The sequence below is a fragment of the Streptococcus sp. 263_SSPC genome, from assembly GCF_001071995.1.
Lineage (GTDB): Bacteria > Bacillota > Bacilli > Lactobacillales > Aerococcaceae > Granulicatella.
In genome coordinates this window covers 1-115,343 of record NZ_JVNU01000015.1, presented here as the reverse complement: position 1 = coordinate 115,343, position 115,343 = coordinate 1, and the positions used below count along the sequence as shown (strand labels likewise).

Genomic DNA, 115,343 nt, shown 5'->3' with positions numbered 1-115,343 from the left:
TCTACAAGATTAAAGATGAGGGATAGTCCATTGCCATCTTTGTCTGAGAATAGAATGAGCTCATGTACCATTTCTCCTTCTAATTTCAGATTTAACTCGTAGCAATTCGAAGTATTTTTAATATACTTGTTAAACGGAAGGGAAGATTGACGAAGCTTTTCGATTCCTTTTACAGGAGTTTGATATAACTTGCCATCCTTAAGTGAGAGTTCCTTCACTAACGAAAAAATCCCTTGATGTTCGTAAATATCACTTGGATAAGAAACATCTGGTAATCCAAGCCAGCTAATGCAAAGCGCACGGCCGTCTGGTGCGTTAAATGCTTGAGTAGCATAAACGTCAAAACCGTAGTCTAATTGATGAAGCTCAGAAACGGGTGTGATCGTCGCATTTTCTGGGTCGAATGTTTCACCGATTTTATATAAGTTTGGATAAATATTATCGTAGTGGAATACGTCTTTATCTAATCCTTGAGGGCAGTATATCAGTACTGGTTTTTCATCTACAAAGACCAAGTTCGGACATTCCATCATATAAGCGGTATTGTCATTCTTAAAGTCTAAATCCCCAATTTCTTCCCAATTTCTATAATCGTTATTAACAGCACGGTAGAGTCGAACGAAGCCTTTTTTTTCTTGATTTTGACCACCTACAATCGCGTAATAATGATTTTTATATTGGAAAATTTGTGGGTCTCTAAAGTGACCTGTAGCATTACTTGGTTTTGGAATCAAATCTTTTCCAAGTTTTTCAATATGACCGTCTTTACCCATAAGTGCCCCTAATTGGTGAGGATGGCGAACCCAATTTTCATCTCTCACATTTCCAGTATAAAATAGAAATAATTTATCACCAAATTGCATTGCACTACCTGAATAAGCGCCATGACTATCCATAGGAGTATCTGGAAGGACTTTGACTCCAGTTTCTTTAAATGTCACAAGGTCATCGCTTTCTAGTTGTACCCATGATTTCAATCCATGAGCAGCGCCAAAAGGAAAGTTTTGGTAAAACACAATCCATTTACCGTCGAAATAAGAAAAACCATTAGGGTCATTTAGCAATCCGCTGGATGGTTCTACGTGGTATTTCGCTCTCCAAGGGGATTTTTCCATTGTAGATTTCAATTGTTCTTTCTCAGCTTGAGTCCAATCTTCATAGCGTTTGTATCTAAGTTCAGTTGTCCATTTCATGATGGATTCCTCCTCTAAAATTGTATCTTTACAGTACGTGTTTTTCCGCGTAAATGCAAGCTTTTTTGCTAAAGTGTTCTTTTTGTGATTCAATATCAGATGTAACTTGACTTATAGCGGTATAATGATAAAATTCGAAATGAAATAAATGTGCTATTATTAGTAAAAATTTTTATAAAGGAGATTGTAATGGATGAATAATACGGAAATTGCAAAAAGTGTTATCGAAGCTATTGGTGGTAAAGAGAATGTAAGTAGTGTAGCGCATTGTGCAACTCGTCTTCGCATCATGGTAAAGGATAAAGAAAAAATCGATACAAATAGAGTCGAGAATATAGAGAAAGTTCAAGGAGCTTTCTTCAATGCTGGACAATTCCAAATCATTTTTGGGACAGGAACGGTTAACCGCATTTATGATGAAGTAGTATCTCTAGGATTACCAACTTCAACAACTAGCGAAATGTAAGCCGAAGCAGCAAAACAAGGGAACTGGTTCCAACGTGCTGTTCGTACATTCGGGGATGTATTTGTTCCAATTATTCCAGCGATTGTTGCAACAGGTCTTTTTATGGGGCTTCGTGGATTATTAGAGGCTTTTGGTGTTGTATTACCGTCTGACTTTTTAATCTATTCTAAAATATTAACAGATACGGCCTTTATTGCGTTGCCAGCCTTAGTGGTTTGGTCTACATTTAAAGTTTTTGGCGGAAATCAAACTATCGGGATTGTACTCGGTCTGATGTTGATTTCTGGTTCTCTTCCTAACGCTTGGGAGGTTGCTCAAGGTGGGGAAATTGTTCCTATCAAATTCTTTGGTCTTGTGGATGTTGTTGGATTACAAGGGTCTGTATTACCAGCGTTTATCATCGGGGTTGTTGGTGCTAATTTTGAAAAATGGGTCAGAAAATATGTGCCAGAAGTATTGGATTTATTAGTAACGCCATTTATCACATTATTTGTAATGTCAATTTTAGGGCTATTTGTATTAGGACCAATTTTCCATCAAGTTGAAAAAGTGATTCTTTCACTTACAACAACTGTTTTGTATTTACCATTTGGTCTTGGTGGGTTAATCATCGGTGGTACACATCAATTAATCGTTGTTTCTGGTGTTCACCATATCTTCAACTTGTTAGAAATTAACTTACTATCTGCAACTGGGCAAAACCCATTCAACGCGATTATTACAGCTGCGATGACGGCTCAAGGGGCTGCAGCGGTAGCGATTGGTGTTAAAACGAAGAGTCCAAAATTAAAAGCATTAACATTCCCAGCAGCTTTATCAGCGTTCCTAGGAATTACTGAGCCTGTTATCTTCGGGGTAAACTTACGATTCCGTAAACCATTCGTTCTTTCATTATTAGCAGGTGCGTTAGGTGGAGCTCTTTCAGCTTTACTAGGCTTAGCGGGTACAAGTAACGGAATTACAATCATTCCTGGTTCAATGCTTTATGTCGGAAATGGACAATTACCACAATACTTATTCATGGTTGCAGTATCATTTGCATTAGGATTTACGTTTACTTATTTATTCGGTTACGACGATTCAATGTTAGATACACCTGTTGAAGCAGAAGGACCTTCTTCACAAGAAACTCAAGAGGAAGAAGTAGCTGCACCAGCGACTGAACGTGCTGATGAAAAATTACGTTCACCAATTGTTGGTGAAGTTGTAGCTTTAAGCGAAGTGAATGATCCAGTATTTTCTAGCGGAGTAATGGGACAAGGAATTGCAGTGAAACCTTCTAAAGGAGTTGTTTACGCTCCAGCAGATGCTGAAATCGCGATTGCATTCCCAACAGGTCATGCCTATGGATTAAAAACAGATAATGGTGCTGAAATTCTTATTCATGTCGGAATCGATACTGTTTCGTTGAATGGAGAAGGATTCGAAGCCAAAGTATCTCAAGGAGACCGTGTAAGAGCAGGAGATATCATCGGAACATTTGATTCTGAAGTGATTGCTGCAAATGGTCTAGATGACACAACAATGGTGATTATCACTAACACCATGGATTATGCAGAAGTAACTCCAATTGCTACTGGTTCTGTTACGAATAAAACTCGTGTATTAGAATTACATGTATAATTTTTTCTAGAAGACGAATTCTATTATAGGATTCGTCTTCTTTTTTTGGGTTAAAATATGATACAATAATAAAAAATAATCAAGGGAGCTTTAAGCTTATGACAAAGTTATATGGAAGTTTAGAAGCTGGCGGTACAAAGTTTATTTGTGCAGTAGCGGATGAAAATTTTAACACAGTAGAGGAATTGCAATTTCCAACAACAACACCACAAGAGACTTTAAAGAAAACTGCAGATTTTTTTGCTAAATTCAAAAATCTAGCTGCAATCGGAATCGGTTCTTTTGGACCGATTGATGTGGACCCTAAATCTAAAACATATGGGTATATCACTACAACACCAAAACCAAATTGGGCAAACGTGGATGTTGTAGGTGCATTGAAGAAGAGAGTAGATGTCCCAATTTACTTTACAACAGATGTAAATAGTTCTGCATACGGAGAAGTATATGCACGTAATAATCGTGGAGAAAATATCGAAACGCTTGTCTATTACACAATTGGTACTGGTATTGGAGCAGGTGTGATTCAACGTGGTGAATTTATCGGAGGAACTAGCCATCCTGAAATGGGGCATGTTTATGTAAGTAAGCACCCAATTGATGTAGCAAATAACTTCGATGGCGTTTGTCCTTTCCATAAAGGATGTCTTGAAGGTTTAGCAGCTGGCCCAAGTTTAGAAGCTCGTACTGGAGTTCGTGGGGAACATATCGATATCGCTAGTGATGTTTGGGATATTCAAGCTAGTTATATTGCACAAGCAGCTCTTCAAGCAACATTAACTTTCCGTCCTGAAAAGATTGTTTTTGGTGGAGGAGTTATGGCTCAAAATCATATGTTAGAACGCGTTCATCGTATGTTTGAGGAATTACTAAACGGATATGTACCAACACCACCAGTAAAAGACTTTATTGTTACTCCAGCCGTTGATAATAATGGTTCAGCTACTTTAGGGAACTATGTTTTGGCAAAAAGCTTAGTAAAATAATTTTTCAATGTGTTGCTGATTTGCAAAATTAACAAATGGAAACTTTACCGCAAGGCTTTTCATTTTCATAATTATCTAGTACAATAGACAAGGATACACATATTGAAGGGAGAGAAAGCCAAATGTCAACAGGAGCATGGATTTTAATCGTGATTCTTGCTGCAGTCGCAGGTGCGATCGGTGGTTTCTTTATCGCACGTCGTACAATGATGAACTACTTTGTAGAAAACCCACCATTTGATGAAGATATGATTCGTAGCATGATGACTCAAATGGGTCAAAAACCATCTGAACAAAAAGTTCGTCAAATTGCTGCTTCAATGAAAGCACAAGCTAAAAAAAGAGCTAAAAAGTAAAGTAAAAAACCATCGGATTTTTCCGATGGTTTTTTTCGTTATACCGTATACGGTATAACGTTATTTTTTTACTGGTAATTCATATACATAATTTGGATCAATTTCTTTATCGAGTTCGTCGAACTTTTGGATAAGCACTTGATCGTAATTGGCAATTTCTTCTTTTGTTAGTTTTTGATCTGCAATATAGATTGGGTCACCAATACGTACATGCATTTTTTTACGCTTAATAATATCCTTGAAAGTTAATGGTCCTTGATACACCATTGGAACGATAGGTGCTTTTGCTAGACGAGCAATCATCACAGCGCCACCTTTCATCTCGTTAGAGTAACGTGTTCCAGTAGGGAAGATAACAAGGGCTTTTTGATTTTCTTTGATTTGTTGGACAGGATATTTAATCGCGCTTGGTCCTGGTTTTTCACGGTTCACTGGGAAAGCACCCAGTTTCTTAATAAACCAAGCAAATGGTTTTGGTTTAAATAATTCCTGTTTCGCCATTAAGACAAGCGGTTGTGGATAAACGGCAATAGCCATCATTACTGGATCTAGCCAAGACCGGTGAGGAGCTACAAGCACATAACCTGTGTCTTTAGGAACTTTCTCCCGACCTTGATAATCGCCAAATCCGTTTAATAGAACTAGCAGTCCGCGAACGATCCAAATAGTGATTTTATAAATCATAACATTCTCCTTTGTTTCATCTGTAATTGTAGTATGAGTGAATTCGGCTCATTTTGCAAGTTCAAAACATTCATGTAAACCCTCTCTTTTTAGCTGAGGTATGGTATAATTATGGTAACAATTTTACGGGGGATTTTCCTATGAAAGAATATAAAATCAGTTATTTCCGACTAAGTTTAGTCTTATTAGGGTATTTAATTTATAATCTTGTCTATTATTTACTTGATTATTCCGGTGGCTATGCGTTCTTTATTGTTTGGCCAGTTTTCTTTTTATCTTTGGCAATGATTGTTTTAGGAAATATCTTACTTTTTAAAGATGTTGTCAAACTAAGAGATGTCTATGAAAAGAATAAAACAATTCAACTAACGTGCATGATTCAAATTATTGCAGCTTGTATTGGTTTATGTTTGCAACTAACAAATGTAACTGTCGGGAAATTATGGCCTATTAATTATGTGGAACATTATCCACTTTTGGTTGGGACATGCATCATTTATTCGTTAATTTTCATTATTGGTATCATTCAGAAAAGAGCAGTAGAACAGCAAGAAAAGTTATCATCCATTTTCAGTTTAGTCTTTGGGATTAGCGTGGTCTTACTTTGTAACTTCTTACTATTCACGAATAGCAAGGCGACTGTTTTTGATTCAAACAAACAATATGTAGAAGAGTTTAAAGATTTTGGTTTCACTGGAAAAGTAGAGGTTCGAGAAAAAACGCAATTAATAGAACCGTATGTTGGTTCTCGTACTACTTTACACTATGACGAAAGATTATCAGATGGTAGTTATTTCTGGGAGTTAATTGATGTTGCAGAAGTTCGGAGCGGAACTCATGTGACACAACTGGACGATCAGCTTGCTGAAGAGATTAGTAAGTATCTTAAGACCGATGAGGAAAAAGAATTATTTGATAAAGTAAAGAAACAAGAATTTCAATTTGTTCTATTCCTCTATAAGGACCTAATTAGAAAACGAGATATTGATAAAAAATTAGTAGAGAAAGTGGATAATGCAGTAGGGTTTAGATTAGTTGAAAGTTACGGTTTTAGTCTTTATCCAAAAAATCCTCCAGAGTTTTATAGCTTGATTATTAAAAACGCTCTGAAAAATAGAGCAAACGGAGATACCGAAGTCGCTGGTTTTTACAATATTGATGTCTTAAATAAAGCGATGATTGCTTATTTTGGTTATGTGAATTACCTTGAGTTCGATCAATTCCTTAAAGATAAAAACGCAAGTCGTGTAGATTATCTTAAAAAGATACTATCTGAGATTCCGTCTGGAACGCTTGAGGATGGGACTTATAAATTCACTGGCACGACTAAAGTTGATGGTAAAGATCAATTAGTGACGGTTACGATGGTAATTGAAAACGGAAGTAGTCATTTTGAAGCAGATGAAATGAGAAATCCGTAGTCTTATAAGTAAGGAGGAGCTTTGATGAAACGAGATACAATTAGTTTTTTTAGATTGAGTTTAGTCATTATTGGATATTTAATCTATAATGTTCTTTTCTATTTGTATCCATCTAGAGAGTTTCCTTCTTTTGCATGGATTTTTGTTATTGTATCGTGGGCACTGATTGCTTTTGGAAATCTCTTTTTACTCATTGACCCAATCCGTTTAATGCTAGGGTTTAAAGAGGACAGAAATATTAGAAACTCAAGCATGATTCAAGTAGTTCTTGTAATTATAAGTTTCTTTATTCAAAGCGCTGATTTAATAAAAGGAAAACTAAAGTTCATTGATTTTATGAATCATTTTTCTGAAACATTCGCTTTAAGTTTAATTCTTACATTAATTTTTATCATTGCGGTTTATCAAAAGCTATGGCTCCATAGAGAGGACAACAATGATGAAAAATACCATTTTGTATTTGGATTGCTTTTAATTATTATTACGAATATTTTGTTAGTATCAACTGCATTTTCATCGATTTCAGCGCCTTCACTTTTCAATTCTGGGAAAAACTATCCTCAGGAGTTTAAAGACTTCGGGCTGAACGGAAATGTGAAAGTAAAAAATAAAAAGCACGCATTTGAATTACGAGGATATGAAGTGAGTTTGGAATATACTGAGCAGTTTTCGGACGGATATTCTTATTCAAAAAATTATACGATTTCAGAAGAGGCTGGAGATCAATATGAATTATCGATTTCTAATGAGAATGTTCAAAAAATCAAAGAACTATTAGCAACTGATAAAGAGCGCGAACGTCTTGATAAAGTGAAATATGAGGAATTCAACTTCTTGCTCACCCTTTATAAAGCGAAATTAAATAAATTAAAAGTGCCTTATACAATTGCTGATACCATTAATACAGCTTTTAAAGTTGAGCTGGTAAAAGAATCTAGAGTTGATTTTTATCCAACAGACGGGTATGAATTTACGGCGTTTTTAATTGCTGAATCGCTTCGAAATGTCGAAAAAGGGGATCAAGACGCTGCTGGGTTTTACAATATTGATGTAAAGCAAGCGATGAAGAACGATCAAATTTACGCAAATGTTGATCTCATTTTCTATTCTGAATTAACTTCTAAAGCGCAGAAAGCAGGGTTATCTAACCTAGAATACTTTAAAGAAGTACTAGAAGCATTACCAAGAGGCACCTTCTGGGATGGAGTCTATCAATTCAAGGGTAGTGCTGAGGTGAATGGAAAAACCAAAGATGTGATTAGTACTTTCGTTGTGGAAAATGGGTTAGGTTATTTTGAAGAAGATGAATTGAAATAGAAGAGGAGGTTTTTATGAATAATAAAAAGATTCAGTATATTAACTTATTACTTCCAACTATTCTTTATTTCGTCCTATTTATGCTTGAAGTTGTTATTGGGCATGGAATTACAAAAGCATTATTTACAGTTTATTTTATCGTTTTTGTCATTTTGTTTTTTGTAATTCTATTTGCTGTATTGCGTGAACTCTATATTATTAACTTTGTAGTTGCAAAAGACAATGCAAATGTCCGAATTCCAGGAACTATGGCGTTTGTTCTATTCTTATATTTTACATTTTACGAATTAAAATATCCTTTTACGGTGATTTTGCCATTTGAGTCCATTGTTAACGCAAAAAGCGGAGCAGTATTAACGTTTGTACTATTATTAGTATTTAATGTTTTGTGTTTAATGGTGTACGGGTTTGTTGAAGGAAAACAAAATCTTGTAAAAGCACCACTTTTGTACGTCCACATTACGACGTATGCATTAATGGTACTAGCTATTAATAACCAACAAGTGGAACAAAACAGGTCAGACGATCTTACTGTAAAACTAGAGGAGTACTATAAAGGGCACGGATTCAATGCAACTGTAAAAGTAATCCCACCAGTGAATAATGATATGGCGAATTTCAAATTTACTGAAAAACTGAGTTCAGGAAGTGAAGTCACATTACAAAACAATGTGTTCTTAGAGAAAGGAACTAGCATTCGTGACATGCAGGAGACGGTGGATACGTCCAATGTTTCAACAGATGAAGCAAAGATTCTTAAGCTTCTATTCAATCAAAACTTTTCATTTCTTAGAGGAGCATTTCTATCCAATTCTGATTTAGAAAAATCCGTTGATAAAGTGAAAAGAGTAATGGATGATAAGGTTGAAGATGTAGAAATTACAAATATTAAAATAGATGTAAATCCCTTACTCTCAGGGAAAGAACGGTTAAAAAGATTAGCTCATATTGCAGCGGATCATTTGAAAGATAACTCAGTAACAGAAGCTATTTACAATTTAACACTTGAAGAACTCCTTTCAAGTGAAACTGAGGTCATTACTGGTTATTTACGAGTGGATTACCGCGAGGCTTCTTCACTAGAGGAACTTCTATCGTTTGTATCTTCAAAATTTAATAGCTTAAGTAAGGACGCGCTTCCTGATGGGCTCTATTTATTCGAAGCCTATGTATTAGTGCCAGAAAAAGATAACATCAAAAACGATCAACAATTCCTTGCTATTAAAGTCAAAGATGGAATAGTTCATGTATATTGGCAAAACAGAAAGTAATCTAAAATGGAAGGAAATAGTCATGGAAGAAAAAATTAAACTAAGAGATTATAATATATTTTATTTTATAACGTTATTATCAATTCTCGTTTTGAAATCAAAAGAAGCAGGTATTATTACAACTTTCTTTGTTGTTGGCGGCATTTTAATTATTTTCAACTATATTATTTTTATAAGTTTGTTTAAGAATCTGCTCGCGTTCTATAAACGCAAGCATGAAAATATTCTGTTTCTTGTCAGCCTCGTTTTACAACTTATCGGATCTGGACTATTCGTTATATCCATCGTAATGAATTTTGAATTATTAATAGGACCTCAGATGGACACATTGACTTTACCAATTATCTTGTATCTTATTGGAATTAATTTGATCGAAATTTCTGGTTTGGTAGCGTATGTTACGCAGGAAAAGAGTAAAGGAAGCTTCCCGTGGTTAAACGTTATTCTAACAGTGTTACTTATTATTAGCTTTAATGTCGCTGTATTATATTAAAATGAAAAAGACTTTGTTGGAAATTCTATTGTTTCATCATGAAAACAATAGAATTTTCTTGCATTTTAAATAACTTTCATGTACAATCATTGATGGTGTAAAAACCAAAAAAATTCACACCTAATTGGATGTTAAGATTGGTGCTTCTTTTAGAAGAGGTCTTATCGCTGAAAATTGGGGAGGAAAATATAAACCAAATTGGAGGAAAACAAAAATGGCAGTTATTTCAATGAAACAATTGTTAGAAGCTGGTGTACATTTCGGTCACCAAACACGTCGCTGGAACCCTAAGATGAAGAGATACATCTTCACAGAAAGAAATGGTATCTATATCATCGACCTACAAAAAACTGTTAAATTAGTGGACGATGCATACAACTACATGCATGAAGTTGCTGAAAACGGTGGTATTGCATTATTCGTTGGTACTAAAAAACAAGCACAAGATGCTGTTAAAGACGAAGCAATCCGTTCAGGTCAATACTACGTTAACCATCGTTGGTTAGGTGGTACTTTAACTAACTGGGATACAATCCAAACACGTATCAAACGTTTGAAAAAAATCAAAGAAATGCAAGAAGACGGCACTTTCGAAGTATTACCTAAAAAAGAAGTTGGTATTCTATTAAAAGAATTAGACAAACTTGAAAAATACTTAGGTGGTATTAAAGATATGCCACGCATTCCTGATGTAATGTTTATCGTTGACCCTCGTAAAGAACGCATTGCAGTTCAAGAAGCACACAAATTAAACATTCCAATCGTTGCTATGGTTGACACAAACTGTGACCCAGATGAAATCGATGTTGTTATTCCATCAAATGATGATGCTATCCGCGCGGTTAAATTAATCGTTGCTAAAATGGCTGATGCATTCATCGAAGGTAACCAAGGTGAAGACGTAGCAGTAGACGTTGAAGACTTAGATAAAGATACTTCATTAGAAGATATCGAAAAATTAGTTGAAGGCGACAACGCTGAATAATCACTAACTGTTAAGCTGTTTGAATCAGAAAGAGGCGAAATAGACTTTTCAATTCAAACAGCTTTTTTTAGAAAGTTTGTAAAAAAATTAAAAGCAAATTATAGGAGGAATTGAGAATGGCTCAAGTTACAGCTCAATTAGTAAAACAATTACGCGACATGACTGGCGTAGGTATGATGGATGCTAAAAAAGCATTAGTTAAAGTTGAAGGAGATATTGACAAAGCGGTTGACTACTTACGTGAAGCTGGTTTAGCAAAAGCTGCTAAAAAAGCAGACCGTATCGCTGCAGAAGGTATCACTAATGTATTAGTTGAAGGAAACCGCGCAGTTATCTTAGAAGTAAATGCTGAAACTGACTTCGTTGCTAAAAACGACAAATTCCAAGCATTAGTTAAAGAAATCTCAGAAGCAATCTTAAAAGCAAACCCATCAACATTAGAAGAAGCACTTGAAGTTGAAACTCCAAACGGTAAAGTTTCTGACGTTATTGCAGAAGCTACTACAGTTATCGGTGAAAAAATTACTTTACGTCGTTTCGAAATCGTTGAAAAATCTGATGCAGATGCTTTTGGTGCATACTTACACATGGGCGGACGTATCGGTGTGTTAACAGTTGTTGAAGGTTCTACAGACGATTCAGCAGCTAAAGATGTTTCAATGCACATCGCTGCAATCAACCCTAAATATATTGACCGTTCACAAGTTTCTGAAGAAGAATTAGAACACGAAAAGAAAGTTCTTACTGAACAAGCATTAAACGAAGGTAAACCAGCTAACATCGTTGAAAAAATGATCGCTGGACGTTTAAACAAATTCTTAGCTGAAATCAGCTTAAACGACCAACCATTCGTTAAAGATCCAGATCAAACTGTATCTAAATTCGTTGCTTCTAAAGGCGGAAAAGTTAAATTATTCCACCGTTACGAAGTTGGTGAAGGTTTAGAAAAACGTGTTGATAACTTTGTAGAAGAAGTTATGGGACAAGTTAAAAAATAATCACTGTTCATGTGAGGGAATATGGTAGATAGCTACCCGCTATTCCCTTTTTTTATAAAGATTAAGGAGATAAAGCAATGGTTGAACCAAAATACAAACGTGTTGTTTTAAAATTAAGTGGTGAGGCATTAGCAGGGCAAGCAGGCTTTGGTATTAACCCACCAACGATTAAAGAAGTTGTTAAAGAGCTAAAAGAGGTTCATGATTTAGGTGTTGAAATTGCCATTGTTGTCGGCGGTGGTAACATTTGGCGCGGAATTACTGGTGAAGAAGTTGGTATGGAACGCGCTCAAGCAGACTACATGGGAATGTTAGCAACAGTTATGAATGCATTAGCACTTCAAGACGCTTTAGAAAACGTAGGAGTTCCAACTCGTGTTCAAACTTCTATTGATATGCGTCAAATCGCTGAACCTTATATCCGTCGTAGAGCGGTCCGTCACTTAGAAAAAGAACGTGTTGTGATCTTTGCGGGTGGTACAGGGAACCCTTACTTCTCAACAGATACAGCCGCTGCTTTACGTGCTGCTGAAATCGAAGCAGACGCAATCTTAATGGCGAAAAACAATGTGGATGGCGTTTATAGTGCCGACCCACGTGTAGACGTTAATGCGAAGAAATATAATGAATTAACACACTTAGATGTTATCCAAAAAGGCTTAAAAGTAATGGACACAACTGCAAGCTCACTTTCTATGGATAATGATATTCCTTTAGTGGTTTTTAATTTAAACGAACCAGGAAATATTAGACGCGTTGTATTAGGGGAGAACATTGGTACAACAGTTAGGGGGAAATAGGTAATGTCAACTAGCGAAATTTTAGCTCATACGAAAGAACGTATGAAAAAATCTGAAGATGCGCTTCAACGTGAATTAGGCTCAATCCGTGCTGGACGTGCAAACGCAAGTCTTTTAGACCGTCTAGAAGTGGAATACTACGGAGCATTAACTCCTGTAAACCAATTAGCTTCTATTACAGTTCCAGAAGCACGTATGCTTTTAATTACACCTTATGACAAATCTTCATTAAACGACATCGAACGTGCGATTTTAATGAGCGATATCGGAATCACTCCAACAAGTGATGGTTCAGTAATCCGCTTAATTATCCCACAATTAACAGAAGAACGTCGTAAAGAATTAGCTAAACAAGTAGGTAAAGAAGCTGAGAGTGCAAAAGTAAGCGTACGTAATATTCGTCGTGATGCAATTGACCAAGCGAAAAAAGCTGAAAAAGCTAAAGAAATTACTGAAGATGAATTACACACACTTGAAAAAGACATCCAAAAAGTTACGGATGACAGTGTTAAAAACATCGACAAATTAGCAGCAAACAAAGAAAAAGAACTTTTAGAAGTTTAATTTGAATAGAAAAGGGGCTCTTGCCTCTTTTTTATTTATTAGGGAGGAACAAAATGACCCAAAAACAATGGAAAATGATTAGTACAATTGTTTCGATTATAATTGTGGTTGTATTTGCTCTTTACAAGGCTTTTGGAGAGCAAAAGGCAACGAACAAATCCAATACTCATTCTTCATCTAAAACGTCTCAAAATGCTTCTAATTCCTCATTTACGGGAACGAATTTTGATTACTTCGAGAGTATGAAAAAATATCCATTTAAATATGTATACGGAGCAGATGGAGATACATTCCATCTTAGCTACGAAGGAAAAGAATTTAAAGTACGCTTACTTATTGTAGATGCCCCAGAAACAGCAAAAGAGGGTAAAGAAGCACAACCATTTGCAGATGAAGCAAAGAAACGTACAGAAGAACTATTGAAAAACGCGAAGAAAATCGAAGGAAGTTTCGATGTTGGTGATCATGCGGATAAGTATGATCGTGCATTAATGTATGTGTATGTCGATGGAAAGTTACTTCAAGATATTTTAATTGAAGAAGGACTTGCCAGAGTTGGGTATGCGTACGAACCAAATACAAGTTTATTGAAACAATTTCAAGAAATTGAAAAGAAAGCAAAAAAACAAAGGAAAAATATTTGGGAAAAAGATGGTTACGTGACAAACAAAGGCTTTGATACCAGCGTTTATAAGTAATCTGTCTAAACTATATATTGTGTTTTAAAATGAAAATGCATTTTCATAAGAACTATATATTGTATTTTGATTCAAAATGATGTATGATATCTTCTGTCAGAAAAAATAAAAAGGGGAGAAGTAATATGTCAAATCGCAATATTATTCTTTATTCAAAACCAAATTGCATGCAATGCAATTTTACAAAACAATTTTTCGAAAATAACAACGTGGAATTCACAGTAAAAGATGTTTTCGAGTCAGAAGAAGCTTTAGCAGAAGTGAAGGAATTAGGCTTCCAATCATTACCTGTTATCGTAGCTGATGGCGTAGAACCATTCTTCGGATTCCGTCCTGATCTTTTAGAAAAATTAGTGGGATAATTTTAACTATAAAAGAAATGCACACTTTTAGTAGGAAACTGCTAAAAGTGTTTTTTTATTTCAATTTTTAAAGCGCTTTTTCCAGATTTCATGATATACTAGAGAAGACTTAAAAAGGAGGACGCATCAATGGGATTTAATGCTGTTATTTCAAAGAAATCCGTTAATAAATCAAAGAAGATTGCCGAACGTTTTGCGCAGTGGCTTAAACAAGATGAAGCACATCAGGTTTACTACATTGTTCCTGATCACATTAAGTTTACTGCCGAAATGGAGATGATTCGACAAGTCGGAGAGTTATTAACGGATTCATCTTCTCGTAGCTACGCTTCAACAAGACTACAAGTATACAGTTTCAAACGTTTATTATGGTATTTGCTAAGAAATGAAGCTATTACTGAGAAAACATCGATTTCAAAAGTCGGAATTACCATGCTATTGAAATCAATTCTAGAGGAACATTCAGAGGATTTTGTTCTCTTTAAAAATGAAGCTCGTCATAAAGGTTTTCTTGAACAATTAAGCAAGGTAATGAATGAATTTCAATCTGGAGGAATTGAAGTTGAGGATTTCTCTAGCTTTTTTGAAGCGTCCACTCCTTCAGAAAACGAGCAACGATTAAAAGAATTTGGGATTATTTATCGTTACTATATAGAAGCACTAAAAGAAGATTTCGTTCATCAAGAAGAAAGCTATGCGCAATTATGCAGCGTAATTGCTACTAAGGAGTTGTCCAATACCTTTATTGCAATCGATGAAATGGTGACATTAACGAAGGCTGAAATGGAAGTGATTGAAGCCTTAGTAGGAAGTGGGGCAACCGTTGAATTCCATGCAACATTAACGACATATGGAGTCCATACCGCTAAAAACGAAGCAGGTGATTCATTATTTACTTCAAACAGACTCCTCTTAGAAAGACTCTCAAGATGGGTGAATAGAGGAGAGGACTTAGCTCGCATCATCGAATGGGAAGAGAACAATTCACTTTTTGATGATGAATTTAAAGAGGTTGAAAAGTCCTGGCTTGAAACGAATGGTGGGCTTCCAAAAGTGAAGAGAACTTCTAAAGAAAAGCTACCATTACAAAAGATTACGTTTACTAAATACACAGATGAAAGAGAAGAGTATCAAGAGACATTTGCCCAAATTAAGAGAATGGTCCAAGAGGGCAAAGTCCGTTATAAAGATATCCAAATTTTAGGACGTAATTTAGAAGGAAACCATCTATTCTTGGAATCTCTTTTGAAACAATATGATATTCCTGGTTTTATCGATTTATCCGACTCAATGGAGCATCATCCAATTATTCAAGTTCTGGATGCACTCTATAATATTTGGCAATACGATTGGCGTTATGCCGATATTATGAGTCTTCTTCGTAGCGAATATGTCTTGTGGCATAAAGACGATGAAACGCCTCTTAAGGACCAATTACAAGCCTTTAGACAGCAATTAGATGAAACGGAAACAGTTATTCTTGCTAATGGTTACGAAGGTTATCAATGGACCAATGGAAAACCTTGGGCCTATGTGGAAGATTCTATTGACGAAGATTCTACAGTTGAAGTGACAGATAAAAATACGCAAATTCTTTTAAAAGCGCAAGAACTTCGAGATGAATTAACAAGTGTATTACTACCTGCATTTAAGAAATTAGAACAAGCAGCCACAACGACTGAAGCAGTTACTGTACTGTATCAATTATTGACGACTCTAGGATTAGATCAATCGGTCATTTACTGGAGAGATGTTGCTGCTGAAGAAGGAGACGTCGAAACAGCAAGACGTCAAGAACAAGTGTGGTCTGAATTTATCCGTTTACTAGATGAATATATCTATATTTTCGGAGATAAATCCTTTGATTGGGAAACCTTTATGATGTTACTTCATACAGGATTTGAACAAACACACTATAATTTAGCCCCATCTACATTAGATGAATTAACCATTACAGGAATGGATTCTGTTCGTTATTCACCTAAGAAAATTACTTTTGCAGTCGGACTCACGCAAGGTGTAATGCCACGAAATATTGATGAGACAGGGTTATTAACGGACGATGAACGTGAGCTATTCTCAAATCAACTAGATAGTGGACGTTTCCTAGCGCCTACAACAGGACAACTGCAATCCGTTGAACCATTTGTGTTCTATCAGTTACTCATGAGCGCAACAGAGCATCTTTATCTATCTTGTGCTGTTTCAAAAGATGGTAAGGAACAACTCGTTTCGAATTTTGTTCAACGATTACTAAAACAGTTTGAAATTAAAGAAATCGATGGATCGTTTAACCGACAAAACCGTTTAGAACATGGGGATTTCGTCGTTCCGTTTGAACTCTTTACAACGCTTCTATTGAAGATGAGAGAGAACAAGTTCAAAGAAAAAGATGAGATTGATTTCTTATGGAAATTAATTCCACATTTACTAAAAGCAGACGCTGCATTCAGCGCTGACTATCATGCGTTACTGGCATCTGTATTCAGATTAAATGTAGCAAGTAAATTACCACTTTCTCTTGCGCAAGAGCTTTATGGAAATCAATTGAATTTATCAACGTCTCAAATTGAAACTTACTATAAGGATCCATTTAGTCATTTCTTACAATACGGATTAAGACTGAAAGAACGCCAAGAATTCGAGCTTTCTCCAGCCAATACAGGAGAATACTTCCATGAATTCTTCGATCAGTTTATTAAAGAATTGAATGCTCTTGGATTATCTTTAAGAGACTTAACGGTAGAGCAAAAGTTGGCTATTGAAAAAGAAATCTTCAATCGAATGAAAGAGAACCCGAAATTTGCGATTTTAGGCTCTTCTAGACGTTTAAACTTCGTCCAAGGATTGTTACACCAAACTCTAATGCAAACGACAAATGCGCTTCAAAAACAAGCCTTAGCGCTAGAGACAAAACCTTGGATGACCGAAGTGGTATTCGGGACTTCTGGAAACTATCCAATTCACATTCCAATTGGTAAAAATCAGTCTATTCATTTACGTGGGAAAATTGACCGTATCGACTTACTACAGTCAGATAACGGAATTTATAACGGGATTATTGACTATAAATCTTCTGAACAAAAATTCGAGATTGCAAAACTTATTGCAGGAGTTCAAATCCAACTGTTAACGTATTTGAAAGTATCTGAAGAAATTATTCGCAGTGAAACAGGTACGGTTCCAACGCCTCTAGAAGCAAGTTATATCCATGTGCATAATCCAAAATTCAGCATTAAAGAAGTGCCAACGGAAGATAAGTTTATCCAAGAATGGACTAAAGCCTTTAAACATCGTGGTTTAGTAAACTCTGATGAGATTGCTAGACTTAATCCGGAACTTGTTGAGACAAGTAAATCAAACGTATTAAATGTCGCTTTGAAAAAAGATGGTGGCATCAGTGCTACTTATAAAAATGGCGTTTATACCACAGAAGAATTGAAGTTATTCAAAGATTTCGTATGGGAAAAGATTCAAGAAGCAGGTAAAGGTATCCTATCTGGGGATATCACACTAGCTCCATACGAGGACTTTAAACAATATGCAGATTCTGTATCTGGTAAATTTAGTAGTATTGCCCAGTTCGATGCTACAAACCCAGAAAATAGATATCGTACTCTTCCTAAATTTGAAAAAGAAGAGGGGATTGCATTTATTCAAGAGGAATTACAAGAGAAGAAAGGAGAGACAGAAGAATGATTCCAGAGAAACCAAAAGGATTACAAGCGACACCTGATCAATGGAAGGCAATAGCTACTCGTGGGAACAATCTTCTTGTTTCTGCCTCAGCTGGTTCGGGGAAAACAAAAGTGCTTGTAGAACGTATTTTGATGCATATTCAAGAGGGAATCGATATTAATGAATTGCTAGTTGTGACATTCACGGAGCTTGCAGCAAAGGAAATGAAGGAGCGTCTTCGCACTAAATTAGAAGAAGCAATTGAAAAATCAACGGATGAAGTTCTTCAACAACGTTTTGCGAAACAATTGCAACTAATTCCGTCTGCTATGATTTCAACGATTCATAGTTTCTGTATGAAAGTAATTCGTCGTTATTTCTACTTAGCGGGTATTGATCCAGTATTCACGATGATGGATGAAATCGAAGGGCAACTATTGCAAGAAAAAGTCTGGAGAACTCTAGAAGAGGAGCTTCTTGAGCAACCTGAATACGAAGAAGTTTTTGCAACGTTCTCAAACGACCGTTCGGACGACGGCATCACCAATACTGTCTATCGCCTATATCAATATTCACGTTCTAAAAGAGAACCTAAAACATGGTTATCCAATTTAACAGAGAATTATGCAGTTGGAAGCGATTATGCTTCAACACCTTTCGTTAAAACGTACGTAAAACCAGCATTAATCGAAGAGTTAAGTTACCTTGTTACTCAATATGATCAACTTCTTAAAGAAATCGAACTTCTTGGAGCACCTAAGCATCAAGCTGTTTTAGAAGATGATTTAGATTTTGTAAAAGCCGTCCTTGTACATATACAAGAAGAATCTTACGTTTTTGCGTATCAAACATTGGCAGATAGAAAATTTAAGAACTGGTCCACAGCCAAAGTGGATGAATCGATAAAAGAAAGTCTCGATGAGATTAAAGCGATTCGTGAAGGCTTAAAAAAAGATTTCCAAAAAATCAAAGAGGATTACTTTTCGATTTCTCCGGAAGTTCAACTGCAACAAATGACAAAAGTAAATCGAATTTTAGCGAAACTTTCTGATATTGCAGTGATGTTTTATGACCGATTCCAAGATGAAAAACATCAATTAAATAAGCTTGATTTCTCGGATTTAGAACATGATACTTTGAGAATTTTGACAAAATTAGATTCAAATGGTCAAAAGATTGCTTCAGAATATTATCAAAATCACTTTAAAGAAGTCATGGTCGATGAGTATCAAGACGTTAACCGTGTCCAAGAAGCGATTTTAGAGCTCGTAAGTAAGTCAGATAACCGTTTTATGGTAGGGGACGTAAAACAATCCATCTACGGCTTCCGACTTGCAGATCCATCTCTATTCCGCGAAAAATACGAAGCGTATGCCGAAGGGAAGAGTGGAGAGAGAATCGTCCTAGCGGAGAATTTCCGTTCTAGAGATGAAGTTCTTTCTTTTACGAATAAAGTATTCCAACAAATTATGAATAAAGAGTTGGGACAAGTGGAATATGACGATGTCGCTGCGCTTAAAACAGGGAATCTTTCATATTCTCAAGATGACGATAAATCCAGTGAAATTATTTTAATTGAAGATGTGGATTTAGATGAAAAGTCGGATGATTTAGACGATGCTGAAGGATTTGAAAAAGTAGAAAATGAGATTCATTATGTAGCGCAACGCATTCAAGAGATGATAAAGACACCTTTTGAAGTGATGAATGATAAGGCAGATGCAAAACGACCAGTAACTTATGGAGACTTTGCTATTCTTTCTTCAACAAAGAGTAACAATGATAAGATTGAATCAATTTTTGCTGCTTACGGAATTCCAGTAAATGTTCAAAAGGCGCAATCATACTTTAAACGTACAGAGATTACGACAATGGTTTCTTTACTAAAAGTGATTGATAATCCATTGCAAGATATTCCGTTAGTAGCAGTGTTGCGTTCAGGACTTGTAGGTTTAGACGAAATCGCTTTGGCACACATTCGTAAAACATCGAAAAATACAAGTTATTATGATGCTGTTTGCCAGTTTGTTTCTGATTTTAAACTCCAAGAAATCGATTATTACGATTCTAAGCAACAATTAGTGCTTAAAGAGCGTCTAGAAGGCTTTTTAACACTATTAAATAAATGGAGAGACAGCGCAAATAACGAATCAATTTCTCAGCTAATCTGGGAGATTTATATGGATACTCATTACTTGGAATACGTTCATGGACAATCCAATGGTGCGCAAAGAGCTGTAAACTTGCATGCTTTATATGAACATGCGCATCAATATGAATCAAGTAGTTTTAAAGGTGTTCGTAACTTTATCCGCTTTATTGAAGCTCTTCAAAAGAAAGAAAAAGATTTAGATGAAGCACCGATTGTAACGGATTCAAATGCTGTTCAAGTGATGACGATTCACGCAAGTAAAGGGTTGGAATTCCCAGTCGTATTCTTAATCGATACGAATCGTAAATTCAATATGCAGGACTTAAAAGCATCTATCTTGTGCTCAGATGAAATCGGTGTAGGTACAAATTACTTTGACTTAAATACTCGTATTACGTATCCAACTGTACAAGCTGTAGCCACAAGAAACTTCGAGAAAAAGAAATTGTTATCCGAAGAAATGCGTAAATTGTATGTAGCGATGACACGTGCCCGTGAAAAGCTAATTATTGTAGGTACGCTTAAAAACTACGAGTCATTTAAGAAGAAATATGCCTTTTTAACAAATGAATCTAGCGAAATTTTACCTTATCAAGCACGTTTCAAGAGCGGTACATTCCTTAACTGGATGCTACTGAGTGCTATTCGTGAACAATACAAGATTATTCCTGAAATTGTTGCAAAACCGGATATCGTATCTAAGAGTCAGCAATATATTCACGAAATCAGTGGTAAAGAAGTCTTCCAAGAAGATTGGCACGAATATTACAGTGAAGTTGATTCTCCACGTGAATTGAAGTCTCGAGTACAACAAATGCTCCAAACAATTCAGCAAGAGTATCAATTTGAAGCCGAAAGCAAAACAACGAGCTATCAAAGTGTGTCTGAATTGAAACGGGTGCTTGAAGATCCAATTATCGAAGAATTAGCGCAAAACAGCTTGATAGAAGAGGGGAGAAGAGCCATTTACCTCTCTCCTACATTAGAGAAACCTCGCTTTATGGAAACTGCTTCAGCATCGGTTTCTGGCGCACAAAGAGGTAGTGCTCTTCACTTGTTAATGCAGAAGGTTGACTTCACAAGTGACATTACATTAGATTCTTTAGAACAATTACTTCGAAGTTTAGTGGAATCCAATGAAATTACACCAGAAGTTGCTACAAAAGTTCCAGTGACACAAGCATATGAATTCTTCCAATCAATATTTGGTCAATGGATTGTGCAAAGTTCACATGCGTTAGTACGTGAACAAGCATTCTCATATGTACTAGAAGCTAGTGAATTCTTTAAATCGATTCAGACAGATGATTTAATGATGATTCACGGGATTATCGATGGATATGTTGAATTAGATGATGAAATTGTCGTGTTTGACTATAAGACGGATTATGTCGTGGATTCTACAGAAGGAATTCAAAGCATCGTACGGAAATATAAAGATCAATTAAATATATACGCCGATGCATTAAGTATTAGTTGTAACAAAAAAGTTACAAGAAAAGTTCTATGTTTATTATCCATTAATAAGAATATAGATATTGATACATTAAAAGCTATATAAATGATGATGCGCTCAGTGTTATTTATAAACGCTGGGCGTATTCATTTATGATAGAGGATATAGAAACTTTTTGATACATAACTTAGTATAATATATATTATGTAAACCTATATATGTATTTGAAATAGTATAAAGAAACATCATTGCATTTTAAAGCCCCTCAACGTATACTTATTAAAGTAATTAATTAATAAGGATGGTCTCACATGCAATATAATCAAGACAGCAAGTTTTGGCATTTCGCTACATTAGTTGCTGATTTTATTTTATTAAATCTTTTATTTATCGTTCTATGTATACCTATTATAACTATTGGTCCTGCATTTGCTGCATTAATGCATACGACACTTAAACTTTCTGAGGATGAAAATCGCACACTCGTTAAGCCGTTTTGGAATGAATTTAAACGTGATATTACTAAAAAGATGCTTCTATGGATCGTATATTTAGTTCTAATTGCTGCTATGGTTTATATGGCTCAATTTTACTGGAATTTTGCTAATAATAATGCTGATTTATTTAGAATCATTGGTTTTATGTTATTTGTGTTATCAGCGTTTATTTTAATCGTAACTATTGTAGCTTCAATTATTGGTCTTGCTATGACGACTCAGTATTTTAGCCCAATAAAACGTCTCGTTAAAAACAGTTACTTATTAATCATCGTAATGCCAGTTCAAGCATTTATTATGGCAGCTGTTTTAGTAGTTGCAAGCTTATTCTTTATCTATCAAACGGTTCCTGTATTGTCATTCTTCTTAGTGATTGGCTTTGCAGCTATTGCATATAGTTTTGCACCGTTAATTCGTGAAATTTTCACAAAGGTGAAATAATTAATTTTATAAACGAAAACGACCTACAGAGATGCTCTGTAAGTCGTTTTTTTGTTATTTAATAGATTTATTAACCACGTGCTAAACGTGTACGAATCTTAGTAGATACAAACTCAATGAATAAAACTAGAATGATTAATCCACATAGAATTGCCCCTACTTCATTCCATTTATAAGCACTCATGGCAAACATTAATGGTGAACCGATACCACCGGCACCAACCATCCCTAGAACAGTCGCATCTCTTAAGTTCATATCAAAACGATAGATCACTGTTGAGATAAATGAAGGGATTAACTGCGGTAAGATCCCGAAACGAATCTTTTGATATAAATTACATCCGCTAGCATCTAGTGACTCTAAAATCTTGTAATCTAAATCTTCGATGGCTTCGATATAAAGTTTAGAAATCATCCCGATTGATGCTACAGACATTGTTAATAACCCTGTGAAGGCACCTGGACCTGTTACACGAATAAACATCAATCCATAAATTAATGTTGGTACCGTACGAATCGCCATGATTACTGTACGGAAAACAAGCGCTACAGGTTTTGGAACGATATTCGTAGCTGATAAGAAAGCAAATGGGATTGCTAAAATTGACCCAACTAATGTTCCTAGAAAAGCAATACAGATTGTTTCTAATAAAAGATAAGCGACACCTTTATTCGACATATCGAATAACAAAGTTGTATCTGGTGAAAAAATCCCTTTAATAATATTTTTCGAGATTTCTGCCCCGTTTTCAGGAATTTTACTTAATTCGATTGTTGTTCCAGACCAAGCAACAAGTGTTACAAGGATTAAAACAACAATTAATTTTACGATCCAAGTACGAGGGGCTTTTTGATATTGATTTAATACTGCTTCATTCATAGTTGTCCCCTCCTACGCTAATTTAGTACGTAAATAATAACTAATACTTTCGATAATAACTACAGTGAAGAATAAAATCACTAAAATCATACCAACATTGCTATATTCACGCCATCCTAAGTTTTCGTTTAAGATAATCCCGATACCACCGGCACCAACATACCCAAGAATTGAAGCGTAACGAACGTTCCCTTCAAAACAGTATAAAGAAGATGCGATGTATCCTGGTAAAATTTGAGGAATAATAGCATTAGAGAATGCTTTTCCTTTAGTTGCTCCTAGTGCTTCTGCAGCTTCGAAAGCGCCCATATCTACCGTTTCAATTTGTTCATACAGTTGTTTACCGCAATAAGCAAACGTATATGTCGCAATCGCAAATGTACCAGCAATTGTACCTAATCCGAAGATATAAGTCGCAATTAAGGCTGTTACTAAAGTTGGCAATGTACGGACCACACTTAAGAATAAACGGCTTAAACTAATGATAATTTTGTTTTTAACAATATTACTTGAAGCAATGATTGCAAATGGAATTACGAGAATTGAACCTAGTAATGATCCAAGTAATGACATCTTAATTGTATCAATTAATGGATCCCAGATAGAGCTTGAATATTCCAAATTTGGTGGGAACATTTTACCGATGATAACGAAGAATTGGCCTCCACGAGTCATCAATGTTTTTAAGTTAAATCCAGTAATCTTACCTGCAAAATACATCGCAATTAATAGTAAGATAGTAATTAAAATCACTTTAGAGCGTGGTTCTTTAACAGTTGTCCCGTTTTCTAATGTATATTCTTTCGGTGCGAAGAGTTCTTTAAGCTTCATTTAACTCCTCCGCCTTTCCTTTATAAATTAGATCCAAGACTTCTGGTGTTACATCTGAACTAGGACCATCATATACGATTTCCCCGTCTCTAATACCGAGGATACGATCTGCGTATTCAAGTGCTAATTCAACGTGGTGAATGTTTAAAAGGATTGAGATATTCATATCCTTGTTAATGCGTTTAAAGTCTTCCATAACGCGTTTTGCTGTCACAGGGTCAAGTGCTGCTACTGGTTCGTCAGCAAGAATAATTTCTGGATTTTGAGCCAATGTACGAGCTAAGGCCACACGCTGTTGTTGACCACCTGATAATTGGTCTGCACGAATAAATGCTTTATCTACAATGCCAACTTTATCTAATGCTTCTAATGCATGTAATTTCTCTTGTTTTGTATAAATGCCGAATAATGAACGGAAGAACGGAATATCTGGAACGATAGATGTCAATACGTTTTTAATAACGGTTGTTCTTGTTACTAAGTTGAATGATTGGAAGATCATCCCTACCTTATTTCTACGGAATTTACGTAGAGATTTCCCTTTTAATTTCGTAACATCGATTCCATCAACTGTTAATTTCCCTTCGCTAATATCTAGCATACGGTTAATCGTACGAATTAATGTTGATTTACCTGCACCAGAAAGCCCGATAATCGATACGAATTCTCCTTGTTCAATTTCTAAATTAATATTTTTAAGACCTTTAACCCCGTTTGGATAAGTCTTAGATACGTTCTCAAATTTAATCATTTTATTGCCTCTCTCTCAAAAAAGGGTCAGGAGAAATATCCTAACCCTCATTTGATATTCATTACAAATTAATTAGTTACCTGATTTTAGTTTTTTAAGTAATTTTTGTGCTTCACGTTCTTTATCGTAGTCGCTAGCGTTAGCTTTCTTATAGCCTTTATGAGAGTAAATCTTGATGATTTCTTTACCTTCATCTGTCTTAGCGATATTCATCATTGCGTTTGAAAATGCTTCTTTAAATGCATCGTCTACGATTGGAGAAGCTTTACTTACTGAAATTGTGTCATTATAAATATCTGGAGTAACACCGATAACGTTTGTTTCTTTGAAGATGTCTTCTGAACGGCCGTAATCGCTAGTCCATTTCTTAGCGTAGTCATTACGAACGTCAGCATAACCAACCATGATATCAATTTGTCCTGATGCTAAACGAGCTGCAGAACTTGCGTATGAATCAGATTGTACAACGTTTTGTAAGTCAGAAATACCTTTACCGTATTTATCTTGTAACCATAATGTTGGATAGATATAACCTGAAGAAGATGAAGTTCCTAATACTCCCCATTTAGCAGAGTTTAAATCGTCCCAAGTTAATTCTTGACCGCTGTTGATTTTCGCTGCTAATTCTTTCCCTTTCTCAGTAGGACCAGCAATGATTAAACCTTTATATGAAGTGGCTTGCTCTTTTCCACGTTCTGTTGCTTTTCCATCATTCCAGTCTTTAGGATTAGAAGAATCTTTTAATAAGTTATCACGAGTAGCTGTTAATAATACGTCAACTTCTTTGTCGTATAAAACATAAGTACCACCAGGTAAGAAACCTACATCCGCACTACCAGATGCTAATGCTTCCCCTACTGCGTCAAAACTTGTTCCGACAGTGATGTCCACGTTTTTAACATCGTAGCCTTCTTTAGCTAACTCTTTTTTCAATAATTCTTTTAATGGTTCTGTTGTTGTAACAATTGTTTCAGGGTCACGTGAAGGAACAAAAGCAACTTTTAAAGTATCGATTGTTTTTGAACCACTTTGAGTTTGAGATGATTCAGAACCTGAATTACTTGAGCACCCCGCTAAAAGCGCCAATGATGATAAACCAATTGCTAATTTAGACCAAAAAGACTTTTTCATAAAAAAATATCCTCCTAAGATACGGTTATATAGTTAGAAATTAAGATATTCTTAACCCCTTTTATAATATTACAAGACATACACGAAAATTACAACCCATAACAACAGAAATATGAGTATTTTCATGCATTTTACATATTTCAAATACCGCAAAAATAATGTAAGCGCGTGAAATACGAACTATAAAACGCGAATGTTCGGTATTTAAGACCAAAAAAGAAACCTCCCTAATGTAGGAAGGTTTCAATCTTATTATTTATTTGTAAAATGAGATCTTAAGAATTGATTGGCAAACTTGATGTCTTCTAACCAGTTTTCTTGACCTACGTACCAGAATTCACCTGTGAAACGATTTACTCCGATAGATAAGAATGTATCTACCATACGTTTGAAATCGATTTGTCCAGTACCAAATGGAATTTCACGGTAATGTCCGGGAATTGTTTCTTTTAGGTGAGCAGCAACAATGTGCCCTCTTCCTAATTCAATATCTTCGTAGACATTTTTTGCACCAGGTTCTAATGATGCGTTCATTAAGTTACCTGAATCTGGATATACTTGTAAGTATGGTGATTTCACTAATTCAACAAAACGCATAGATTTTTCTACAGTATTCATAAATGGAGTTTCCATTGTTTCGAACCCAAGAAGAATTCCTTTTTGAGAAGCCATTTCAGTAGCTTTCTTAAGGTTTTGAATGAAGTAATCTAATGTTACTGCATCTCCTTCTTCGTAGTAAACATCGTATCCAGCTAATTGGATTACACGAACACCTAAATCATCTGCTAATTGAATCGCTTTTTCCATGATTTCTAGACTACGTGCGCGAGTAGCTTCGTCGTGAGATCCAAATGGATATTTACGGTGGCCACTTAAGCACATTGAACGAATCGGAACACCAGTTTCGAACATATCGTTTACTAATTGTTGGCGTTCTTCTTTTGTCCATTCTAGACGACTTAATTTTTCATCAGTTTCATCGATACTGATCTCTAAAAAGTCAAATCCAGTGGCTTTTACTGTTTCTAACTTTTCTCTAAAACTAAGTGTGTTTGGCATTGATTTTTCATACAAACCAAGTTCATAAAACTTTTTATTGTCCATAGTAAGCATTCGCTCCATGTTTTCTTAAATAGTGTTTATCTAAAATTGTTTGTGACATTGGCTTCATATTTGGGTTTAAAGCAAAGTTATGCCATGCCATGTTTGCAACGTATTCTAATACAGTAATGTTGTGTACTGCATCCATTGCATCTTTACCCCATGCAAATGGTCCGTGGTTGAATACTAAAACTCCAGGAATCGCATTTGGATCTTTATCTTTGAAAGTCTCAACGATTACTTTACCTGTTTCTAACTCATAAGCACCTTTAATTTCAGCTTCAGTCATTTCACGAGTGCAAGGGATTGTTCCGTAGAAGTAGTCCCCTTGTGTTGTACCAAATGCTGGAATTTCTTGTCCTTGTTGAGCCATTGTAGTTGCCCATAGAGAGTGAGTGTGCACTACTCCATTTACATCTTTGAAATTACGATAAATTTCTAAGTGAGTATCTAAGTCTGAAGAAGGTTTTAGAGCTCCTTCTACTTTGTTTCCGTCGATATCCACAATTACGATATCATCAGCAGTTAGTTTATCATAGTCAACGCCTGAAGGTTTGATTGCAATAACCCCTGCTTCTCGGTCGTACTCTGAAACGTTACCCCATGTAAAAATAACTAATCCATGTTTTGGTAACTCTAAGTTTGCTTTAAATACACGTTCTTTTAATTGTTCGTATGCCATTGTAGAATCCCTTCTTATAGGCCTAAAGCTTCAGAAATTTTTTCAGTCATTTCTTTTTCAGATAATAAGTTTTGTAAGCCTACAATTTTAGTGTTTGGTAAATCTAATCCATCAAATACTTCTAATAAAGCTGATGAAATAACTACTAAATCATAGTTTTTAGCTGAAGATTTTGCTTCAGAAACTGCACAGTGGTGAACTTCCAAAGGAATATTCAATTTTCTGAACACATTTGTTAATTTCATTTTAATAATTTGGCTTGATCCCATTCCGCTTCCGCATGCTGCTAATACTTTCATATGTTACATCTCCTTATATTGTTAGAGTATCGGATAGAACACTATCCGATACCCCAATTTTACTATATTCTTTTACTGATTTAAATTAGTTTTGCTTAGACTCTAGATATGTTTCATAGTCTTCAGCAATAGTGAAGTAATGTTCTTTGTTTTTGCTGTATTGTAATTGAGGGATTACTAATAAGATTAATAATACGATACCTAAACCAATGTATTGGAAGTTTTGCATTAAGAATCCAAATCCAACCCAGATTGTATCCCAGTCAAAGTTACCATGCCATCCACCGTATGCAGCTAAACCAAATGCACCTGCGGCAATTGCTCCACCTAATACTTGGATCACACCTGATAAGAATGTCAAGATTGAAGCAGCACGTAAACCACCTTTATGGTTAGCGTATACTGCGAATGTAGCGTTGTCGAAGAATACTGGTACGAATCCAGTGATGATTAATACTGGAGATTTGAATACGATTAATCCTAAGATTGCTACGATTTGTCCTAATACCCCGAATAAGAAACCAACTGTTACAGCGTTTGGAGAACCGAATCCGTAAACTGCAGCACAGTCAACCGCTGGCATAGAACCTGGTAATAATTTGTTAGAGATACCTTGGAACGCTTCTGATAACTCAGCAACGAATAAACGAACCCCTAATTGTAAGATTTGAACATAAACAGTGAATGTTAATGCTGTTTGTAAAATGTAGAAGAAGAAGTCGTCTGATGCTTTTAATGTAGTCATTTTGAATTTAGAAGCAGCAACTGTTAATTCTTGTCCATTTACGCCTACTAAGTAGTCTTTACCTAATACTAATAAGATTGCACCGAAGAAAACGATCATTAAGATTGATGTTGCAACGATTGATTCTTTAAAGATTGATAAGAAACCTGGTAATTCAAGATCTTCAATCTTCTTGTCGCTTTTACCTGAGAATTTAGGAGCTAATTTGTCAACTAACCAAACCCCAAACATTTGTTGGTGACCAATTGCAAATCCGCCGCCTTCTGTTAATTCTTGTGTAGCTTCTACTGTTAAGTTTGCAGCTACTGCCCAATATACACCTAATACAATACCTAATAAGATTACAAATTGTAATTGGTTTACGTTATCACCTAAAGCTAAAGCCATTAACCAAGTTGCTGTAGCAGATTGTTGCACCATGATGTGACCAGTGATAAATACTGTACGAACTTTAGTTAATTTACGGAAGATAACTAATACTAAGTTAGTTAAGAACGCAACTAATAATACTTGTACTGTTAAACCTGTTGCATGACCAGCTGATTTTAATGCAGCTTCTGCAGCAGCTTGACCGAAGTATGGGTCAATAACAGCAGCTTGTAATCCGAAACGATCCCCTAAAGCTGCTAAAACTGGACGGAAGTTTGAAACTAATCCACCAGCAGCTACGTTTAAGATCATGTAACCTACAACTGCTTTAATAAAACCTGCTAATGCATCGTACCATTTACGACCTAATAGTAAGTAACCAACTAAAACGATTAAACCAACGAAATATTGTGGTTTAGTAAAAATGTTAGCATAGAAGAATTGCCAAAAACTGAATAAAAATTCCATTATTATTCACCTATTCCTTTTAAAATTTTTTCTAAGTCCTCTTTTGAGCGCGCTTCAACAAACGCATTGATAATTGTTTCATCATCTAATAATGTCACTAACTCTGATAAGTTGTTTAAGTGTTTTTCATTATCAGTTGATGCTAAAACGAAGAATAAATGTGGTTGGTAGTCAGCACCTGGTCCAAAGTCCACAGCTTCTTCAACGTTCATAAATGCTACAGCAGTATCATTTACCCCTTTTCCTTCTTGAGCATGAGGGATACAGATTTCTGGAGCAATTACGATGTAAGGTCCAAATTCATGAACATTACTAATAATGTAACCTGGATATTCAGGTTCAATGATCTTTTGTTCTAATAAAGGTTGGCAAGCTTTTTTAATAGCTTCTTCCCATGATAGAGAACCTTTTTGGAACGAAAAGCGACCATTTTCAATAATCTCTCTTAACATATGTTCCTCCTTGTGTTATTAAGAAATCGTATTCATTATTACGCTTTGGTAAAGCCTAGAGTGGGTTAGCTCTAGGCTCTCCAAATTTATTTAATGACAATATTATAAGAATGATGGGAATGGTACATCATTGTCGATTGAGAATACATCGTCAAATCCACGGTAGAAGTTGAATTCTAATTTATCTTTGTCAGTTGGGTAAGTATATTTACCACCTACTTGCCAAATGAATGGTTTGAATTTGTATTCTAGGCGATCTTTCTTGAATTTCCAGATTTCTGTAATTTCTTTTGGATCTGCTTGGAAGTTAGCCCAAATGTCATAGTGAACTGGGATAACAACTTTAGCGTTTAATGATTCAGCCATACGTAACATATCAACTGAAGTCACTTTGTCAGTGATACCACGAGGGTTTTCACCGTAAGCACCTAAGCACACATCGATTTCATGTTCGTTACCATGTTTAGCAAACATGTTTGAGTAGTGAGAATCTCCTGCGTGATATAAGTTACCACCACTTGTTTTGAATAAGTAGTTAACAGCGATTTCGTCCATATCTTGAGGCATTTTACCTTTAAGAACTTCACCGTCTTTAGCAGTTACTAAAGCTGTACGGTCAAATGCTTCTAAAGCAACGATTTCGATGTCTTTGATTTTAACTGAGTCTCCTGGGTGTACTACGATAGTACGTTCAGCAGGAACTCCCCAACCTAACCAAGTGTTTACTACTTCTTGTGGCCCTACGAATTTAGCTTCTGGACAGTTATTAGCAACTGCAGCAGCTGTGTTAATATCTAAGTGGTCTGAGTGAATGTGTGTTACTACTAAAGCATCAACGTTTTTCACTTCAAATGGATCGATTACGAATGGTTGTGTACGTAAGTTTGGTTGTAAGTTTTGGCAACCACTCATACGTTGCATTTGGTGACCAGTTTTCATTTTTCCGTTGCCGTGGCTACGTTTACCAGTTCCGCACCATAAGTCGCATAAGATGTTAGTGTTTTTTTCTGATTTTAACCAGATACCAGTACATCCTAACCACCACATAGCGAATGTTCCAGGTTTAACTTCTTCACGTTCGATTTCTTCGTTTAACCAAGTTCCCCATTCTGGGAAAGTTGATAAGATCCAAGATTCTTTTGTTACATCTTTGATATTTGCCATTGTTTTTCCTCCTTGGGATTAACCCCAGATACGTTTGATTTCTTCTTTGAATTCACGAGCAGATTGCGCTGGATTTTCAGTAGCGTAGATTCCACGTCCTGCGATGAATGTGTAAATTGGAATTCCTTCAAACACTTTTAATGTGTCTTTTGTTAATCCGCCTGTTGCTGAAACTTTGAATCCCATGTCGATTAAACGACGGATTTTGTTTAAATCAGATTCAGTCCAAGTAGCTCCTGCAAATAGAGCGTCGCGGCTTTGGTGGAAGATTGCTTGGTCAATACCAGCATCTCTCCATTGTTGTGCTTGTTCGAATGTCCAATCTCCATATAATTCAACTTGAAGAGATTTCACTTCTTTGTTAGCTGCTTCCATTGTTGGGATAGTTGCGCAGCAAATAACTGTCATCCAGTCAGCTCCTGCAAGTGCAACGTTTTTAGCAACAGTTGTACCAGCGTCAGCACATTTTGTATCAGCAATGATTACTTTATCAGGGAAAGCGCTGCGTAAGCATTTAATCGCTTTGTCTCCTTCGTTTAAAAGTAAAATTGTTCCTGCTTCAATAATGTCAACTTCGTTACCAACCGCAAGAGCATCTTTTAATGCATCTTCGATACGGTTGTGGTCCAAAGCAACTTGTAAATTAGGAATTGCCATTATATCATTCTCCTTTTCTGTCTTGCCTTAAACAATCATAAAATCATAACGTCTTACGAAAACGATCATTTAATAAGTTACGGTACCAATTCATGCTATTAGTATAGTATATAGAATTTTAGGTTACAACCGTTTACAAACAAGTAATCGAATAATCAGTTTTATGATTGTTTGCGTTTACTTTACGAACGTTTGGAAATTGGCAATATAGTTATTTATATAGGAAGAATTCGTATTTTTACGTTTTTAAAACGACTAAAATATGTGTTTTGATCATTTTATTTCCTAAAATAAAAATACCCTCTCATTGAATGAGAAGGTATCGTATAAACTATTTTTCAATAATCACTTCTTCTATATGATCATCTTCTGTTAATCGAACATGAATCACTTCATCTAAAGAAGTTGGTACATTCTTACCAATAAAATCAGGACGGATTGGTAACTCTCGGTGTCCTCTATCAATTAGAATCGCTAAACTAATTCTTTTTGGTCTATCTACATCCATAATTGCATCAAGAGCTGCTCTGACGGTTCTTCCCGTGAATAATACATCATCTACGAGAACGACTTGTTTCCCTTTAATGTCGAATGGAATATGAGTTCCATTTAAAACCGGGGCGTCAGTCTCTTCACTATCGTGTCTGTCGTCACGATATAATGTGATATCCACTTCACCAACTGGAACTTTTATCTTTTCAAGTGCAGAAATCTTTTCAGCAACACGTTTTGCTAAAGTAATACCTCTAGTTTTAATCCCAATGATAACTAAGTTCGAAACATCTTTTTGTTGCTCGATAATTTCATATGAGATTCTAGTTAATGCTCTGCTGATGGCGCCTTCGTCCATAATTCTAACTTCTTTCATTGTCGTCTCCTCTACTCTGAAAAACGTCCTTTATGCAATTGGATAAAATCCTCAAACTCTTTTGGTGGTTCCACGTGGAAGTTTAACGCTTCTCCAGTCACTGGATGTGTAAAGCTAAGTGTTCTCGCATGTAAAAATTGACCAAATTCAGTTGCGTGTTTTCCTTTCGGATGATACAAAGGATCATTGACAATCGGATGTTTAATAAACTCCATATGCGCTCTGATTTGATGAGTACGACCTGTTTCTAAACGACAAGACACTAGCGAATAATCAGAAAATGCATCTAGCACTTCAAAATGCGTAATAGCATTCTTTCCTCCCTTTTCTACTACTCGTTTTAAACGATTCGTTTGATGACGAGATAATGGAGCATCAATCACACCTGTTTCGTGGGCAAAATGACCATCAACAATGGCGATGTACTCACGGTTCATTTTATTCTCACTAATTTGCTGCGCTAACTTTTGATGAACGTCATTATTCTTTGCAATCACTAATAGACCACTTGTATCCTTATCAATTCGGTGAACAAGACCTGGACGGTAAATTTCTTCACTTGTGCTATCTGATAAACTATTTGAATGATATAACAACGCGTTTACGAGAGTTCCGCTATAGTGTCCTTTTGACGGATGAACAACCATTCCACTTGGTTTATTCACTACAATTAATGAATCATCTTCAAACACGATATCTAGCGGAATATCTTCAGGCTGAATGGTAATAGCTTCTTCCTCTTTTTGAAGAATTGTCACTACGTCTCCATTTTGAGCTTTATAATTGGATTTCACCACTTCACCATTAACAGATACAAGCCCTGCCTTTAACCAACTTTGAATTGTACTTCTACTAATACCAAGAGTGGCAGTTAAGACTTTATCTAATCGTTCAGTTTTTTCTAAATCAAGTGTTAATTCTTTAAATACTGATGTCATAACGCTCTCCTATTTTGATTGTTCTTTAAAAATAACATAATAGAATAAGATAATTACCCCGAAAGTTAAACAAATATCAGCAACGTTAAAAATTGGGAAGTCGATAAATTCAAATTTAAACATATCGACTACATAACCCAAACGAATGCGATCGATAAAGTTTCCTACAGCACCTGCAAGAATAAAAGCATATGCTGTTAACAATAATTTAGATTTCCCTTTTTCTTTAAACATTAAGTATAAAAGTGTCCCCACAGCTACAGCAGTGATTGCGTAGAAGAAGAACATCTTCCCTTCAAACATCCCCCATGCTGCCCCAGTGTTTCGAACGTATAAAATATTGACTAATCCATTAATGAATTCCATCCCATCATGTAAGTTAAAATTATTTACAATCCATAATTTCACTAATTGATCTGCAATAATTAATACAGCACTTAAAATTAAATATAAAAACATGTCACTTCTCCATTTCTTTTCAATAATAGTATTGTACAAAGAAGTCAACTTATAGTCAACGAACTGAAAATCTGGTTAAAATGAAATACTTTTTTCCACTCAAGGGGTAAAAACTGGTAAAATTTAACTGAAATGGGGAGAAAGTCCTAAAAATCAACCAAAAGATTGAAAAATCATCAAAATACACGTATAATATCAACAAGAAAACGCATTACTGTAAAAGGAGTGTATTATGAAAAAAATCGCAGCCAAGGTATTCTTGATTAGCGCTGGGTTCTTATTTTTAGGAGCTTGCGGTAATACAAAGAAAAGTGCCGAATCTACTGTTCAAGAAGTACAAGATACCTTACCTGTTGTCGTTCAACAATTAAATGACATTCAAGCGTTAGAAAATTCGTTACAATCAGACTGGGAAGCGGATATCCAAGAAGATTACACGATGACTACTTACGCTAAGAAAACGGGTAAAGTATTCACCAATATTCAAGAACGTCAGCAATTGTTGAAGTCTATGCAAAAATCGCTCAAAGTTTTATCAGATGATGCGACTAGACTAAGTAACTTGAAGGATAAGAATCTCCCTTCAGCAGAAATTCAAATTGTAGTATCAAATCTTCAATCGATTGTTAATCATTTAAAGAACTACTCTGAAATGTCTCAAAAACAATTAGAAAAAGAAGCTGAGTTCTTCGTTAGCATTTCTGGAGGAAAACAAACAAACGATGAATTGAAATCACTCATCATTGAAGTGAACAACTCTGCTAACGAACGTCAACAAATTATCGAAGAGATTAATTCTCCTATCAGTGAGTTAGATCGTCCGATTCGAATTCTAAAAGCTCGTTTGGCGAACAACGGAAAGGGTGAGTAATCATTATGAAGAAAAAAACTTTATTAACAAGCGCGCTCGCTGTAGCTTCCGTTAGTTCTCTACTCGCTTTCTATCCTATAGCAAACGCACAAGATGCTGCTAATAGTAAGTTGAATTTAAGAACGAACAGTTTACTACGTATGCCAACGAATATTCCACAGGAACATATTTATGATTCCGGAATCTCTATTCCATATCCTGAAGATGGCGTTAAAGGTGTCTACCTGCAAGCATTCCGTGCTAAAGGACAAGACTTAGAGAACATGATTCAATTTGTTAAGTCGACTCCAATCAATTCTCTTGTAATCGATGTACGTGATGGATATGGAAAAATTACCATGCCACTGGATACAGATAATCAACTGGTGAAGAAACATACCGTTAACGAAGTGCCTGACACAACTGCTCTTCTGAAACGACTCGAGCAAGAAAAAATTTATCCAATTGCTCGTATTGTCTGTTTTGGGGATCGTTATTTACCAAAAGAAAATCCTAAACGTTCATTTAGAAATGCGTTAGGCCAACTTTGGTATACCGATGACGGCGAAACATTCTTAAATCCATTCCTTAAAGAAAACTGGGAATATATTGCTGAAATTGCAATTGGTGCTGCTAAAGCGGGATTTAAAGATATCCAATTAGACTACGTTCGTTTCCCTCTTGGATTCGAGACAGTATCTGACGACTTAGTATTTGATAAAGGTGATTACGCTCATATTAAAAACGATGATGAAGCTCGTATCGCTGCTATCACAGACTTTGTAGCGTTTATTCGTGAAAAATTACAACCATATGGTGTTCATCTATCAGCGGATATTTTAGCGCATGCGATTACTGAATCAAAAATCGGTGGTATTGGACAAAAATTTGTTAACATCGCGGATAAAGTAGATGTAATTTCACCGATGATTTTCCCAAGTCACTGGGTTAATTACGCGCTTGATGTAAAAGATCCTGATAAAAATCCTTACGAAATCGTGAAACGTTATATGGTGATTGAAAAAGGATATGTGAAGACATTAAACCCTTCTCCAATCTCAAGGCCTTGGATTCAAGCCTTCACGGCAGACTTCCTTGGCGAAGGAAACTATCAGCTCTATACTGCTGATGTCATTAGCGAAGAGATTCAAGCTCTAAAAGAAGCCGGTGTAACCGAGTATCTGCTCTGGAACGCAGCTTCTCAATATTCAACTGAAATTAAATTCTAATCAAAAAGGACTTCCAAAATCATTTGGAAGTCCTTTTCTATGTCTTTATTGTTGTGTTAATGAACTGTAATCAAAGTTTGCTAATACTGCTTTCACTTCTTGGTCAGTATCTCCTAATAGCGCTGAACCATTACTTGTGCGATCCACAAGCGTTAAGTCCATTGGTCTAACAACTTTAGTTTCGCCGTTTCCAGCAACAATCGTGTATTCGCTAGTTGAAGTGATTTCTCCATCTAAGAATACGACACGATGTGGTTTTGTTTTCAATTCACGTAAAACCATGAGTCCACGTTTTGCACGTGTGAGCATTGAGATTTCTAATACATTGAATCGTTTCACAGCACCACGTTGAGTTGTAAGGAATGCAGAAACAACTTTATGTTCTAATGAGTACACCATCGCTCCAGCAACAAAATCTTCTTTACGAAGATTGATTGCTTTCACACCGCTGGCTACTGTACCAACAACTGGAATTTCGCTTAATTCATAGCGTAAACCAAATCCACAGTGCGTTACGATAAATACTTCTAGGCCTTCTGGATTTGTCACAACTACTTTCACTACTTCATCAGTCGTAGTCTTAAGTTTCATCGCGTTACTTGTACGAGTCTTGTATCCTCGGTACGTTGTGAACTCATTGAATAATGTTTGTTTCACTAAGCCTTCTTTTGTAAAGAAGACAACCGTCCAATCTTTATAAGACTCATCACTATCTTTAGCTTTAATGAATCCAGTAAGAATGACTTCGTTGCTACCTAAAGAAATAGACTGGCTTAAGTGGTTTCCGACATCTTTCCATTTCGCTTCTGGAATTTCATGTACTGGTAAGTGTAAGTAATTTCCTTTAGAAGTAAATAGAATTAAGTTATCTAATGTTGAAGCTTTTTGGCAAAGAATCACTTCATCCCCTTCACGCATTCCATTTTCTTCTGGAGCGCTTGAAGCAAATGAACGTGGGCTAACACGTTTGTAGTACCCTTGTTTAGTAGCAACAACATAGACTTCTTCCTCAGTGACTAATACTTCAGTTTCAATCTTAATCTCTTCGATTTCTGCTTGGATTTGCGTTAAACGAGGAGTTGCATACTTCTTCTTCAAATCACGAAGTTCACTCTTCATCACTTGAAGAAGAGTCTTCTCAGATTTTAAGATACTTAAGAAAGTTGCGATTTGCTCATTTAAATCAAGCTTCTCGTTTTGAAGGATTGTAATATCTGTATTTGTTAAACGATACAATTGTAAGCTTACAATCGCTTCTGCTTGAATCATTGTGAAGTCGTATGTCTCCACTAAACGTTCTTTAGCGTGTTTCTTATCTTTACTGTTACGGATTAAGGCGATTACTTCATCTAGAATCGATAAAGCTTTCATCAAACCGTCTACGATATGCAAACGCTCTTGAGCTTTCTTCAAATCATACTGTGTACGTCTTGTGATCACTTCTTTTTGGAAGTTGATATACGAAGTTAGAATTGTTTTTAAGCCTACTTGTACTGGACGGCGTTCATCAATAGCCACCATATTGAAGTTATAATTGACTTGTAAGTCTGTATTCTTCAATAAGTAATTTAGAATCCCTTCCGCGTTGGCTTCTTTCTTCAATTCAACAACGATTTGAAGCCCTGTACGGTCAGATTCGTCCCTTACTTCAGCAATACCGTCAATCTTCTTATTCAAGCGAATTTCATCAATCTTCTTCACTAATAAAGCTTTGTTTACTTCATATGGAATTTCAGAAATGATAATTTGTGATTTTCCACCCTTAATTGATTCAATCTTCGTTTTCGAACGAATAACCACTTTACCGCGTCCAGTTTCATACGCTTGCTCCAATTCCTCAATCCCTTGGATAATTCCTCCTGTCGGGAAATCAGGACCTTTCACAAATTGCATTAATTCTTTCACAATCGCTTTAGGATGGTCAATTGCATGAATGGTTGCGTCAATCACTTCTCCTAAGTTATGCGTTGGAATTTCCGTAGCGTAACCAGCCGAAATCCCAGTTGCACCATTTACAAGAAGGTTTGGATAACGAGCAGGAAGTACAGTTGGTTCTTCTTCGGTATCATCGAAGTTTAATACGAATTCAACGGTTTGCTTATCTAGGTCTCTCAGTAATTCTTCTGAAATTTTAGAAAGACGAGCTTCCGTGTAACGCATAGCAGCAGCTGGGTCTCCGTCCATACTACCGTTATTCCCGTGCATTTCAATTAATACATCACGAAGCTTCCAATCTTGACTCATACGAACCATTGCTTCATAAACTGAAGAATCTCCGTGTGGGTGGAAATTACCGATTACGTTACCGACAGTCTTAGCTGATTTACGGAATTGTTTATCACTTGTGTTTCCATCGATAGACATTGCATATAAAATACGACGTTGTACAGGTTTTAAACCATCACGGATATCAGGAAGAGCACGGTCTTGGATAATGTATTTTGAATAACGTCCAAATCGGTCGCCCATTACATCTTCCAGATTCAATTCTTGAATATCTTGAATTTGACTCATACTATTCCTCCTCTCCTAGTAACGACAATTGTTCTACATGATCAATTGTTGCTTCTTTTTTCTTAACTGATGGTTTCTTCTCTTCTTTTTTCGGACTAGCTGTTGTGCTAATAGCATTTACGTCTGATTCTAAAATACTTTTATCTTCTTCTAGACCAAACTCAACGTGGCGTTCAATCCACTTACGACGAGGTTCAACTTTGTTCCCCATCAATGTACTTACACGACGTTCCGCTTGTGCTTTATCATCGATAACTACACGAATTAACGTTCTTGTATCTGGGTTCATAGTCGTATCCCATAATTGGTCAGCGTTCATTTCCCCTAGACCTTTATAACGTTGTAATAAGTAGCCTTTTCCAACTAATTTAGTCTTTTCTTCTAGTTCTTTTTCTGTCCACGCATACTCAACGACTTGTTTTTTACCAGTTCCTTTAGAAATCTTATATAAAGGTGGTAATGCAAGATATACTTTCCCTGCTTCAATCAATGGTTTCATATAACGATAGAAGAATGTTAACAGTAAGACTTGAATGTGAGCTCCATCGGTATCCGCATCGGTCATAATAACAATCTTGTCATAGTTACAATCTTCAATCTTGAAGTCACTACCAACACCAGCACCAATTGTATAAATAATCGTATTGATTTCTTCGTTCTTCAGAATATCCGAAATCGATGCTTTTTCTGTATTGATTACTTTACCACGTAATGGAAGAATCGCTTGGAACTTACGGTCACGACCTTGTTTAGCAGAACCACCGGCAGAGTCCCCCTCTACTAAGTAAAGTTCATTCTTCTTAGGATTTTTACTTTGCGCAGGCGTTAATTTACCAGAAAGAAGCGTTTCCTTCTTCTTACCCTTCTTACCATTACGGCTTTCTTCACGGGCCTTACGACTCGCCTCGCGCGCTTCACGTGCTTTAATGGCTTTACGAATTAATTCCTGTGCAATTTCACCATTCTCCGTTAAGAAGAATCCTAATTGCTCAGAAATCGTATTATCCACAATCCCACGTGCAGCAGGTGTTCCTAATTTATCTTTTGTTTGGCCTTCAAATTGAAGGATTTCTTCAGGAATACGAAGCGAAATAATCGCTGTTAATCCTTCACGGACATCGCTACCTTCAAGGTTTTTATCTTTATCTTTTAAAAGACCAACTTTACGTGCATATTCGTTAAATGCTTTCGTTAAGGCACTCTTCATTCCCACTTCATGAGTACCACCGTCTTTTGTACGAACGTTGTTAACGAAAGATAGAATCGTTTCTGAATAGCCGTCGTTATATTGGAACGCGAATTCAGTTTCAACACCATCCACTGTGCTATCAAAATCAACTACAGGAGATAATGTATCTTTTTCTTCATTTAAATATTGGATGAAATCACGAATTCCTTCTTCATAATGGAAAGTTTCAGATTCACCTGTACGTTCATCAGTCAATACAATTGTAAGACCTTTTAGTAAGAAGGCAGATTCTCTTAAACGTTCCGCTAATGTCTCATAAGACCAGTTCGTCGTAGAGAAAGTCTTATCACTTGGTAAGAAAGTTACTGAAGTCCCAGAACCACGTCGGCTTGTTTTTTCTTTCTTAACCGTTCCTACAGGTTCACCACCGTTTTTGAACGATTGTTTGTATAAAGTACCGTCACGTAACACTTCTACTGTTAACCAATCTGATAACGCGTTAACAACAGACGCCCCGACACCGTGGAGACCACCTGATGTCTTATATCCACCCTGACCGAATTTACCACCGGCATGCAGTACCGTAAAAATAACTTGAATCGTTGGAATTCCAGAAGCGTGTTTCCCAGTAGGCATTCCACGACCATTATCTTTTACAGTAAGCGATTGGTCCTTATGAATTGTAACTTCAATTTTTGTTGCATAACCTGATAAAGCTTCGTCGACTGCGTTATCCACAATCTCGTAAGCTAAATGATGAAGTCCACGGTGATCCGTTGATCCAATATACATCCCTGGACGTTTACGAACAGCTTCAAGGCCTTCTAAAACTTGAATCGCATCATCATTATATTGATTCGTTACTTTGCTCATTTAATACGCTCCTTTTTTTGTCATCTTATCTATAATACTTGTTTTTCGCGATTTTCGCAAGATTTCTCCTTAGAAACAGCGCTAAATTAACCTTTCTCATCCGTTGTATAGACAGCACCTTTTATGTTAAACTGTCACTAGACTGTTTTAAGGAGAAATAGACTTATGTCATTTACTTTTATTATAGGTGCTCTTGTAGCGTACCTACTCGGGTCTATTCCATCTGGATTATGGATTGGACAAACATTCTTTCAAAAAGATATCCGCGAATTTGGTAGCGGGAATTTAGGATCTACAAATGCGTTCCGCGTTCTTGGTCCAAAAGCAGGTTCAGTTGTGTTATTCTGTGATGTGTTCAAAGGGTCTCTAGCAACAATTCTTGCAATGACTATCTTTAAACAACCAAGTATTTCACCGCTTTGGATTGCATCTTTTGCAGTGATCGGTCACACTTTCCCTCTCTTTGCTTCATTCAAAGGTGGAAAAGCAGTTGCGACTTTTGCAGGAATGATTTTAGCCTATCAACCACTCTTATTATTATATGGATTGATTATTTTCCTAGTGTTGCTTGCAATCACTCGTATGGTTAGTTTGACTGCTATGGTGACCATCTCTATAGGTGTTCTATTATCACTACTCTTCAACGATTGGGTGCTAACAGCATTCGCACTTGCAATTGATATCTTCATCATTTATCGTCATAGAGCCAACATTCAACGAATTTTAAATGGTACTGAAAACAAAGTCCCAATGCCTTGGGATAAGAAAAATAAAGACACTAAGTAAATCTTAGTGTCTTTTCTTTTTATTCAAATACAAATGTCGCACATGATTGATACGGTGTATCTTTAGTGATTCGGAGAATATTTTTCTTTTCTTTGAGGTTTAATGTAGTCTCACTTGCTAAGTCTGGATAACCATCCCATGGTTCAAAACAAATAAACGGTGAATCGTCTGCCATTGTCCAAACTCCAACTGCTTCGATTCCGTTTAAATGAACCGTTACACTTCTTTGTCCTTTAGGAGAATACAATTTCCCTTTAAACTTAGGGTCTTTTGATTTAAATAACAATACATCATTTGTAAATAAATCATGATGCAATGCAAAGTCTCCTTCGGTAAAAGGAACACCCTCTAAAGATGCTAGATAAGGAATTTCTAGCTCCAATTTTGAAATAGGAGCCTCACTCTCTAATTGAATATGATAATCTTCAAAAGTAAGACCTTTCTCAAGAGGAACTGCAAATGCTGGATGTCCACCAATGGCAAAATACAACTCTGGACTTGTCGTTGATACGCTATAAGTCATCTTTAATGCATTATTCTCTAAAGAATATTGAAGTCTTAGTTCAAACTCAAATGGATATTCCTCTTCAATCATTTTGTCTGTTAACAAGAATGTCGCAAAGTTTTCTCCTTGTTCTTCTAATTGAAAAGCATAATCTCTAGCAAATCCATGCTTTCTAGCAGGATAAGTCTTTCCTTCATATACAAACGAATTTTCTCTTATCGCTCCAATATTTGGGAAAAGAATCGGGGATTGCTTATTCCAATGAATCCCATCTGGTTGATACATGTATTCCGTATCTGTTTTTTTTGAAACAACAGAAGTGAGTTCAGCTCCAAATAGCTTAATCCCAACTTTTAAATACTCATTTTCAATAAAGATTTTTTCCATAATCATCGCCTCGATTTACGCATGTTTTAATTCTGACAATAGTGAAGACTTAATATTTTCATTCTTAATTTTAATATATGTCCCTTTTGTACCTAAACTTCTGCTTTCGATAATACCAGCTGATTCAAGCTTACGGATGGCATTCACAATTACTGTACGAGTAATATGGTATTCTTGAGCGATTTTAAGAGCGGTGAATCGTAAATCCATTCCATCAAACAGACCTACAATCACTTTAATAGCCTCTAATTCACTATAAGATAATGAGTTGAGAGCAAGGTGGACATTTTGTTGTTCACGTTTTTCTTGCTCAATCTTGCGAGTATACCAATGAAGCATTTCTGTCCCGATTACTGTTGCAGCATGTTCAGCTAAGATTAAATCATCTGTAGAGAAAGGTTGCCCCTCTTTCCCCATCACAACAAATCCCAGTTGCTTACCAGAAGCGTAGATTGGAATTACCGTTGTCATTGCTTCTTGGAAGTTATCGTGTAATTCAACCGGGAAAATCGTTAAATTATCGGTCACCGGAATATTTTCCTTTGTGAATTTTAAGGTCGTCAATTCTTTCATATAGAAGTCTGGAAATTGACGACTATCCTTATATTCTTTCATACGATCGTTATTCACTTGGAACTCATCATGAATCCCAAGCATTCTCCCATCGATTGAAGCAATATATAAATCGACTTTTAATAAAGATCCTAAGATTTCAGTCAACTTATTAAATGGTAAGTCAGCAGTTTCTGAGTCTCTCCACACGTTGTCGTATTGCACAATCTCGTTTATTTTTCGTAAATCAGCTAATATTGTACGCACAAGTGTATTCTCCTTTTTTATAAAATGTATTTCGTTAAATCTTGATCCTCACGAATCGCATTTAGTTTACTTTCAACATATTGTTCTGTAATTTGAATGCTTCCCATTTGCATAGATGGCGCTTCAAATAACAATTCTTCAAGTACTGTTTCTAAAATCGTATGAAGACGACGAGCACCGATATTTTCCATTGTACTGTTCACTTCAAAAGCAATTTCAGCCAGTTTTGAGACGGCTTCTTTTGTAAAGATGACTTCTACATTTTCTGTTGCTAGTAAGGCTTTATATTGTTTCAATAATGCATTCTTAGGTTCCGTTAGGATGCGTTCGAAGTCTTCTTTAGATAGATCTTGTAATTCAACACGAATTGGGAAACGACCTTGTAATTCCGGCATTAAATCACTTGGTTTAGCCACATGGAAGGCACCAGATGCGATAAATAAGATATGGTCTGTATTAATCACACCGTACTTCGTATTCACTTGGCTTCCTTCAACAATTGGTAAGATGTCACGTTGAACCCCTTCGCGAGAAACCTCACCACCGTTATGGCCTTTAGCTGCAATCTTATCAATCTCATCGATAAAGATGATCCCAGAAGTTTCAGCTAGTTTTAATGCTTCTGCATGCATATCTTCTTGATTGATTAAGTTGTTAGCTTCTTCCTCCGTTAATAATTCTAACGCCTCTTTCACCGTAACAGTACGGCTAATTTTCTTCTTCGGTGTCATTTGGTCAAGAACGGATTGAATTTGCATCATTTGTTCCATTTGATTTCCAGAGCCAGCCATACGCATTGGTTTCTCTGTTAATTCAATCGTCACTTCTTTAGAATCAAGAAGGCCGTCTCTTAATTGTTGCTCAATATCGCGTCGTTTTTGAGCAATCTCTTCAGTGACTTCTTCTTTCATCTCAGGTTCTAATCCAGGATTTTGGATTCCCATTTGTTGGAACATACTAAAAAGTGAATCTTGTTGCGGATTTGATACTTTCTTCATGATTCCTGGTTTTAAAATCTTCGCTAATTTCTTAACGGCTTTATCAAACGCTTGAGGTTTAACTTCTTCTTGTTTTAATTTAGTAACGATTTGAATCGCGTTTTCGACTAAGTCACGAACCATCGATTCTACATCACGTCCAACATAACCCACTTCCGTAAATTTAGTGGCTTCCACTTTTGCGAATGGCGCATCGACTAATTTAGCAAGACGACGAGCTAATTCAGTTTTACCTACCCCAGTAGGTCCAATCATCAATAAATTCTTTGGTGTCACTTCTTTTTTCATTTCTTCGTCTAATAATAAACGACGGTAACGATTTCGAAGAGCCACCGCTAAAGCACGTTTAGCATCGTGTTGACCAACGATAAATTGATCTAATTCGGACACCACTTCTCTTGGTGTTTTACTAATATTTGCTTGCATACAACCACTTCCTTACGCTAACGTTTCAGTAATGATATTATCGTTTGTAAAAATATCAATTTCTGAAGCGATTTTTAAACTTTCACGAGCGATATCTTCTGCTGTTAAACTAGAATCTCCAAATCTTAGGAGCCCTCTAGCAGCTGCTAAAGCGAAGTTTCCACCAGAACCAATTGTTAGAATTCCATCGTCTGGTTCAATGACTTCACCCGTTCCTGAAACAAGTAGAACTTGTTCTTTATTCATCACGATTAACATCGCTTCTAATTTTTGTAAACCACGGTCACTTCTCCATTGTTTTGCCATTTCAATAGCAGCACGTTGTAAGTTCCCTTTAAATTGTTTGAGTTTATCTTCAAACATTTCTTCTAAAGTGATTGCATCTGCAACGCCACCCGCAAATCCAACAAGTACTTGATTGTCGAAAATACGACGGATTTTACGAGCGGTTCCTTTCATAATCACTTTTTCACCCATTGTTACTTGGCCGTCACCAGCCATCGCAACTTGGTTATCTTTTTTTACTGCACAAATTGTAGTCATGATTTTCCTCCATTGTTCTTATTAAAGGCACTTGCATCAAATTCACTCTTCCCAGCTTTAGACCTTGGAAAATATAATTGGTAATTTTGTTGAAGAGCTTCTTTTGTCACATGTGTATAAATTTGAGTCGAACTAAGACTTACGTGTCCTAGAAGTTCTTGCACTGTTCTCATATCCGCACCGTTATTTAACAAATGAGTCGCAAACGTGTGTCTAAGCATATGCGGATGAATTTTAAGTGTCAGACCACTTTCTTGGATGAGTTTTTCTAAAATATAACGAACCCCATTAGTCGTCAGTGGATCGCCTAAATGATTCACGAAAACGTAGGAATGGTCCTTACGTTCTTTCGCCATCAAGTCTTTGCGTCCTTCTTCAAGATACGTTTCTAAGGCCGTCCTTGCAAAGTCACCAATCGGAACATAGCGTTCTTTAGAACCTTTACCAATGACGAGAATAATGCTATTTTCAAGGTCTAATTGCTCAAGAGTTAAATTCGTTAACTCACTGACACGCATACCTGTAGCATATAATACTTCTACTAGAGCTTTATTACGTTGGTCTAAAGACTGATTTCCATCGATTGAATCAATAAATTTTTCGATTTCATCCTCATAAAAGAATTCAGGCAGACGCATTTTACCCTTCTTGTAACTGATAGACGCAAAAGGATTTGTTTCTACGATGCTTCTTTCGACAAGAAAATGATAAAACGAACGTAAACTCGAAAGAAAACGAGAAATACTCGAACGGTTATAGTTTTCGCGGTGCAATACACCAAGATAAATTCGAACATCAACGACTGTGACATCATTCCAAGAATGAATTGGAACTTCTGTCAAATAGTCATAAAAATGTTGAATATCACGGTCATACGCATGAATCGTCTCTGGCGAATAACGTCGTTCAACTTTTAAATACGTTAAAAAATCTTGCATTTCGTTCTTCATCGTCTTCCTCCTATCGTTAACTTTATCACAGAAAGCACTTTCTTACAACCGAATTGTCAAAATTATTACGACAATTAATACATATTTAACAAATTCTGCGTCATAGTCAATGACTAACATAATTTCACGCACATAAAAAGAGCACCTAGATTTCTCTAAGTGCTCTTTATCTTTATTTTTGAACAGCTTCTTTGTAATCGCAATTGCTACATGCAATTTGTTTTCCACCGCGACCTTTTTTCTCTACTAAGTAGTGGTCACATTTAGGACAATTACGTCCGATCGGTTTATCCCATGATACAAATTCGCATTCAGGGTAACGATCACAGCCATAGAAGATACGGTTTTTCTTCGATTTACGTTCGATAACTTTCCCTTTACCACATGTTGGGCATGTAATACCGATATCTTTCACGATTGCTTGAGTGTGGTGACATTCTGGGAAATTACTACAAGCGTAGAATTTACCAAAACGACCTAATTTAATGACCATTGGATGTCCACATTTTTCACAGTTAAATCCAGCTGGTTCATCTTTAATTTGAACTTTCTCGATTTCAACTTCTGCTTTATCCACTTCAACCTTGAATGGTTGGTAGAACTTATCGATGACTTGTACCCACTCTTCTTTTCCTTCTTCAACAAGGTCGAGATTATCTTCCATTGAAGCAGTGAAATGAGTATCGACAATATTTGGGAAATATTGTTCAATGATTTGATGTACTACATAACCAAGTTCTGTTGGTTCAAAACGCTTAGAAACTAGTTTAACGTAATAACGTTTTTGGATTGTTTCAATTGTTGGTGCGTATGTTGATGGACGACCAACGCCGATTTCTTCTAAGGTTTTAATTAAAGTCGCTTCAGAATAACGCGCAGGTGGTTGCGTGAAATGTTGTTCAGGATTTAGTTTAGCTAATTGAACTTCATCCCCAACTTGCATTTCAGGAAGTGCGTTTCCTTTTTTCGCATCTGCATTATCTTGATAAACTTTTTGATATCCAGCAAACTTGACAGTTGATCCATTCGCTTTAAACACATGGTTATTTTGTTCTAAATCAACTTGTACAGTGTCATAAACGGCGGCTGTCATTTGACTAGCAACGAATCGTGACCAAATTAATGTGTACAATTTCAATTGATCTTTCGTTAAATAACTTGCGATTGAATCTGGTGTACGAAGAACTGAAGACGGACGAATGGCTTCGTGCGCATCCTGAGCCCCCTCAGCGTTCTTTACAGCGCGTTTAGTCGCTAGACAGTATTCTTTACCAAACTCTTTCTCAATGAACTCAGACGCCTCATTTTGAGCAGATGCTGAAATACGAGTTGAGTCTGTACGCATATACGTAATTAAACCGACAGAACCACTACGTCCAAGAGATACCCCTTCATAAAGTTGTTGGGCAACCATCATTGTTTTACGCGTTCTGAAGTTTAAGCGATTTGACGCATCTTGTTGCAAACTACTTGTTGTAAATGGTGCTGCTGGATTGCGACGGCGTTCTTTCTTCGTCACTTTAGTAACCTTGAATGGTTTCTTCTCAGAAAGTTCTGCCATTACTGATTTTACAGTAGCTTCTTGTTCTAAAGCTGCTTTCTCAGATGTTGTACCATAGTAATTGGCCGTGAAAGCTTTCTTTTCTTTCTTGAATTGGCCTTCAAGTGTCCAGTATTCTTCTGGAACGAATGCTTTAATTTCGTTTTCGCGATCAATAATTAATTTCACAGCGATACTTTGAACACGCCCTGCACTGAGTCCTTTTTTCACTTTCTTCCATAAAATAGGTGATAAAGTATAACCCACAAGACGGTCTAAAATACGACGTGCTTGTTGCGCGTCCACTAAGTCCATATCAATCTTTCTAGGATTCTTGAACGCTTCTTTAATTGCATCTTTTGTAATCTCATTAAATTCCACACGAATAGGTGCGTTTAAATCAAGTCCTAATAAATGAGCTAAATGCCAAGAAATAGCTTCCCCTTCTCTATCCGGGTCACTCGCGAGATAGACAGCATCTGCTTTTGCTGCTTCTTTTTTAAGTGATTTGATTAAATCACCTTTCCCACGAATTGAAATGTAATGAGGTTCATAATTATGTTCAATATCTACGCCCATTTTGCTTTTAGGCAAATCACGTAAGTGCCCTTTACTAGCAACTACTTTAAAGTTTTTCCCTAAATAGCGTTCAATGGTTTTAGCTTTTGTAGGAGACTCTACAATCACTAGATTTTGCTTCACCATTAAATGGCTCCTTCCCTAATCCACTCTATCTAACAGTTCTCTCAAGCTAAGAAAGCCCGAGAATAGTGAGATTGCTTAAATTATCTTTTGTCATCATATCTAAACACATTCTTTTTGTCAAGGCAACAAAATAATCTCTTAAACTGTTAGATTATAATTTTAAGGGAAATATTTAAGATTCTTAGAGATTGTTTCACCGCTGGAAACTAGACACGCTCCTGCTTCAATCAAGCTATTTGTACCTTTTGAATGGGGCGAGAAAATGCTTCCTGGAACGGCAAATACTTCTCTATTTTCACTCAAAGCTAAGTTTGCGGTTATGAGGCTTCCACTTTTCTCTTTCGCTTCGATCACACACACTCCATGACTAAGTCCTGCGATGATGCGATTACGATATGGAAAATGTAATTTTAAAGGTCGACTCATTAGCGGATATTCAGAAAGTAGTAACCCTTTATTTCCAATCATACTGTATAGATTTGCGTTTTCTGGAGGATAAATCACATCTAATCCACTTCCAATAACTGCAATAGTATTCCCGTTAGTCTTGAGGGCCTCTTCATGAGCTAAAGTATCCACACCTCGAGCTAATCCACTGACAACTACAATACCATCGTTAACGATGGGTGGGATTAATTCATGAATACATTCTTTAGCATATTTAGAATGATCTCTTGACCCCACAATAGCAACTGTCCTCTGATTAATGAGTGACAAGTTTCCTCTATAAAACAATACAATGGGAGGTAAGTATATCTCTTTCAACCTTTGTGGATACGCGCCGTCCAAAATCGTTAAGATTTTAACCTTTTTATCCTGTAATTTTTTAATTTCTAAATCCCAATCCATCGACTCTATCCATTTATTTGTCTCTTCAGGCAGCGAATACTTCAAATCCCCGAGAACGAAGGTATCGTTTAAAGACATATCTTCATCCAATCGAGCAAATAGTTCATAAAATTGCTTACTAGTTAATGTATCGCTCATCGCAATAGCAATCAGTAATCTACGTTTTGTCCAAATCATAAAAAAACTCCTTCTCGAAATAGTCTTTCAATACTATTTACGAGAAAGAGTTCCAATTTGGATTTTATTGATAATCTTTCACCGGAGCAAATGTCATACGGTGAATTGGCGTTGGTCCTAATTTTTCAAGACCTTCAAGATGCGCTTTCGTACCATAGCCAGCATTTTGTGCAAAGCTGTAACCAGGATACAGTTGATCGAAATCCTTCATCATTTGGTCACGAACCTCTTTTGCAACAATACTTGCTGCAGCGATAGAGATACTCTTAGCGTCCCCTTTAATAATACCTTCTTCAGGAATACCAGTATCTAATTTCATCGCGTCGATTAATAAATAGTCTGGTTGTTCTGGCAATAATTCAATCGCTCTCTTCATCGCTACCTTACTAGCCTCATAAATATTAATCTTATCAATGGTAAACGCATCAACAATACCGATACCAATTGCGATGGCTTGTTCTTTAATGATTTCAAAAATCTCAGCACGCTTCTTGGCACTTAATTTCTTTGAATCATCCAGACCGATATCTTCCATTCCTTCAGGAAGAATGACGGCAGCAGCTACCACTGGACCAGCAAGTGGACCGCGACCCACTTCATCAATTCCTGCAATCATTTTGTAGCCTTTTTGTTTAGCTGCACGTTCAAAGCTTTGCATTTCTTCAAAGTGAGCAGCGCGTTCTGCTTTTTTGGCGTATTGACGTTCAAATTTCGCGATTAAATCTTGAACTCCTTTACGCTCGTCACTTCGAAGTTCCGTTAAACGCTCATCCGACAACGTTTGAATTTCTTCAAGAATCAATTTAATTTCTTTGATGGAACGTTTCTCCATTATGCTTCCCCCGTTAACGATACAGGCGCTTGGTCTAATGTATAACGACCAAGCTTCCCTGAACGAATATCAAACACGATTCGTTCACTTGCCTTTTCATAATCTTCTTTAAAGCCTAAATTCTTTGTAATTAACATTAATAAATCTACGTTTGAGAGTTCTAAATCATCATCCGTTAATCGATAAGCTTTCTTTAAATACTCTGGATAATCCAATTTGAACTGACTAAGAGCAAATAATGCAATATCATCCATATGAAGGAGCGCATCTTTAATAGCTCCAGTTAACGCTAGCTTATTTCCAACTTCTTCACTTTCAAACTTCGGCCATAGAATTCCTGGTGTATCTAATAACTCAAAATCATTTCCGATTTTCAACCAACGTTGTCCCTTTGTAACCCCTGGACGGTTAGCTGTTTCTGCTTGATTTTTATTAATCATACGGTTAATAAAGGTTGATTTCCCAACGTTTGGAATTCCAAGAACCATTAAACGAATCGGTCTAGGACGGATCCCTTTTTCTAGATTCTTTTCAAAGACTGGTGCCATTAATTCTTTAATCGCAGCCTTTACTTGCTTAATCCCTTTTCCGTCTTTAGCTTCAGTTGTAAGAACTTTAATTCCTTGGCTAGTAAAATAATCATTCCAACGTTTTGTTTGAGATGGATCTGCCAAATCTACTTTGTTTAATAAAATTAACTGTTTCTTTTGTCCTTTAATTTCTTCGATAATAGGATTGCGACTTGATTCTGGAATACGAGCATCCACCATTTCAATCACAACATCGACTAGTTTTAATTTTTCTGTTGCTTCCCGGCGCGCTTTGGCCATATGCCCAGGGAACCATTGGATTGTTGCCATAAATTTCGAATCCTTTCTATTTAATTTTTAATAAATCATTCATATAGAACCATCAAACATTATACCATGTTTTCATTCTTTTTTCCGTTCTCTTCCTCATCCCTATAACGAAAAATCTCAGTACAACAACGATTCCTCATCATTGTACTGAGATTTCATTTATATGCAAAAATTTTAGTCGATTACTTCGTAAATACTTTCTGTATTCCAACGAACTTTTGGTTTAATCTCTTCATCTCTATAACCAAAAGCACACATAACAGAAACTCCAAATTCTGATGTATCCAGAACGCCTTTTTCTTCTAAATAAGCTTCTACTTTATCTTTATCGAATCCTTCGATTGGACATGAATCCATCCCCATTAGAACTGCCGCATTCATCATATTTGTCATTTGTATATACGTTTGTTTACTTGCCCAGTCAAAGAGTGAACGCTCATCATTCAGCTTGGCATCACTTTCTTGGAAACTCTTAATACGGTGGGCATATGCAGAATCGGGATCATAACTTCTATGTCTTACTTCTTGCATTAATTTTTCGATATAAGGAGTTTCATAGTTCACGCCTTTACGAGCTAGATATATCACAAAATGACTAGCACCATCAAGCATTGAAACAGCGCCCCAAGCCATTGATTTTAAATCTTGCTTCATTTCTTTGTTATTTAATAAAAGCATTTTCCAAGGTTCAAATCCAAGTGAAGAAGGAGCCAATCTACCTACTTCCACAAGTGCTGCCCAATCTTCATCAGAAATGCGACGAGCTGGATCAAATTTTTTAGTAGCATAACGTTGGTGTTGTAATGCAACGACTTCTTCTCTATTCATCATACAAGTCTCCTTAAGTGTAAAATTTACACACAATATATATCATTAGTTTAACAGTTTAGAAATAGAATAGCAATCCACCTAGGTAAATTAAAAGAGACTGAATTGCTTCAGTCTCATCTTTACTATTGAGGATTGTTTTCTGACGACTTGAACTTCACTTTCTTAATCTTGAAGTCGATATGTCGCTCCCTGATGGTTGCTTCAATATCATCAATCGAAATTTGTTTGTCATTTTCAATCTGAATGTTAATTTCGTATTTACCGCCGATATCTTTTACATCAACATTCGCAATTTGATATTGTTTTAAATCACAGTATTGATAAATATCATGAACGAGCGAGATATCACCTACCGTCCCATTGATGCTTGCTTGGTAGATTTGATGCTGTTTTGTAAAATCATGTGTTAGCCATTGGATTAACATAACGAACACGCTACATACGAGGCCAAAGAACCATAATCCTCCACCAATCGCCATACCGATACCGGAAGTCGCCCAAATACCAGCTGCAGTTGTTAGTCCACTAATTTTCTTGTCACGCATGAAGATAATTCCCCCACCGATGAAGGAAATACCACTAACGATTTGTGCTGCGACACGTGTTGAATCAAAGTCATGAGTATCAAGAAACGCTTCTTTGGAAATAATCATCATCAAGGCGGAAGTTAAACAAACAATCACATGAGTTTTAACACCGGCTTGTTTATTTCTGGCTTTTCGTTCGTATCCAATTAACAGTCCGCAAATACATGCGAGGATAATTGACGTAAAATGTCTTAACTCTAACATCGCGTCAAATGAACGCACAAAAATTTGATTCATACTCTTCCTCCTTTAAAAATGTACCTTTCTATTTTACGCATATTTCGATAGAAAGTCAACAAAAATGAAATCGTTTTCTAATCAAAATTATTCTACAAGCAAAAGAAAAAGAGACAGAAATCTGCCTCTTTACTCTCTATTGATATAAATATGAATAGTCTTTTAATCCGCCGATACGGTTAAGCGGCCATACTGTAAATACGGCTTTTCCTTCAATGGCAGACTTATCAATAAATCCAATCATTCGACTATCTTTTGAAACGCCTCGATTGTCTCCCATGACAAAGTATTTCCCTTCAGGAACCTTGTCCTCTCCAGTTAACTCTTTCAATGTAAAATCATCAATGAAGACTGTCTTCTTATCATTATTTGTGTTAATAAATGGTTGCTCCACTTCTTTTCCGTTAATATATAGAACACCATTTTTCACTTCAACCGTATCACCAGGCATTCCGATGACACGTTTGATATATTCTTTATCTTCGTCTGGAGCTTGCAATACAACCACGTCAAAACGGTTAATACCGCCAATTTTTGACATAATCATATGATCTCCATTATGAAGGGTTGGATACATCGATTGTCCACTAACTGTAAAAGGACGACCTACAAAGAAGTAAAGAATCGCCATGATGATACTTGCAACAGCAATAGACCAAATCCAACTAAGTATTTCTTCTAAAATCGGATGTTTTTTCTTAGGTTCATTCCCTTTATCCTTACGAGAGTTTAATCTCTCTTCAATGGAAGACAGGGTCGAATTTTCCACTTGGTTTTCTTCGTACATTCCCATCCTCCTTTATTATTGTAAAGCCTTCACAGCAGCTTTGTATTGAGTATCGTTTGCTTTCAATGCATCACGAATCGCACTCATTAATGCTGTACCAGTCTTCTCATCAACTTCACCAGTTTCAGATAAACCTTTTGATTTCTGGAATTCTTTTACAGCTTCAGTTGTTTTACTATCAAAATATCCATCCGCAGTAACGTCGTATCCTAACCCTTTAAGGATTGTTTCAATTGTTTTCACATTGTCAGACACAGCGCCTTCTTTTACAACTTCACGTGTGTCGATGATCGTGATGTTGTAATAATCTGGCATTGATACTTCTTCTGTTGGTTCGATACCTGTTTTATGAATCCATGTCTTGTTTGGTGTTAACCATTTTGCTATCGTGTATTTCAATTCAGCGTTATCGCCAACTTCAATTACAGATTGAACGGTACCTTTACCATAAGTCTTCTTACCGATTAATTTTGCATCTGCAGACTCTTTCAAGGCTGCGGCTAAAATTTCAGAAGCAGAAGCACTACCTTCATTTACAAGTAATACGTATGGTTCAGTAATCTTGAACGTACCATAGTCTTTAGAAGCTTTGTATGACTTGATTTGTCCATCACGATTTTCAACATTAAGAATAGTCTTACCTTCATCAACGAACATATTCGCAATCATAATCGCTTGATCTAATAAGCCACCAGGATTATAACGAACGTCGAAGATAAATTTCTTAACGCCTTTTTCGCGTAAATCTGTTACAGCTTTTTCAACTTCTTTTGCAGTGTTTTTAGCAAATGAGTTGATTTGAACGTGACCGATTGTCGCATCGGTTGAATCCACAGTTCCTTTAACCGTTTCAATAGCAATTTTAGCTCGAGTAATCTTCACTTCTAGCTCCTGTGTGCCACGTTGGATTGTTAGGGTTACATCTGTTCCAACTTCCCCACGGACTTTAGAAACAACATAAGAGATGCTCTTGCCTTCCATATCTTCACCATTCACTTTTAGAATAGCGTCATTTTCTTGAAGACCAATCTTTTGAGCTGGTGTCCCTTCACGAGTATTACTAATAATCACACGGTTATTTTCAGAACGTAATTCCGCACCGATTCCACCAAACGAACCTGTCATTGTTTCATCGATAGCAGCAGTTTCATCGTTCACTAAATAGTTCGTATATGGATCACCTGTCGCCTCTGCCATTCCTTTTAAGGCTCCGTTGATAAGATCTTCTTTGCTAATATTTTTATCAACATAACCGTTCACAAGTGTGTTATATACAAGTTCTAGTTTTTTTAATTCTTCATTTGTAAGTGTGTCACTTGATTTGGCAGTGTCACCATTTGAATCATTCTTTGTCTCAGATTGAGCAACTTGATTTTGTGAAGTTCGAGCAGCATAGCTCGTACCAAAATAAGTAAATACTCCCGTTAATAATACTGCTAAAAATAATATCCAAACGGAAACTTTTTTCGACTCAAGACCGTTTTGAACCGCACCTTGAGGTTTTGGATTATTTCCCATTCGGGTTCCTTCTTTCTACTTCAAAATTTATGCACGTACAGTTTCTAACGCGATTTCCATCATATCGTTAAATGTTTGTTCACGTTCTTGTGCAGTTGTTTCTTCACCTGTTAATAGGTGGTCACTAATTGTAAGAATTGCTAATGCTTCTTTTTTGTGTTGAGCCGCTAAAGCATATAATCCTGCAGCTTCCATTTCCACACAAAGCATTCCGTAATCCATTAATTTCTTCTTGTCTAATTCAGCGTTATAGAAACGATCAGATGACAATACGTTCCCAACGTGAACGCCAACACCACGGTCTTTTGCTAAATGATACGCTTTATCTAATAAGTTAAAGCTTGCGATTGGAGCAAAAGTTACTTGGTTTTGGAAAATGTTGTTGAAAATTGATGAATCTGTTGTAGCTCCTTGCGCTAAAACGATATCACGAACTTTAACATCTTCTTGCATACCTCCGGCAGAACCGATACGGATAATGCGTTCTGCGCCAAATTCAGTGAATAATTCATTGGCATAAATCATAATAGATGGAATCCCCATCCCACTACCTTGAACAGATACACGTTGACCTTTATACAAACCAGTGTAACCAAACATGTTACGGACTACATTGTATTGTTCTACTTCTGTTAAATATTGTTCAGCAATAAATTTTGCACGCAATGGATCTCCTGGCATTAAAACTGATTCAGCAACTTGGCCTTTTTTAGCATTAATATGAACACTCATTTTTTATTCTCCTTTTATGGGAAACCCCGTTATTGATATATGTACTATTCTACTATAAAACACAAGTAATGGGAACTTTAAACCGCTTATTTAAGCCTTTCTTAACAAGGAATGTACGTCCATTTCACAAAAAAGTCCTAAAAAGTGTGATGGACAAAAGATGATTTGCCTTTTATAATGAGAGTTATCGAAAGGAGCGTGTTGCGATGAAAGCATCTACTTTAAGAAAAGAACGAAAAGCTCAATCCATAAAATCTGAGATTATAGGTGAAGTGTTAAATGCCGTGACGCATGGTATCGGTGTTGCTCTAGCAATTACCGCTCTCGTATTACTTTTAATGAAAGCCGTAGCGGTAAATAATACCACACAAATTATAGCGTTTAGTGTTTACGGCGCGTCGCTAATTCTTTTATTTTTAGCTTCTACACTTTATCATAGCTTCAAGTTCACAAAGGCAGCAAAAGTTTTCCAACGAATCGATCACTCTTCGATTTACTTATTAATCGCTGGAACTTATACCCCATTTTGCTTGATTGGAATTGGAGGCCAACAAGGCTTCATCTTCTGTATTGCTATCTGGGTCTTCGCAATTGGGGGCGTCATCATTGAAGCCTTCTTCTTAGAGAAGTTCTCAAAAATATCTGTCTTTCTTTATTTAGCAATGGGTTGGGTATCCATTTTCACCTTGAAACCTTTATATGAAAGCATGGGCTGGGGCGGTATTTTATACCTCTTCCTTGGCGGATTAAGCTACTCTCTAGGAACAATTTTCTACAAGCGTAAATATCATAATTTCTATCATGTCGTTTGGCATCTCTTTGTACTAGCTGGAGCGATTTTTATGTTTCTAGCTGTATTCAAATATTTATAATTAAACGAAAAAAATCTCTTAGATTGCTCTAAGAGATTTTTTTCGTTTGCTTTCAATTAGCATTGAATGTCATTTTTACATGAACCAGTTTCAACATATTCTTTTAAGTTTTCAAAACTTGTTTCAACCATGTTTAATACTGCTTCATCAGTGTAACTACCCATGTGAGGTGTTAATAATACACGTGGGTATAATTCAACTAATTTACGAATAGCTGGATTTGCGATTTCTTGACCACGTAAGTCTTTGAAGAATACTTCGCTTTCTCCTTCTAATACGTCTAAACCAACACCACGTAAGTGACCAGATTCTAAAGCTTCGATAATAGCATCGATATCTTGTAATTCACCACGAGCAGTGTTTACTAAGATAGCACCTGGTTTCATTTTGCTGATGAATTCTTTAGTGATTACTTTTCCGTTTGCTGGAATGTATGGAGCGTGAATTGAAATCACGTCTGATTTAGCTAATAACTCATCTAAAGGTACTTGAGTACAGATGTGGTCAACGCCTTCTTTAGGGAAAGCATCGTAAGCTAATACGTTAGCGCCTAAACCTTTGAATAATGTTGCAGTTGTTAAACCGATACGTCCGATACCAACAACCCCAACAGTACAGTTACGGATTTCTTTAGCAAACATTTGAGTGTCTACAGTGAAATCTTGTTGGCTTGTTTTTGCTGCAGTGTAAGCAACGTTACGTAATAATGTCATTGCTAATGTTACAGCTAATTCACTAATTGCGTTTGGAGAATAGAAAGGAACGTAACCTAATTTCATTCCTAATGATTTTGCGTATTCAGCATCGATGTGGTTTACACCAACAGTACGAGTTAATACGTACTCTACTCCTAATTCTTTGTAGATATCTAAAGTTTCTTTGTTCGCCCAGCAGTTACCACGTAAGATAACAGCTTTGAAACCTTCTGCTTTGCGAGCAGTTTCTTCAGAATTTAAGTATTCTGGAATACATGTTAATTCGTATCCAAATTTTTTGTTTACTTGTTCGAAAATTGGTAATTCAACTTCACGAACACCATATGCTAAAACTTTCATTTTATATCCTCCATTTTATATAAATTGAAAAGTAGACCGAAAATCGATCTACTTTTATTGTTTTATCCTACACCAGGGAAAATAACAGATCCAACAACAATCCAGAAGACAATTGCGAATACTGCTAATACAGTTCCTAGTAATGAAGCATTACTTGCTAGTGCTGCTTCTTTATCGTATTTGATAGCGTAAGCCACTGCAACTGTTGCTGGTGGTGTAGCTAACATAATAAGAATACCTTTTGAAGCTTCAGGAGCCATTGGTAAGAATGGGCTAACTGCGAAGATCACTGCAACGAATACTGCAGGAACTAAGATTAATTTAACAACACTGTAGTACCAAACCATCTTATCTTTAACGGCTTCACCTAAAGAAATGTTTCCTAAAGTGATACCGATTGCTAACCATGCAAGTGGTGAGCTTAAGTCAGCTAAGTAAGTAATAGCTTTGAATAACCATGGAGCTGTCTTATCGATACGTAAGAAAGCGTACATAACTTCTTTAGTTTCTTCACCAACTTTTACTTGTACAGCAACTTGTGGTAATGAAGCTTGGAAGATCCAGATTAATAATCCAGCAAATGTTGCGATAACGATGATGTTACCGAAAATCATTTTTAAGTTTTTCTTCTCGAATTTTAATCCGCTCATACGAATTAAACCGTAAGAGTATAAGAATACACGGTAAGCTAGGTTAAAGATGTTCGCATATAAAGTACCAGTCGCTCCTAACAATCCGTTAATGATTGGAATACCGAAGAAAGTTGTAGAACCGAAAGTTGTTAATACTGATAAAGTAGTTTTACGGTCACCTTTCTCCTTAATAAAGAATAATTCTCCTAAAAGAATTAAAATGACATAAGCGATAAAACCAAAAATAAATACGTTTAAACCAGTTGTGAATGTTTTGTCGTTAATGTCAACCATGAAGGCTTTGAACGCTAACGCAGGAATCGCAACTGAAAGTAAAACGTTAGATAAGACTTTACCACTGTTTGCATCAACAATATTTTTCTTACGGATGATGTAACCCACTAAGATAATTGAAATTGTTGAGAAGATAGCAGACACAAATGTTGGTGCTGTTAAGATCTTAACGATATTTTCCATTGGATAGATATCCCCTTTTCTTATATTTTATTTTTTTGCATTTAAAATGCCATAAGATATGATACCACATTCTTTAAGAAATGTTTAACAATATCCCCTGTTTTCAAAAAATTTCATTTTTATTTTCATCAATCAAAAACGATTGGAAAACGTTATTTCCAAGAAACTTCCCTTGGTGAGTTAGAACGTACCCATCAGAAGTAGTTGTGAGCAATTCCTCTTCAATTAGTTCTTGAATAACTTCTCCGTAGATTTCATCCATAGAATTTCCAAATCTTTCCATAAATTCCTTCTTTGAAACACCTGAAAACTTTCTTAACCCTAAGAACATAAATTCCTCAATCAGTTGTTTTTTTGTTAACAAAGTCTCTGAAAAAATAGGCAATTTTTCATCTCTTAACGGAGTCAGATAATGTTGAATAGGTCCATTATTTTGGTAACGAACTCCATTCACATACCCATGAGCACCCGCACCAAAAGCAAAGTACTCATCCGCCTTCCAGTAATGGAGATTATGTCTTGATTCATATCCAGGAAGTGCATAATTACTAATCTCATAATGATGACGACCGAAATCCTCCATCGTCTTCATCGCCAGTTCAAACATATCAGCCTCTTCATCCTGACTCGGCAAAGGAAGTTTCCCTTGTCTCATCAAATTATAGAAAACCGTCTTCTGTTCCAAAATAAGCGAGTATATGGAATAATGAGGCAAGTCTAGCGCCATCGCCATCTTTAGACTTTCTTCGAAATCAGCAATGGTCTGTTTTGGAAGTCTAAAAATCAAGTCGATACTCATATTCTCAAATCCGACTTGTCTTGCGTTCTCGATAGTACGAATTGCCGTTTCTTTTGTATGCTTACGACCAATGGCTTTCAGTAAATCGTTATTGAAGGTTTGGACTCCCATGCTGAGACGATTCACGCCGCCTTCCTTCATTACAGAAAGAAGTTCAGGTGTGCCATCATCTGGATTGAGTTCCATTGTAAACTCTGCCCCTTTTTGAAGCGGTAAATGTTGATGAATGCCATCTAACAAACGTTCCATTTGGTGTGGATTCAATGAAGACGGTGTCCCACCACCAACATATAATGTTTCCAGTGGTGCAATTTTATATTTTTGCCCAGTCAATTCCATTTCCTTGATAAGTAATTCAATATACTCATCGACTGGTTGTCCTTCAATAAAGACTTTATTAAAATCGCAGTAATAACAAATATGCGAACAAAAAGGGATATGAATATAGGCTGCTTTAGTAAACATTATTCATATCCCTCCTTTCTAAAAAATGGTTCCTTCTTGAACCTTAATATCTTCATCGTTTAAATAATCACGGATTGTCTCAATCGCGATTTGTAAAGCTCTTGTGCTCTCTTCAAGCGGTAGAGACGGTTTATCCGTCGTTTGTTCTGGAATAAACGGAATATGCATAAATCCTGCTTTAAAAGGCTTATCGGCCTTTGTTGCAGCAAATAATGATTGATACATGATGTGATTACATACAAATGTCCCAGCGGAATTGGAAACTTCCGCCGAAATTCCTGCTTCACGGATTGCTTTTACAATTCGTTTGATTGGTAAAGTTGTAAAGTACGCAGCTTCACCTTCAGTTTGAATCGTTTCATCAATCGGTTGTTGACTAATATTGTCTGGAATTCTCGCATCATCGACATTTATCGCAATACGTTCCATTGTAATCCCAGGTCTTCCCCCTGCTTGACCAACGCTCAATACTGCGTCTGGTTTCACATCATTAATGACTTCATTTAAACGCTTTGCTGATTCCTTGAATACAGTCGGTAATTCTAAACGAATGAGTTCTACTCCTTCAATTTCTGGGAGAGCCTTCACACATTCAATCGATGGATTAATCGTTTCCCCTCCGAAAGGGTCAAATCCCGTCACAATAATTTTCATAATATCCCTCTATTTCGGTTTATTATTTCTTAACGCTTCAACCTTTAATGGATCTGGCGTGATATACGTATTTTGCTGACCTTCGTAGACTACAAAACCTGGTTTGGCACCGTTTGGTTTACGAATTTTTGAAACTTGAACATAATCCACTGGAACCGTTCCAGAAAGACGATATTTTGAGTAGTATGCAGCAAGCATCGCGCCTTCACCAATCGTTTCTTCCGCTGGATTACTAGATTCAATAATCACGTGAGACCCTGGAATATTTTGCGCATGAAGCCATAAGTATTCCTTCTTCGCTTGTCGAAGTGTTAATTGGTCGTTTTGTAAGTTGTTTCGTCCAACCAAGATTCGTGTGCCGTCTGTTGCATAAAACACATGTGGTTTCGCGCCACCTTGTTTCTTAATACCTTTTTTCAACGCAGAACGTTTTAAGTAGCCACTTTCAACAAGTTCTTCACGAATGGCTTCTAAGTTAAATACATCCGCTTCTTCGATTTGATAAATAACACTCTCGAGGTAGTCCATTTCATTCTTCGTTGCTTCTTGTTGCTCGTGAATATGAGCGACTGCATTTCTAAGTTTTTGATATTTTTTAAAATACGCCTGCGCATTTTGAGAAGCCGTTAATAATGGATTTAATGGAATCGTCACTTCTTCATAGTCCTCGTAGAAGTTTTGAACCGTTACACTACTTGCACCTTTTTCAATTTGGTGTTGATACGTATTAATTAAATCACCGTAAACACGATAATGATCTGCATCTTCAGTTCTGGCTAAATCTTCATCGAGTTTTACCATCTTCTCACGGTTCTTTCGAAGTTCAGATTTCAACATTTGCAATAGGTGTCCTGCTAATTGCTGAATCTTCTCTTCTTGAATCTTCTGTACATAGTATGCACTTAGTAATTCAGATAGACTCTCAAAGCTTTGGGATTCACCCGTCTTACTTAAATATGGAAATGGTAAGAAGTACGTCTTCCCATCCTCTGCCTTTGTAAGTGTAGGCTGAATTGCCGTATTGCCTTCTTCGAGATAGTGATGTAAGGCTTCTGCTAAGCTTTGACCCTCTCTTTCACTACGTTCCACAATTTCATGAGCGGATTGCTTACTAATCCCTTGAAAGACATTCATTAATGTTCTCTCTCCTGGTTCTCCAATAAATGGATGAAGTAAACTGTCTAATTCAAATAGCGAATAGTCAAAAGGATTCTTCTTCTGCGTTTGAGGTGGCATCACATAGCTTGCACCTGGTTGTAAGGTGCGATAACTGTTTTGACCAAGAGAGACACGTTTCACACAATCGATAATCGTGTTATCTTCTTGATTGACTAAAAACAAATTACTATGTCGTCCCATAATCTCGATTGTGAAACGATATCCAGCCTTATCCCCAAGTTCATCACGCGTTGAAACGTCCATATGTAGAATACGGTCATTTTCTACTTGAGTGAATGATTGGATAATAGATCCTTCTAAATACTTACGAAGAATCATACAAAAGTTAGGAGCAACTTCTGGATTCTCTGGTTTCTCAGAAATAAATTGTACACGAGCCATCATTGGGTGTGCCGAACAAACAAGTAAGTAGTTCTTACGGTTGGCACGAATGGTGAATTGTACATCGTATGGTAATGGTTGATGAATCTTTGTAATACGTCCTCCAACTAATTGAGGCGCCACTTCGTCCATCATCCATTTGGTGAAAATACCATCAAATGTCATGAACTCACTCCTTTCTTTTTACTGTTAAAAATTATAGCGCTGCTAAACGAGCGATTTCGATAATTACTTGTGTTGCTTTTTCCATTGATTCCACAGCAACATATTCATAGCGTCCATGCATGTTTTCGCCACCAGCAAAAATATTTGGAGTTGGTAATCCCATGAATGAAATCTTAGAACCATCTGTACCACCACGAATTGGTTTAATAATTGGAACGATGTCTAAGTTTTCTAACGCTTGTTTTGCCACATCTACACAACGGAAATCTTTTTCAATGATTTCAGCCATGTTGTAGTACTCGTCGTGTAAATCAACAGTAATACGGTCTGTATCTAATTCTTTATTCATACGAGTCGCAATGCGTAGCATCATGTCTTTTTTCGCATTGAATAATTCACGGCTGTGGTCACGTAAGATGTACACTAATTTAGCTTCTTCCACAACACCTTCCGCTGCTACTAAGTGGTAGAATCCTTCACGTCCTGTTGTGTGTTCAGGAACTTCGAACTCTGGAAGTGCGTTTTGGAACTTACGAGCTAATTCAAGTGCACTTACCATTGTATCTTTAGCAGTTCCCGGGTGAACGTTCTTTCCTTGAATACGAACTGTAGCGCGGCAAGCGTTGAAGCTTTCATATTCTAATTCACCAACTGGTCCACCATCCATTGTATAAGCAAAATCACATGCAAATTGTTCCACATCGAATAAATCAGCACCGCGTCCGATTTCTTCGTCTGGACCAAATGCTACACGAATTTTTCCGTGTTTAATTTCTGGATGTTGTAATAAATAAGCACCTGCTGTAACGATTTCTGTCACACCAGATTTGTCGTCAGCACCTAATAATGTTTTACCATTTGTTGTGATTAATGTTTGTCCAACATAGTTCTTTAAGTTCGGGAAGTCTTTAGGGTCTAATACGAATTTTCCTTCTTCGTCTAGGACAATTGCTTCACCGTTATAGTTTTCATGGATTTGAGGTTGAATATTTCTAGCTTCAAAGTCCGCTGTATCCACGTGAGCAATGAATCCAATCGTTGGCACTTCATGGTCAACATTTGATGGGATTGTTGCTGTTAGGAAGCTGTTTTTAGGATTTAAATAAACTTCTTGGAATCCTAATTCATTTAATTCTTGCTCTAAATCTTTTAAAAACGCTGTTTGAGAAGGCGTTGTTGGGACTGTTTGACTTGTTTCGTCAGATCTTGTTTCTTTCTTTACGTAACGAATAAAACGTTCTGTTAATTCTTTATGCATTTTCTTCACCTGCTTTATAAAATTCAAATGGATCTGTAAAAGTTTCACTTTCAATCACTGTTACATCCCAATTGTTTTCTTCTTTCCATTCACGAGCCCATTTGGCTAATTGTTTTCGACATATAACTTCAATATGATGACCAGCATCCACTAGGAATAATGAAGTTTCTTGAATATCATGGGCTGTATGGTAGAAAATATCACCTGTTACAAAGGCATCCGCTCCGTTTCTGAGCGCATCCATGTAATAATTTCCGCCTGAGCCACCCATTACAGCGACTCTTGAAATGAGGCCTTCTGGGTTCACACGAGATGGAACATAACGTAAGCCTTTTAGGTTAAATCGCTCAGTAACAAAAGCGATAAATTCATCCCCAGTCATTGCTTTTGGAAGATTTCCAACGCGACCAAATCCTAAAGTCTTTCCAGAATTCTTCAATGAGAAAACGTCGATTGCTGGCTCTTCATAAGGATGTGCTTCTCTTAAGGCGCGTAAAACATCACTTAACACCTCTTCAGAGCATACAACTTCTAGTTTGACTTCTTCTACAAATTCTGGTTTATTTAACGATCCGATTGCAGGCTTGGCCCCTTCGACGGGTGTAAATTGTCCTACGCCAGAACTTTGGAACGCACAGTCTTTATAGTTGTCACCGATAGTTCCAGCTCCCGCTTCAAACATCGCTTCTAAAACTTTATCAGCATCATTTTTAGGGACAAAAGTAATCACCTTGACAGATGGAATTGTAGTTGTTGGAGACATCACTGTTACATCAGATAATAGCAATTCATCTGCCAACCAATCATTCACACCGCCTTCAACGACATCAAGGTTGGTATGTGCAGCGTACACCGCAATATCATGCTTCAGAATTTGTTGGAACATTTTATTTTGCGGAACGGTTAAATCAAATAACGCAACTGGCCTAAAAATTGGTGGATGATGCGCGATAATTAAATCAACGTTTTTAGAAATGGCTTCTTCGATGACACTTGGACGAATATCGAGCGTCGTCATAATCACTTTAACTTCTTGATTCCAATCTCCAAAATGAAGTCCAATGGGATCTTTTGGAACCGAAAGACTCTTTGGCACTCGTTTTTCAAAACGACTTACCACATCTCTAACTGTTGGCACGATCAATCACTCCTTGCAATTCATTAAACGCTTTTTCAAACTGCTCAATTTTTTCATGTTGAGGCGTCTTACTCTTTTGTAATTGTTCCAAAATCTCTTTGTTCTTACGGTTTGTTCGTTTCCATTTTGCAACACATAATTCAGATGGTTGTTTCAATAAAACCGGACCGTATTTTAATTCGAGTTCTGTGTATTCTACACGTTCATTTACTGGTTCAGCGACAATAATTTCATATAGGCGATGGTTATCTTCAACGACCGTCTCATGAGTAATACGATATGAATGCTTCATTAACCATTCACGTACAAAATGCTCCGCAACGTTTGGTTGAAGAATGAGACGTTCTTTGCCGTTTAAATGACCGCCAGTGTATCCAGCTTCTAGGATTCGAGAAATGAGCTCTCCGCCCATCCCACAAATCGTAACAGCAGTAATCTCATCTTCTTTTGAAAGAATTTGCAATCCGTCCCCAAAGCGAACTTCAATGCGGTCTTCCATTCGATAATCACGAACTGTTTGCTTCGCTGATAAGAACGGTCCTTCAACTACTTCACCCGCAATCGCTGAAGTAATCTGATTATTTTGAATTAAATACACTGGTAAATACGCATGGTCACTACCAACATCGCATACCTTTGAACCGTTTGGAACAAAACTAGCAACACGAGTTAATCGTTCTCCTAATTCAATCATTTTATACCTCTACATTCTTTTTCATTACGAAATAAATAACACTTTCACACCGATACTCTTCAAATAAGCTACGGTTTCAGGGTCAGCGGTATGGTCTGTAATTAAATGAGTAATCATATTACAATCCGCTGTATGAAAGTTTGAATCACGACCCACTTTAAACCCTTCCGTTACAATGATGCGGTGCCCTGTTGTACGTTCTAAAATCACACGGTTCACTGCCGTCTCTGGCAGTGCATACGTTGAAATCCCGTTTTTACTAATTCCTCCAACACCTAGGAAACAAATGTCTGCACGCGCTTTTGAGAATGAGTTAATCGCAAAATCCCCAACAAGAGATTTTTTCTGTTCGAAAATTTCTCCACCACTAATCACGATTGACGCTTTCGTAGACGGCTTTTTGAAGATGGAACGACCATTATTCGTTAAGATTGTAACGTTGGCATCCGCTAGAAAATTTAATAACAAAAAGGCAGTAGAGCCTGAGTTAATAAAGACCATATTATGATCTCTTACTAATCCCGCGGCTCTTCTTGCGATGTTTTTCTTCATGGAATTATATTGAATTTGATCCACGTTTTCTTGTTTAATTTTTCCAGCAAGGTAGCGTGCGCCTCCGTAGAAGCGCTCGATAACTCCTTGGTCTTCAAATTGTTGTAAATCTCTTCGAATGGTGATTTCAGAAACTTCTAACTCTTTCGATAAGTCTTCAACAGACATCTCATGGTTTTCTTGTAAAAGCTGAAGGATACGTTGTTGTCGTTTAAACACAACCCCTTTACTACTCTTCAAAGTTTCTTCCTCCTTTTTAGAAATCCATTCAGGTCTTATTTAATTTTTAATGAAAGCTCATCTAATTGTTTCGCTGACACTTCACTTGGAGCTTGTGTCATTGGATCCACTGCTGAGCTGTTCTTAGGAAACGCGATGACTTCACGAATGTTGTCTTCGCCAGCTAGTAACATTACTAAACGGTCTAACCCAAGAGCAATTCCTCCGTGTGGTGGGAAACCATAATCTAATGCGTCTAATAAGAATCCGAATTGACTTTCTGCAGATTCTTTTGTAAATCCTAAAACTTTGAACATCGCTTCTTGCATATCTCGACGGTAAATACGTAATGAACCGCCGCCTAATTCATAACCGTTTAATACGATATCGTAGGCTTGTGCTTTCGCAGAGGACGGATCATCGATTAACGCTTGGAAATCTTCGTTCACTGGACGAGTGAATGGGTGGTGCATTGCTACATAACGGTCTTCTTCAGCATCATGTTCTAATAATGGCCAATCAACAACCCATAAGAAGTTGAATTTGTTTGTATCGATTAAGTTATGTTTCTTACCAAAGTGTAAACGTAATTCAGATAATGATTGAGCAACCACTGATGGTTTATCTGCACAGAAGAACACGATATCTCCTACTTCTGCATTGATACGTTCACGGAAAGCAGCTTCTTGGTTCACGATGAATTTCGCGATTGGGCCTTTCAAGCCGTCTTCTTCAACTTTAATCCATGCTAAACCTTTAGCACCGAATTTAGAAACAAAGTCTGCTAAGCTATCTGCATCTTTACGAGAATATTCGTCTGCAAGACCTTTTAAGTTAATGACTTTAACTTCACCGCCGTTTTCGATACATGAACTGAACACTTTAAGGTCAGATTCTTTCATGATGTCACTTACGTCGATTAATTCTAGGTCGAAACGAGTATCTGGTTTGTCATTTCCGTAACGAGCCATTGCTTCTGCAAATGAAATACGTGGGAATGGAGTTTGAACATCCACATTCAATGTATCTTTCATCACTTTCTTCAATAAGCCTTCCATCATTTCTTGAATTTCTTCTGCTGATAAGAAGCTTGTTTCGATATCGACTTGTGTAAATTCTGGTTGACGGTCTCCACGTAAATCTTCGTCACGGAAGCAACGAACGATTTGGTAGTAACGATCTAATCCAGCACCCATTAATAATTGTTTAAATGTTTGAGGTGATTGAGGTAATGCATAGAAGCTTCCTTCGTGAACACGTGAAGGCACTAAGTAGTCACGCGCTCCTTCTGGTGTAGATTTTGCTAAAATTGGAGTTTCTACGTCGATATATCCTTCGCTATCTAAATACTCACGAATTGACTTAGTTGTTTTATGACGTAAGCGTAAGTTTTCTAATACTGAACGACGGCGAATATCTAAGTAACGATATTTCAAACGTAATTCTTCTGATGGTTTTTGTTCGTCATCGATATAGATTGGAGAAGTTTTTGCTTTTGAAAAGACTTCTACTTCATCTACTAACAATTCATATTTACCAGTTTTTAGATTTGGGTTTTCTAGGCCTTCTCCACGATAAGCCACTTCCCCCGTTACTTGAATCACGTATTCAGAACGTAATTTTTCAGCGATTTCAAACGCTTCTTGGTTACGTGCTGGGTTGAAAACCACTTGCATAATCCCTTCGCGGTCACGTAAGTCGATGAAGATAACTCCACCATGGTCACGACGTTTTGCCACCCAACCATCTAATGTCACTGTTTGTCCAACTAATTTTTCACTAATTAATCCACAATATTCTGTTCTTCTTTTCATATCCATCCCTCTTTCTATTTACCAAAGTACTCGTCAATGGCTGTTGTATCCATTGTGATTTGACGATAAATGCTATCAAAATCTTCGTAGAGTTCTTGTAAATTAATTTTTACTTCTTTACCAGTTTTCATTACTTTCACTGGTACTTGTTTTGTTTCTAATTCTTCTTCACCAAGCGTGATCACCACTTTAGCGCCATATTTTTGAGCGTTCTTGAATTGTGGTTTTGCTTTACGTCCGAAGAAATCACGGTCCACTGAGTACCCTTGTTGACGGAGTGAAATAGAAAGTTTTAACACTTCCTCTTCTGTTTCTTCACCAAGTCCAACAATATATACATCTAGTTCTTGTAATTCAGGAACTTCAACTTGTTCGTCTTTCATTAATAAGACAAGACGTTCGATTCCAAGGCCAAATCCAAATCCTGGAGTTTCAGGTCCGTCGAGTTCTTGGACTAGACCGTCATAACGTCCACCACCACAAATTGTAGTTTTAGCACCAAATGACTTAGAATCCGTCATGATTTCAAAAATTGTATCTTGGTAGTAATCAAGTCCACGTACCATTGTTTCATCGATTTCAAATGGAATCTCTAGTGCGTTTAAGTATTGTTGTACTTTTTCAAAATGAGTGCGTGCTTCGTCTGATAAGAATTCTAAGATGCGTGGCGCATTTTTAACAATCTCAATATCACGTTTGTCTTTACTATCTAACACACGTAAAGGATTTTTGTGAAGACGATTTTTTGAATCTTCACTTAATTCATCCGCAAATGGTTCTAAGTAACTGATTAACGCTTCACGGTATTTAATACGGTCAGCTGTTTTACCTAGTGAGTTAATCACTAAGCGCATATTTGATAATCCGAGTTCTTTTAATAAATCCCAAGCCATCGCGATCGTTTCTACGTCTGTAGCAGGATTTGTAGAACCAAACACCTCAACTCCTAATTGGTGGAATTGACGAAGACGTCCTGATTGTGGACGCTCATAACGGAACATTGGAGCCATATAATACACTTTATAAGGTTTCTTATGCTCTGGTCCGTATAATTTATTTTCTACATAAGCACGAACAATCGCTGCAGTTCCTTCTGGACGAAGTGTAATGTGACGATCTCCTTTATCGTAGAAATCATACATCTCTTTTGAAACGATATCACTCGTATCCCCAACACCACGGCTAAATAAATCGTAGCTTTCAAACATTGGTGTACGCATTTCTTCAAATTGATAATCGCCTAAAATGATGCGTGCTGTTTCTTCGATATAGTGCCAAATTTTGAGTTCTTCAGGTAATAAATCGGCTGTCCCTTTTGGTTTTTGAATCATATGAATCATCCTTTCTTTTAATAAAAATAAAAAAATCCCAACTTCAATAGAAGTCAGGACGAAAATTTCGTGGTACCACCTTAGTTCGGAAAGAGCTCTTTCCCTCTTAATGATAACGGAATTACCGGAATAACTTTGCATTATTCTCCTCAAGAGTGTCTTTCCTTGTACGGTTAGAAGCTTTCAGCCACGGCTTCTTTCTCTTTAGTGTACGTTTTATGTCTCTGTCTAAGGATTTATATTGTTGCTATAAAGAATACTAGAGGAATGCGTATTTGTCAAGAAAACCTCATTATTTTTTAATCTCATAATCTACTAAAAACGAAAAATCAAAATGTAACTTATATGTTACATTTTGATTTTTGAACTCTTACTGTATTAACTGGTCGATCGCTTTAATAACACCATTGTTTTCATTAGTATCTGTCACGATATCCGAAATAGCTTTTACTTCTTCGCTAGCATTTCCCATCGCAATGGCAAGTCCTGCGTATTCTAACATTTCGATATCATTAGCAGCGTCTCCAATTGCCGCGATTTCACTTGGTTGGATATTTAGTTCTTGGGCTAATTTTTCTAATCCAAAAGCTTTATTTACACCTTTTGTTAGTACTTCAACTAAATATTTTTGGCTACGAACTACATAAAATTCATCTCTCCACTCCTGGGGAATAAATGTTTCAAACTCATTGAGTTGCTCTTCATCACCCATTAGTAGAATTTTATAGAAATCAGTAGTTAAAGATTCTTCTGTAGGAATTCTTTTGAGCTGGCCACTCACAAGTTTTACATCGAACTCCATCCATTCAGTTGGTTCTTGATCAAAACAATAATAGTAATCAACACCTGCCCCCATTACGCTGATACCGTGTTTCTTACCCAATTCAATCCATTTTTGAATTGCTGCAGAATCAAGAAAGGCATCCATCACACGGTTACCTGTTTGGCTCTCATAAATATTGGCACCGTTTTGACTAATAATATAGTGGTTCTCTTCTAAATATCCTAAGTCTTTTAAATATGGACGAATTCCACTTTCAGGACGCCCTGTACAGAGCACTAATAAAGTTTCAGTATTTCTGTTATGAAAGTTCTTGAAATATTGTTTCGTCTCTTCAGATAGTTCTTTTTTACTGTTTAATAGTGTGCCATCCATGTCGATAGCTATTAATTTAATCATTACAACTGCTCCTTTTTATTCAATACAAAATCTATTTTATCACAAATACTCTATTGAAAACATACCCAACAAAAAAACACTCTCTTTCCGAGAGTGCTTTTTCGCTTAGTTTAAGATTCGAATCGTAACGTTACGTCTTCCCCATTGGTTTGCTTGATCTACCGTTGTGAAGTGAAGGTCAATGATATTTCCTTTAATGGCTCCACCAGTATCTCCTGCAATGGCAATTCCGTATCCAGGAACTTCCACTAAGCTTCCTAAAGGAATCACGCTTGGGTCAACTGCGATAACTGTTGGATTCTTACGTAAGTCGATACCAGTCGCTGTATAAGGGCTTAATCCTGGCTCATTATAAGAATATCCAGTCGCTTGAACGTTTAATGTTCTTCCACCAGATTGGTTGCTTGTTGCAGATGCTTGTGTCGTTGGTGTTTCTGAAGTAGCAGGCGCTTGCGTTTGTGCAACCGTTGTAGCTGGTTCAGCTGTCGCAGCTTGTGTCGTTGGTTTTTGCTGCGTAGATGAGGCTACTGCTGGTTTATCTGTAGTTAATTGTGCAACTGCTGTAATAGCTGAGGCAACCACTGCAGATGATTCTTTCTTTTGTTCTTGTACTTTTGCAAGAGCTTCTTTGTTATCAACAATTAACTTTTTCAAATCGTTTACTGAACCTTCGAACGCTTGACTCTCAGCAGTAAGTTGTTCTTTTTTAGCGACTAAGTCAGTTGACGCTTGTTCTGCTGCTGTTTTCAGGCGAGATAATTCAGCTACTTGCTCTGATAAGTTCTTCAACACTTCTTCATCCGATTGGAATAATTGTTGAAAGACAAATAATCGATTTAAGAAATCTGAAATACTTTCTGAATTTAGTAAATGTAAAATACTATAAGAAACAAAGTCAGAAACTTGAATTTGTTGCAATCGTTTAGATGCGACTTGTTTACGTTCTTCCACTTTTGCTTCTTGAGTTGTAATCTTTTCAGCAAGTGTTTCTTTTTCTTTATTGAGAGAATCGATTTGTTGGTTTAAACTTTCAATTTCTTGATATTTCGTATTCACTTTTTGTAATTCTGAAGTTAATTGTGCTTCTAGTTTTTGGATATCCGTTTCCTCCGCAAATGCTGAAGGGGCTAACGGTCCAGACACTAATAAGAAAGCCATTAACGTCAGAACAATATGTTTAATCTTTTTCAAAAGTGATTTTCACCACACTTTCTCCAACTTACCTCACATTTTACATGAGAAACATATTGAGAAAGTATCAGTTATATTACAGAATTGTAACAAAACTTTACAATTTTATGATTCCTTTAGATAGGCTTTTAGCGCTTCAAGGAGCTCATCACTGCTAGAAACAATCTCCCCGCGAAGCTTCACAAGACCCGCAGTATAAAGGTTTACGTAGCTAAATTGGGACTCTGCTACTTCTTGTAAAGCCTCTAATTTTTGAGGATTATCTGCCCCTTGTTGACGGCTGTCTGTGTATAATCCTAGAATCGGCATATCTGCATGGTACGCTACCCCGATTTCACTGGCAACACCGACGTCAATCACTGCACCATCCAATACAGCAATCATCAAATCTGATTCTAATAAGGCATCTGTATCATATTGGGCAATCATCGTTGAGTCCGCATATGAACTCTTATCGTTAATCGCCATTTGTTCCTGTGGTAAGTATACCTCTACCCCTGGGAACTGGTTGCGAATCTTTTCTACTAGAACTTTGTTAAAGGCTAATTCCATTTCTGAGAATAATGGACTTGCAAAATAAATTTTTGTCATTTGAATACCTCCTCTAATAATCTTATCCTACACTAAATACCGAAAAAAGACCAGAAGACTTTTTACGCTTCTGGTCTACTGTTATTAATTATATAAAGCATCAACACGTGCTTGAACAGCCTCATCTTCAAGGAACTCATCATAAGTAGAACCAAGACGGTCCACAATGCCTTTTGGTCCGATTTCGATAATGCGGTTCGCTGTTGTTTGAATGAACTCGTGGTCATGACTTGAGAATAGTAATGAACCTTTGAAGGCGATTAAGCCATCATTCAATGCAGTGATTGATTCTAAGTCTAAGTGGTTTGTTGGGTCATCTAAAATTAAGACGTTTGCTTTAGAAAGCATTAATTTAGATAACATACAACGCACTTTTTCTCCCCCGGAAAGTACTGTTACTTGTTTCATAACATCGTCTCCAGAGAATAACATACGACCTAAGAAGCTACGTAAGAATGTATTATCTTGTTCTTCTACTGGTGCGTATTGACGTAACCATTCTAAGATATTTAAGTTCTCATTGGAGAATTCGTCTGTCATATCTTTTGGTAAGTACGCTTGACTAGTTGTGACACCCCACTTGAATGTACCACTATCTGCTTCCATTTCGCCTGTTAAGATCTTGAATAATGTTGTAATCGCAATATCTGAACGGCTTAAGAAGGCAACTTTATCGTCTTTTGATAATTGGAAGCTTACATTTTCAAAAATCACTTCGCCATCAATTGTTTTTGATAATCCTTCGACTAATAATAAGTCATTACCGATTTCACGCGCTGGTGAGAATCCAACGAATGGGTATTTACGGCTTGATGGTTGAATATCATCCAACGTAATTTTATCCAACATTTTCTTACGAGAAGTTGCTTGCTTTGATTTAGAAGCGTTCGCAGAGAAACGAGCAATAAACTCTTGTAACTCTTTGATTTTTTCTTCTTTCTTCGCGTTTTGGTCTGCTAATAATTTCGCAGCTAATTGACTTGAATGTAACCAGAAATCATAGTTACCAACGAATAATTTAATCTTACCAAAGTCAACGTCCGCCATATGCGTACATACTTTGTTCAAGAAGTGACGGTCATGGGATACAACAATGACCGTGTTATCAAAGTTGATTAAGAACTCTTCTAACCATGCGATTGATTTTGCATCCAAACCGTTTGTAGGTTCGTCTAATAAAAGAACGTCTGGTTTACCGAATAATGCTTGTGCAAGTAACACTTTAACCTTGTCTGCTTCGACTAATTCACTCATTAATTTATAGTGTTGGTCTTCAGTGATTCCTAGACCTTGTAATAATTGTGAAGCATCACTTTCTGCTTCCCAACCGTTTAATTCAGCAAATTCGCCTTCAAGTTCAGCGGCGCGGATACCATCTTCATCAGAGAAATCTTCTTTCATGTAGATAGCGTCTTTTTCTTTCATGATGTCATATAAATGTTTATGACCCATTATTACTGTATCGATGACGCGTTCATCTTCGAATGCGAAGTGGTCTTGTTTTAAGACTGTTAAACGTTCATGTGGATCTAGAATCACTTCACCAGTTGTTGGTTGTAATTCTCCAGATAAGATTTTTAGGAATGTTGATTTTCCGGCACCATTAGCACCAATAACTCCATAGCAGTTCCCTGGTGTAAAAGTGATGTTTACATCGTCAAATAATTTACGGTCTGAAAATAATAGACTTACGTTTTGTACTTTTAACATTTCGTTCTCCTTTGTTTATGAATTCGATTCATTCTATCATACTCTAACGCTTTTTTAAACCTTTGTACTAACTACGACACAAAAATAAGCTAGCCTGCTGTAGACTAGCTCAAATAGTATTCTGTGTCTTACTTTGTAAATTTCAGTTCAACCTTATATCCATTCTTCGCGGCCATTTCGACAATAGTTGATAAGCGTGGATTCGTTTTCCCTTTTTCTATTGCAGAAATTTTATTTTGTAACAGCTGATTCTCTTCGGCATAGCGACTTTGAGAAAGACCGGTTTCAAGGCGTAACTCTACAAGCTGCAATGCAATCTTTTGCTTCGAATATTCTTTATTAAAATCAGATACAAAATTAGGATACGTAGTATTTAACATAGTGTATAATTTCTTCTGGTATCGTCCCATTCGGTACACCCTCCTTATAGTCTCTTGAAACCTCAAAGCGTAAATACTCCCGTTTATTCTTTCCTGCTCCCCATTTTTCCCAGACGGCTGGCGTGAGACCTTCTTCTTCAACGATGGTTAGTACCGCTAATATTTTTACCAATTTATCATAAGGAAGATCTTTAATATCCTCATATTTTGATTCACTTATTTCAAATGTTTCTCCCATAAACATCCCTCCTAAACACATTATACCGTATAAGGAATATACCGTATACGGTATATCTTACTTTTAATAAAAAAAATCCGTAGACAAAATTGCCTACGGATTAACACTATTATTCAGTTACAATAACTGGACGTTTTAAGCGTTCCACCGTTTCAGAAATATTTCTGAAGTGGTCGCTGATACGTTCTAAGTTACTTAATAAGTCCATTACGAAAATACCTGATTCAGCAGAAGCAATACCTTTGTTCATACGTTTCATGTATTTATCGCGAACTTCAATCTTGAGTTTATCAATATCACGTTCGATTTGGATCGCTTGTTGAACTTTATCTTGATCACCAGTTGATAAGGCGTCAATTGATAATGCGAATCCTTTTTGAACAAGGGCGTACAAGCCATCTAATTCGTGCGCTGTGTCTTCATCTAGGAAGATTTCACGTTCGATAATTGATTTCGCAAAGTCTGCAATATTTTCTGCGTGGTCCCCGATACGCTCGATATCATTCGCTGTACTAAACAACTCATCGATTGTTTGTTGGTCTTTAGCAGATACATTTTGTTGAGAAATTTCAACTAAGTACTTCACAATGGCTTTTTCATACGCATTGATATTCTTCTCGTTTTCAAGAGCTTTCTTCACGAGTTTCTTATCACGTGTACGAGCAGCCCCAATCGCATTTTCTAAAGCACTACTTGTTTCTTGAGCCATCGCAGCAAATTCATACATAGTATTTTCTAAAGCGATTGATGGAGTTACCAAGATACGTTTATCAAGATAACGCGTAATACTTTCTTCTTCGTCTTCTCCATCTGGAATAATCATTTGGATTAACTTCACTAAAAGATTTGTGAATGGGAATAAGACAATTACATTAACGATATTGAAAATCGTATGTGCATTGGCAATCTGACGAGCAACATTACCAGGATCAATAGATTCAACAACATTCACAAGAATACCGCGAAGGAAAAGCATAAAGTAAACTGTACCGATAACATTAATCATTAAGTGGAATAAAGCAACTTGTTTTCCACGACGAGAAGTACCTAAACTACTAATTAAAGCAGTTGTACATGTTCCGATGTTATCACCGAAGATGATAAACACCGCTGTAGTAATAGGAAGCACACCTTGACTAGCAAGAGCGATTAATACCCCAATCGTTGCTGAAGAACTTTGTAAGACAAGGGTCATTAAAAGACCGATTCCGACACCAATAAATGGATTGCTACCGTATTGAAGAATCCAGTTAGTAAATTCAGGCAATTCTTTTAACGGTTGTAAAGCAGAACTCAATGAGCTCATACCGATGAATAAAATACCAAAACCAATAAAGATTTCACTAGCTTCTTTTACTTTTGGATTTTTAGTAAGCATGTTGGCTACTAAACCAGCAGCAATGACAATCGGTGCCCATTGTGACAAGTTGAAGGAAACCATTTGTCCAGTAATCGTCGTTCCGACGTTTGCCCCAAAGACAACCCCTACTGCTTGCGCTAATGTCATTAGGCCAGCATTTACGAAACCAACAACCATTACCGTCGTTGCTGATGAACTTTGAATGATTGTTGTTACGAACATCCCAACAAGTACTGACATGAATCGATTTTTCGTTAATTTACGAATAATCCCTTTCAAGCCTTCTCCGGCTACTTTTTGTAATCCATCGCCCATCAATTGCATCCCGTATAAGAATAAACTTAGACCAGCAATTGCGCCGAGAATCATCGTCGTATACATAAGTCAATAACTCCTTTAAAGTTAAGTGTAATGTGGAATGTATTCCACGTGCATTGTAACATATTGAAAGTCATTAAGAAAGTGTTCGCTTAACATCTGATTGATTAAAATGCTCCACTAATGACTGGATATTTTGAACGTATTCAAGACACCCAATATAGTTACCATCTTCATCCCAAACCGCGTGATATGTCACATGAACCATCATGCCGTCTTTCTTAAACCACATTTCTTCTTTTTCTTTTTGTTTTGACTTTAGTTGTTCAAAAATAGTTTGAACCGTTTCGTGTACTTTTGGTGGATGACATAAAATCACGTTACGGCCAATCGCACTTGGTGTGCGTTTAAAGATTTTCTCTTCTCCATTACCTTCATTGTAGTATTTCACAATATTATTGTGATCTACAAACGACAATTCCATCGGTAATAAATTCAAAATCAGATTAAGTTGTTTCAATGACAGCGAACCAGTCGATAAAGGAATATCTCCCTCTTCTTCAACCTGGGCCTTCGTCTTCACTGGAGCAAAGTCTTTTTTAACCGCCCATTCTTTTTCAGGTTTCACAATACAATATCCATATTCTGGAGATTGATTAGCAATGGCTTCCCAATCATCAACATGGAAGACTTGTTCCACCATTGGAATCAGAATGTTTTCTTCCTTTTGAATCATCTCTAGTAATTCATCACGGACCACTTCAAACTCTTCTAGCACATTCTCCTGTTCGTTCTCCAGAGCTTTCTTGAAATCCTTATACAATTCACGAATTTGGTCGTCAACACCCCACATCACCTTAGGAGGTGCGGTAATGCCTTTCTTCTCCATAATCGGAAACATCGCATATTCTTTTCTTTGATAGTGATTATCAAACTGACCAAGCAACAAAATTTGACGATACAAGCCTTTTTTAATCGTTTCATCCTTCGTGTCTAGATAGTTCTTCAGCAATCGTTCCACGCGATCTAAAGCGCCACGAATCGCTAAATTTTCCATCTTCATGACATGTACTGGATGACCTGGTTGTTCAAAATCAGCAACGGTCGTTTCCGTGTTAACTTTAGACCCCATCAAGTTCGCATGGACATTACAAAGACTCATAATTTCAGCAAAGGTAATCCCTTCACTCATTAGATTACGCTCCATTAATTGGATTTCATAAGGAGTGATTTCATCAAAGGATTCATTAAATTCTTTTTGAATGACTTCTTTATCTTCTCCTGCGTGAAGACGTAGCATCAAGTCTTTTAAAATCTCCTGACGCTCTTCCGTCGTGTAATCTTCTTTAGCCATCTAATCCCTGCTTTCTTTAACGATGTAACCATTCATTTCTAATGTTTCTACGATTGTTTCTAAAGGAACTTTTGCAATTTTTGAACCCTTAACAAGATTCGTGATACGTCCAACCGTATGGACCATCTGAGGTTGGTTAAGAGGTTTAAAGCCAATTTCTACAAGTAAATCCTTCACTTCTGGATGTTCGGTAATGGTTGTATAGACGCTATCTTCTAAATAAATGGTATTCAAAGCAGCTCCTCCTAACTAAAAATGTAAGTATAATACGAAATATGGCGCAATTGTACGATATAAAAGATAAATAATGTATAAAAGAATCGTTACTCTTGTAAATGTAATTTGCGCAATTCCATAGAAACCACGATTCACGTCCATATATTCTTTAATGTCTTTCCGTTTCAAAATAATCACTAAAACTAATACGATAAAGCCAATTAAATCTAGTGCTTTTACAACAGAAAAATCTCCGAGATTAACCATTTGTGCTAGATAAATATCGACTACAATCGCAAACAAGAAGTTATTCATCATATGGAAGGCTACTGCCCATTGGAAACCATACTCAAGAGCCACATAAGCGAAAACAATCCCCGCCATAAAAGTGAATACTCCTTGAGTAATGTTAGCATGGAATAACGAGAAAATAAGTGACGTGAATAGAATCGTAAATACCTTCCCATAACGTTCGATACGATAACCGATGAATCCTCTAAAGATAAATTCTTCCACGACTGGCGCCATTACACCTAAATACAGTACAAAAATAATACTTGCTGTCACTTCTTCACTAGATTCAGAAACAAGTGTTGCTGGAATCCCCATTTCAAAGAATAATTTTTCTAGTCCTGCTAAAATAAATTTTGAGATAAAACGAATTCCAAATAAACTCGCTGAAAGAATCGCAAACGACTGAATATTCATTCGTCTTGGAGCTACGTGTTCATAAATACGTTTCATTGGGAATTTTTTAGAAAGTGCCCAAACGAGTAAACTCAGAGAAGCCGCGATAAAAAGCCCTACTCCCCAAGTTCCGTAAAAATCTTCAGTGTCAACTGCATTTTGGGCCGCCCCTTGTTGACCAGCAGCTGCGAAGAAGAAGAAAACTAACATATAAACAATTAATCTTCTTCCAATAGAAGTAATGTCTTTCTTAAACGATTGTTCCATATCTTCTTGATAAAATTCATTTTGTGGGTCGAAATCCTCCGCCCCTCTTTGTTCATTAAATGTCACTTCTTCTTTATATGATTCAAACATTTACACACCTCGTGATTCTTTATATTTTTTAAATACTTTTCTTAATCGAATGACTAAGAAAATACAACTACTCATTAATCCGATAATTAGTCCAATCCAATATGAATATGGGCCAGCATTAAATGCATTATCTAATATAAAACCAATTGGCAATCCAATAATCCAATAACCAATTAAAAACAAGATAAATGGCATTTGGACGTCTTTGAACCCTCTTAGTGTTCCTTGAATGGGTGCTGCCACTGCATCAAATAGTTGGAACAACAGACTATAAGTTAAAAATACAATGGTTAATTGAATAAAGTCTGGATCTGTTCCATATAGCGCAGCCACCGATTGGATATTGAGCGCTAATAATGTTAACGTCACGACAGCAAGTGTCACAGCCGTCGCAATTCCAATATAAGCAAATTGCATTGCAGAACGAATATCTTTTCTACCGACTTCATAAGAAACAATAATGGTTAACGCAGTAGAAATACTGATTGGGAATGCATAAACAACTGTCGCAAAGTTCATCGCAGCTTGGTGAGATGCAATAATCGATGTTCCAAATTTCGACATGAGTAATCCCACAAATGCAAAAACAGCCACTTCCGCAAAAATCGACAACCCAATTGGAAGTCCAATCTTAAATGGTTCTTTCCACATCTTGATATTAATTCCGCTCCATTTTAAAACATCATACTCTTTTAGTACTGGATGTTTTCTAAACACTATAAATGCTACCACGAGTAATCCCCAGTAAGCCAGTGCAGTTCCAAGCCCTGCCCCAGCTCCTCCCATTTCAGGAAAGCCAAACTGACCGTAAATCAGTGAATAGTTAAAGAACATATTGAGCGGAACTACTAATACCATCAACATCATCGATACTTTGGTTAACCCTAAGGCGTCCACAAAAGATCTTAATACACTAAAGAGCAACAACGGAATGAAACCTAAGGATAACCAAGTTAAATAGCCTACTGCTACAGCTTCTACTTCTGGTTCTAAATTCATAATCCCTAATACAGGTTTCAAAAACAATAAGCCTAAAACAAATAGAGCTACAGCTAGCACCACGCCAATGATTAAATATTGACGCATTACTTGTTCGATTTTATCCAGTTTCTTCTGACCAAAATATTGCCCAACAATCGGAACAAGACCTGAAATCAACCCCGTCAACAGAGTGAAAAATGGTGCGTACAAACTCCCGCCAATAGATACTCCGGCAAGATGAACTTCGTTATAACGTCCTGTCATTACTGTATCAATAAATTGAGCCGAATAATTGGCAATTTGATAAATTAAAACTGGAATTAAAATGGTTAGCAGAGCTTTAAATTTATGATTTTCTTGTATCGTACTTTTCATCATATCCCCCTAACACAATTCTTCTATCGATTTCACTTTAAAAATAGCACTAAGAAGAACTTTTGGATTAAAAGGTTCACTTGTCACAGCGATAAATCCTGCAGTATTTTTGGCAAACTCTTCATCTACAGTTGAGTCACCGATATAGATCATCTCGTTAAAAGGAACACCAAAACGATTTTGAATCGCATGTAGTGAATCCGTTGCTGGCTTTGAAGGGAATTCATCTGTGGTTCCAATGAAGTCGAAAAACTCTTTTATTCCTGCAACCTCTAACACTGCTTGAGTTGGAAACACAGAATCATTCGTTACTAACGCTATGATATATCCTTTTTCCTTCAGATACCCAAGATCCCTCTTCACATTTCCAAGAGTTTGGATTTTCTCTGGATGTTTCAGAATATAGTCAGCAAAATAGTGCACTACAAAATCGTAATTTTCTTCGATGTCGATTGGTCTGAATTCATTTAAGACTTCCAGCATATCGCGAACTGTACCTGAAGCAATCACGCTGTTTTCGATGATGTCAGTTTCAGTGATACCAAGACGGTCAAACAACTCGTCATGTTCTGCATTTGTTAGATTCATCTCATTACGATTCACTAATTCGTTAAGAACTAAAATCGTTGGCTCAAACCATAACGTGGATGTATCCGTTAATGTGCCATCTTTATCGAAAATCAATACTTTAATATTGGTTTCTGTTAAATAGTTTAAAAATTCTTGTTTCATTATTCGATACTTTGTAACTCCACAGAAATAATGTTATCTAAAGCATTAATTTCTTTAATCACGTCTTCTACACTTACCGTTGCCTCAGAAATATCAATCATGATTTGTACAACAGCGACACTATGGATTGCCAACCCTTGGAAAATCGTCAAAATATTCATATCACGATTTGCAAATACTTCAAGCGTCTTTGTTAGCGTTCCTTTGATATTTTTCATATGGATATTGATAGATGCTTTTCTTCCTGCATTTACAGAAGAAAATCCTTGTACTTTACGATAATACTTATAATAAACACTGCGTGAGATGCCAACCATCTTCACTACTTCAGTGACGTCTTTTGCTTGTCCTGTTGCAAGTAGTTCTTTTGCTTGCAAAACTTTAGCAAATACAGGAGGAACAGCATCTTCAGAAACTAAAAAATGTTTTTGTCGATTCATTATTTGTCCTTCTTTCATAATCATTTGTTCCCATTTTACCCTACATCATGGACAGATGGCAATTAATTCCGGCTGAAAAAACACGAAAAAAAGAAGCTAGAAAACTAGCTTCTTGTCATAAAATCATATGGTGTGACATCGTCCATTCCAACCATCGGAGAAATAAGGCCCTCTTCAATTGCTTGGATGGTTAATTGGATTTCTTTGCCTTCGTCTGAATGAACCATATCATCAAGCGACGATTCCGTTTTATTCTCTTTAATTACTGGAGTTTCTTCTGTCTTTTCAATGTCGAAATTCGTTAAGAACTCTTGTAAGAATGTTGCTCGTTTTGGAGGGATGGTAGTTGCACTCTTTTGGAACGCTCCTGCTTCTCCACACATGATAAGATATTGCTGACTTCTTGTAACTGCCGTATACAATAGATTTCTTTGCAACATACGTGAGTACTGATTCACCATTGGTAAGATAACCATTTTGAATTCAGACCCTTGTGCCTTATGAATTGAGCAGCAATACGCCAGCGTCAATTGTTGCCAATCGGTTCTATGATATTCCACTTCCGTTTGATCAAATAGAACAAAAATCTTATCTACTTGGTCATCGTTTTCTTTTGCAAATTGAATTGCTGTGATTTCTCCAATATCACCATTGTAGACATTTTCTTCAGGCAAATTCACCAGTTGAAGCACTTTATCTCCTACACGGAAGACTTTATCAAAGGATTCCACTTCGCGTACAGAATTTCCGATTTTAGGGTTTAAGATTTCTTGCATCATCTGATTAATCGCGTTAATACCAGCTTCCCCTTTATACATCGGAGCTAATACTTGAATATCTCGCTTCGTATAGCCCTTTTTAAGAGCTGCTACAACGACTTGCTCAATAATGGTTACCAACCGTTCTGTCGAGCATGGTAAAAAGCTGCGGTCTGTTTGTTTCTCCATAAAGTTTCGTGGTAAGAATCCATCTTTAATGCTATGGGCTAATTCGACAATGGATGATTGCTGTGTCTGACGGTGAATTCGCTTCAGTTCAATGGCTGGTACTTGATTGGTTTCCAGTAAATCCGTTAAGACTTGTCCTGGTCCAACAGAAGGTAATTGATTGCTATCACCGACAAGTAGAATTTTTAACCCTTCTGGTGCAGCTTTAAACACTCGGTTCATGAGCCACGTATCCACCATTGACATCTCATCGATAATTAAGAATTTACCATCAATTTCCTTATCTTCAAAACTGTCATCCACACTGTCAATCGCAATCCCGAGCAATCGATGAATCGTAGAAGCAGGATAACCTGTCAACTCATTCATCCTTTTCGCTGCACGTCCTGTTGGTGCTGCAAGAACAATCGCCTCTTCAATCTCATTATCGTGATCAAGCTCGTTTAGTTGCGCATAGACGTCAATGACAGCATTTATAATCGTTGTCTTCCCAGTTCCTGGTCCACCAGTTAATACAAAGATCGGTTCAATCATAATACGATAAATAGCCTCTTTTTGAGACGCATCATATTGAATCTCAAATTTCTCCTGCGTCCGTTCAATCGCTTCATCGATCTTTTCTTTACTGATGTCCACTTTAGAAGCCGTAATCCGTTTTGACAGAGCGTTACTAATACCTAGTTCTGCATAATATAAAGACGCAATCGCAATACGATTTTCATCAGAAAATACAACACCTTCGCGAATTAATTCATTTAAAGCATCTACTAGTTTATCTGGTTCGATTAAGTAATTTTGGCATGACTCGAGTAATCGTTGCGCTTGTGTAATTAACACTTCTGCCATTAAGTAAGTATCGCCTGTTTGATAGCAGAAATCTCTTGTCACTACAAAGAGCGCGCCCTTTAGTCTTGAAGTATCGTCTGGATCAATCCCCATGGACTGGGCAATACTATCCATTCGTCTAAAACCAAGTCCTTCAATTCTTTGAAGAAGTACATAAGGATCCTCGTCTAAGACAGCTCTAGCCTTATCTTTATACATGCCGATAATTTTCTGAGCAATCGCAGGCGTAAAGCCAAGATTCGTCAGTTCAAACATTAACTTCTCTGTGCCCTGGTTTTGCTGAATGACTTCTCGAATCATTTCTTTTTTCTTTTTCGTGAGGCCTGTAATCCCATCAAGCGCAGTCTCGTCGTTTAAGATACGCTCCATAGCCTCTTCGCCTAACTTCTCGATAATCTTCTCAGCCGTCTTCTCCCCAATTCCTGGAAAATGAGCACTCGATAAATATTGAATGAGCCCTCTTTTACCAGTTGGTTGCGTCTGTTGATAATTATCTGCTTGGAATTGTTCTCCGTATTTTGGATGAGAAACAATCTTCCCATTAAAACGATAGGAGATATCCGAATGAATTTGTCCGAAAATCCCAGTCACAACAATCTCATCATCCACATCCACGCAATCCGATTCGATGACGCGAACGAGCATGACTTTATAGAAGTTTTGCGGATTCTCGAAAAAAGTCGTTAATACTTCCCCTACAATATAAGGTGTATCACTCATTTGGAATCTCCTTTCTTTGTTTTATTTATACGTATTGACGTTCTTCTCCGTTCATATACGCTTTATCAATGATGCCTCCACCAAGGCACTCTTCGCCGTCATAAAATACGACAGCTTGTCCCGGTGTAATCGCACGAACGGGTTCATCAATGATAACCGTTGCACGTGTTGGATCTGTTTCATCTAATACAACTTTCACTTTTGTATCTTGTTGACGATATCTAAATTTAGCCGTACATTCAAATGTCGTCTCTCTTGGTAAATCATTTGTAAATTGAATATCTGTAGCCGTTAAGCTGTCTGAGTAAAGGTTTGGATGATGGAATCCTTGCCCAACATATAATGTGTTCGTTGATAAGTCTTTCCCGATAACAAACCATGGATCATTTGTCTTACCACCGCCACCGATACCAAGACCTTGGCGTTGTCCAATCGTGTAGTACATGAGTCCATCGTGGTCGCCTTTTACTTCACCATCCAATGTCACCATTTTTCCAGGTTTAGCAGGTAAATAGTTTGATAAGAACTCGTTGAAGTTACGTTCTCCAATAAAGCATACACCAGTCGAGTCTTTCTTCTTCGCAGTCGCAAGATCATACTTCTCAGCAATCTCACGCACTTCTTTTTTCTCTAAGTGTCCAATTGGAAACATCGCTTTTTCTAATTGCTTTTGATTCAATTGACTTAAGAAATACGTTTGGTCTTTATTATTGTCTTTTCCTCTTAATAAGTGAACAATTCCGTTTTCGTCTTTTTCCACACGTGCATAGTGACCCATCGCCACATAATCTGCCCCTAGTTGAAGAGCATAATCTAAGAAAGCTTGGAATTTCACTTCTTTATTACACATCACATCTGGGTTTGGTGTACGTCCTAGGCGATATTCGCGAAGGAAGTATTCAAATACACGGTCCCAATATTCTTTCTCAAAGTTTACTGAATAATACGGAATTCCAATTTGCTCTGCAACCGCAGCTACGTCTTTGTAGTCTTCAGTCGCTGTACAAACACCATTTTCGTCCGTATCATCCCAGTTTTTCATAAAAATACCGATGACATCATATCCAGCTTCTTTTAATAGTAAAGCTGTTACAGAGGAGTCAACCCCTCCACTCATGCCAACGACAACTCTTGTTTTTTCGTTACTCATTCTTTCACCATCATTTCTATTTATTTCCTGAACTAGTCGATTTGAAGGTCGAGTTATCAGAATTTACCCTAATTTTAAATTTATTTTTATTTTTTTCAAAATTTTTGCTTGAAAATCATTGAAAATGCCATAGTACTGGGATTTTTGCCCAATTGTGTTTTTGACAAACGGTTGCGTTTTCACTATAATTAAGTTGAGAAAAAGGGGGCGAAGGTGTATGATGATCTCTTTACGAGCAGCACGGGTAAATCGTAATTTAACACTGTTAGAAGCCGCCAAATATCTTAAAATAAACAAAGATACGCTTACGAAGTATGAAAAAGATTCAACTAATCTTCCATATTCTTTAAGCAAAAGAATGCAGGAGCTATATGAAGTTCCTAGCGAGAATCTTTATTTTGGCGACACTCAAAGCTTCGTAGCACAATTTAAGCCGCTACCTGAAGTCGAATAATACAGCTACAGGGAACACCGCCCGTGCATGATAAACGAGACAGTTCAATTTTGAACTGTCTCTCTTTTCTTATACACTATTTTGTTGTTACTTCGAGAACTCCTCGTTCAACAAGCCCTTCTAAAATAAACTCTAACTTTTCTACAGCCATAGCAGTATTTGCTTTACCGTATAAGTCAACAGTTTGCAGGCCGTTCTTCGTTACTGTCGAAATTTTCAATTGTTTCTTATCTTTATCCACCATGACTTTTAATTTTAAACCACGGTGATCTTCAATTGTTTCGTCTAAACTACGAATTAATTGGAAGTTCCCAGATTTTGTTTCTGTAAAGCCATTATCACGTAAAGTGTATCCTTTACAAGTTGGACTAACCGAAAAGACTTGGTTTGATCCTTTTAATGATGCAGTTGGTGTAAATGCCATATGCGCTTCTCCTCTTTCTTTTAATACATGATTAGTTTACCATATTTTGCCTCTAAACAAAAGCTCTCTCTTAACGCAGTGCGTCCACAAAGGCGTCAATATCTTCTTTTGTTGAACCCATTCCAAATGAAAGTCTGACAGATTCTTCAAGACGACTCGTTTCGCCTTTAAACATTGCAGACAATACTGGACTGATTTGCACACTTCCAGCTGAACATGCGGATCCAGCAGATACTGAAACATCTTTTAAATCATTGAAGATTAACGTTTGTGTCGCTTTTCTTCCCTTTAGCCAGATATTACAAATATGCGGATTCTTTGGATTTGCTACTCCATTAAACTCAAACTCAATGCCTCTTTCAGATAACTTCTCGATTAGATACTCACGTAACTCTTGATAGTTTTGAACGAGCTCATCTCTTTTTGCTACAACGATTTGCATTGCTTTTTCAAGCCCTAAAATATAAGGAACATTTTCCGTTCCAGCTCTAAATCCTAACTCTTGTCCTCCACCTTTAATCAAAGCGTGAATTGGCGCATCTTTGGATTTATATAGGAATCCAATCCCTTTTGGTGCATAAATCTTATGCCCAGAAGCGGTTAAATAATCAATTCCATCCACCGTTAATGCTTCTTGTGCAAAGGCTTGAACAGCATCTGTATGGAAATAAGTTGGCTTGTCTTTTAATAAAGCAGCAATCTCTTCAATTGAGAATCTTGCACCTGTTTCATTATTAACCGTCATAATCGAAACTAGACGTGTATCCTCTCTTAGAGCCTCCTCAATTTCAGAAACTGTCACAATGCCATCTTTATTTGGAGCTAAATACGTCACTTCAAAGCCTTCTTGTTCTAAAAAATCAGCAGGTTTTCGAACAGAAGGATGCTCTACGGCAGAAACAATGATATGCCCTTTTTCTTTTGCGAAATGCTCACGAATACTTTCAAACACTAAATTGTTTCCTTCAGAACCTGAGCTCGTAAAGATAATGGCATCGTGTGGAGATGCTTGTAGTTCTGATAAAATAGCTTTCTTCACACGTTCGATTTTTTGCTTTTGTTCACGACCAATGCGATAGACACTAGACGGATTTCCAAAAGAAGCCATTTCCTTTGTAATCACTTCTAATACTTCCGCATTTACTGGCGTCGTTGCTGCATAATCTAAGTAATTCACCTTGCACTCTCCTCACTTTCAAACAATACTATTATACGGGATGACTATTTATTGTCCTAATAAGTTGTTTTAATCTTTCCTATTATATCATTCTTTCAACTTATGATACACTAAACATAAAGAAATTTAAGGAGGAACTGTCATGAACCATCAACCGCTCGCTTACCGTATGCGACCTCGTACGATTGACGAAGTGATTGGTCAAGAGCATCTTGTCTCTCCTGGAAAAATCATCAATCGCATGGTTGTGGCCAAACAATTATCATCCATGATTTTATATGGGCCTCCAGGAACTGGGAAAACAAGTATCGCAAGTGCTATTAGCGGAAGTACAAAAGTTGCTTTTAGACAACTAAACGCGGCAACCGATACAAAAAAAGATTTACAAATTGTCGCTGAAGAAGCCAAGATGTCAGGTAGCGTTATTTTACTACTCGATGAAATTCACCGACTCGATAAAACGAAACAAGACTTCTTATTGCCTCATCTGGAAAACGGTCGAATTATTTTAGTTGGAGCAACCACTGAGAATCCATATATTTCGATTAATCCAGCGATTCGTAGTCGAACTCAAATTTTTGAACTCAAACCACTTTCTTCGCAGGATATTCAAAAAGCACTCTTAAAGGCTATTGAAGATGAAGAACGTGGTCTAGGAAAACTCGATTTAGACGTCACAGAAGAAGCCTTAACTCACTTTGCAAGTAGCACGAACGGAGACGTCAGGAGCGCCTTAAACGCCCTGGAATTAGCTGCTAAGTCTACTGAAGCAAGTGAGGATGGAAAGATTCATATCACGATTCAAATCGCAGAAGAATGTATCCAAAGAAAAGCACTATCTTACGATAAAGACGGGGACCAACATTACGACGTCATCTCTGCTCTTCAAAAATCCATTCGCGGTTCAGACGTGAATGCAGCCTTGCATTACGCTGCTCGTTTAATGGAATCTGGAGACCTTACAAGCCTGATGAGACGACTCTTAGTTATTGCCTACGAAGATATTGGACTAGGAAATCCACAAGGTGCCGCTCGCGCAGTATCCGCTGTGCAAGCTGCGGAACGTCTTGGTTTACCGGAAGCTAGAATTCCACTTGCAAATGCGATTATCGAACTCGCCCTTTCTCCTAAATCAAACACGGCTATTCGCTCAATTGATAGTGCGTTGTCTGATGTCAGAAAAGGTCGTGCGATTAGTATTCCGGACCACTTAAAAGATGCTCATTATTCAGGTGCTCAAAAATTGGGACGTGGTGTTGGATACAAGTATCCACATGACTATCCAGGACACTTCGTGAAACAGCAATACTTGCCAGATGCGCTTAAAAATGAGGAGTATTTCAAGGCAGAACCAACTTCTTCTTACGAGGACGCTTTGATGAAACAATACCAAAAATATCGTCAAAAATAATTAGTGATTTCTTAAGAAATCGGTACCAAACTTTTATTGCAATTGCCCTATTCATGTGCTACTATAATGGCATAGAGATCTAAGATGTGCGCGGTATTTACTAAGTGTTGACCGAACAATTTACGACTTTTTAGGGATTCAGATTGATATTACAGATAACAAGCCCTTTCACTTGGTAGTTAGGAAGTAATACATAGAAGCCCACCTGCTTTAGATGCGGGTTCAAACTAACAAATACATCAAACGGCATCGTTGGAAATCTATATAAAGTTATTAACTTTAGGCCACTCTTCGTGAGTGGTTTTTCTTTTGTCTTTATTCCTATTTCCATCCGTTTTGGTTCCCTTTTCATTCGCTTTGTTTAGGTGTATAATAAGGGTATCAAGAATAAGGATGTGATTTTATGTTTCATGAATATGAAAAAATTCTCGTTCCAATCGATGGTTCTAAGGAAGCCAAACTAGCCTTTGACAAAGCCATTGAAGTGGCTAAACGAAATCATGCAAAGCTTGTGTTAGCACACGTCATCGATACTCGTTCTCTTCAAACACCTACTGGATTTGAAGGCAATTTCTCAGATGAGATTCGTAAACAAGCTGAAAACTTATTTGCTGAATACGTAGAAGATGCTAAGTCTCATAACTTCACGGATGTAGAAACCGTTCTTGAATACGGTTCTCCTAAAGTAGTTATCTCTAAACAATTAACAAAAGATTACGGAATTGACCTTATTATGATGGGCGCTACTGGTTTGAATGCGGTGGAACGTCTCTTCATTGGTTCAGTATCTGAATATGTGATTCGTAATGCTTCTTGCGATGTTTTAGTCGTAAGAACGGACTTAGAAAACAAACGTCCTTAATCCTTTTAACCAAATAAATAAGCACAGGATTTCTCCTGTGCTTTCTTTTTTTATTGATTTTTGGTATCGAGTAAGATGGTTACTGGCCCATCATTCACAAGACTGACTTGCATATCCGCTCCAAACTCTCCTGTTTCAACAATTAACCCATACTCCGTGCGCAGGATTTCATTGAATTCTTCATAGAGCTTGTTTGCAGCTTCAGGACTCGCAGCTCCTGTAAAAGAAGGTCTGTTTCCTTTTTTCGTATCTGCAAACAGTGTAAACTGGGAAACGGATAAAATCTTTCCGCCGACTTGGTCAATCGACAGATTCATTTTTCCATTCTCATCGCTGAAGATACGCATTCCAGCAATCTTTCTTGCTAAGTAAGACGCATCATCTCTAGTATCATCAGGCCCTACTCCTACTAGTAACAGAAACCCTTGTTCGATTTCACCAACAACAGTCCCTTCAATCGATACGCTAGCGGACTTCACTCGCTGTAATACAATTCTCATGAACTCCTCCTATGAAATCACACGACGTACACTATATACATCAGGAATTTGTTTGATTTTATCTACAATAAAATCTAATTGGTGCGTATTCATAATTCCGATATTGACAGAAATCGTCGCCATCTTATTTGCATCAACTTTACCGTTGACAGAATTTAACGATTTAGTCGTACTGTTGATGACATTCAAGACTTCATTCAACAACCCATTACGGTTATATCCTTCAACAACCAATTCTGTATCGTATTGTTGCCCAGTATTAGTTGTATCTTCCCAATCCACTTCGATTAGACGATTTTGTTCACTCTCAGGAAGTTGAACATTTGGACAGTCTTTTCTATGAACTGAAATCCCGCGACCTTTTGTAATATAACCAACGATATCGTCTCCAGGAACTGGATTACAACAACGGCTTAAGCGAATGAGAAGATTGTCCACCCCTTCGATGATGACGCCACCTTCGTGACGAATTTTCATCTTTTGGCTTTCCTTCTTCTGTCCTTGAGTTGTCGTCTTCTCAAAAGCAGTTTCGACCACTTTTTGGTCTTCGATTTCTTTACGCGCTTTGTCAGTCATTTTATTAGCAACTGTTTGATAAGAGATTTCTCCAAAACCAATAGATGCTAGTAAATCTTCTTCTGTTCCAAAGTTGAAACGGGATGCAATGTCTTTCATGCCCTGTTTCGTCATAAAGTCTTTGAAGTTAAATCCAAGCTCTGTAATTTGTTTTTCAAGTAACTCGCGACCCTTGATAATATTTTCATCACGGTCTTGTAACTTGAAGAAACGTTTGATTTTATTTTTGGCACGAGTCGTATAAACCAGATTAATCCAGTCACGAGAAGGTCCAAATGAATTCGCAGACGTTAATACTTCTACGATATCCCCAGTCTTCAACTGATAGTTCAAGGGAACAATCTTATTATTGACTTTGGCGCCGACTGTTTTGTTTCCAACTTCCGTATGGATGTTGTATGCAAAATCAAGCGGTCCAGATCCTAAAGGAAGTTCTGAAACATCCCCTTTTGGTGTGAAGACATAAACCTTATCCCCAAAGATATCTTCCTTCACGCTATTCATAAAGTCTTTAGCGTCTTTCGTTTCGTTTTGAAGTTCAATTAAGTCTTTAAACCAGTCCAATTGTTTTTGCAACGGATCGTTTGTAACTTTCTCTTTATTTCCTTCTTTATAAGCCCAGTGAGCCGCAACCCCGTATTCAGCAACTTGGTGCATTTCAAATGTACGAATTTGAATCTCTACTGGTCGTCCTCCTGGCCCGATTACGGTTGTATGGATGGACTGATACATATTCGCCTTCGGAATCGCGATGTAGTCTTTAAAACGACCTGGCATTGGTTTCCATTTTGTATGAATCGCCCCAAGAACGGCGTAGCAATCTTTAATGCTATCGACTAATACACGAATCGCAAGTAAGTCATAGATCTCGCTGAACTGTTTCTTTTGATCTTTCATCTTACGGTAAATGGAGTAAATATGTTTTGGACGTCCATAAATAACCGCTTCGATATCCAAGTCTTTAGTTGCTTCTTTAATATTTTCAATTGTTGTCTCAATGTATTCTTCACGCTCATCACGTTTGGAATTCATTAAATGAACGATACGATAATATTGCTGTGGGTTTAGATAACGTAAAGACGTATCTTCTAACTCCCACTTAATTTTATTCATCCCTAAGCGGTGTGCAAGAGGTGCATAAATCTCAAGCGTTTCTTCCGCAATCATTCGTTGCTTTTCAGGCTTGTGGAATTTTAACGTACGTAAATTATGCAAACGGTCAGCTAGTTTCACCATGATAACACGAAGATCATTAGCCATCGCAAGAAGCATCTTACGGTGGTTTTCCGCTTGTTGCTCCGCATGAGATTTATATTTAATTTTTCCTAGTTTTGTTACACCTTCAACGAGAAATGCAACATCTTTTCCAAATTCGTATTCAATATCATCAATACTAAACCCAGTATCTTCGACGACATCATGAAGAAACCCAGTCGCAATCGTGTCTGGATCCAACTTTAATTCAGCAAGAATTCCAGCTACTTGAATGGGATGCACAATATAAGCTTCTCCAGATTTACGAATTTGATCTTTATGAGCATAAGTCGCAAAATAGATAGCTTTTTCAATAAATTTAATATGTGTTTCGTTCATGTACTCCTTACACATTGCAAGGACATCATCTGCGGTATAAGTCTTATTTTTAGACATTTGTAAACTCCTTAAGCATTGCGCTCTAATGTATTCCTAATAGTACCGCGACAATAGACTATCGTCAACTATTGGTTCCTATAATAACTCACATTGATATGAAACTGCTGCTAGTGCATATAACGGTGCTGTTTCAGCGCGTAAAATACGTGGACCTAGTGAACATGGAAGATATCCACTTTCCTCTAACAACTCCACTTCTTGTTCTTCGATGCCACCTTCCGGACCAAAGACAAAAATAACGCGCTCATTTTCCTGTAATGACTGCAAACTCTTAATCAATTGAAGGCTTTCTCCAACTTTGGCAGACTCTTCATAAGCAATCAACTTTTGCTCGTAATTCGAAGTGTAACTAGCTAATTCTTTTAGCGTCATCACGCTTGTGACGCGTGGGACTTTCAGGCGATGCGATTGTTCGCTCGCTTCTTCGGCAATCTTTTGAAGACGTTCAATCTTCTTGTCTGCCTTATCTCCCGTCCATTTAACCACGTTTCTTGTCATCGAGAGAAGAATAATTTCACTCACGCCAAGTTCTGTTGCCTTTTGAACAATCCAGTCAAGTTTATCTCCTTTTGAGAGCCCTACTGCAATCGTAACCGATACAGGAAGTTCTACTTTTTGCTCCAAAAGTTCAACCACTTTCACTTCAAATGGCTCTAATTCCATCACTTCAACGATGGCTAATTGACTGTCATCATCCACGACTTCTAATTGCTCTCCCACACGTACACGCATGACTTTTTTCAACTGATGCACTTGGTCTTTTGAGAACTCTAATGAATGCGACGTTTCACTTACGTTTCCTTTTACAAAATACCGTTGCATTACTCAACATCCTTTTTCATTACAAAGCAATTCCACTCTTTCATTGTCATGCGTTCTACTAGAGTGAAGCCTGCTTTTTCATATGCTTCTTGTACTTCTTTTGCTTTTGATTCGATAATTCCTGATAAGATTAATGTTCCAGTATCATTCAAGTTACGATACGCATCTTCAGGCATCTGTACTAAAATCTCTGCTAAAATATTCGCTACGATTAAATCACTCTTTTGGTCTACACCAACAAGTAAGTTATTTTCATAGACATCGATTGCCCCAATCGTTGGGTTCAATGCAATGTTTTCTTTGGCCACACGTGTAGCCATCTCATCAATATCAAAGGCCGTCACTAGTCCAGCTCCTAAAAGTTTAGAAGCGATACTTAAAACACCCGAACCAGTACCAACATCTAGCACACTTTCACCGCCACGAATCGTTTGTTCAAGGGCTGTGAGTGAGAGCTGTGTCGTTGGGTGCGTTCCTGTTCCAAACGCAAGCCCTGGATCTAATTCGATTAAGAGTTCATCTTCTTGTTCTTTCTCATAATCTACCCAACTAGGAACAACCGTTAAATAGCGCGTTACACGTACTGGGAAGTAGTATTGCTTCCATGCCGTTGCCCAGTCTTCTTCTCCAACCTCACTAACACGAACGGTTAATGGTCCTGTTTCTAGGCCGTAACTTTCAAGCTCTTTTAATTGCTCGTCTAACTGATTTTTGGCTTCCTCAGTCCATTGGCTTGGTTGGAAATAACCTTTCACAATCACTGTATCTGTTTCGTATAAGTCTTTTTGTTGTACTTTCAACCATTCCAATTGTTCATCTGTTAATTGGTAATAGTCTTGAGGGTCATCGATAGAGACTCCTTTTGATCCTAATTCAATTAAAATCGAACTTACGACTTCCACGCTCTCAGAATGCGTATTTACTGAGACTTCTAACCAATTCATGTTAACCCTCTTCTTTACTTGTATTTTTTAAAAATTATAACAAATTTCATTAAAAATAACTAAAAATAACCCTATCCTATTTGTATTTTCGCATGGATTTTAGTATCATTAAGAAGATAAATTAATTAATGACTATTTGACAGATTAAAAAAGGGGAAAGCAATTATGGCACGTATTTCATTAAGTACAAAAGATATTTTACAAAAACAATTCAAACGCTCATTCAGAGGTTTCGACATTGAAGAAGTCGATGCATTTTTAGATTTAATTATTCGTGATTATGACACATTCCAAAAAGAAATCAGCTTCTTACAAGCTGAAAATGAACGTTTATTAACAAAAGTAGATGAACTCTCACGTCAAGCTACTGTTTCAAAAACAAACCGTTCAAGCAATGTATCTTCATCAGGAGTTACAAATTTTGATATCTTAAAACGTTTATCAAACTTAGAAAAACACGTTTTCGATTCTAAATTAGAAGAAGACAACTACTCTTCTCCTTCTCAAGATGTTGCTGAAGACGATGATGATTTCTACAAAACACGCGTGATTACACCAGTACGCGACAATAATTATTAATATATCAGATTTGATATAACGAACTTTTTTAAATTTAGTAAACTTTGAGTAATCGCGGCATTAATTTGCTGAGGAAAGTCCATGCTCGCACAGGCTGAGATGCTTGTAGTGATCGTGCTTAGCGAAACAATAAGCTAAGGCAACTTTAGGTTGACGGCAGAAAAACGAGCTACGGCAATGCTATGCTCTAGTATTCTTGAAAGTGCCACAGTGACGAAGCAATTTTGGAAACGGAATTGGTGGAACGCGGTAAACCCCTCGAGCGAGCAACCCAAACTTATGGTAGGGGCACTCTTACTAGGAAATGAACGAAAAAAGAGACACATGATGTGTAGACAGATGATTACTGAAATTTAATAGATCCTGCTATTAAATGGAACAGAACATGGCTTACAGAAGTTTACTTCAGGATTTTAGCGAATTGTAAGGAGTGTGGCCTTGTGTCCACTCCTCTTTTTACGAATAAAGGAGAAATCTATGACAAAATATAAATTAGTAGCAACTGCTGCTGCAGGGATTGAAGCTCTTGTTGGTAAAGAATTACGCAACATGGGTTATGATGTTCAAGTAGAAAACGGCAAAGCCTTCTTTGAAGGTGACGATTACGATATCGCCCGCACCAATATTTGGCTTCGAACTGCAGACCGCATCAAAATTATTATGGGACAATTCACTGCAAAAACATTCGACTCGCTCTTTGAACAAACAAAGGCGATTCCTTGGGAGAAAATTCTTCCAGTCGATGCTGAATTCCCAGTATCTGGTAAATCTGTGAAATCTACTCTTCACAGTGTTCCTAACTGCCAATCAATCGTTAAAAAAGCGATTGTGAATCGTTTAAGCGAGGCTTACCACCGACGTACTCACTTACCTGAGACTGGTGCCCTCTATCCTATCGAAGTCGCAATTTTAAAAGATGTTGTGACTCTTACAATCGATACGAGCGGAACAAGTCTCTTTAAGCGTGGTTACCGTACTGAAAAAGGTGGCGCTCCACTTAAAGAAAACATGGCTGCGGCTCTTGTGATGCTTACAAGCTGGTATCCTGATAAACCATTCTATGACCCTACTTGTGGTTCTGGTACGATTCCAATTGAAGCGGCCCTTATCGGTAAGAACATCGCTCCTGGTTTGAATCGTTCATTTGCTGCTGAAAAATGGACCTTCTTTACTCCTGGTGTCTTCGATAAAGTTAGAGAAGAAGCTAGAAAAGAAATCCGCACTGACCTTCAACTCGACATTCTTGGTGCCGATATTGATGGCTCCATGATTGAAATTGCGAAACAAAATGCGATTAAAGCAGGTGTCGCAGACCAAATCGAATTCAAACAAATGCAATTGAAGGACTTCCGTACTAAGAAAGAAAATGGAATTATCGTGGCAAACCCACCATATGGAGACCGTCTTCTTTCTGAAGAACAAGCTCAAGCCATCTATAAACAAATGGGTGAAACGTATGCTCCACTGACAACTTGGAGTAAGTACATCTTAACAAGCGACTTAACGTTCGAAGATCATTACGGACAAAAAGCGACTAAGAAACGCAAACTCTATAACGGTGCCATCCGTACCGACTACTTCCAATTCTGGGGAGTCAGAAAACGCCGCGTTCAAGAAGATAAATAAAACACAAAAAACGCAATGGACAAATGCCCATTGCGTTTTCTTTTTACTTATTATTCATTCTTTCCGATGACTTCAAATGTCACGTGATCAATACCTAAATCACATTTCACTTTGTCTCCTGGAAGGATGCTTGCACGGATGATTTCTTTAGCAAGTGGTGTTTCAATTTCACGTTGGATGTAACGCGCAATTGGACGAGCACCATACACTGGATTATACGCATTATCTGCAATCCAATCTTTCAATTCATCTGTAAAGCTTAAGACGATTTCTTGATCTTCCACACGTACTGCTAATTGATTCAACATCTTCGTGATGATACCACGAATGTTGTCTTTAGAAAGCGGCGTGAAGAAGATTGTTTCGTCGATACGGTTTAGGAACTCTGGTTTGAAGGTTGCTTTTAGAACGCCCTCAACTGCCGTACGAGTTTCTTCATCGATTGTATCTCCTTGTGTTTCAAGCAAGAATTGTGAACCAATATTACTTGTCATAATCATTACTGTATTCTTGAAGTCTACTACTCGTCCTTTAGAATCTGTTAAACGTCCATCGTCTAATACTTGTAACAAGATATTAAATACATCTGGATGTGCTTTTTCAATTTCATCTAAAAGAACGATTGTATATGGATTACGACGAACAGCTTCTGTTAATTGGCCTCCTTCTTCATATCCAACATATCCTGGAGGAGCTCCCACTAAACGAGACACTGAATGTTTTTCCATATATTCACTCATGTCGATACGAACCATATGGTCTTCTGAGTCGAATAAATCTTCTGCCAGAGCTTTCGCAAGTTCTGTCTTACCAACCCCAGTAGGTCCTAGGAACAAGAAGCTTCCGATTGGACGGCTAGGATTTTGCAACCCTGCACGAGAACGAAGAACTGCTGAAGCCACTTTTTGTACGGCTTCATCTTGACCAATGACACGTTCATGAAGAATATCTTCTAAGTGAAGAAGTTTTTCACGTTCGCCTTCCATTAGCTTCGTTACAGGAATACCTGTCAAGCGTCCCACTACTCGAGCAATTTCTTCTGAAGTTACTGATTCTTGAACGAGACGTTGCGTGCTTTCAGCATTCGCTTTGTTTTGATCTTCTAGTTCTTTCAACTCATGTTCAAGAGCTGGAATACGTCCATGGCGAAGTTCAGCAGCTTTTTCAAGGTTATAATCAGCCTCTGCTTGTTCTAATTCGCGTTTAGCACGGTCGATTTCTTCGCGTTTATTACGGATTTTATTGACTTCTTCTTTTTCGATTTCCCATTTCATTTTGAGGTTATTGGCTTTTTCACGTTGTTCTGCTAATTCCTCTTGTAAAATAGCAAGACGTTTTTGAGAAGCGTCATCTTTTTCCATCTTCAACGCTTGTTCTTCGATTTCAAGTTGCATCAAACGACGAGTTACTGCATCGAGTTCTGTTGGCATTGAGTTCATTTCAACGCGGATTGTAGCACAGGCTTCATCGACTAAGTCAATCGCTTTATCTGGCAAGAATCTGTCAGTAATATAACGGTTTGATAAAGTCGCAGCAGCTACTAACGCACTATCGTGAATATTTACACTGTGGTGGATTTCGAAACGTTCTTTCAATCCACGAAGAATTGAAATCGTATCTTCAACAGTTGGTTCTTGAACAAGTACTTTTTGGAAACGACGTTCTAACGCTTTGTCTTTTTCCATATTTTCACGGTATTCGTCAAGAGTTGTAGCACCAATACAATGTAATTCACCACGAGCCAACATTGGTTTTAGTAAGTTACCAGCATCCATAGAACCTTCTGTCTTACCAGCACCAACAATTGTGTGGATTTCGTCGATAAATAAGATGATGCGTCCTTCTGATTTTGTTACTTCTTTAAGAACGGCTTTCAAACGTTCTTCGAATTCACCACGGTATTTTGCCCCCGCGATTAAAGCACCCATATCTAATGAGTAGATTAATTTATCTTTTAAGTTTTCTGGTACGTCTTTTTTAACAATACGTTGAGCTAATCCTTCAACGATCGCTGTTTTACCAACACCAGGTTCCCCGATTAAGACAGGGTTATTTTTTGTTTTACGAGATAAAATACGAATCACATCTCGAATTTCTTCATCACGTCCAATGACTGGATCTTGTTTACCAGATTGAACAGCTTCATTTAAATTACGTGCATATTTTGATAATGCTTCATATTGTTCTTCTTGATTTTGACTAGTCACACGTTCTCCCCCTCTTAGCTCCTCAATTCGAGCTCTCAAATTTTCTTTTGTTACGTGATGTTGTACTAAATAACGAGTCAATGGATGGTTTTGTAATTCCATCAACGCAAGTACAACTACCTCTGTAGATAAGTAATCGTCTTTAAAGCTTTCTCTAATCTTTTCAGCTTCTGTAAAGAGTCGATATAAGTTTTGACTCATACTTTGACCATATTGGACATTTTGTCCTTCTACTACAGAAATACGGTCTAATTCTTTATCAATTAATTCCTCAAATTCTTTGTCATTCACTTGTAAATCACTATATAAATTTCTAGCAAAGTGATTTGGTTCCATAAATACTTTCCATAAATGAGGAATATCAATTTCTTGATGTTTACGTACCATCGCAATTTGTTGCGCTTGGCCTAATGCTTGTTGCATTGTTGTAGTCATTTTTTCAATATTCATCTTCATTCCTCCTTTTGTGGTCTCTTGACCATGATTAAAGTATACACCATTAGTCAGAAAAGGTCAATAATTTTATTTGACTTTTTTTGACTTTAATAAATATTTAAAAATCAGCCACAACTGTGACTGATTTCATCATTACATTTCAATTCGAATCGCACGTCTAGCGCAGTAATAACCTGCAGCAAGATGCCCGTTAGGATCCACTAATAACGGTAAATTTACCGAATAATAAGACGATAATGGTAATAAATTTAATACCGGCGCTTTGAAGTTTTCTTCAAGCCACGCCCCTTTTGTATACGGTCTACCCTCAATTAATTCTGGGCCAAATTCCGCATTTGCGATTTCCAATCCAAACATATTTTCCTTCCATAAAGGAGAATTCGCTTCATCTTGAATCAGAGAACGATGTAATCGGTTCCCCCATTTAAAGAGACGTCTGGTACCACTACCGCAGCAATACTCCCACTCATCCTCGTTTAAAAGGCCCATCCCTGTACGTTCAATTTCTTTACGAGCCTCTTCATAACCAACCGGATCTGCGACATAACAAGTGAAACTATCAGGGTTCTTAAGATCTTGTTGCATAAAGTAACGGTCTACTCGAACGGCTCTTGGGAAATCTTGGAATAAAGCTTCCAATGAATTATCTGGAGTCACCGCTTCTTCTAAAATCTCGAGGGTCTCAAGTGAAGGTTCCTCTGCACCTGTGAGTTGCCCAGTAACAACAGAATAGTTACCAATAAAGCGTAGTCCTACAAAATTTGGTTTCTTTTCGACTAGCATCGCCGGAACATTCACTTTTCGTAAGTCAGATGTCATTAAATTAATGCCGTCTTCAACGATTTGTGTCGTCAACTTTTCACTCGATAAGTCTTTTTCTTGAACATCTTGATTAAGAAACATAAAGCCGGTTAGATGTTGATTTAAATAGCGTTTAAAGGCAAAGCGAAGCTCTTGACGTTCTTCACTACAATCAAGACCAGAAAGGCCTGACAATCCGCTATCCCACCCTAAAATAACGTCATTTTGACCAGGAACGAATACAAACTCTCTTCCATCAATCGTGACTTCAAAAGTTTCATTGGTGATTCCACCGAATTCAAATTTGACACTTCTTAGGTTCTCAATCGTCGACATTGGATTTACAAAATATCTTAATACATTTCGAAAGACAACTTCTTTCGACTCACTAGGTAAATTCTTCCACGTTGGATTCAATACGTGTTCAAAAAAATCATTTGCCATACTTTCACCTCGTCTCTATTATACGGTATTCCGTAAAAATTGCACTCTATTTTGACTACTTTTATGCTATAATAATGGCAATTGAAAGGATGTTTTGCATGAATTTATTTATTTTTGGGAATCCGATGTCTGGAAGTCAATCTGGACAACAGCAAATTAATCAAATCGTGGAAGCCTGCACGAAATGTAGCATCCACTTTAAACTCTTCCAAACACAAAGGGCTGGAGAATTACCCGAACTACTTGAAAAGCATTTGCCAGAAAGAAATGAGCACACTAAAGTTGTTATTATTGGTGGGGACGGAACGCTTAACGAAGCGTTACAATATTTAAAACAGAATAAAATCAAAGTACCCCTCTCCTATCTACCAGCTGGAACTGGAAATGACTTTGCTAGAGAGATGAATCTAATCCATGATGCACATGCGTTCGTTCAAAAGTTAGAGAGTGCACCTTCTATCGAATTAGAATTCCTTACGTACCATGAACAGAATTCAGGATCATCAGGAATTGCACTGAATTCGCTTGGATTTGGGATTGATGCTTCTATTTGCGAATTAAACCAAAAGCAAAGACAAGCCGTTCTTGAATCAAACGGAATCAAAAAAGCATCTTACCTCACACCAATTTTAAGGGCGTTTAGAGAGCGTGAAGAATTTGAAGCAGTAATTACTGTCGACAATAACGAAAGCTTCACAGTAACCCATAATCTGCTTGTAGGGGCATTCAATCATTCGTTCTTTGGTGGAGGAATCCGTTTTGTCCCAACTGCCAAGCAAGGAAATCACTCATTTGAAGTCGTCGTTGCTCGTAAAGTGAGTGGGTTTACGATTCTTAAAGCTTTTCCTTTTATTTTGACGAACGGTAGTCATTTTAAGCACTTCCCTAATCACTTACAAAAGTATCAGTGTACTGCGGCTCGTATTCAAATTAACGGACCCATTAAATCACAAACCGATGGCGAATTTACTAAATATGGTAATGTAGATATCAGAATTCAATTGGATTCTGATCCATTTATTCTTACAAGACAAAATTAAAAAGGCGAATGTTTTTACACATTCGCCTTTTCTTTATCTTTTGAAAAGTTTTTTGAAACTGATAATCGGCTCAGTTCTCACGATTTTCTCGTTTCCAATAAATTCTCGCATCACTTTTAGCGTACGCCCAGAATCTTTGGAGACAAATTGGAAAGTTTTAGAAGAATTCGTATCAATGTAATACGCACGAATAAACTTCCCTTTAAACATTACATGAGCTCTTACCAGCTTAATTTCTTCCCAAGGAATTTGAAGATAGCTTTCTGGATTCTGATGATTGTAAAATTCAAAAGCACGGTCTCCAATCAGAATATCCCCATTGGTATATCCAAAGCCCCCATTGAATAGGTTTGCTTTTGTTTTATAAATGGCTTTTGTATTTAACGATACAACCATAGTCTACCTCCAAATCTTTCTATTAAGGAGCCATTACTCCTGTTAAACCAGCTAAAATACCTAATGCAAATAGCCCGAAGATAATGTAAATTGGTTTTACATTTTTCTTCAATAACCACATTACGAAGAATGTTAATAGTAATGCTGCTAACCCAGGGATTAACTTGTTTAAGTTATCTTGAAGAGTTGTCACAGCTTCTGGTGATAATGTTTTACCACCTAATAATTTAGTAACAATATCTCCTAATTGTCCTCCAGTAACAACGTCATCTGCTCCAGGCAATTGAATATATTGCTCTGGTTTCAACGAAACACTTGTTAACACAAGTGGGAATTTCATACTTGTCCAACGTTGAACTAAAATCCCCATTACAAACATCCCTACGATTGAAGATACTTTTGTAATAGATTGTAAAATACCACCTGATAAGTCTTTTGTGATTTCAGAACCTTGACGGTATCCTAATTCTTGTGTAGACCACATAAATAGGATACGGATTAAGTTCCAAACGATGAAGAAGAACAATGGTCCAATAATTGACCCTGTTGCAGCTAACCCTGCAGCAATCGCTCCTAAAATAGGACGAATTGTAAACCAGAATACTGGGTCACCGATACCTGCTAGAGGTCCCATCATCCCAACTTTAACCCCTTGAATCGTTGCATCATCGATTGGTGCACCGTTTGCACGGTCTTCTTCAAGTGCTAATGTTACCCCTAAAATTGGTGAAGCAATATATGGGTGTGTATTAAAGAATTCTAAGTGGCGTTTTAACGCTGCTTTTGAATCTTCTGGATTTGGATATAATTTTTTCAATGCTGGAATAAGCGAGAATGCCCAACCACCATTTTGCATACGTTCATAGTTCCAAGAACCTTGTAAGAATTGTGAACGTAGCATAACGCTTAAGCGGTCTTTTTTCGTTAAAGATACTTTTTTCTCTGTCATGTCATTCACTCTCCTTAATAATCATTTAAAATGTCACCAAGCGGGTCTCCTGAACCAGAATTTCCACCAGCTGAACCATTTCCACTGTTGTTTGATAAGTTTAAATAAATAAATGCTAAGCTTAATGCAATAACCCCTGTAGCAATTAAAGTTAATTCGTTTAATGGAGCAATTGCAAAACCGATGAAGAAGAATGGCCATGTTTCTTTTGAAGCCATTAAGTTAATAACCATCGCTAACCCTACAGCTACAACCATGTTACCACCGATTGTCATCCCATTTGCAAACCACTCAGGGATTAATTTTAAGTATCCTTGAACTACTTCTGAAGAAACGAATAGAAGTGCTCCTGCTGGAATCATAATACGTAATCCTTGCATTGATAATGATACATAGTGCCAGAATGCTACGCCTCGGAAGTCTCCATTTTCAGCTGCAGCATCTGCTCTGTGAACTAAACCAACTGCTAATGTACGTACAACCATTGTTAATACAAGACCAACTGTTGCTAAAGTAATTGCAGTACCAATCGCTAAGTTACGACCAGCATCAGAGAAGTCATTCCCTTTGATATAAATAATCGCTGAAGCAACTGATGCTAAGGCAGCATCAGGTGCAACTGCGGCCCCAACGTTAGCCCAAGCAAGTGCGATAATTTGTAATGAACCGCCAAGAATAATTGCTTCGGAAAGATGTCCTGTTGCAAGTCCGATTAATGTACACGCAATAATTGGTTGATGGAATTGGAATGCGTCTAAGATTCCTTCCAAACCAGCTAAAAATGCGACAATTAGGACTAAAATAATTTGAATTGCATTAAAATCCATAATAATCTCCTATCTGTATGTTATAGTTTTAAGCCTTCATTAGACTTTGCTTCAATTAATTTAAAGATATCCGCAGGAGTATCAGAAACTACTTTACGAACATCCATCTTCACGCCTAAGTCACGAAGTTTCTTAAAAGTTTCTACGTCATCTTGGTCAACAGATAATGCATTACTAATTTGAACTTTACCGACTGAGTGCGCCATTGAACCAATATTCAAATCATCAATTTTCACACCTTGTTCAATCACTTCAAGTGCTTCTTGAGGTGTTTCGAATAATAATAATGCCTTTGTATCCCCAAAACGTGGATCATTATATACTTCCACTAATTTCTTAAGTGGAATCACGTGCGCACGAACTCCTGGTGGAGCTGCTTGCTCGATTAATTTCTTACGTAAATCATCTTTTGCAACTTTATCAGAAACAACGATGATACGATTTGGATTTGTTGCTTTTGTCCAGCTTGTTGCTACTTGTCCATGTAATAGACGAGTATCCACACGCGCTAACACAAATTTAATCTTGCCATCTCCGATGACAGTTCCTTCTGGAATTGCACCAATTGAAACTGGAGCAGCAGATTCTGCTTTCTCCTCTTTCTTCTCTTCTGGTTGAAGTGATTCAGGACGAATCTTCACACCTTCAATAGCTGTTGGCGCAATCGCTTTTGCAATCTCATGTGATGTATTCATTGAGAAACGACTTGCGTACGCTTCAATTAACATCGGCAAGCTTAAACCAGCTACGATTGCACGGTGGTCTGGGTCTTCTTCAAACAAGATGTTTGCTTGGTTGAATGGACTACCACCCCATAAGTCTACTAGAAATAGAATTTCTTCAGTCTCTAGCTTTTCAACTGCTTCACGCAGTTTTCTTTGTAAGTCTTCAGGTCCTTCACTAGGCATAAAAACAACAGATTCAACTTTTTCTTGATTCCCGAAAATCATTGAACCTGATTGCTTAATTCCATCTGCAAATTCGCCGTGACTTGCAATGATAATTCCTACCATAAAGCTACCTCCTTTATTAAATTAAATCGTTTTTATGATTTAGTATATTTTACCATAACCATGCACTCACTTAAAGAAATCTTAACCTTTAAATTGTTTTTTATCGGTTCCAATACTTATTTACTATAGAAAAAAGCTAATCCATGAGGACTAGCTTTCTTTGAAACTTTATTTATATTGAGGACGACCATATCCAATGATATATCGTGCTGATAATCTATGAGATTTACGAACGACTTTTGATTCGTCATAATTACGATCACTTGTATTTCCTTCAATTGTAATCACTTTGTCGCCTTCTACTTTTTCAACAATGGCAATATGGCCGGCCACACCGTCTATGTTCCAGTCAAAAGTAATCACATCTCAAGTTGAGGGGTTATTTCCCAATGCAAAAAAACATTTTAATGATTTAACTTGTTCCCGTTGTCATCGAGATAGAATGTAAATCCTTCCCCAATAACTTGGTTCACATCTGTAATAATTACAAATGCTTCTGGATCATACTCGTGAATGATTCGTTGAACTGGCATCAACTGCTGACGGCTTATAACGACATACAGAACTTGTCGTTTCTCTTTTGAGTAGAAGCCATGTCCATCCAACACTGTAATACCACGATCTAAATCCGTTTGGATTCGCTGTCCAATTTTATCATATTTATCTGAAATAATCATGATGGCTTTTCGTGGGTTAAACCCTTCTAGGATAAAGTTAATCACTTTACTAGCGATAAATAACATAATTAACGTTAGTACTGCTTTTTCAAAACCAATTACAAAAGCAAGTGGTGTTACGATAATGAAGTCAATGATTAGTAATGAAGAGGATACGCTCCACCCTAAATATTTATGCATCATCATCGCAATAATATCTGTACCTGCTGTTGTTCCTTTCCCAAGGATAACAAGACCTAATGCTATCCCTACCAAAACTCCTGCTGCTACACCAGCAACAACTAGGTTTTCTGGAACAAATACTGGCCAGTCCTGTGTCACTTTTAAGAAAGTTGGTAATTCAAAAACCGCTAAAACAGTATATACCATTGTTTTTCTTTCAAGATAGCGATATCCAATCAGTAATAAAAATCCATTCAAAATTAAGTTGGATAAGGCTGGATCAATTTGTAATGTATAGTACCCTAATAAGGTTAATCCTGTAATACCGCCTTCCCCAAAGTGGTTGGCAATTATAAGTGCATTAATTGTATACGAAAATAAAAAACAGCCTAATGTAACCAGGATGAAGGATTTTAATGTGTCCTTGTTTAGATATTTCTCCAATTAAATTCCTCCTTATTCTGGCTCCCTATGGAATCGACCATAGAAGTTTTCTGTACTAATTTGATTAATAATCGCACGCGGGTCTGCTTCTTTAATCACAGCAACTGCATCAATCACCTCATACGAAGATAATACTGTATGTAATAAATACATTCTTTCTCGACTGAAACCACCAATGGCTTCCACACATGAAATCCCATGACGGACTGTCTTTAAATAAGCATCCATGACGTCTTCACCATAACGCGTTGTAATTTGCAACGTAACTTTATGATAACGTTGGTGGAAGGTACTAATCACTTTTGTTGAAATATATTGGAAGATAATCGAATATCCCGCATGTTTCCAGCCAAATAACGCACCGAATATTAATAGTAATGCTGTATTAAATAAGAAGACTTCTTGCCAAATCGTTTTCCCATTACGGTTCGAAACGTATAAAGCCACAAAGTCCATCCCACCGGTAGAAGCATTTCCCTTCAAGGCCAGTGAAACATATAAACCATTTAATACCCCACCGAAAATCACGTTCAGCATTGTATCATCCACAAATAACGGCTCAAAATTCAATACTCGAATAAAGAAACTTCCCACGAATACTTGTAGAATCGAATAAAACGTGAATCGTGGACTGATTCCGCGGTAACATAAAATCGCAACCGGAATATTAAGCATAATGAGAAGCATCGAGATTGATAATTCTACTCCAAATAGCTCAGCAATTTGATTAATCAAAATAGATACACCAAGGAATCCACTTGACAAAAGATTCGATGGTTGAATAAAGACCTTCAGCGTGAACGCTTGAAGAAAACCTGAAATGACAACGGCTAACAGCGAAAATACATGCCTAATCATTTTGTTTTTACGATATTTACGATAAGAAGATGGGTTTAAAAAACTCATGCATGATCACCCACTTTGAAACAATATTGAATGCCGTTTGCTGTTGGAACTTTCAACACAGCATCATAATAATGGAACGGCACTTTTTTAGATTCCAAATTTAACACTAGATTTTCTAATTCTCGCATATTTGGAACACGCCATTCGATTTCAGAAACCCCATAAAAATCTTGATGTGAATGAGGGATGAACTCCCATGCGTTAATTGCTAGTGAGTATCCATCTCGATTCACTTTAAAATTCTTACGACGAGTCACATAATCAAAGGTAGTCTTGAATAAAAACGCTTCGGTTAAAAACGCTCCTGTTTCTTCAACATCGGACACATTATAGTGCACTTGTGCGATACTAGCGGTTGGTGGAAATTCTTCTGTCATCGCATCGACTCCATCGATAAACTCATGAAGCGAACGATTCATTTCTGTCCCTTCAAGATATTCATCAACGAGTTCAGAACCACTCTCGCTTTCAATCATAAATTTCAAGCGATTCCCTTCAGGATCTAAGATATAAAAGTTATCCGTATAGCCATCAAAACCTGTCGCAGTGATTGTTTGTTCTTCTAAAATCAATCGATTAATGAGCTCTCCCATTTGGAATGGTTTTGTTAATTTAAAGCCGATATAGTACGTAGTTAGAATTGAATTTTTACTTCCTTTACCTTGAACTAAGCGCAGTAAAGGAACACTACCTCTACTATGTCCAATAAGGATTTCGTTATCAAAGTCCTGCAGTACAACAAGACCTAAAACTTGCGTATAAAATTTCTTCATCACTGAAAGATTACGCACCGTTATCGTTACAAGAGAAATCGTCCACTCTTTTTTTGATTGTGGTACAAGCGCATCTTTCACTAACTGTAATAGATTTCGCATTTTCCTTTTCCTTTACTAAAAAAGTGGGGAGGACTTAAAGGATGTTCCTCACCCACTCCGTTAATTTTTATCCTTCAAAAGCCACTGTTAAAGGTGGGACAACTTGTTTCTTACGAGAAACAACTCCTGGTAGTGTTAGTACTCCGTCTGTATAGCTTGCGTTAAACGCTTGAGCTACTTTATCTAAATGGTCACCAACTACTAATACTGTTGATACGCTAGTTAAGATGTTTGTAATGACAAATACAAATGTATCATATCCGTTTTTATCGTTTGCAACACGCATGCTTTCTTCTAATGCATCGCGACGTGCTAACAATTCTTCAGGATCCACTACGTTCACTTGCGCAATACGTAAGTTTGCTCCTCCCATTGGGAATGATTTCGCATCTAAGTCGATTAAATCATCTTCAGATTTATTTCCTAAGTTTGTACCAGCTTTTAGCATTTCTAAACCATATACATTCACATCGATTTCAGCAATGTTTGCTAAGTCTGTTGCTGCTTCGATATCTTGTTGTGTGCATGTTGGTGATTTGAATAATAATGTGTCTGATACAATGGCTGAGACCATTAATCCAGCAATATCTTTTGGAATATCTACTCCATATTCTTTGTACATTTTGTATAAAATTGTATTTGTACATCCTACTGGTTCTGCACGGTAGAATAATGGGTTTGCTGTTTGGAAGTTAGCGATACGGTGGTGATCCACAACATATTCTACTTCCACTTTTTCAACTCCTGTAGCACTTTGTTGAACTTCATTGTGGTCTACTAATGCTACACGATTTGTTTCTTCTGAAACATCTCCAATCACGCGTGGAGCTTCTTTTTTGAAATATTCTAAAGCGTATTGTGTTTCTTCATTTGGAGTCCCTAGGGCAACTGCTTCTGCATCTTCTCCTAAATGACGTAATAAGTAAGCATATGAAATTGCTGATGTAATTGCGTCTGTATCTGGATTTTGATGTCCGAAAACTAATAATTTACTCATAATTTGGCCTCTCTCTATATAAATTTACATTGACAATTTTAACATAATTATCACTTAAAACCAATAGATAATGCATTATTTCTAAGATTTCTAGAAAAAAAGAACTGTTATAGCTTTTAAACTATAACAGTTCATTCATTATGCATTTAAATAACCTTTATATTCGTCTGTTCTTAAAATACGACGAGCATTGTCCACACGTTCTTGTGTTGGTGGTTCAATATGGTCTAATTTATATGGAATTCCTAAGTTCTTCCATTTATACACACCCAATTTATGATAAGGTAAAATTTCAAACTTCAATACGTTCTTCAATTTACTTACAAACTCACTTAATCGAATGAGATATTCATCATAATCTGAACGTTCTGGAACTAACACGTGACGAATCCATACCGGTTGTCCTTTATCTGATAAATACTCTGCTAGTTGAAGAATATTTTTATTCGTCCATCCTGTTAATTTCTTATGTTGTTCATCATCAATATGTTTAATATCTAATAAAATAAGATCCGTATATTGTAATAACTCTTCGAATTTTGAGAAGAATGGTTCGTCATACGTAAATGGCATTCCACAACTATCTAATGTTGTGTGTACTCCAGCTTTTTTGCAGCGCTTAAAGAAATCGATTAAGAAATCAATTTGCAATAAAGGCTCTCCTCCGCTGACAGTTACTCCACCTTTACGTCCCCAGAATGCACGATATTGCAACGCTTGATCGAGTAATTCTTGAGAAGTAATCGGATGACCGCCCCCAATATTCCAAGTATCTGGGTTATGACAAAACTCACAACGCATACGACAACCTTGCATGAAGGTTACAAAACGGATACCTGGTCCGTCTACAGAACCAAAACTCTCTGTAGAATGAATATATCCAGTTACTGGTTCACTCATCATTATTCCTCCTATCTTTTCTCTACTAGTATATCACAATTCGTGTCCTTTAGGTCCATTTCGATTAAAAAACGGATGGACGATTTTGCCCATCCGTTCTCTTAATTTCAGCAATCTAGTTTGGTCTACTTCTAACAGTCGACCTCACACTTTGTGTAATTCGGTTCGGTCTCCTTGAAATACCTCCACTTCGTAAAATTTTTTCGGATGCTTAGCATCCTCATTAATTTTCCTCCAGTGGTCTATTTCAGAACAGTCGACCTCACACTTTGTGATTACATGCTTTCGTGCATTGTACGGTTGATTACGTCTAATTGTTGTTCACGAGTTAATTTAATGAAGTTAACTGCGTAACCAGATACACGAATTGTTAATTGTGGGTATTCTTCTGGGTGTTCCATAGCATCTAATAATGTATCACGGTTGAATACGTTGATGTTTAAGTGGTGACCACCTTTAGAAGCGTAACCATCTAACATAGAAACTAAGTTTTCTTCTTGTACATCTAATTCACGACCTAAAGCTTTAGGAATGATTGAGAATGTATTTGAGATACCATCTAATGCATATTTGTAAGGTACTTTAGCAACTGATGATAATGAAGCTAATGCTCCGTGTGTGTCACGACCATGCATTGGGTTAGCACCTGGTGCAAATGGTTCGCCAGCACGACGTCCATCAGGAGTGTTACCTGTCTTCTTACCATAAACTACGTTAGAAGTAATTGTAAGGATAGAAGTTGTATGTTTAGCATTACGGTAAGTTTTATGTTTTTTAACTTTAGTCATGAATTCTTTCAATAACCAAACAGCGATTTCGTCAGCGCGGTCATCGTTGTTACCATATTTAGGGAAGTCGCCTTCTACTTCATAGTCAACAACAACGCCATTTTCGTCACGAATAGTTTTAACTTTCGCATATTTAATAGCTGATAATGAGTCAACTGCTACTGAGAATCCAGCGATACCAGTTGCCATTGTACGTAGAATTTCAGTGTCATGTAATGCCATTTCAATTCTTTCGTAGCTGTATTTATCATGCATGTAGTGGATGATATTTAATGTGTTTAAGTATAAACCACAAATCCATTCCATCATGTCATTGTATTTTTCCATTACTTCATCATAATCTAAGTATTCTGAAGTGATTGGTTGATATTTAGGACCAACTTGTGCTTTAGATTTTTCATCGATACCACCGTTGATCGCATATAATAATGTTTTCGCTAAGTTAGCACGAGCACCGAAGAATTGCATTTGTTTACCGATACGCATAGCAGATACACAGCAAGCAATTCCGTAGTCGTCGCCCCACTCTGGACGCATAACATCATCATTTTCATATTGAATTGCAGATGTTTGAATAGAAGTTTTAGCTGCAAACAATTTGAAGTTTTCTGGTAAACGAGTTGACCATAGAACTGTTAAGTTTGGTTCTGGAGCTGGTCCTAAGTTTACTAATGTGTGTAAGAAACGGAAACTGTTCTTAGTTACTAATGGACGTCCGTCTTCACCAACACCGGCGATTGATTCAGTTACCCAAGTTGGGTCTCCTGAGAATAATGCGTTATATTCAGGTGTACGAGCGAATTTAACTAAACGTAATTTCATAACGAAGTGGTCAACAAGTTCTTGTGCTTGTTCTTCAGTTAATGTTCCGTTTTCTAAGTCACGTTGTACATAGATATCTAAGAATGTTGAAGTACGTCCAAGTGACATAGCCGCACCATTTTGTTCTTTAATAGCTGCTAAGTATCCTAAGTATAACCATTGGAAAGCTTCGCGAGCGTTAGAAGCTGGTTTAGAAATATCGAATCCGTAGATGTTACCTAATTCTTTTAGTTCTAATAATGCACGGTATTGTTCTGAAACTTCTTCACGTAAACGAATTACATCGTCACTCATAGTACCGTCGCCAATGTTAGCGAAGTCTTTTTGTTTTTCAGCGATTAAACGATCAACCCCGTATAAAGCTACACGACGGTAGTCACCGATGATACGTCCACGTCCGTAAGCATCTGGTAAACCAGTGATAACACCTGATCTACGAGCCGCACGCATTTCTGGAGTGTAAGCATCGAATACACCTTGGTTGTGAGTTTTACGCCAGTCACGGAAGATGCGAGAAATTTCTTCGTCGATCTTGAATCCGTAAGCTTCAGCTGATTGTTCACTCATACGGATACCACCAAATGGTTGTAAGCTACGTTTGAATGGTTTTTCAGTTTGGAAACCAACAACTGTTTCTAAATCTTTGTTTAAGTAACCAGGACCATGTGAAGTGATTGTTGATACAACTTTAGTGTCCATATCTAAGACACCACCAGCTTCACGTTCTTGTTTGTTCAAGTCCATTACTTGTGCCCATAAAGCTTTAGTAGCTTCAGTAGGTCCAGCTAAGAAACTGTCGTCTCCTTCATAAAGTGTGTAGTTTTCTTGGATAAAGTCACGGACGTTAACTTCTTCTTTCCATACTTTACCTTTGAAACCGTTCCATTGTTCCATAAATTTTTCCTCCTTAGATAATTGATTGTGAAACTTATAACAGCTATCTACATGAATATTATAACACAATAAAAATTAGTTGCAATACTAAAGTGTAAAAAAATACAAAGTTTTTGTTAAATATTGCTACAATCGCGATTTTAAGGTCTTAAAAGTTGCGAAAGATGTATTATAACAGCTTGATTCGCTGTACTAATATTTTGAAACAGAATGAAAACTTTCACAATGTGGTGTTTATTATCCACAATCAAAACTCTTTTTCTTTCGTTAAATATAAAAAAAGAGCAATACCGAAATAAATTCGATAATGCTCTTCTCAATTTAGCGTTTCAGGAGGGATTCGAACCCCCGACCGTTCGCTTAGAAGGCGAATGCTCTATCCTGCTGAGCTACTGAAACAGTACTAAATTAGTATACCTAAAGACGAACATTCTGTCAATTGATTTTACAGCCTTCTTCCGACTCTTCTGTTTCTTTTTCTTCGTTATCTGTTTTCTTCTTTTTCGAGAAATTCATTGAAATATAGATGACTAACATTACGATCGCCATGATTAGAACTCTTGCGGCTAAAGCGAAATTATATAACGCTGCAATCGCACTTAATGCAAAGAAGATGATAGTCATGTTTTTTACTGTTTCAAGAATGGGACGTTTTCTCCCCATTGGATTTGGTCTGTTATCCATTCGTTACTCCTTCGTTTCTTTCGTTTTATACATCAATAATGCTGAAGCGATTGCTACATTAAGTGATTCTGCTTTTCCAAACATTGGAATGATGATGACGACGTCCGCTAAATCAATCACGTCATCAGATACACCTTGCCCTTCATTCCCAACAACGATTGCTACATCCGTTGCTCCTTGTAAGATAGTGTAATCTTTTGAATCACTGTGCAGTGCCGTTACAGCCACTTGTACACCTTTAGATTTAAGAAATGGCAAGTATTCTTGTAGGTCCGCTTGAAAAACTGGGATATGGAAATGGCTTCCCTGCATTGAACGAAGAACTTTATCGTTATATAAATCTACTGTTCCTGTTCCTAAAATGACCGCATCGAATCCAGCAGCATCAGCTGTTCTCACGATTGTTCCTAAGTTTCCTGGATCTTGAACGGCATCTAGAACGATCATACGACCGTTTTGAGGTAATGCCTCTTGTTTAACTATCTCCACAACTGCTAAGATCCCTTGAGTAGTTTCTGTCATTGATAACTTTTGGAAGACTTCTTGAGATACAACTAGAAGCTGTGCGTTCGTACGACTTAATAAAAGTTGGTAATCTTCAAGGCGATTACTACTTACTACTATTAATTCAATCGGAGCTTTCTCTTTAATCGCTTCTTCTACAAGATGCTCTCCTTCAAGAAGATACATCCCTGCTTTCTTACGCCCTTTTGCATTCTGAAGTTTGACAAGCTCTTTAATTTTTTCATTTTTAGGTGAACTAATGATATCCATACAACTACCCTTTTAATCCTTCTATTGTATTCATAAGTTTCTTAACTTCTACTTTTTGATTTTGATGAAATCCACATTTCATAGGTACGACATAAGTTTCCTCTTTATCAAGATATTGCAATGTTAATTTGGGATTTCCTAAAAGTTTCTTCTCCACGGAAACCTTTTGAATGCGTTCTGAAGGGATAACGATTGGTCTATTCGCTCTCCATACACCTTCTTTAGAAGTTTCAAATAGAACGAAACCATCTTTAGCCCAATAGAGTACAAAGGTTTGATTTCCTTTTTCCAAAGCCACTAAGCTATCAGCATCCGTCATTTCGAATCCAAAAAAACTAATTTGACTTTTTAAATCCTCGATGATTTCCATTCTTATTCCCCTTCTTTCGTTTCTGAGTTGGTTTCTTAGAACTTACTTCTTTCTTTTTCGGTTGTGTGACTGGTTTTAATTGTCCTGCATATAGTTCAAACTGAACTAGTTTATGTTTCCCTGCAACCTTCTTCAAGTCTCTTAGTTCGCGGTCATTCACTAGACTGAGAACTAACCCTTCTTTTCCCATACGTCCTGTACGTCCAGAACGGTGGGTATACTGTTCTGTTGAATCTGCAATATCATAATGAATGACAAGTGGTAAATCTTCAATATCGAGGCCACGTTGTGCGACATCGGTACTTAGTAAGAATGGAATCTGTCCCTTCTTAAATAAGTCGATAGCTTTATTACGTTCCGTTTGATGAGCGTCACTTGATAAAAGTGCAACTGGAACTTGATGATACGCTAACTTTTCGCCAAGTAATGCTGCATTTGCAATCGAATTGACAAACACTAATGCCTGGTTTGCATTTTCGGAGAATGCTAGCTTGCGTAGCACTTCATCACGTTTTCTAGTTGGACATTCAATATATCCATGAGTTACGTTCGAATGAGCAGAGTTCCCCTCTGAAACTTCAACAAAAGTCGGAAGCATATTAATCCATTTATTAACTTCTTCTAAATTCTTATTCTTTGTTGCAGAGAAACAAAGCACTTGTCTTTCAGAAGGAAGTTTCTTTACAAGTTCTCTTGTGTTATTCAATTGTTCTGGATCGAGTAAATAATCGGCTTCATCTAATACAAGCATCTCTACTTGGTGAAGCTTTAATTTACGAAGCTTTGAAAGCTCTAGTAATCGTCCTGGTGTTCCTACAACGATTTCTGGTTTATCTTTCAACTTCTCTACTTGTCGTTTTACGTTTGCTCCACCCGCTAAAACTTGCACACGAATTTCAGGTGTTTTCCATTCTCTAATCACTGCTCCAATTTGTTGAGCTAATTCTTGAGAAGGCGCCACAATCAAGGCTTGCAACGTTTTATCTGCCTTTACTCTTTCCAAAATAGGAACGACATACGCTAATGTTTTTCCAGTCCCTGTTGGTGAGATAGCTACGATATCTGTTCCCTCTTTAATGAGTTCTTGTGTCTTTTCTTGTATCGGTGTTAATGTGTGGAAGCCATGTTGCTCCCAAATTTTTTTTGTATTCATAAGTGTCCTTTCCGATAACCATTTGTTCTTTTGAGTCCTATTCATTTTAACGAAGAAATGCCTATACTTCAAATAGTTTCAACGTTTGTATAAAAAAAGAGAACTGCTCTTACACAGTTCGGGACTGACCCCAAAAAGTGAGAATTTAATAAAAACACCCTAGGGCTACCGTCTCCGGTATTCAACCGGAGACAGGTAGTCCAATTTTTGTTGGATTCTATTTTCATTATAATATTTGATGTAATTTTCTACAATTTGAATTACAATAGAAGATGAAGTTATTACTTCATCTTTTATGTAGAAAGCTTCGCACTTTAG

General features: G+C 37.0%; 109 protein-coding genes, 1 tRNA gene and 2 other RNA genes (1 of these 112 running past the window's edge). 29 read left to right on the top strand and 83 right to left on the bottom strand.

Features of this window, described 5'->3' with window-relative positions:
- Window positions 1–1,193, bottom strand: the 5' portion of a protein-coding gene (locus ADH02_RS01480; RefSeq protein ID WP_048712461.1) for a sucrose-6-phosphate hydrolase. It extends 265 nt beyond the left edge of the window; the window shows 1,193 of its 1,458 coding nt (coding positions 1–1,193); the start codon lies at window positions 1,191–1,193; the stop codon falls past the left edge of the window.
- A 193-nt stretch (window positions 1,194–1,386) separates the two neighbouring features.
- Here ADH02_RS01480 and ADH02_RS09730 point away from each other — a divergent pair, with 193 nt between their 5' ends.
- From ADH02_RS09730 to ADH02_RS01465, 4 genes are all read left to right on the top strand, one after another.
- Window positions 1,387–1,659 carry a PTS transporter subunit EIIB gene (locus ADH02_RS09730; protein ID WP_414717656.1) on the top strand — a complete coding sequence of 91 codons (273 nt, stop codon included), beginning with the start codon at window positions 1,387–1,389 and terminating at the stop codon, window positions 1,657–1,659.
- Between the two features lie 102 nt (window positions 1,660–1,761).
- Window positions 1,762–3,282: a glucose PTS transporter subunit IIA gene (locus ADH02_RS01475; RefSeq protein ID WP_414717655.1), complete on the top strand. Its 1,521-nt coding sequence runs from the start codon at window positions 1,762–1,764 to the stop codon at window positions 3,280–3,282.
- A 98-nt stretch (window positions 3,283–3,380) separates the two neighbouring features.
- Window positions 3,381–4,268 carry a fructokinase ScrK gene (gene scrK, locus ADH02_RS01470; RefSeq protein ID WP_048781995.1) on the top strand — a complete coding sequence of 296 codons (888 nt, stop codon included), beginning with the start codon at window positions 3,381–3,383 and terminating at the stop codon, window positions 4,266–4,268.
- Window positions 4,269–4,390: 122 nt separating this feature from the next.
- A complete protein-coding gene (locus ADH02_RS01465; protein WP_048712477.1) occupies window positions 4,391–4,624 on the top strand; it encodes a YneF family protein in 234 nt (77 codons plus the stop codon).
- Window positions 4,625–4,684: 60 nt separating this feature from the next.
- On the opposite strand, the gene ADH02_RS01460 is transcribed toward ADH02_RS01465, so the two are convergent.
- Complete coding sequence (locus ADH02_RS01460) at window positions 4,685–5,308, bottom strand: lysophospholipid acyltransferase family protein (protein WP_048781992.1); 624 nt, start codon at window positions 5,306–5,308, stop codon at window positions 4,685–4,687.
- Window positions 5,309–5,448: 140 nt separating this feature from the next.
- Here ADH02_RS01460 and ADH02_RS01455 point away from each other — a divergent pair, with 140 nt between their 5' ends.
- From ADH02_RS01455 to ADH02_RS01395, 13 genes are all read left to right on the top strand, one after another.
- A complete protein-coding gene (locus tag ADH02_RS01455; RefSeq protein WP_048781990.1) occupies window positions 5,449–6,729 on the top strand; it encodes a hypothetical protein in 1,281 nt (426 codons plus the stop codon).
- 24 nt (window positions 6,730–6,753) lie between these two features.
- Entirely contained in the window at window positions 6,754–8,046 is a 1,293-nt protein-coding gene (locus tag ADH02_RS01450; RefSeq protein WP_048781988.1) for a hypothetical protein, read from the top strand.
- 14 nt (window positions 8,047–8,060) lie between these two features.
- On the top strand, window positions 8,061–9,317 hold the full coding sequence (locus tag ADH02_RS01445) for a hypothetical protein (RefSeq protein WP_048781986.1): 1,257 nt from the start codon (window positions 8,061–8,063) through the stop codon (window positions 9,315–9,317).
- Between the two features lie 22 nt (window positions 9,318–9,339).
- Entirely contained in the window at window positions 9,340–9,810 is a 471-nt protein-coding gene (locus tag ADH02_RS09420; RefSeq protein WP_160312852.1) for a hypothetical protein, read from the top strand.
- A 214-nt stretch (window positions 9,811–10,024) separates the two neighbouring features.
- A complete protein-coding gene (gene rpsB, locus ADH02_RS01435; protein ID WP_039848780.1) occupies window positions 10,025–10,795 on the top strand; it encodes a 30S ribosomal protein S2 in 771 nt (256 codons plus the stop codon).
- A 116-nt stretch (window positions 10,796–10,911) separates the two neighbouring features.
- Complete coding sequence (gene tsf / locus ADH02_RS01430; RefSeq protein ID WP_048781982.1) at window positions 10,912–11,793, top strand: translation elongation factor Ts; 882 nt, start codon at window positions 10,912–10,914, stop codon at window positions 11,791–11,793.
- A gap of 77 nt (window positions 11,794–11,870) precedes the next feature.
- Window positions 11,871–12,593: a UMP kinase gene (pyrH, locus tag ADH02_RS01425; protein ID WP_048781980.1), complete on the top strand. Its 723-nt coding sequence runs from the start codon at window positions 11,871–11,873 to the stop codon at window positions 12,591–12,593.
- Window positions 12,594–12,596: 3 nt separating this feature from the next.
- Window positions 12,597–13,157, top strand: coding sequence for a ribosome recycling factor (gene frr, locus ADH02_RS01420; protein ID WP_048712951.1), 561 nt, complete (start codon window positions 12,597–12,599; stop codon window positions 13,155–13,157).
- A gap of 53 nt (window positions 13,158–13,210) precedes the next feature.
- Window positions 13,211–13,855, top strand: a complete 645-nt coding sequence (locus tag ADH02_RS01415) for a thermonuclease family protein (protein WP_048781978.1) — start codon at window positions 13,211–13,213, stop codon at window positions 13,853–13,855.
- A 125-nt stretch (window positions 13,856–13,980) separates the two neighbouring features.
- The gene (gene nrdH, locus ADH02_RS01410; protein WP_039848779.1) at window positions 13,981–14,217 is read left to right on the top strand and encodes a glutaredoxin-like protein NrdH; all 237 of its coding nucleotides are present in this window, start codon (window positions 13,981–13,983) and stop codon (window positions 14,215–14,217) included.
- 129 nt (window positions 14,218–14,346) lie between these two features.
- Window positions 14,347–17,916, top strand: a complete 3,570-nt coding sequence (locus ADH02_RS01405; RefSeq protein ID WP_048781974.1) for a PD-(D/E)XK nuclease family protein — start codon at window positions 14,347–14,349, stop codon at window positions 17,914–17,916.
- Complete coding sequence (addA, locus tag ADH02_RS01400; RefSeq protein WP_048781973.1) at window positions 17,913–21,608, top strand: helicase-exonuclease AddAB subunit AddA; 3,696 nt, start codon at window positions 17,913–17,915, stop codon at window positions 21,606–21,608. Before ADH02_RS01405 ends, addA begins: the two co-directional genes overlap by 4 nt.
- A gap of 206 nt (window positions 21,609–21,814) precedes the next feature.
- Window positions 21,815–22,441 carry a YesL family protein gene (locus ADH02_RS01395; RefSeq protein WP_048781971.1) on the top strand — a complete coding sequence of 209 codons (627 nt, stop codon included), beginning with the start codon at window positions 21,815–21,817 and terminating at the stop codon, window positions 22,439–22,441.
- Window positions 22,442–22,511: 70 nt separating this feature from the next.
- Here the strand turns inward: ADH02_RS01395 and phnE (ADH02_RS01390) are convergent, their stop codons facing one another.
- From phnE (ADH02_RS01390) to lspA, 14 genes are all read right to left on the bottom strand, one after another.
- Entirely contained in the window at window positions 22,512–23,321 is an 810-nt protein-coding gene (gene phnE, locus ADH02_RS01390) for a phosphonate ABC transporter, permease protein PhnE (RefSeq protein ID WP_048710922.1), read from the bottom strand.
- A gap of 12 nt (window positions 23,322–23,333) precedes the next feature.
- A complete protein-coding gene (gene phnE, locus ADH02_RS01385) occupies window positions 23,334–24,152 on the bottom strand; it encodes a phosphonate ABC transporter, permease protein PhnE (protein ID WP_048781970.1) in 819 nt (272 codons plus the stop codon).
- Window positions 24,142–24,903, bottom strand: coding sequence for a phosphonate ABC transporter ATP-binding protein (gene phnC, locus ADH02_RS01380; RefSeq protein WP_048781969.1), 762 nt, complete (start codon window positions 24,901–24,903; stop codon window positions 24,142–24,144). Before phnC ends, phnE (ADH02_RS01385) begins: the two co-directional genes overlap by 11 nt.
- Window positions 24,904–24,975: 72 nt before the next feature.
- Complete coding sequence (locus ADH02_RS01375; protein WP_048781968.1) at window positions 24,976–26,034, bottom strand: phosphate/phosphite/phosphonate ABC transporter substrate-binding protein; 1,059 nt, start codon at window positions 26,032–26,034, stop codon at window positions 24,976–24,978.
- A gap of 252 nt (window positions 26,035–26,286) precedes the next feature.
- Entirely contained in the window at window positions 26,287–27,138 is an 852-nt protein-coding gene (locus ADH02_RS01370; protein WP_065426996.1) for an L-ribulose-5-phosphate 3-epimerase, read from the bottom strand.
- Window positions 27,128–27,817 carry an L-ribulose-5-phosphate 4-epimerase gene (locus ADH02_RS01365; protein WP_048711881.1) on the bottom strand — a complete coding sequence of 230 codons (690 nt, stop codon included), beginning with the start codon at window positions 27,815–27,817 and terminating at the stop codon, window positions 27,128–27,130. The genes ADH02_RS01370 and ADH02_RS01365 overlap by 11 nt, the downstream gene beginning before the upstream one ends.
- A gap of 14 nt (window positions 27,818–27,831) precedes the next feature.
- On the bottom strand, window positions 27,832–28,116 hold the full coding sequence (locus ADH02_RS01360) for a PTS sugar transporter subunit IIB (protein WP_005605475.1): 285 nt from the start codon (window positions 28,114–28,116) through the stop codon (window positions 27,832–27,834).
- Between the two features lie 85 nt (window positions 28,117–28,201).
- The gene (locus tag ADH02_RS01355; protein ID WP_239681715.1) at window positions 28,202–29,701 is read right to left on the bottom strand and encodes a PTS ascorbate transporter subunit IIC; all 1,500 of its coding nucleotides are present in this window, start codon (window positions 29,699–29,701) and stop codon (window positions 28,202–28,204) included.
- Window positions 29,701–30,150: a PTS sugar transporter subunit IIA gene (locus ADH02_RS01350; RefSeq protein WP_048781963.1), complete on the bottom strand. Its 450-nt coding sequence runs from the start codon at window positions 30,148–30,150 to the stop codon at window positions 29,701–29,703. The genes ADH02_RS01355 and ADH02_RS01350 overlap by 1 nt, the downstream gene beginning before the upstream one ends.
- 102 nt (window positions 30,151–30,252) lie before the next feature.
- A complete protein-coding gene (gene ulaG / locus ADH02_RS01345) occupies window positions 30,253–31,314 on the bottom strand; it encodes an L-ascorbate 6-phosphate lactonase (protein WP_005605469.1) in 1,062 nt (353 codons plus the stop codon).
- Between the two features lie 18 nt (window positions 31,315–31,332).
- On the bottom strand, window positions 31,333–31,971 hold the full coding sequence (locus tag ADH02_RS01340) for a 3-keto-L-gulonate-6-phosphate decarboxylase UlaD (RefSeq protein ID WP_048711867.1): 639 nt from the start codon (window positions 31,969–31,971) through the stop codon (window positions 31,333–31,335).
- A 331-nt stretch (window positions 31,972–32,302) separates the two neighbouring features.
- A complete protein-coding gene (pyrR, locus tag ADH02_RS01335; protein WP_048781959.1) occupies window positions 32,303–32,839 on the bottom strand; it encodes a bifunctional pyr operon transcriptional regulator/uracil phosphoribosyltransferase PyrR in 537 nt (178 codons plus the stop codon).
- An 11-nt stretch (window positions 32,840–32,850) separates the two neighbouring features.
- Window positions 32,851–33,777: an RluA family pseudouridine synthase gene (locus tag ADH02_RS01330; protein WP_048781956.1), complete on the bottom strand. Its 927-nt coding sequence runs from the start codon at window positions 33,775–33,777 to the stop codon at window positions 32,851–32,853.
- A 9-nt stretch (window positions 33,778–33,786) separates the two neighbouring features.
- On the bottom strand, window positions 33,787–34,236 hold the full coding sequence (gene lspA, locus ADH02_RS01325; RefSeq protein ID WP_048781954.1) for a signal peptidase II: 450 nt from the start codon (window positions 34,234–34,236) through the stop codon (window positions 33,787–33,789).
- Between the two features lie 232 nt (window positions 34,237–34,468).
- On the opposite strand from lspA, the gene ADH02_RS01320 reads away from it, so the two are divergent.
- A complete protein-coding gene (locus ADH02_RS01320; protein WP_048781953.1) occupies window positions 34,469–35,107 on the top strand; it encodes a YkyA family protein in 639 nt (212 codons plus the stop codon).
- A 5-nt stretch (window positions 35,108–35,112) separates the two neighbouring features.
- The gene (locus ADH02_RS01315; protein WP_065426995.1) at window positions 35,113–36,315 is read left to right on the top strand and encodes a putative glycoside hydrolase; all 1,203 of its coding nucleotides are present in this window, start codon (window positions 35,113–35,115) and stop codon (window positions 36,313–36,315) included.
- A 45-nt stretch (window positions 36,316–36,360) separates the two neighbouring features.
- Here the strand turns inward: ADH02_RS01315 and parC are convergent, their stop codons facing one another.
- Window positions 36,361–38,829: a DNA topoisomerase IV subunit A gene (gene parC / locus ADH02_RS01310; protein ID WP_048781950.1), complete on the bottom strand. Its 2,469-nt coding sequence runs from the start codon at window positions 38,827–38,829 to the stop codon at window positions 36,361–36,363.
- A gap of 1 nt (window position 38,830) precedes the next feature.
- A complete protein-coding gene (gene parE, locus ADH02_RS01305; RefSeq protein ID WP_048781948.1) occupies window positions 38,831–40,891 on the bottom strand; it encodes a DNA topoisomerase IV subunit B in 2,061 nt (686 codons plus the stop codon).
- A gap of 165 nt (window positions 40,892–41,056) precedes the next feature.
- Here parE and plsY point away from each other — a divergent pair, with 165 nt between their 5' ends.
- Window positions 41,057–41,677 carry a glycerol-3-phosphate 1-O-acyltransferase PlsY gene (plsY, locus tag ADH02_RS01300; RefSeq protein ID WP_048781945.1) on the top strand — a complete coding sequence of 207 codons (621 nt, stop codon included), beginning with the start codon at window positions 41,057–41,059 and terminating at the stop codon, window positions 41,675–41,677.
- A 19-nt stretch (window positions 41,678–41,696) separates the two neighbouring features.
- Here plsY and ADH02_RS01295 read toward each other — a convergent pair whose 3' ends face one another.
- The 14 genes from ADH02_RS01295 to deoD form a co-directional block, all read right to left on the bottom strand.
- Window positions 41,697–42,569, bottom strand: coding sequence for an aldose 1-epimerase family protein (locus ADH02_RS01295; RefSeq protein WP_048781944.1), 873 nt, complete (start codon window positions 42,567–42,569; stop codon window positions 41,697–41,699).
- A gap of 15 nt (window positions 42,570–42,584) precedes the next feature.
- The gene (codY, locus tag ADH02_RS01290) at window positions 42,585–43,388 is read right to left on the bottom strand and encodes a GTP-sensing pleiotropic transcriptional regulator CodY (RefSeq protein ID WP_048781942.1); all 804 of its coding nucleotides are present in this window, start codon (window positions 43,386–43,388) and stop codon (window positions 42,585–42,587) included.
- Between the two features lie 17 nt (window positions 43,389–43,405).
- A complete protein-coding gene (gene hslU / locus ADH02_RS01285) occupies window positions 43,406–44,812 on the bottom strand; it encodes an ATP-dependent protease ATPase subunit HslU (RefSeq protein ID WP_048781941.1) in 1,407 nt (468 codons plus the stop codon).
- A 12-nt stretch (window positions 44,813–44,824) separates the two neighbouring features.
- Window positions 44,825–45,355, bottom strand: a complete 531-nt coding sequence (gene hslV, locus ADH02_RS01280) for an HslVU peptidase proteolytic subunit (RefSeq protein ID WP_048709813.1) — start codon at window positions 45,353–45,355, stop codon at window positions 44,825–44,827.
- Entirely contained in the window at window positions 45,352–46,305 is a 954-nt protein-coding gene (xerC, locus tag ADH02_RS01275; protein WP_048709816.1) for a tyrosine recombinase XerC, read from the bottom strand. Before xerC ends, hslV begins: the two co-directional genes overlap by 4 nt.
- 172 nt (window positions 46,306–46,477) lie before the next feature.
- Window positions 46,478–48,550, bottom strand: coding sequence for a type I DNA topoisomerase (gene topA / locus ADH02_RS01270; protein ID WP_048781939.1), 2,073 nt, complete (start codon window positions 48,548–48,550; stop codon window positions 46,478–46,480).
- Window positions 48,551–48,709: 159 nt separating this feature from the next.
- A complete protein-coding gene (gene dprA / locus ADH02_RS01265; RefSeq protein WP_048781937.1) occupies window positions 48,710–49,576 on the bottom strand; it encodes a DNA-processing protein DprA in 867 nt (288 codons plus the stop codon).
- A gap of 64 nt (window positions 49,577–49,640) precedes the next feature.
- Window positions 49,641–50,408 (bottom strand): ribonuclease HII, encoded by a 768-nt coding sequence (locus ADH02_RS01260; RefSeq protein WP_048781935.1) that lies wholly within the window; start codon window positions 50,406–50,408, stop codon window positions 49,641–49,643.
- A complete protein-coding gene (ylqF, locus tag ADH02_RS01255; protein WP_048781933.1) occupies window positions 50,408–51,268 on the bottom strand; it encodes a ribosome biogenesis GTPase YlqF in 861 nt (286 codons plus the stop codon). The genes ADH02_RS01260 and ylqF overlap by 1 nt, the downstream gene beginning before the upstream one ends.
- A 174-nt stretch (window positions 51,269–51,442) precedes the next feature.
- Complete coding sequence (locus ADH02_RS01250) at window positions 51,443–52,099, bottom strand: NAD(P)H-dependent oxidoreductase (protein ID WP_208451446.1); 657 nt, start codon at window positions 52,097–52,099, stop codon at window positions 51,443–51,445.
- Window positions 52,100–52,221: 122 nt separating this feature from the next.
- A complete protein-coding gene (locus tag ADH02_RS01245) occupies window positions 52,222–52,923 on the bottom strand; it encodes an MgtC/SapB family protein (protein WP_048781930.1) in 702 nt (233 codons plus the stop codon).
- Between the two features lie 136 nt (window positions 52,924–53,059).
- On the bottom strand, window positions 53,060–53,710 hold the full coding sequence (gene lepB, locus ADH02_RS01240; RefSeq protein WP_048781928.1) for a signal peptidase I: 651 nt from the start codon (window positions 53,708–53,710) through the stop codon (window positions 53,060–53,062).
- 15 nt (window positions 53,711–53,725) lie between these two features.
- On the bottom strand, window positions 53,726–55,228 hold the full coding sequence (locus ADH02_RS01235) for a S41 family peptidase (protein ID WP_048781926.1): 1,503 nt from the start codon (window positions 55,226–55,228) through the stop codon (window positions 53,726–53,728).
- A 27-nt stretch (window positions 55,229–55,255) separates the two neighbouring features.
- The gene (gene deoD, locus ADH02_RS01230) at window positions 55,256–55,960 is read right to left on the bottom strand and encodes a purine-nucleoside phosphorylase (RefSeq protein WP_048781923.1); all 705 of its coding nucleotides are present in this window, start codon (window positions 55,958–55,960) and stop codon (window positions 55,256–55,258) included.
- Between the two features lie 206 nt (window positions 55,961–56,166).
- On the opposite strand from deoD, the gene trhA reads away from it, so the two are divergent.
- Window positions 56,167–56,832, top strand: coding sequence for a PAQR family membrane homeostasis protein TrhA (trhA, locus tag ADH02_RS01225; RefSeq protein WP_048781921.1), 666 nt, complete (start codon window positions 56,167–56,169; stop codon window positions 56,830–56,832).
- Window positions 56,833–56,888: 56 nt separating this feature from the next.
- Here trhA and ADH02_RS01220 read toward each other — a convergent pair whose 3' ends face one another.
- The 26 genes from ADH02_RS01220 to mnmA all read right to left on the bottom strand — a co-directional run bounded on the left by ADH02_RS01220 (window position 56,889) and on the right by mnmA (window position 85,418).
- The gene (locus tag ADH02_RS01220; protein ID WP_048781918.1) at window positions 56,889–57,887 is read right to left on the bottom strand and encodes a 2-hydroxyacid dehydrogenase; all 999 of its coding nucleotides are present in this window, start codon (window positions 57,885–57,887) and stop codon (window positions 56,889–56,891) included.
- Window positions 57,888–57,949: 62 nt separating this feature from the next.
- A complete protein-coding gene (locus ADH02_RS01215; RefSeq protein WP_048781916.1) occupies window positions 57,950–58,996 on the bottom strand; it encodes an AEC family transporter in 1,047 nt (348 codons plus the stop codon).
- 103 nt (window positions 58,997–59,099) lie between these two features.
- Entirely contained in the window at window positions 59,100–60,260 is a 1,161-nt protein-coding gene (gene hemW, locus ADH02_RS01210) for a radical SAM family heme chaperone HemW (RefSeq protein ID WP_048781914.1), read from the bottom strand.
- An 18-nt stretch (window positions 60,261–60,278) separates the two neighbouring features.
- Window positions 60,279–60,914, bottom strand: coding sequence for a pyroglutamyl-peptidase I (gene pcp, locus ADH02_RS01205; protein ID WP_048711397.1), 636 nt, complete (start codon window positions 60,912–60,914; stop codon window positions 60,279–60,281).
- A 9-nt stretch (window positions 60,915–60,923) separates the two neighbouring features.
- Window positions 60,924–62,639: an Rqc2 family fibronectin-binding protein gene (locus tag ADH02_RS01200; protein WP_048781912.1), complete on the bottom strand. Its 1,716-nt coding sequence runs from the start codon at window positions 62,637–62,639 to the stop codon at window positions 60,924–60,926.
- A 31-nt stretch (window positions 62,640–62,670) separates the two neighbouring features.
- Window positions 62,671–63,897 carry a peptidase T gene (gene pepT, locus ADH02_RS01195; RefSeq protein WP_048781911.1) on the bottom strand — a complete coding sequence of 409 codons (1,227 nt, stop codon included), beginning with the start codon at window positions 63,895–63,897 and terminating at the stop codon, window positions 62,671–62,673.
- Complete coding sequence (locus ADH02_RS01190; RefSeq protein WP_048781909.1) at window positions 63,890–65,035, bottom strand: Nif3-like dinuclear metal center hexameric protein; 1,146 nt, start codon at window positions 65,033–65,035, stop codon at window positions 63,890–63,892. Before ADH02_RS01190 ends, pepT begins: the two co-directional genes overlap by 8 nt.
- Window positions 65,022–65,729, bottom strand: coding sequence for a tRNA (adenine(22)-N(1))-methyltransferase (locus tag ADH02_RS01185; RefSeq protein WP_048781907.1), 708 nt, complete (start codon window positions 65,727–65,729; stop codon window positions 65,022–65,024). Before ADH02_RS01185 ends, ADH02_RS01190 begins: the two co-directional genes overlap by 14 nt.
- A 24-nt stretch (window positions 65,730–65,753) precedes the next feature.
- On the bottom strand, window positions 65,754–66,521 hold the full coding sequence (locus ADH02_RS01180; protein WP_048781905.1) for a DeoR/GlpR family DNA-binding transcription regulator: 768 nt from the start codon (window positions 66,519–66,521) through the stop codon (window positions 65,754–65,756).
- Between the two features lie 35 nt (window positions 66,522–66,556).
- On the bottom strand, window positions 66,557–68,314 hold the full coding sequence (aspS, locus tag ADH02_RS01175) for an aspartate--tRNA ligase (RefSeq protein WP_048781903.1): 1,758 nt from the start codon (window positions 68,312–68,314) through the stop codon (window positions 66,557–66,559).
- 14 nt (window positions 68,315–68,328) lie between these two features.
- Window positions 68,329–69,645, bottom strand: coding sequence for a histidine--tRNA ligase (hisS, locus tag ADH02_RS01170; protein WP_048781901.1), 1,317 nt, complete (start codon window positions 69,643–69,645; stop codon window positions 68,329–68,331).
- A gap of 370 nt (window positions 69,646–70,015) precedes the next feature.
- Complete coding sequence (locus ADH02_RS01165) at window positions 70,016–70,825, bottom strand: Cof-type HAD-IIB family hydrolase (RefSeq protein WP_048781899.1); 810 nt, start codon at window positions 70,823–70,825, stop codon at window positions 70,016–70,018.
- 105 nt (window positions 70,826–70,930) lie between these two features.
- Window positions 70,931–72,016 carry a 3D domain-containing protein gene (locus ADH02_RS09685; protein ID WP_053091390.1) on the bottom strand — a complete coding sequence of 362 codons (1,086 nt, stop codon included), beginning with the start codon at window positions 72,014–72,016 and terminating at the stop codon, window positions 70,931–70,933.
- A 105-nt stretch (window positions 72,017–72,121) separates the two neighbouring features.
- Entirely contained in the window at window positions 72,122–72,607 is a 486-nt protein-coding gene (locus ADH02_RS01155; RefSeq protein ID WP_048711339.1) for a nucleoside 2-deoxyribosyltransferase, read from the bottom strand.
- A gap of 84 nt (window positions 72,608–72,691) precedes the next feature.
- Window positions 72,692–74,317 carry an ABC-F family ATP-binding cassette domain-containing protein gene (locus tag ADH02_RS01150; RefSeq protein WP_048711337.1) on the bottom strand — a complete coding sequence of 542 codons (1,626 nt, stop codon included), beginning with the start codon at window positions 74,315–74,317 and terminating at the stop codon, window positions 72,692–72,694.
- 128 nt (window positions 74,318–74,445) lie between these two features.
- Entirely contained in the window at window positions 74,446–74,727 is a 282-nt protein-coding gene (locus tag ADH02_RS01145; protein ID WP_152903872.1) for a helix-turn-helix domain-containing protein, read from the bottom strand.
- Window positions 74,675–74,935 (bottom strand): hypothetical protein, encoded by a 261-nt coding sequence (locus ADH02_RS01140; protein ID WP_048781895.1) that lies wholly within the window; start codon window positions 74,933–74,935, stop codon window positions 74,675–74,677. The genes ADH02_RS01145 and ADH02_RS01140 overlap by 53 nt, the downstream gene beginning before the upstream one ends.
- A gap of 109 nt (window positions 74,936–75,044) precedes the next feature.
- Window positions 75,045–76,676 carry a Na/Pi cotransporter family protein gene (locus ADH02_RS01135; RefSeq protein ID WP_048781893.1) on the bottom strand — a complete coding sequence of 544 codons (1,632 nt, stop codon included), beginning with the start codon at window positions 76,674–76,676 and terminating at the stop codon, window positions 75,045–75,047.
- Window positions 76,677–76,749: 73 nt separating this feature from the next.
- Window positions 76,750–77,967: a DUF438 domain-containing protein gene (locus ADH02_RS01130; RefSeq protein ID WP_048781891.1), complete on the bottom strand. Its 1,218-nt coding sequence runs from the start codon at window positions 77,965–77,967 to the stop codon at window positions 76,750–76,752.
- Window positions 77,968–78,201 carry a DUF1858 domain-containing protein gene (locus tag ADH02_RS01125; protein ID WP_048781889.1) on the bottom strand — a complete coding sequence of 78 codons (234 nt, stop codon included), beginning with the start codon at window positions 78,199–78,201 and terminating at the stop codon, window positions 77,968–77,970. It lies immediately after the preceding gene.
- Between the two features lie 15 nt (window positions 78,202–78,216).
- Complete coding sequence (locus tag ADH02_RS01120; protein ID WP_048781887.1) at window positions 78,217–79,227, bottom strand: CPBP family intramembrane glutamic endopeptidase; 1,011 nt, start codon at window positions 79,225–79,227, stop codon at window positions 78,217–78,219.
- Window positions 79,228–80,583, bottom strand: coding sequence for an MATE family efflux transporter (locus ADH02_RS01115; protein ID WP_048781885.1), 1,356 nt, complete (start codon window positions 80,581–80,583; stop codon window positions 79,228–79,230).
- Between the two features lie 9 nt (window positions 80,584–80,592).
- The gene (locus ADH02_RS01110; RefSeq protein WP_048781884.1) at window positions 80,593–81,315 is read right to left on the bottom strand and encodes an HAD family hydrolase; all 723 of its coding nucleotides are present in this window, start codon (window positions 81,313–81,315) and stop codon (window positions 80,593–80,595) included.
- The gene (locus ADH02_RS01105; protein ID WP_065426994.1) at window positions 81,315–81,755 is read right to left on the bottom strand and encodes an ACT domain-containing protein; all 441 of its coding nucleotides are present in this window, start codon (window positions 81,753–81,755) and stop codon (window positions 81,315–81,317) included. Before ADH02_RS01105 ends, ADH02_RS01110 begins: the two co-directional genes overlap by 1 nt.
- A 104-nt stretch (window positions 81,756–81,859) precedes the next feature.
- Complete coding sequence (locus ADH02_RS01100; protein ID WP_048781880.1) at window positions 81,860–84,268, bottom strand: ATP-dependent RecD-like DNA helicase; 2,409 nt, start codon at window positions 84,266–84,268, stop codon at window positions 81,860–81,862.
- Between the two features lie 25 nt (window positions 84,269–84,293).
- The gene (mnmA, locus tag ADH02_RS01095; RefSeq protein ID WP_048781878.1) at window positions 84,294–85,418 is read right to left on the bottom strand and encodes a tRNA 2-thiouridine(34) synthase MnmA; all 1,125 of its coding nucleotides are present in this window, start codon (window positions 85,416–85,418) and stop codon (window positions 84,294–84,296) included.
- 217 nt (window positions 85,419–85,635) lie between these two features.
- Between mnmA and ADH02_RS01090 the strand changes: the two genes are divergently transcribed.
- Window positions 85,636–85,872 carry a helix-turn-helix domain-containing protein gene (locus tag ADH02_RS01090; protein ID WP_048713376.1) on the top strand — a complete coding sequence of 79 codons (237 nt, stop codon included), beginning with the start codon at window positions 85,636–85,638 and terminating at the stop codon, window positions 85,870–85,872.
- Window positions 85,873–85,948: 76 nt separating this feature from the next.
- Here the strand turns inward: ADH02_RS01090 and ADH02_RS01085 are convergent, their stop codons facing one another.
- Together ADH02_RS01085 and ADH02_RS01080 are read right to left on the bottom strand one after the other, a co-directional pair.
- On the bottom strand, window positions 85,949–86,296 hold the full coding sequence (locus tag ADH02_RS01085) for a cysteine desulfurase (RefSeq protein WP_048781876.1): 348 nt from the start codon (window positions 86,294–86,296) through the stop codon (window positions 85,949–85,951).
- Window positions 86,297–86,366: 70 nt separating this feature from the next.
- Complete coding sequence (locus tag ADH02_RS01080) at window positions 86,367–87,473, bottom strand: cysteine desulfurase family protein (protein WP_048781874.1); 1,107 nt, start codon at window positions 87,471–87,473, stop codon at window positions 86,367–86,369.
- 142 nt (window positions 87,474–87,615) lie between these two features.
- Here ADH02_RS01080 and ADH02_RS01075 point away from each other — a divergent pair, with 142 nt between their 5' ends.
- The 3 genes from ADH02_RS01075 (at window position 87,616) to ADH02_RS01065 (ending at window position 89,746) form a co-directional block, all read left to right on the top strand.
- Entirely contained in the window at window positions 87,616–88,884 is a 1,269-nt protein-coding gene (locus ADH02_RS01075; RefSeq protein WP_048781872.1) for a replication-associated recombination protein A, read from the top strand.
- Window positions 88,885–88,957: 73 nt separating this feature from the next.
- A non-coding RNA gene (ssrS, locus tag ADH02_RS09230) (6S RNA) lies at window positions 88,958–89,147 on the top strand.
- A gap of 140 nt (window positions 89,148–89,287) precedes the next feature.
- Entirely contained in the window at window positions 89,288–89,746 is a 459-nt protein-coding gene (locus ADH02_RS01065; protein WP_048781867.1) for a universal stress protein, read from the top strand.
- Window positions 89,747–89,796: 50 nt separating this feature from the next.
- On the opposite strand, the gene dtd is transcribed toward ADH02_RS01065, so the two are convergent.
- The 4 genes from dtd to prmA all read right to left on the bottom strand — a co-directional run bounded on the left by dtd (window position 89,797) and on the right by prmA (window position 94,241).
- Window positions 89,797–90,246, bottom strand: a complete 450-nt coding sequence (gene dtd, locus ADH02_RS01060; RefSeq protein WP_048713392.1) for a D-aminoacyl-tRNA deacylase — start codon at window positions 90,244–90,246, stop codon at window positions 89,797–89,799.
- A 9-nt stretch (window positions 90,247–90,255) separates the two neighbouring features.
- The gene (locus ADH02_RS01055; protein ID WP_048781866.1) at window positions 90,256–92,472 is read right to left on the bottom strand and encodes a RelA/SpoT family protein; all 2,217 of its coding nucleotides are present in this window, start codon (window positions 92,470–92,472) and stop codon (window positions 90,256–90,258) included.
- A 78-nt stretch (window positions 92,473–92,550) separates the two neighbouring features.
- Window positions 92,551–93,297: a 16S rRNA (uracil(1498)-N(3))-methyltransferase gene (locus ADH02_RS01050; protein WP_048781864.1), complete on the bottom strand. Its 747-nt coding sequence runs from the start codon at window positions 93,295–93,297 to the stop codon at window positions 92,551–92,553.
- A complete protein-coding gene (prmA, locus tag ADH02_RS01045) occupies window positions 93,297–94,241 on the bottom strand; it encodes a 50S ribosomal protein L11 methyltransferase (protein ID WP_048781862.1) in 945 nt (314 codons plus the stop codon). Before prmA ends, ADH02_RS01050 begins: the two co-directional genes overlap by 1 nt.
- A gap of 165 nt (window positions 94,242–94,406) precedes the next feature.
- On the opposite strand from prmA, the gene gpsB reads away from it, so the two are divergent.
- The 3 genes from gpsB to ADH02_RS01030 all read left to right on the top strand — a co-directional run bounded on the left by gpsB (window position 94,407) and on the right by ADH02_RS01030 (window position 96,446).
- Window positions 94,407–94,820, top strand: coding sequence for a cell division regulator GpsB (gpsB, locus tag ADH02_RS01040; protein WP_048781860.1), 414 nt, complete (start codon window positions 94,407–94,409; stop codon window positions 94,818–94,820).
- 40 nt (window positions 94,821–94,860) lie between these two features.
- Window positions 94,861–95,218, top strand: an RNA gene (gene rnpB / locus ADH02_RS09225) — RNase P RNA component class B.
- A 79-nt stretch (window positions 95,219–95,297) separates the two neighbouring features.
- Entirely contained in the window at window positions 95,298–96,446 is a 1,149-nt protein-coding gene (locus tag ADH02_RS01030) for a THUMP domain-containing class I SAM-dependent RNA methyltransferase (protein WP_048781858.1), read from the top strand.
- 50 nt (window positions 96,447–96,496) lie between these two features.
- On the opposite strand, the gene clpB is transcribed toward ADH02_RS01030, so the two are convergent.
- Window positions 96,497–99,103 (bottom strand): ATP-dependent chaperone ClpB, encoded by a 2,607-nt coding sequence (gene clpB / locus ADH02_RS01025; RefSeq protein ID WP_048781856.1) that lies wholly within the window; start codon window positions 99,101–99,103, stop codon window positions 96,497–96,499.
- Between the two features lie 138 nt (window positions 99,104–99,241).
- Window positions 99,242–100,354 carry a hypothetical protein gene (locus ADH02_RS01020; RefSeq protein WP_048781855.1) on the bottom strand — a complete coding sequence of 371 codons (1,113 nt, stop codon included), beginning with the start codon at window positions 100,352–100,354 and terminating at the stop codon, window positions 99,242–99,244.
- A 98-nt stretch (window positions 100,355–100,452) separates the two neighbouring features.
- On the opposite strand from ADH02_RS01020, the gene ADH02_RS01015 reads away from it, so the two are divergent.
- Window positions 100,453–101,394, top strand: coding sequence for a diacylglycerol/lipid kinase family protein (locus tag ADH02_RS01015; protein ID WP_048781854.1), 942 nt, complete (start codon window positions 100,453–100,455; stop codon window positions 101,392–101,394).
- A gap of 33 nt (window positions 101,395–101,427) precedes the next feature.
- On the opposite strand, the gene ADH02_RS01010 is transcribed toward ADH02_RS01015, so the two are convergent.
- From ADH02_RS01010 to ADH02_RS00935, 17 genes are all read right to left on the bottom strand, one after another.
- Window positions 101,428–101,790: a DUF956 family protein gene (locus ADH02_RS01010; protein ID WP_048710435.1), complete on the bottom strand. Its 363-nt coding sequence runs from the start codon at window positions 101,788–101,790 to the stop codon at window positions 101,428–101,430.
- Window positions 101,791–101,812: 22 nt separating this feature from the next.
- On the bottom strand, window positions 101,813–102,739 hold the full coding sequence (locus ADH02_RS01005; protein ID WP_048781852.1) for a PTS system mannose/fructose/sorbose family transporter subunit IID: 927 nt from the start codon (window positions 102,737–102,739) through the stop codon (window positions 101,813–101,815).
- Window positions 102,740–102,753: 14 nt separating this feature from the next.
- Window positions 102,754–103,569 (bottom strand): PTS mannose/fructose/sorbose transporter subunit IIC, encoded by an 816-nt coding sequence (locus ADH02_RS01000; protein ID WP_414717657.1) that lies wholly within the window; start codon window positions 103,567–103,569, stop codon window positions 102,754–102,756.
- 17 nt (window positions 103,570–103,586) lie between these two features.
- Window positions 103,587–104,579 (bottom strand): mannose/fructose/sorbose PTS transporter subunit IIB, encoded by a 993-nt coding sequence (locus tag ADH02_RS00995; RefSeq protein WP_048781849.1) that lies wholly within the window; start codon window positions 104,577–104,579, stop codon window positions 103,587–103,589.
- 168 nt (window positions 104,580–104,747) lie between these two features.
- Window positions 104,748–104,942, bottom strand: a complete 195-nt coding sequence (locus tag ADH02_RS09415) for a CHAP domain-containing protein (protein WP_152903870.1) — start codon at window positions 104,940–104,942, stop codon at window positions 104,748–104,750.
- Between the two features lie 41 nt (window positions 104,943–104,983).
- On the bottom strand, window positions 104,984–105,862 hold the full coding sequence (locus ADH02_RS00990; protein WP_048781847.1) for a YitT family protein: 879 nt from the start codon (window positions 105,860–105,862) through the stop codon (window positions 104,984–104,986).
- A 12-nt stretch (window positions 105,863–105,874) separates the two neighbouring features.
- A complete protein-coding gene (locus tag ADH02_RS00985; protein WP_048781845.1) occupies window positions 105,875–106,768 on the bottom strand; it encodes a YitT family protein in 894 nt (297 codons plus the stop codon).
- A complete protein-coding gene (locus ADH02_RS00980; RefSeq protein WP_048781843.1) occupies window positions 106,765–107,643 on the bottom strand; it encodes a VOC family protein in 879 nt (292 codons plus the stop codon). Before ADH02_RS00980 ends, ADH02_RS00985 begins: the two co-directional genes overlap by 4 nt.
- A 67-nt stretch (window positions 107,644–107,710) precedes the next feature.
- Window positions 107,711–108,640 carry a manganese-dependent inorganic pyrophosphatase gene (locus ADH02_RS00975; protein ID WP_048710458.1) on the bottom strand — a complete coding sequence of 310 codons (930 nt, stop codon included), beginning with the start codon at window positions 108,638–108,640 and terminating at the stop codon, window positions 107,711–107,713.
- Between the two features lie 138 nt (window positions 108,641–108,778).
- Window positions 108,779–109,540, bottom strand: a complete 762-nt coding sequence (gene pflA, locus ADH02_RS00970; protein WP_048781841.1) for a pyruvate formate-lyase-activating protein — start codon at window positions 109,538–109,540, stop codon at window positions 108,779–108,781.
- Window positions 109,541–109,815: 275 nt separating this feature from the next.
- Window positions 109,816–112,044, bottom strand: coding sequence for a formate C-acetyltransferase (gene pflB / locus ADH02_RS00965; protein ID WP_048781839.1), 2,229 nt, complete (start codon window positions 112,042–112,044; stop codon window positions 109,816–109,818).
- Window positions 112,045–112,369: 325 nt separating this feature from the next.
- Window positions 112,370–112,443: transfer RNA gene (locus tag ADH02_RS00960), tRNA-Arg, on the bottom strand.
- A 36-nt stretch (window positions 112,444–112,479) separates the two neighbouring features.
- On the bottom strand, window positions 112,480–112,728 hold the full coding sequence (locus ADH02_RS00955; protein ID WP_048781837.1) for a hypothetical protein: 249 nt from the start codon (window positions 112,726–112,728) through the stop codon (window positions 112,480–112,482).
- A gap of 3 nt (window positions 112,729–112,731) precedes the next feature.
- Window positions 112,732–113,502: a TrmH family RNA methyltransferase gene (locus ADH02_RS00950; RefSeq protein WP_048781835.1), complete on the bottom strand. Its 771-nt coding sequence runs from the start codon at window positions 113,500–113,502 to the stop codon at window positions 112,732–112,734.
- A 4-nt stretch (window positions 113,503–113,506) separates the two neighbouring features.
- Complete coding sequence (locus ADH02_RS00945) at window positions 113,507–113,872, bottom strand: hypothetical protein (RefSeq protein ID WP_048781833.1); 366 nt, start codon at window positions 113,870–113,872, stop codon at window positions 113,507–113,509.
- A complete protein-coding gene (locus tag ADH02_RS00940; RefSeq protein WP_048781831.1) occupies window positions 113,838–115,025 on the bottom strand; it encodes a DEAD/DEAH box helicase in 1,188 nt (395 codons plus the stop codon). Before ADH02_RS00940 ends, ADH02_RS00945 begins: the two co-directional genes overlap by 35 nt.
- Window positions 115,026–115,190: 165 nt before the next feature.
- Window positions 115,191–115,343, bottom strand: a 153-nt coding sequence (locus ADH02_RS00935; RefSeq protein WP_048781683.1) for an IS3 family transposase, incomplete at its 5' end; no start/stop codon positions are given.

Excerpts from the sequence above, each read along its gene's own strand:
- ADH02_RS09730 (WP_414717656.1), top strand. The coding sequence starts at position 1,387 with ATGAATAATACGGAAATTGCAAAAAGTGTTATCGAAGCTATTGGTGGT.
- ADH02_RS01475 (WP_414717655.1), top strand. The coding sequence starts at position 1,762 with ATGGGGCTTCGTGGATTATTAGAGGCTTTTGGTGTTGTATTACCGTCT.
- scrK (WP_048781995.1), top strand. The coding sequence starts at position 3,381 with ATGACAAAGTTATATGGAAGTTTAGAAGCTGGCGGTACAAAGTTTATT.
- ADH02_RS01465 (WP_048712477.1), top strand. The coding sequence starts at position 4,391 with ATGTCAACAGGAGCATGGATTTTAATCGTGATTCTTGCTGCAGTCGCA.
- ADH02_RS01460 (WP_048781992.1), bottom strand. The coding sequence starts at position 5,308 with ATGATTTATAAAATCACTATTTGGATCGTTCGCGGACTGCTAGTTCTA.
- ADH02_RS01455 (WP_048781990.1), top strand. The coding sequence starts at position 5,449 with ATGAAAGAATATAAAATCAGTTATTTCCGACTAAGTTTAGTCTTATTA.
- ADH02_RS01450 (WP_048781988.1), top strand. The coding sequence starts at position 6,754 with ATGAAACGAGATACAATTAGTTTTTTTAGATTGAGTTTAGTCATTATT.
- ADH02_RS01445 (WP_048781986.1), top strand. The coding sequence starts at position 8,061 with ATGAATAATAAAAAGATTCAGTATATTAACTTATTACTTCCAACTATT.
- ADH02_RS09420 (WP_160312852.1), top strand. The coding sequence starts at position 9,340 with ATGGAAGAAAAAATTAAACTAAGAGATTATAATATATTTTATTTTATA.
- rpsB (WP_039848780.1), top strand. The coding sequence starts at position 10,025 with ATGGCAGTTATTTCAATGAAACAATTGTTAGAAGCTGGTGTACATTTC.
- tsf (WP_048781982.1), top strand. The coding sequence starts at position 10,912 with ATGGCTCAAGTTACAGCTCAATTAGTAAAACAATTACGCGACATGACT.
- pyrH (WP_048781980.1), top strand. The coding sequence starts at position 11,871 with ATGGTTGAACCAAAATACAAACGTGTTGTTTTAAAATTAAGTGGTGAG.
- frr (WP_048712951.1), top strand. The coding sequence starts at position 12,597 with ATGTCAACTAGCGAAATTTTAGCTCATACGAAAGAACGTATGAAAAAA.
- ADH02_RS01415 (WP_048781978.1), top strand. The coding sequence starts at position 13,211 with ATGACCCAAAAACAATGGAAAATGATTAGTACAATTGTTTCGATTATA.
- nrdH (WP_039848779.1), top strand. The coding sequence starts at position 13,981 with ATGTCAAATCGCAATATTATTCTTTATTCAAAACCAAATTGCATGCAA.
- ADH02_RS01405 (WP_048781974.1), top strand. The coding sequence starts at position 14,347 with ATGGGATTTAATGCTGTTATTTCAAAGAAATCCGTTAATAAATCAAAG.
- addA (WP_048781973.1), top strand. The coding sequence starts at position 17,913 with ATGATTCCAGAGAAACCAAAAGGATTACAAGCGACACCTGATCAATGG.
- ADH02_RS01395 (WP_048781971.1), top strand. The coding sequence starts at position 21,815 with ATGCAATATAATCAAGACAGCAAGTTTTGGCATTTCGCTACATTAGTT.
- phnE (WP_048710922.1), bottom strand. The coding sequence starts at position 23,321 with ATGAATGAAGCAGTATTAAATCAATATCAAAAAGCCCCTCGTACTTGG.
- phnE (WP_048781970.1), bottom strand. The coding sequence starts at position 24,152 with ATGAAGCTTAAAGAACTCTTCGCACCGAAAGAATATACATTAGAAAAC.
- phnC (WP_048781969.1), bottom strand. The coding sequence starts at position 24,903 with ATGATTAAATTTGAGAACGTATCTAAGACTTATCCAAACGGGGTTAAA.
- ADH02_RS01375 (WP_048781968.1), bottom strand. The coding sequence starts at position 26,034 with ATGAAAAAGTCTTTTTGGTCTAAATTAGCAATTGGTTTATCATCATTG.
- ADH02_RS01370 (WP_065426996.1), bottom strand. The coding sequence starts at position 27,138 with ATGGACAATAAAAAGTTTTATGAACTTGGTTTGTATGAAAAATCAATG.
- ADH02_RS01365 (WP_048711881.1), bottom strand. The coding sequence starts at position 27,817 with ATGGCATACGAACAATTAAAAGAACGTGTATTTAAAGCAAACTTAGAG.
- ADH02_RS01360 (WP_005605475.1), bottom strand. The coding sequence starts at position 28,116 with ATGAAAGTATTAGCAGCATGCGGAAGCGGAATGGGATCAAGCCAAATT.
- ADH02_RS01350 (WP_048781963.1), bottom strand. The coding sequence starts at position 30,150 with ATGTTAAGAGAGATTATTGAAAATGGTCGCTTTTCGTTCCAAAAAGGT.
- ulaG (WP_005605469.1), bottom strand. The coding sequence starts at position 31,314 with ATGGCAAATATCAAAGATGTAACAAAAGAATCTTGGATCTTATCAACT.
- ADH02_RS01340 (WP_048711867.1), bottom strand. The coding sequence starts at position 31,971 with ATGGCAATTCCTAATTTACAAGTTGCTTTGGACCACAACCGTATCGAA.
- pyrR (WP_048781959.1), bottom strand. The coding sequence starts at position 32,839 with ATGAAAGAAGTTAGAATTATGGACGAAGGCGCCATCAGCAGAGCATTA.
- ADH02_RS01330 (WP_048781956.1), bottom strand. The coding sequence starts at position 33,777 with ATGACATCAGTATTTAAAGAATTAACACTTGATTTAGAAAAAACTGAA.
- lspA (WP_048781954.1), bottom strand. The coding sequence starts at position 34,236 with ATGTTTTTATATTTAATTTTAAGTGCTGTATTAATTATTGCAGATCAA.
- ADH02_RS01320 (WP_048781953.1), top strand. The coding sequence starts at position 34,469 with ATGAAAAAAATCGCAGCCAAGGTATTCTTGATTAGCGCTGGGTTCTTA.
- ADH02_RS01315 (WP_065426995.1), top strand. The coding sequence starts at position 35,113 with ATGAAGAAAAAAACTTTATTAACAAGCGCGCTCGCTGTAGCTTCCGTT.
- parC (WP_048781950.1), bottom strand. The coding sequence starts at position 38,829 with ATGAGTCAAATTCAAGATATTCAAGAATTGAATCTGGAAGATGTAATG.
- parE (WP_048781948.1), bottom strand. The coding sequence starts at position 40,891 with ATGAGCAAAGTAACGAATCAATATAATGATGATGCGATTCAAGTTTTA.
- plsY (WP_048781945.1), top strand. The coding sequence starts at position 41,057 with ATGTCATTTACTTTTATTATAGGTGCTCTTGTAGCGTACCTACTCGGG.
- ADH02_RS01295 (WP_048781944.1), bottom strand. The coding sequence starts at position 42,569 with ATGGAAAAAATCTTTATTGAAAATGAGTATTTAAAAGTTGGGATTAAG.
- hslU (WP_048781941.1), bottom strand. The coding sequence starts at position 44,812 with ATGCAAGCAAATATTAGTAAAACACCAAGAGAAGTGGTGTCCGAATTA.
- hslV (WP_048709813.1), bottom strand. The coding sequence starts at position 45,355 with ATGACTACAATTTGTGCAGTAAAAAAAGATAACCAAGTTGCGATGGCT.
- xerC (WP_048709816.1), bottom strand. The coding sequence starts at position 46,305 with ATGAAGAACGAAATGCAAGATTTTTTAACGTATTTAAAAGTTGAACGA.
- topA (WP_048781939.1), bottom strand. The coding sequence starts at position 48,550 with ATGGTGAAGCAAAATCTAGTGATTGTAGAGTCTCCTACAAAAGCTAAA.
- dprA (WP_048781937.1), bottom strand. The coding sequence starts at position 49,576 with ATGATTTGGACAAAACGTAGATTACTGATTGCTATTGCGATGAGCGAT.
- ADH02_RS01260 (WP_048781935.1), bottom strand. The coding sequence starts at position 50,408 with ATGGAGAAACGTTCCATCAAAGAAATTAAATTGATTCTTGAAGAAATT.
- ylqF (WP_048781933.1), bottom strand. The coding sequence starts at position 51,268 with ATGGCAACAATCCAATGGTTCCCTGGGCATATGGCCAAAGCGCGCCGG.
- ADH02_RS01250 (WP_208451446.1), bottom strand. The coding sequence starts at position 52,099 with ATGATGAATAGAGAAGAAGTCGTTGCATTACAACACCAACGTTATGCT.
- ADH02_RS01245 (WP_048781930.1), bottom strand. The coding sequence starts at position 52,923 with ATGAATCAAATTTTTGTGCGTTCATTTGACGCGATGTTAGAGTTAAGA.
- lepB (WP_048781928.1), bottom strand. The coding sequence starts at position 53,710 with ATGTACGAAGAAAACCAAGTGGAAAATTCGACCCTGTCTTCCATTGAA.
- ADH02_RS01235 (WP_048781926.1), bottom strand. The coding sequence starts at position 55,228 with ATGGGAAATAATCCAAAACCTCAAGGTGCGGTTCAAAACGGTCTTGAG.
- deoD (WP_048781923.1), bottom strand. The coding sequence starts at position 55,960 with ATGAGTGTTCATATTAATGCTAAAAAAGGCCAAGTTGCTGAATCAGTT.
- trhA (WP_048781921.1), top strand. The coding sequence starts at position 56,167 with ATGAAAGCATCTACTTTAAGAAAAGAACGAAAAGCTCAATCCATAAAA.
- ADH02_RS01220 (WP_048781918.1), bottom strand. The coding sequence starts at position 57,887 with ATGAAAGTTTTAGCATATGGTGTTCGTGAAGTTGAATTACCAATTTTC.
- ADH02_RS01215 (WP_048781916.1), bottom strand. The coding sequence starts at position 58,996 with ATGGAAAATATCGTTAAGATCTTAACAGCACCAACATTTGTGTCTGCT.
- hemW (WP_048781914.1), bottom strand. The coding sequence starts at position 60,260 with ATGTTTACTAAAGCAGCCTATATTCATATCCCTTTTTGTTCGCATATT.
- pcp (WP_048711397.1), bottom strand. The coding sequence starts at position 60,914 with ATGAAAATTATTGTGACGGGATTTGACCCTTTCGGAGGGGAAACGATT.
- ADH02_RS01200 (WP_048781912.1), bottom strand. The coding sequence starts at position 62,639 with ATGACATTTGATGGTATTTTCACCAAATGGATGATGGACGAAGTGGCG.
- pepT (WP_048781911.1), bottom strand. The coding sequence starts at position 63,897 with ATGCATAAAGAATTAACAGAACGTTTTATTCGTTACGTAAAGAAAGAA.
- ADH02_RS01185 (WP_048781907.1), bottom strand. The coding sequence starts at position 65,729 with ATGATTGAATTAGGAGAACGATTAACTCGTGTTGCTAGTTTTGTTCCA.
- aspS (WP_048781903.1), bottom strand. The coding sequence starts at position 68,314 with ATGAAAAGAAGAACAGAATATTGTGGATTAATTAGTGAAAAATTAGTT.
- hisS (WP_048781901.1), bottom strand. The coding sequence starts at position 69,645 with ATGATTCAAAAACCAAAAGGGACAGCCGATTTATTACCTGAAGAACTC.
- ADH02_RS01165 (WP_048781899.1), bottom strand. The coding sequence starts at position 70,825 with ATGATTAAATTAATAGCTATCGACATGGATGGCACACTATTAAACAGT.
- ADH02_RS01155 (WP_048711339.1), bottom strand. The coding sequence starts at position 72,607 with ATGACAAAAATTTATTTTGCAAGTCCATTATTCTCAGAAATGGAATTA.
- ADH02_RS01150 (WP_048711337.1), bottom strand. The coding sequence starts at position 74,317 with ATGTTAAAAGTACAAAACGTAAGTCTATTATTTTCAGACCGTAAATTA.
- ADH02_RS01145 (WP_152903872.1), bottom strand. The coding sequence starts at position 74,727 with ATGGGACGATACCAGAAGAAATTATACACTATGTTAAATACTACGTAT.
- ADH02_RS01140 (WP_048781895.1), bottom strand. The coding sequence starts at position 74,935 with ATGGGAGAAACATTTGAAATAAGTGAATCAAAATATGAGGATATTAAA.
- ADH02_RS01135 (WP_048781893.1), bottom strand. The coding sequence starts at position 76,676 with ATGTATACGACGATGATTCTCGGCGCAATTGCTGGTCTAAGTTTATTC.
- ADH02_RS01130 (WP_048781891.1), bottom strand. The coding sequence starts at position 77,967 with ATGGCTAAAGAAGATTACACGACGGAAGAGCGTCAGGAGATTTTAAAA.
- ADH02_RS01120 (WP_048781887.1), bottom strand. The coding sequence starts at position 79,227 with ATGTTTGAATCATATAAAGAAGAAGTGACATTTAATGAACAAAGAGGG.
- ADH02_RS01115 (WP_048781885.1), bottom strand. The coding sequence starts at position 80,583 with ATGAAAAGTACGATACAAGAAAATCATAAATTTAAAGCTCTGCTAACC.
- ADH02_RS01110 (WP_048781884.1), bottom strand. The coding sequence starts at position 81,315 with ATGAAACAAGAATTTTTAAACTATTTAACAGAAACCAATATTAAAGTA.
- ADH02_RS01105 (WP_065426994.1), bottom strand. The coding sequence starts at position 81,755 with ATGAATCGACAAAAACATTTTTTAGTTTCTGAAGATGCTGTTCCTCCT.
- ADH02_RS01100 (WP_048781880.1), bottom strand. The coding sequence starts at position 84,268 with ATGAGTGATACACCTTATATTGTAGGGGAAGTATTAACGACTTTTTTC.
- mnmA (WP_048781878.1), bottom strand. The coding sequence starts at position 85,418 with ATGAGTAACGAAAAAACAAGAGTTGTCGTTGGCATGAGTGGAGGGGTT.
- ADH02_RS01090 (WP_048713376.1), top strand. The coding sequence starts at position 85,636 with ATGATGATCTCTTTACGAGCAGCACGGGTAAATCGTAATTTAACACTG.
- ADH02_RS01085 (WP_048781876.1), bottom strand. The coding sequence starts at position 86,296 with ATGGCATTTACACCAACTGCATCATTAAAAGGATCAAACCAAGTCTTT.
- ADH02_RS01075 (WP_048781872.1), top strand. The coding sequence starts at position 87,616 with ATGAACCATCAACCGCTCGCTTACCGTATGCGACCTCGTACGATTGAC.
- ADH02_RS01065 (WP_048781867.1), top strand. The coding sequence starts at position 89,288 with ATGTTTCATGAATATGAAAAAATTCTCGTTCCAATCGATGGTTCTAAG.
- dtd (WP_048713392.1), bottom strand. The coding sequence starts at position 90,246 with ATGAGAATTGTATTACAGCGAGTGAAGTCCGCTAGCGTATCGATTGAA.
- ADH02_RS01055 (WP_048781866.1), bottom strand. The coding sequence starts at position 92,472 with ATGTCTAAAAATAAGACTTATACCGCAGATGATGTCCTTGCAATGTGT.
- ADH02_RS01050 (WP_048781864.1), bottom strand. The coding sequence starts at position 93,297 with ATGCAACGGTATTTTGTAAAAGGAAACGTAAGTGAAACGTCGCATTCA.
- prmA (WP_048781862.1), bottom strand. The coding sequence starts at position 94,241 with ATGAATTGGTTAGAAGTCTCAGTAAATACGCATTCTGAGAGCGTGGAA.
- gpsB (WP_048781860.1), top strand. The coding sequence starts at position 94,407 with ATGGCACGTATTTCATTAAGTACAAAAGATATTTTACAAAAACAATTC.
- ADH02_RS01030 (WP_048781858.1), top strand. The coding sequence starts at position 95,298 with ATGACAAAATATAAATTAGTAGCAACTGCTGCTGCAGGGATTGAAGCT.
- clpB (WP_048781856.1), bottom strand. The coding sequence starts at position 99,103 with ATGAATATTGAAAAAATGACTACAACAATGCAACAAGCATTAGGCCAA.
- ADH02_RS01020 (WP_048781855.1), bottom strand. The coding sequence starts at position 100,354 with ATGGCAAATGATTTTTTTGAACACGTATTGAATCCAACGTGGAAGAAT.
- ADH02_RS01015 (WP_048781854.1), top strand. The coding sequence starts at position 100,453 with ATGAATTTATTTATTTTTGGGAATCCGATGTCTGGAAGTCAATCTGGA.
- ADH02_RS01010 (WP_048710435.1), bottom strand. The coding sequence starts at position 101,790 with ATGGTTGTATCGTTAAATACAAAAGCCATTTATAAAACAAAAGCAAAC.
- ADH02_RS01005 (WP_048781852.1), bottom strand. The coding sequence starts at position 102,739 with ATGACAGAGAAAAAAGTATCTTTAACGAAAAAAGACCGCTTAAGCGTT.
- ADH02_RS00995 (WP_048781849.1), bottom strand. The coding sequence starts at position 104,579 with ATGGTAGGAATTATCATTGCAAGTCACGGCGAATTTGCAGATGGAATT.
- ADH02_RS00985 (WP_048781845.1), bottom strand. The coding sequence starts at position 106,768 with ATGAGTTTTTTAAACCCATCTTCTTATCGTAAATATCGTAAAAACAAA.
- ADH02_RS00980 (WP_048781843.1), bottom strand. The coding sequence starts at position 107,643 with ATGCGAAATCTATTACAGTTAGTGAAAGATGCGCTTGTACCACAATCA.
- ADH02_RS00975 (WP_048710458.1), bottom strand. The coding sequence starts at position 108,640 with ATGAGTAAATTATTAGTTTTCGGACATCAAAATCCAGATACAGACGCA.
- pflA (WP_048781841.1), bottom strand. The coding sequence starts at position 109,540 with ATGAGTGAACCAGTAACTGGATATATTCATTCTACAGAGAGTTTTGGT.
- pflB (WP_048781839.1), bottom strand. The coding sequence starts at position 112,044 with ATGGAACAATGGAACGGTTTCAAAGGTAAAGTATGGAAAGAAGAAGTT.
- ADH02_RS00955 (WP_048781837.1), bottom strand. The coding sequence starts at position 112,728 with ATGGATAACAGACCAAATCCAATGGGGAGAAAACGTCCCATTCTTGAA.
- ADH02_RS00950 (WP_048781835.1), bottom strand. The coding sequence starts at position 113,502 with ATGGATATCATTAGTTCACCTAAAAATGAAAAAATTAAAGAGCTTGTC.
- ADH02_RS00945 (WP_048781833.1), bottom strand. The coding sequence starts at position 113,872 with ATGGAAATCATCGAGGATTTAAAAAGTCAAATTAGTTTTTTTGGATTC.
- ADH02_RS00940 (WP_048781831.1), bottom strand. The coding sequence starts at position 115,025 with ATGAATACAAAAAAAATTTGGGAGCAACATGGCTTCCACACATTAACA.